The organism is Bradyrhizobium sp. MV1.5, assembly GCF_055807615.1.
In genome coordinates this window covers 1-114641 of the sequence record NZ_JBVVPL010000021.1, presented here as the reverse complement: position 1 = coordinate 114641, position 114641 = coordinate 1, and the positions used below count along the sequence as shown (strand labels likewise).

Below are 114641 nucleotides of genomic sequence, written 5' to 3'. Positions count from 1 at the left end.
GGCCGCCGGTCTGTTCGCGGCCAGCAAGCTCGGCGCGAGCGAGCCCTACATGCCGCATGCGGACATGCACGCGGCACCGGCGGAGTAGCTACCCGCCCTTGACGGCACCAGCGGTGAGCCCGGCGACGATCTGTCGCTGGGCGAACACCGTGAGCAGCAGCACCGGGAGGGTGACGATCAGCGCGGCGGCCGCGAGCGGCCCCCAGCTCAACTGGTCGAATGAGATCATGTTGTAGACCGCGACCGGCAAAGTGCGTGTCTCGCGTCCGGCCAGCACGATGCCGAAGACAAAGTTGTTCCAGGAGAAGATCACGGCCAGGATGAAGGCGACGGCGATGCCGGGCTTGGCGATCGGCAGCGCGACATGGCGGAAGACCTGCCAGCGCGTGGCGCCGTCGATGAACGCGGCTTCTTCCAGCTCCATCGGCGTCGTCTCGAAATAGCCGATCATGATCCAGATCACGATCGGCACGGTGACCACGAGGTGGATGATGATCTGCGGCACCAGCGTGCCGAGCAGTCCCAGCCACTGGAACATGAGAAACAGCGGGATCAGATAGGACAATCCCGGCGTGATACGGGCGATCAGGATCACGATCGCGGATTTGTGCGCGGCCATCCGCGCGATGCCGTAGCCGGCGGGAACGCCGACGAGCAGCGCAAGCAACGTCGCGCTGCCGGTCACGATCAGGCTGTTGATGAAATAGGTCAGGAAGCGGTTGGAGGCGAGCACGTCGGCATAGTTCTTCCAGGCGATATGCTCGGGAATGAACACCGGCGGATAGGCGGCATTGTCGATCTCGAATTTGAGCGACAGCGACAGCATCCAGAGGAAGAACAGGATTGCCGGGGACACGATGACGAACACCGAGAACCACAGGCCGATCTTGCCGATGATTTGCCTTGGAGTCATGTGCCGCTCGCGATCTCGGTCCACAGCATGCGCTGGCGCGCGTAGAGCATCATCGCCGCGAGCAGAACGATCAGCAGGAAAAACACCACAGCGATCGCCGAGCCGTAGCCGAGGTCGTAATAGGAGAAGGCGACGCTGTAGAGATAGATGTTGATCGTCTCCGACGCCGATCCCGGTCCGCCCTGGGTGATTGCGAAAATGATGTCGAAGCTCTTCACGGCGTCGATCATGCGGATCATGCCGGCGATGAACAGGAACGGCATGATCAGCGGCAGGGTGATGAATCGGAATACCTGCCAGAGGCTGGCGCCATCGATCTGTGCACTTTCATAAGGCTCGCTCGGAATCGCGGCCAGGCCGCCGAGCACGATCAGCATGACCAGCGGCGTCCATTGCCAGGTCTCAACCAGCACCAGCGAGGGAATGACGGTCGCGGGATGAAACACCCAGAGCTGCGCTGGGATTCCGACCAGCGACAGCAGATAGTTCAGCACGCCGAGCTGCGGGTGGAACATCATGGTCCAGACCAGCGCGATCGCCACCGGCGTCGCCATCATCGGCATGATGAAAACGCCGCGCAGAAAGCCGCGGCCTGGGAATTTCTGGTGAAACACCACGGCCGCAAACGTGCCGAGCACAAGCGGCAGCAGCACGGAGAGTACGGTGTAGACCAGTGTATGTCCGATGGCCTCAATGAAGCGGGGATCGCTCGTCAGCCGCAGATAATTGGACAGTCCAACGAAGATGGTTGACGAGCCGACCTTCCACTCGTTCAGGCTCATCCAGATCGTGAAGACCCACGGGAAGATGATGATGGCGAGCACGACGATGAGCGCCGGCACCACGAACGGCCAGTAGGACGGCGGCCGCAACTCCTTCTCCGGCGCGGCATCTGACGGTGCCGCTGCCGGATTAGCCTGTATGATCGCACTCACGCCTTTTCGCTGCGCTCCAGGATTGGCCGGTACTGCTCGTGGGCCTTTCTCAACTCTGTCGCGGGATCGGCGCCGGCAAGGGTTGCGGTGATCGCCGCGCCAACGAGATCGCGGAATTCGGCGACCGGAATCACGACGGGCAGGCCCAGCTTGCTGATCTTGGCGGAATCGATCACCGACTGCAGCCACTCCTTGGGCATCTTCACGCCGTTCTGGACCTCGGCATCGCCAAGGATCGAGTTGCGGAACGGCACGCCGCCGCCGGCTTGCAACAGCCGGGCGCCTTGCGTTTTCGACACCACCCATTGGCAGAGCAGATAGGCGGCTTCCTTGTTCTTGCTCGCCGCGGCGATGCCGATGCCGTCGCCATAGGTCGCTGAATATTGTCCCTTCGGACCGGCCGGCACGACGGTGTAGCCGACCTTGCCGACCACGCGCGAGGCCGCCGGGTCTTCCAGCGGCGGCGCCCAGCCGACGCCGTCGATCCACATGGCCGAACGTCCTTGCGTGAACGAGGCCATCGACTCCATCCAGTTGAAGCCGGCGACGCCGGGCGGAGCGACTTTCGTCAACAATGTCTGATAGAGCTTGGTTGCAGCAATGGCTTCCGGACCGTCGGTCAGGATGTTGCCCTTCGCATCGAGGAATTCGCCGCCATAGTCGAGAAAGAAGTTGGTCCACAACGTCATGTTGGCGTTGCGCAGGCCGCGTCCGACGAAGCCGTAGGTGCCTTCCTTGGCATCGGTGAGCTTCTCGGCGGCCGCGACCATCTCGTCGAGGGTCTTGGGGACGGCGACGCCCTTCTTCTGGAACAGCTCCTTGTTGTAATAGAGGATGAAATAGTCGACCGACCAAGGCAGCGACAGCATCTGGCCCTTGTCGTTCTTGGCGTATTGCAGGCCGGCGGCCGAGAAATCGCTCTCCACGAGATCGGGCGCGGTCAGCGTCGGGTCCTTCATGTAAGGCGTGAGGTCGGCGAGCCAGCCGCCTTTCTCGAATTGCCGTTTCTGCACGTGATAGCTGAGATGGACGACGTCGAAGCTCGGCCGGCCCGAGGTGAGCTCGATCACGACCTTCTGGCGCTGCTGCTGCTCGGGAATCTGCTCCGCCTCCACCTGGATGCCGGTGAGCTCGGTAAACTCCTTGACGTATTTTTGCAGGTTGTCGCCGCGCGGGCCCTTGGCGAGGATCACCTCTAGCTTGGTCCCGGCGTATTTCTTCCAGTTCACCTCCGCGCGGGCTGGCAATCCCGTCAGGCTGAGCGCGCCAGCTGCGGCAGTGCCCGTCAAGAGCGTACGACGCGAAATCTGATGGTAAGCCACTGTATCCCTCCCGGATGACTCGTTTTGTTTGGGAGGGATACTAGCGGCCGTGCCGCGCGTGCCTAGCCCTAATCTGACGGATCACGGCCGCACGGCCGGCGTCTCCATCGGCAGGCCGCGCGCCCGCGACATCAGGTAGAGCTCGAGCGCGACCAGGTCGGGTGCGCCGTAATCATAGGCCTGGGCGCGGACGCCGGTCATGCAACTGCGAAGCCGGCGCTCCAGCGACCCCAGCGTTTGCCATTCCAGGCGATAGAGCGGGTAGCCGGTCGGCTGTCCTTGCGTGATCGGCGCGCCGGCGAGGCGCTTGTCAAAGTTGTCGTCGTGGCAATTGGCGCAGGCGAGGTTGAGCTGGCCTTCGCGCTGCATGAAGAGGTTGCGCCCTTGCTCAACGAAAGGTTTTAGTTGTGGATCGCCGCCAGCCGTGATCGCGGTGCCGCGCGATTGGTGCGCGACGAAGGCGGACAGGGCCAGCAGGTCGCGGCTCTCGTAGGGGAGCGCCGTTGCCTGCTGATGATTGCTGCGGCAGAGATTGATGCGCTGGTCGAGCGTGACGGGGCGCGCCAGCGCCTTGTCGAACGCCGGATAGCGCGCGGCGACGCCTTTCATGCTGCGGCGTGCATCGCCATGGCAGTCAGCGCAGGCCTTGTCGGCACTGCCGGTCCTCTTCGTCCACAACGCCTCGCCGTCGAGCACGAACAGCATGCCGGGATTCGAGGTGTCGTCATCCTGCATCGCGCGAGTGTCGGGCCCCATGAACGAATAGCCGGAGCGGCGGGCGTCCGGCGGAATCTCGCCGGCGAGCAGGGCAGGGGCCGTGGCGAGGAGCGCCGCGGCCGCTATCGCGCGCCAAAAACTCATTCGACCGTGATCGATGCCGATGCGGTGGACGAATAGCCGTTGTCGCCGATCCATTCGAATTCTAACTTGCCGCTCTCCTTGGCGACCGTGAAGAACGACAGATAGGGATTGGCCGCGATCGCAGGAAAGAGATCGGCGCGAAAAATCTCGGTGCCGTTATAGCGGCACGTGAAACTCGTGATGATGTCGCGCGGCACCAGCGCGCCGTCTGCCGTGTGACGGAAGCCGGTCTCCATGATGTGCGAGGTCAACGTGCGGATCTCGATGATTTCGCCGCGCCTGGCCTTCGCCGGAACGTTGATGAGCGCGGCCATTAATTCATCTCCTCGGTGCAGGCGGCCAGCGTCACGACGATTTCGGTCGTGACCTGCCAGAACGTGTCGTCGGAAAGACGCGCGATCGCCACCACCTTCTGGGTGTCCGCGAGGCGAATCCGGGTCGAGACCTGGGCGCGGCCGGAGGACGGGCCGAGATGGAAGTTGCCGATGTTCGGCTGCGGGTTCTTCTCGTTGAAGACGTGGATGCTCTTGACGTAGTCGTTCGCCGTCATCGGGCTCGCGACGCTCACGGTCAGCGGCACCGTGTTGCCGTTCTCGACCAGCGGCGGAATGTCGAGCTTCACCTTGCCGGTGCGGACAGGTGCTTCGCCGACGACGTTGCGGATCGCGGCGGTGAGCATCGCCGGTGTCGCCCCGAGCGGCCGCAGCGTGACGATCGGGATCGTCCCGGCGAACGTCACGCTTCCGGCGAGATTTAGGAATTGTCGTCGCGTGGTTGGCATGAACAGTCCTAGTCCCGAAGCGTTGCAAGAAAAGCCACGATGTCCTCGATCTCGGCGGCGGACAAGATCGGCTTACCGACGAAATTTCGCCCGACCCGCACGAGGTGGTCGTTGCGATAATAGGACGGCATGATGGTCTCGGGGTTTAAACGCGCTGCATCGACCAGTCGAAGCCGCAACTGGCTCACCGTCCAGCGGTTCCCCGCACCCGAGAGGTCAGGCGCGAGGTCGCCCTGGAACCGGGTCTCCGAGAACGGGCCGGAATGGCACAGGATGCAGGTTGTCGTGCGCGCGAGCACCAGCGCGCGTCCGCGCGCGGCATCGCCGGGCGCGCCGGTGAGCGATTCCGCGATGCCGTCGCCGGCGATGTTGTAGGGCAGGAGCTCCTCGGCTCCCACATGGCAGGCGAAGGCGCAACTGGCGGCGATCAGAGCTGCGATATGGACCGATGCCTTAGCCAAAGGTGTCCGCCGTGATGGTTTGAAACCAGTGCTCGGCTTCAGCCGCCTCGCGGGCGCGCAATTCGCGCGGTGCATCGACCGGGCTGGTCGCGCCGCCCTCGACCTCGGCGAAGATGTCGCCCTTGGGCTGGTAATTGCCCGCGAGCGAAAAGCCGTAGCCGGGTGCGACGATGTTGTAGCAGACGCCTGTCAGTCGCGGCGCTTCTGGTGCGCGGCCGGCAAGGAGGTTCACGATCGCAGCAGCGCAGGCCTTGCCCTGTGCGCTTGCCGCGGATGCCGATTTGGGAATGCCCCCGCCGAGGCAGGCATCGCCGATGACGTGGACGTTCTGGACAAGCTTCGACTGGAAGGTAACGGGGTCGATCGGGCACCAGCCGGTCGCATCCGCGGCGCCCGCGATCTGGGCGATGCGCGCGGCGCGTTGCGGCGGAATGACGTTGGCGACATCAGGCGTGTAGTTGCCGAATTCGGTGACGATGGTCCTGGTCGCGGCATCGACCGAGGTCACGCGACCGCCTTGCGACAGCCCGATGCGTTCGATCATGTCGCCGTAAAGCTCCTTCCACGCCTTCTCGAACAGCCGCTGCTGGGAGAAAGTGTCCTTGGCATCGAGGATCAAGACCTTCGAGCGCGGTTTCCTCGTTTTCAGGTAATGCGCGATCAGGCTGGCGCGCTCGTAAGGCGCCGGCGGACAGCGCGAGGGATTGGCGGGGATGGCAATGGCAACGGTGCCGCCGTCCGGCATTTCCTCCAATTGCCGGCGCAGCAGCAGCGTCTGTGCGCCGGCCTTCCAGGCGTGCGGCATTTTTCCCGATGACGCGTCGTCGTAGCCGGGCAGGGCTTCGAAATGGAAGTCGATGCCGGGAGAGAGGACGAGGCGGTCATAGGGCAGCGCAACGCCATCGGCCGTCACGACACTGCGCAACTGCGGCTCGATTGTGGTTACGGCTTGGCTGATCACCGTGATGCCCTCGGCACCGAGCCTGTCATAGCCAAATTGCTGAGCTTCGATGTCGCGCAGGCCGGCGATCACCTCGTTGCTGAAGGGGCAGGAGGTGAAGACGGTACTGGGTTCGATCAGGATGATTTGCAAGTTTGCCTGCGCGCGCTTCAGCGCGCGCGCACAGGCCGCACCGCCAAAGCCGCCGCCGACCACGACGACGCGGCCCGCCGATTGCGCGCGCAGGATCGAAGGGACGGCGAATGATGTGGCCGCGGCGGCGATGCCGAGCACGGCATCCCGCCGTGTCACCGACGCATTCATGAGTCTTGTCCGGAACGTGTGCCGCGGCGACCGTTAAGGCCGCCGCGGCGTTTCTCAGGCGAAGGTGATGTTCTGGTCGCGCAACGGCACCGAACGGATGCGCTTGCCCGTCGCCGCGAAGTACGCATTGAGCACCGCCGGCGCCGCGACGCCGATGGTCGGCTCGCCGACACCGCCCCAGAACCCGCCGCTCGGCACCATCACCGATTCGACCTTCGGCATCTCGTTGATGCGCATCGAATTGTAGGTGTCGAAGTTGGTCTGCTCGATCTTACCGTCCTTGACGGTGCAGCCGCCGTAGAACAGCGCGGAGAGGCCATAGACGAAGGACCCCGCGATCTGCCGCTCCACCTGTGCCGGATTGACGACGTAGCCGGGATCGGTGGAGGCGACGATACGATGCACCTTGATCTTGTTGCCGTCGGTCACCGAGATTTCGGCGGCGCCGGCGACATAGCTGCCATAGCCCATGACCTGCGCGATGCCGCGATAGATGCCCTGCGGCGCCGGGGTGCTCCAGCCGATCTTCTCGGCCACGGCATTGAGCACCGCCAGATGCTTGGGGTGATTGCCCATCAGCTTGCGGCGGAATTCGAGCGGGTCCTGGCCTGCGGCCTGGGCCAGCTCGTCCATGAAGCATTCCATGTAGATCGCGTTGTGATTGACGTTGACGCCGCGCCAGAAGCCCGGCGGAACGTGCGGGTTGCGCATCGCATGCTCGACCAGGAGGTTTGGTACGGAATAACCGAACGCGGCTTCGCCGGTCTGGGCGACGCCCTGGAATGCGGCCGGATCCATGCCGTTCTGCAGCGCTTCGGGACGGAGCGAGAACAGGATCGATTGCCCGGAAAGGCGGTAGTGCAGCGCGACCAGATTGTTGTCGGCATCGAACGCGCCGGTCATCTTGCACTGGGTGATCGGGTGATATCGGCCGTGCGCCATGTCCTCTTCGCGCGACCACAATAGCTTGATCGGCGTCCCCGGCATCTGCTTGGCGATCATGACGGCCTGACGGACATAGTCGGTCTGGCCACGCCGGCCGAAGCCGCCGCCCGGCATCACCTTGTGCACGTCGCACTTCTCCGCCGGGAGGCCCGACGCTTCCAACGTGGCCGCGAAGGCCGCCTCGCCGTTCTGCGTGCCGCACCAGACCTCGCACTTGTCCGCCGTGTAGACCGCCGTGGCATTCATCGGCTCCATGGTGGCGTGGTTCTGGTAGGGATAGCTGTAGACGGCCTCGATCTTCTTGGCGGCAGTAGCAATCGCCGCCTTGGCATCGCCGTTCTTGTTGCCGACATAGGCCGGCTGCTCATTGGCCAGGCCCTCCGTCAGCCATTTCGCGATCGACTCGCTTGAGACCTTGGCGTTGTCGCCCTCGTCCCAGACGATCGGCAGCGCATCCAGCGCGGTCTTGGCGTGCCACCAGGTGTCGGCAACGACCGCGACCGCGGTATCGCCGACCTTGACGACCTTCTTGACGCCCTTCATGCCGGTGACCTTGGCTTCGTCAAAGCTCTTCAGCTTGCCGCCGAACACCGGGCAATCCTTGATCGCGGCGTTCAGCATGCCCGGCAGCTTGACGTCGATGCCGTAGATCATGGTGCCGGTGGTCTTCTCGGCGGTGTCCAGCCGCTTCACGCCCTTGCCGATCAGCTTCCAGTCCTTCGGGTCCTTCAGCTTGACGTCGGCCGGCGGCGTCAGCTTGGCCGCGGCCTCGGCGACCTTGCCATAAGTCGTGGTCTTGCCGGACGGCGTGTGCGTGATGACGCTGTTGGCGGCCGTGCATTCCGACGCCGGCACTTTCCACGCCTCGGCGGCGGCCTGGATCAGCATCACGCGGGCGGTGGCGCCGCCCTTGCGGACATAGTCTTGCGAAGAACGGATGCCGCGGCTGCCGCCGGTCGAGAAATCGCCCCAGACGCGCTTGCGGGCGACGCTCTGGCCCGGTGTCGGATATTCGGTCGAGACCTTCGACCAGTCGCATTCGAGTTCCTCGGCGACGAGCTGGGCGAGGCCGGTGAGCGAGCCCTGGCCCATTTCGGAGCGGGCGATGCGGATGACGACGGTGTCGTCGGGCCTGACCACCACCCAGGCGCCGATCTCGGGGGAGCCGTCGGCCGCGCGGACCACGGCGGGGCCGCCGAAGGGGATATCGAGGCCGATTGCGAGACCCGCGCCGACCGCGGCGGTGCCGATGACGAAGGCACGGCGGTTCATCCTGGGAGAGACATGCTTGTTCATGTGGCGGCTCCTTACGCGCTTGCGATCGTGTGGATCGCTTCGCGCACCTGCTGGAAGGTGCCGCAGCGGCAGATATTGGTGATGGCCTCGTCGATGTCGGCGTCGGTCGGCTTCGGCTTCTCGCTCAGCAGCGCCGCCACCGCCATGATCATTCCACTCTGGCAATAGCCGCATTGCGGAACGTCCTGGGCGATCCAGGCTTCCTGCACCTTGTGCAGCGCGTTGCCGGAGGCGAGCCCTTCGATGGTCGTGATCTTCTTGCCCGCGGCCTCGCCGACCGAAACGCCGCAGGAGCGAATGGCGACGCCGTCGATGTGAACCGTGCAGGCACCGCATTGTGCAATGCCGCAGCCATATTTGGTGCCGGTCAGGCCGGCGTTCTCGCGGATCGCCCAGAGCAGCGGCGTATCCGGCTCGACCTCGAGCGTGAAGGTTTTTCCGTTGATTGTTAGGTTTGCCATCGCAGTCCCCTGATTGGCCCAATCCACCGATTGGACTCAGGGGCGCAATGTGTCCGGCAAATTGGAAACGTTCAAATCAATAGTCCGAGGGGCAGCCGCCGGGGATTCCTTCCCTGAGCGCCCGCGGCATGGTTTGGGGCGACGTCTACCGGCTTCCGCGCCGACGCCCGTGGAACCGAGAGCGACAGTTTGTCCCTTTTGGCAGGGTGCAAGTCGACAATGCTCTGCTACAGTGGAATCAGCCAAAAAGGGGTTCCATGAACGTACCGCAGCCTTGCAACGTCCTGATGCTCTATCCGCTGTTCTCGGCAGAGTCCTTCTGGAGCTTTGGCGAATCCTGCAAAGTATTGGGCGTGAAGCGGCCCGCGGCCCCTTTGGGGCTGATCACCGTTGCCGCGATGTTGCCCGAGAGCTGGACGGTCCGGCTGATCGATTGCAACACGGAATCCTTCAGCGACGAGGATCTTTCCTGGGCCGACGTCGTCTTCACCGGCGGAATGATGCCGCAGCAGGCCGACACGCTGCGCCTGATCGAAATTTGCCGTGCCGCGGGCAAGCCGGTGGTCGTCGGCGGTCCCGATCCCACCTCGAGCCCCCATATCTATGAGAGGGCCGACTTTCAGGTGCTCGGAGAGGCCGAAAGCGTTCTCCACGAATTCGTCGCGGCCTGGGACAGTGGCGCACGCTCCGGCGTCTTCATCGCGCCGAAATTCCAGGCCGACGTCACCAAGACGCCGGTGCCGCGCTTCGACCTGCTCAAGTTCGAGGACTACCTTTATCTCGGTGTGCAGTATTCCCGCGGTTGCCCGTTCACCTGCGAGTTCTGCGACATCATCGAGCTCTATGGCCGGGTGCCGCGAACCAAGACGAATGAGCAAATGCTGGTCGAGCTCGACAGGCTCTACGCCATGGGTTACCGCGGCCATCTCGACTTCGTCGACGACAATTTCATCGGCAACAAGAAGTCGCTGCGGCTGTTCCTGCCTCAGCTGGCCGAATGGCAGCGTGCCCACGGCTATCCCTTCGAACTGTCGACTGAAGCCTCGGTCAATCTGGCCGACGATCCCGAGCTATTGGACCTGATGGGCCAGGCGAATTTCTTCGCCATCTTCGTCGGCATTGAAAGTCCGGATCCGGCGACGCTGGTCGCGATGCGGAAGAAGCAGAACACGCGGCGCAACATCGCCGAGAGCATCCACAAGATCTACGCCGCGGGCATGCTCGTCACCGCGGGTTTCATCGTCGGCTTCGACAATGAGAAGCTCTCGATGGCGGATGCCATGATCGACTTCATCGAAGAGGCGGCGATCCCGGTCAGCATGGTCGGCCTGCTCTATGCCTTGCCGAACACGCAGCTGACGCGCCGCCTCGAGCGCGAGGGCCGGCTGCATCCGGGCCACGATTTGGCGCCGACCATCGGCGCCGATCAGTGCACCGCCGGGATCAACTTTGATCCGGTGCGCCCATTGCGCGACATCCTGACGGACTACAAGCGCGTGCTGGAGCACATCTACAGCCCGGAGGCCTATGCAAGGCGCATCGACCGTCTGATGACGCTGCTCGACCGCTCTCGCCAGCGCCAGGAGCTCGCGGAAGGCGATATCCGCGCCCGGATCGGCGCGATGGAAACGGTGCACAAGGTGGTCACGGCCCTTCCCGAGGCGCGCGGGCCGCTGTGGCAGACCTTCATGAACTGCGCCAAGCGCGACACCACATCGGCGCGGATCGCCGTGCAGATGATCGCTGCCTATGCGCATCTCGGGCCGTTCTCGCGCAAGGTGATCGCTGCCATCGATGAGCGCCTCGCCGCACTCGACGAAGAGACGGTCGTTCCGGTCGCGACCGTCGAGGTGACGGCGGCCCGACATCTGGCCTGACGGTCTACTTCACCGCCAGCCGCAAAAAGCTCATCACGCTGCCGAGCGCTGCGAAGCCGGCGCCGAGTGCCAATGCCACGACTGCGCCATCGTGACCAGCGAGCGAGAAGCAGAGCGCGGCGAGCGCCGCCCCCGTGGTCTGCCCGGTCAGGCGCGCGGTGGCGACGATGCCCGAGGCGCTGCCGCTGCGATGCGGCGGCGCACTCGACATCACCGCCTTCATGTTCGGCGCCTGGAAGAAGCCGAACCCCATGCCGCAGATCACCATCCGCCAGATGATGTCGGGGATCGCAGGATTGGCTGGCAGCATCGCGAGCAACGCCATGCCGAGGCCGAGCAGCACGAGCCCGATGCCGCCGAGCAATCCGACCGCGTGCCGGTCGGAGAGGCGTCCGGCGATCGGCGCCATGATGCCGACCACCAGCGGCCATGGCGTCATGAAAAAGCCGGTCTCGACCTGCGAACGACCCAGCACGTCCTCGAAATAGAACGGCAACGAGACGAAGGCGAGACCCTGCACGGCAAAGGAGCACACGGCCGTCGCCGCCGACAGCGCGAACATCGGCCGACTGAACAGATCAATCGGCAGCATCGGGGCCGGATGATCGGCATGGCGGCGCGTCAGGATGAAGCCGAGCGCGAGAGCCGTGACCAGCTCGATGCCTACCACCACCGGTGAGAGATTGTGCGCGGCACTGCCGATGCCTGTGATGAACAGGCCGAGGCAGGCCGACGCGAGGGCCGCGCCGAGAAAGTCAAAGCCGTGATCGGCGCGCGGCGTCTTCGGCAGCATCGCAAAGCCGATGCCGATCGCGACGAGGCCGAACGGGATGTTGACGGCGAACAGCCATGGCCACGGGCCGACCGCGAGGATGGCGGAGGCGATCGAGGGACCGAAGGTAAAGGCGGTCGCGACCACCAGCGCGTTGTGGCCGAAGCCACGGCCGAGCATCCGGCCGGGATAGACGAAACGCACCAGCGCCGTGTTGACGCTCATGATGCCGCTCGCACCCAGCCCTTGCAGCGTGCGCGCAACCAGCAGGCTCTCCAGCGACCAGGCCACCGCGCAAAACAGCGAAGCGATGGTGAACAGGATCAATCCGCCGAGATAGATGCGCTGGTGCCCGACGATCTCGCCGAGTGCTCCCAACGGCAGCAGCGTCGCCACCAACGCGATCTGGTAGACGTTGACCACCCAGACCGATTGCTCCGGGCTGACATGCAGGTCGCCGGCAATGGCGGGCAGCGCGATGTTGGCGATCGCGGTGTCGAGCGAGGCCATCGCCAGCGCGGTGAAGATCGCGGCAATGGCCCAGCGCCGCTGTGCGGCTGGAAGGCCGTCGGAAATGGTGTGGTCGGGCTTGCGCGCGGTGGCAGGTAACGTGATTGTCATTGCGTGGGCGCGTTGCTCCGGCGGCCGGCTCCAGGGGACTTTGGCATGTACTACGGCGCGGCCGCCTTCCACAGGCATATGCTTGCATGCAGTGTATGCGCGAAGGCTGGGCGATGATTCCGGGCGCCGGCGTATGATCGCGCGAACGGCTGCAATGTCAGGGGAGCGCCATGCACATCGTCGTTTTGCCCGGTGACGGCATCGGGCCCGAGATCACGACCGCGACATCAGGCGTGCTGCGCGCGGCCTCCGAACGCTTCCAGCTCAACCTGCGCCTGGAGGAGCACGTAGTCGGCCATGCGAGCCTCAAACAATTCGGTACGACGGTGCGCCCCGAGCTGCTCGACATCGTCCGCGCCGCCGATGGCCTAGTGCTCGGGCCGACCGCGACCTTCGATTTCAAGGACGAAGCCCATGGCGAGATCAACCCGTCGCGCTATTTTCGCAAGAACCTCGACCTCTACGCCAATCTAAGGCCCGCTCGCACCTATGCGGGGCTGTCCGGCCGGGTCGGCGATTTCGACCTCGTCGTGGTGCGCGAGAACACGGAAGGGTTTTACGCCGACCGCAACATGGAGCAGGGCAATGGCGAGATGCTGGTCACATCGGATGTCGTGATCTCGCTGCGCCGGATCACGCGCCTTTGCTGCGAGCGCATCGCGCACGCCGCCTGCCGTCTGGCGATGAAGCGGCGCAAGCATCTCACCATTGTGCACAAGGCCAATGTGCTCAAGCTCGGCGACGGCATGTTCCTCGACATCTGCCGCGACGCGGCTATCGCCTATCCCGGCCTCGGGGTCGACGACATCCTCGTCGACGCCATGATGGCGCATGTGGTGCGCAACCCCGACCGCTTCGACGTCATCGTCGCCACCAACATGTTCGGCGACATCCTGTCCGATCTCACCGCCGAACTCTCGGGCAGCCTCGGGCTCGGCGGCTCGCTCAATGTCGGTCACAGCCACGCCATGGCGCAGGCCGCGCACGGCTCGGCGCCTGACATTGCCGGGCAGGACGTTGCCAATCCAGTCTCGTTGATCCTGTCGACGGCGTTGTTGCTGGCCTGGCATGGCGAGAAGAGTGGCGCGGTCCGCTACGAGGAAGCCGCGCGTGCGATCGAGGCGGCGGTAGCGAAGGCGATCGGCGAGGGCAGGGCAACACGCGATGTCGGCGGCAAGCTCGGCACCATCGCGGCGGGGGCGGCGATCGCGGAGATCTTGCAGGCCGGGTGAGTGGTCATGCGGGGTCTTGCGTGTTTTTTTTAAGGGCTCAAAACAAAAAAACGCGAAAACAACCCCATGCACAGTAGAAGGCCCCTTGATTAATAAGGGATTTCCGAAACGCGCAGCGACGACATTCGCCGCGGCCATGACGTTGACGCGTCGGGCAAAACACTGGCAGGATGCCAGGATTGCACCGGTCGACAAAAGACCATTGTGTGCTTCCCGTGAAGGAGCGATGTGCGCTTCCTGTGGTGAAGCAGATCTGGGCGTGCAGCTCCGGCATTCCGCTTTCGAAGTGCTAAGTTTCTTTTTTCTTTTTTGGTGATTTTACTCGATACATTGCAGAGGTTTATTGCCATGAAGATGTCTGTGCCAATTTTGTGGGCAGCCGTGATCCTTACAGCAACGGCTGCCTTGGCGCAGAATGGGCTTCCGGCCTGGGCGTTCTTGTGGGATCCGACCGTGAAGGTGCCCCCGGCTGACGACAAGCCCAATCAACTCGCCGGCAGTAATGCCGCGTTCAGCTGGAAGCAGGCGCGCGACCTTTTCTTTGCGCCTGATTGGCATCCTGATGACCATCCGGCCATGCCGGAGATCGTTGCCAACGGACGAAAGCCGGATGTCCGCGCTTGCGGATCGTGCCATCGCGTCGAGGGCACCGGCGGTCCTGAAAATGCGAGTCTGGCGGGCTTGCCGGAGAGCTATCTTGTTCAGCAACTCGCTGATTTCAAAAGCGGCGCGCGAAAGATGTCGGGGCCGGAGAGGCCTGCCACACAATTGATGATGGCGTCAGTCAAAGCCATGACCGACGCCGAGGTGCGTGCTGCGGCAGCGTATTTCTCTGCGCAGAAGCCCCAGCAGATTATCAAGGTCGTCGAAAGCGAAAGCATTCCAAAGACGGGGCCGTCCCGCTTGTTCTTCGTCAAAAGCCCCGAGGGCGGCTCCGAAATCCTCGGCCCGCGCATCGTCGAGATGCCGGACGATGTGGATCAATTCGAGCTCCGAGACTCCCGAGCGACCTTCACAGCCTATGTGCCGGTTGGAAGCCTGACGAGGGGAGAAACACTCGCCAAGACGGGCGGATCGGGAATAACCGTTGCCTGCGGTAGCTGCCACGGTCCGGAGCTGAAGGGCGTCGGTGATATTCCGCCGATTGCCGGGCGCTCGCCGACCTACATCGTGCGCCAGCTTCATGAGTTTCAAAGCGGGGGGCGCGTGGCAAACGCAAGCTCCCTGATGCAACAGACTGTCGAAAAGCTGTCGCAGAACGACATGATCGCGCTGGCTGCCTACGTGGCATCGCTCTCGCCATGATCCAAGCAGCTGTTGCGGGAATGACGTCGTTTCTTGGCCCTTCTCGTCGGTTGGCGTAGGGCACGGCAGGTCCCGAGTCTGGGGAGAGCAGAAGTCATCGCCTCCGGTGCAGACTGCCGCCTCCCCGATCCGGTCGTCAGTTCGCTTGGAGCAACGTAGAACACTGGCTGTTCTCAGCCGGAGTGTATGAGATTGGATTGGTAATGAAACGACGAGAATTCCTGACTCTGGTTGGTGTGGCGTCTGCGTTGCCTCTGGCAGCGCGAGCACAGCAAGCGAAGCGAAGACCTCGAATTGGCCTTCTCCTCCCGCCACCGCGGAATTTGGAAGTAGACGCATTCCTCAAGGGGCTCGGCGATCTCGGTTGGGTTGACGGCGTGAACGTTCATGTCGAATATCGCGACGCCGGTGGCGACGACGCAAGGCTGCCGGCGCTTGCGCACGAACTCGTCGCTCTTGATATTGACGTTCTCGTCACAGCCACATTTCCCGGGATTCTTGCCGCTCACAACGCAACGGCAAAAATCCCGACGGTGATGATCGTGGGCCCCGATCTGGTGACCATAGGCCTTGCAGCCAGCATGGCTCATCCTGGCGGCAACATCACGGGACAGACCTTTTTCCTGACAGAACTGGCTGCAAAGCGCTTGGAGATTCTCGCAGGCCTGGCTCCCTCGACGAGACGCGTAGGGGTGCTCATGCAGCGAGGAAATCCACTGAACAACGCTACAATGAGCACCATGAGGAACGCAGCGCAGGCGTTGAAGATGGAGCTGCTACCTATCGAGGTCGACGTCCCCGGCGATCTCGAAAGCGCGCTGTCACTCGTCGGCTCTAACCCTATGGACGGCCTCGTGATCACGGACGCAAACGCGTTCGTCACCAACACGTCCGTGGTCGCCGCGATCGTGGACAAGTGCCGCGTGCCATCGGTCGCCGCACCCATTGTCGCCTCCCGGGGGGCCGCCCTGATGGGTTACGGGGTGGACTTCACCGCAATGTTCCGCCACGCGGCTGTTTTCGTCGACAAGATCTTGAAGGGTGCCAGCCCCGCCGAGATTCCCATCGAGCAGCCGACGCAGTTCAAGACGGTTATCAACCACAAGACCGCAAAGGCGCTCGGCGTGGAGATACCTCCGTCGTTGCTGGTGCGCGCGGATGACGTGATCGAATAACAGCGCCAACCTCTGCAGTAGCCTCGTTCTCCGCGATCGCGGAGAACTTGCCGCTGGGATGAGGTCGCCCTGCGGGGCCTTGCGTGTTTTTTACGGAGGCTTCGGGGTGGCGGCAGCTATATGCCCGATTTCGTAAGTCGAGCCAGCGTAGCGAGTTGCCGCATCCATTGCATTCTAGGCCGGGCTGGATAGCCACCCCAGGTCGTTCCCGGGGGAACGTTGGTCATAACTCCCGAGCCCCCCGCCACCCTTGCACCCTTGCCTATCGTGACGTGAGGAGCAATCGCAACTCTGCCACCAAGGACGACAAAATCTTCAATCGTAACGCTGCCACTAAGACCCGATTGTGCGACGATGATACAATTGCGGCCAATGACTACGTTGTGACCGATCTGACAGAGATTGTCGATCTTTGTAGCTTCTCCGATGATCGTGTCTCTTATACCGCCCCGATCGATCGTCGTGCCGGCTCCGATCTCTACGTCGTCATGGATAATGACTCGCCCGGTCTGCGGGACTTTTTGCCATCGGACACCGGCGACATAGCCAAAACCGTCCTGCCCAATATGGGAACCCGGATGGATTACGACGCGCTCGCCCATGAGCGTATGTGTAATCGAACAGCCCGCGCCAATCGTGCAGTTGCGGCCTATCAGAACATCCGGGCCGATCACGGCCGTGGCGGAGATGATGCTTCCCGCTCCAATCTCAGCTCGGGGTCCGATCACGGCTCCCGGATCAACCGTGATTCCGTCAGCAAGGCGCGCAGTTGGATGGATCGTCGAGCCGGAAGCTATATCGCTGGCTTCGTAAACGGAGGTGGGCCGAAGAGATCGGGGGTAAAGTTCGCTATGGACGTCGACAAATGCTTGGTAGGGCTGCTTCGCAAGCAGCGAGATGAGAGTACTTGGGGCGCAGTTTTCGAAGCGATGAAGCATCAGGCAGGCCCCCGCGCGCGTTGTAGTCAGCGCGTCGGCGTACTTGCCGCTTTCGATAAAAACGAGGTCATTCGGCCCGGCGAGTTCAAGTGGCGCAACGTTTGTAATCAGATGTGAAAGTCGTGTCGCGTCGTGACATTCGGCGCCGGTTAGCGAGATAATTCTGGCTACCGTCAAGCCTGCGGGGCTATCGAAGAACTTGCCGTCTCGCATATCCCCACCCCCATTGCGGAACGATTGCGAATAGGGTGAGGCGATATCGCTGCAACCTGAATCGCCGTTCTTGTTGGTCTTGCGTCCAACCTTGAAAAGCTCCGTAAGGGCAATTCAAAGGTTACCAAGTCTGCTTCATCCTTTCTCCAATTGAAGCTCGATCGCTCGATTTCGGTACGATTACGATGACCAGCGATTCTTTTGAGAGGAGAACGAACCAACCTGTCGTCGGTTGATTTAGATCAATGGTCAAGGACCATCCGTTGCGGGGCCTCGAAAGAACCCGACAATGCTGCATGTGGGCCAACTCGGTGGCGATAAGGCTCCATCGCTGTCCATAAAGGGCCAAGATTCATCAGGACGGCATTGATCAGTCGCGGGCCCGCTAGCGATGGCTTACGTTGTTTTCGGCTAGGCTAACGACGCTAAACGGCAACTATCCCGTCTGGAAGGACCTCGCGCCGCACGATTGCAAGGCTGCCATCGGGCAGGCGGTCAAATCCTTTTGGAGGTATGGAGATGATTGCGGGCGGTTCGTCACCGCTCTGCTGGTGTCCTTAGCCAGTTCGTCAGGGCGAACTAGCACTTTCCGCTCCTCCTGAAGACAGTCCGGAAAGGACCCGCCTCCGGGACTGATGGACGCCAGGGATGATAGCCTCAGAACTGATACCTCCGCAGCCCCCCGTCCACCGGGATCACCGTGCCCGTGATGTAGCGCGCCACGGGTGACGCCAGAAACACCGCCAACGCCGCAAGGTCTTCCGGCTCGCCCCAATATCCGACAGGAATCTCTTCTTCCGCGAAGCGCTCGCGATAATCAGGCGCGTAGTTGCGGCGGATCTGTTCGCTCATGATGCGGCCGGGCGGGATGCAATTGATGGTGATGCCGTGCTCGCCGATCTCGCGCGACAGGCCCTTGGCCCAGGCGTGCACGGCGGCTTTGGCGGCGAACGCGGCGTTGAGGCCTTCCGGCTCGGACTTGCCGGTGATGTTGACGATGCGGCCCCATTTGCGTTCGATCATCTGCGGCAGCAGCGCATGCGCGATGCGGCGGTAGCTGGTGAAATTCAGCGCGATCGCCTCGTCCCATTGGCTGTCGGGCGCATCGACGGGGAGGGGGCGGCTGCCGCCGGCGTTGTTGATGAGGATGTCGACATGGCCGAGTTCTTTGAGCGCGAAGGCCGAAATGTTCTCCGCCGCGTCCTTGGCCATCACGTCCTGCTCGAACGGCGTGATCAGGCCGGAGCCGACTTCCGTCACCAGCTCGGCGAGCAGATCGGTGCGCCGTGCCACGCCGACGACGCGCACGCCTTCGGCAGCCAAGCCCTTCGCGATGGCACGGCCGATGCCGACGCTCGCTCCGGTGACGACGGCGGTTTTCGATTTGAGCCCGAGATCCATGGTGACACGCCCTCTTGTTTGTTTTTTGCTGTTCGTTTCCTGCCCCGTCCCGCCGGCTTGCGAATTGCCTGAACGGGACGAGCAGTGGTAACCAAGAGCCGCGTTGAAGGAAACACGAAAAAGAAAAGGCGCCGAGCGATGGTGTGGGATCCGCAGCAATATCTAAAGTTCTCCGGCCACCGGCTTCGGCCCGCCGTCGACCTCTTGATGCGGATTCCGGATTCTGGTCCGCGTGCGGTTGCCGATCTCGGCGCCGGCGCCGGCAACGTCACCAGGCTGATCAAGGAGCGTTGGCCGGACGCGACGGTGGCCGGTGTCGAGGGCTCAGCCGAGATGGTTGCCGCCGGCCGCAAGGCGGCGCCGGACGTGGAATGGTCCCACGAGGACCTCGGCCGTTGGCGCCCGACGAAGCAATATGACGTCGTCTATTCCAATGCCGCGCTGCACTGGCTGCCCAATCATGCGGCACTGTTTCCATCGATCATGGAGAAGGTGACGCCCGGCGGGATCCTCGCGGTGCAGATGCCGCGCAACTTTCTTGCGCCCTCGCATGTGCTGATCGGCGAGACCGCGCTGAACGGTCCCTGGCGGTCCAAGGTCGAGCATCTCGTCACGCCGCCGCCGGTCGAAGCGCCGGCCTATTATCACGGTCTTCTTGCTCCGATGTCGGCCAATATCGACATCTGGGAGACCGAATATCTGCAGGTGCTGGAAGGCGAGAACCCCGTGAAGGAGTGGACCAAGGGGACCTGGCTGACGCGCTATCTCGACATCTTGCAGGGCGACGAGAAGGCGGCATTCGAAGCCGCCTATGGGATGCGGGTCGCGAAAGCCTACCCGAAGAACGCCGCGGGACAGACGCTGTTTCCGTTCCGGCGTCTGTTCATGGTCGCCCAGCGCAACGGCTGATCGCACTGCCGCAATGCGACATAAGCGCTCGCTTCCGGGAACGGCAGCGGGAGCCGGGTTGCACAAGATAGCCTGGCTGCGGCAAATTGGGCTTAGGTCTAGTTGTTCGGGTGGCGGATTGCTGTCACTACTGAAATCGGAAAACAAAAAAGACCCGGTTTTAGAGGTTGTTGGGAGGTTCGTTCATGCGCAAGCTGCTTCTTGCGGTCGCCGCCGCGGCCATTTTCGTGGCGCCCGCCGTTGTCGAGGCCCAGAGCCCGATCGTCATCAAATTCAGCCACGTCGTCGCCAACGACACTCCCAAGGGCAAGGGCGCCCTGAAGTTCAAGGAGCTCGCGGAGAAGTACACCGACGGCAAGGTCAAGGTTGAAATCTACCCGAACTCCACGCTGTACAAGGACAAGGAGGAGATCGAGGCGCTGCAGCTCGGCTCGGTGCAGATGCTCGCCCCCTCCACCGCGAAGTTCGCACCGCTCGGTATCAAGGAATTCGAGGCGCTCGACCTGCCCTGGCTGTTCAAGGACGACCAGACCTATTCGAACGCGATGAAGGGCACGATCGGCAAGTGGCTGTTCGAGAGGCTCGAGACCAAGGGCATCACCGGGCTCGCTTATTGGGACAACGGCTTCCACATGCTCTCCGCCAACCGTCCCCTGATGAAGCCGGCCGATTTCCAGGGTCTCAAATTCCGCATCTCCGGATCGAAGGTCGCCGACCAATATCTCCGGATCATGGGCTCGATCCCCCAGATCATGGCGTTTTCCGAAGTCTACCAGGCTTTGCAGACGGGCGTGGTCGACGGCTGCGAGAACACCGCGTCCAACTACCTGACGCAGAAGTTCTACGAGGTGCAGAAGGACATCACGGTGTCCTATCACGCGCACCTGCAATATGCTGTCATCGTCAATTCGAAATTCTGGTCCGGCCTGCCGCCGGATATCCGCGCCCAGCTCGAGAAGGCGATGAACGAGGCGACCGACTACACCAACAAGATCGCGCACCAGGAGAACGAAGACGCGCTGGCCGAGATCAAGAAGACAGGCAAGACCACGCTGCATTATCTGACTGACGCCGATCGCAAGGCGTGGCAGGAAGCGATGCAGCCGACCTACAAATGGGCAAAGGGGCGGGTTGGGCAGGAGGTGCTTGATCTCGTCGCCAAGGAACTCGACGTCAAGATGAACTGACGCCGGCGCGCTTTGAGAACAACCATGAACGGTCGGGAGTGATCGCACTCCCGGCCGTTGCTCTTGAATGATGAGCCAAGCTGAGGGGACCAAGTTGCTGCGTGCATTGAATCGTGTGCTCAATCATCTCGAGGAATGGCTGATCGCGACGATGATCGCGGCCGCGACATCGCTCATCTTCGTTGCCGTGCTGCACCGATATGGCGCCGGGCTGTCGATCGACATCGCCAAATGGGCGGAGGCCCGCAACCTGACCTTCCTGGCCGTCCCCATGCGAGCCGCGTTCGTCTGGCTTGCCGCTCTCGACCTGTCCTGGGCGCAGGAGCTCTGCATCTACATGTTCATCTGGATGGCGAAGTTCGGTGCGGCCTACGGGGTGCGCACTGGCATCCATGTCGGCGTCGACGTCCTGGTCAACATCCTTCCCGGCGGATCGCGCCGCCGCGTCATCACGTTCGGCCTGATGTGCGGCGCTCTTTTCACTGCGATCGTGTGCTATTTCGGGGCTGCGTTCGTCGGTCAGATGTGGCAGACCGGCCAGCAATCCAACGATCTGGAAGCGCCGATGTGGCTGGTGTATCTCACCATCCCGCTCGGCTCCGGGCTGATGTGCTTCCGCTTCCTGCAAGTCGCCTGGTCGTTCTATCACACCGGCGAGCTGCCGCATCACGACGTGGCCGGCGTCGAGGGCGTGGAAGTAGACCCGGTCCATCCGGCCCCGGTCACGCGCAGTCAGGTCATCCGCGACGAGCGCAGCCCGCTCGGCTGGGTCCTGATGTTGTTGCCGGTCCTGATCGTGGCCGTGTGCTTCGCCCATTCAGCGCACGTGATCACGCTGCCGCAGGGCATGCGTGTCGCCGTCGTTTTCGGCCTTCTGCTGTCGTTGATGCTCACGGGCATGCCAATCTCGATCGCGCTCGGCCTGACCGTGCTCAGCTTCATGTTCACGCTGACCGACGTGCGAACGGAATCGGTGGCGCTGAAACTGTTCACCGGCATCGAGAGCTTCGAGATCATGGCGATCCCGTTCTTCATCCTTGCCGGCAACTTCCTGACCCATGGCGGCGTGGCGCGCCGGATGATCGCGTTCGCGACTTCGCTGGTCGGGCATTGGTACGGCGGCCTCGCGCTCTCGGGCGTCGTCGCCTGCGCGCTGTTCGCCGCGATTTCCGGCTCGTCGCCGGCCACCGTAGTGGCGATCGGATCGGTGATCCTGCCCGCAATGGTCGCGCAGGGATTTCCGAAGAGGTTCGGGGCGGGCGTGATCACGACCTCGGGCTCGCTTGGAATTCTCATTCCACCGTCGATTCCGATGGTGCTTTTTGCCGTCTCCACCAACACCTCCGTCGGCAAGCTGTTCATCGCCGGCATCGTGCCGGGAATGGTGCTCGCCATGCTGCTCGGCGCCACGACGTTCTATCGGGCCTGGCGTAACGACTATCCGAGGATGCCGAAAGCAACCTTCTACGAACGCTTCGATGCGTTCCGCAAGTCGATCTGGGGTATCCTGCTGATCGTGATCGTGATCGGCGGCATCTACAGCGGCCTGTTCACACCGACCGAAGCTGCCGCCGTCAGCGCCGTGTACGCCTTCATCGTCGCAGTGTTCATCTACAAGGATCTGAAGCTGCGAGACGTGCCGCGCGTGCTGCTGTCGTCGGCAAATCTTTCGGCGATGCTGCTCTACATCATCACCAACGCCGTCTTGTTCTCGTTCCTGATGACCTACGAGAACGTGCCGCAAGCGCTGGCGCAATGGATGATCGACCAGGGCCTGGGCTGGATCGGCTTCCTCCTCCTCGTCAATCTCCTGCTGCTGGTGGCGGGCAACGTGATGGAGCCGTCCTCGATCATCCTGATCATGGCGCCGATCCTGTTTCCGGTTGCGATCAAGCTCGGCATCGATCCGATCCATTTCGGCATCCTGATGACGGTCAACATGGAGGTGGGGCTGTGCCATCCCCCGGTCGGCCTCAATCTCTACGTCGCCTCGGGCATCGCCAAGATGGGTATCACCGAGCTCACGGTCGCGGTGTGGCCATGGCTCCTGACCATGCTGGGATTCCTGGTGGTCGTGACATACTGGCCCGGTCTGTCGCTGTGGCTGCCGAGATTGCTGGGGATGTAACCGAGCGTCGGGCGACGCATGGCTAACGCGAGGTAAATCTGCTCGCTCAAATGCCACCACTGTGCGGTGCACGCATTTTTACGGATGTGCGGTAGAACCGTGCCAGCGGATGGGGCTGGCATGTTGTTCAACAGAATGGAATCCGGACGGGCATCGATTTCCGACGCCGTCTACATGGAAGTGATCACGGGGCTGCACGGCACGACGGTGCCCACTATTCTCGCCGCCGTCTGCCAGGTGATGGTCGGCGCGATCACAACCTACGAGACCGGTGACGCAATAACGGCAGCCCTTACGGTCGCCGGTGTCGTGGTGGCCATCATCCGTCTGTTCGAAATCGCTGCGTTCCGCCGTCGCCTCACGCAGCCGCCGCAGCTGGATCGGGCCGAGGCCGCGCGCTGGGAACGGCGGTACATTGCCGGCACCGTCATGACGGCCTTGGTGCTCGGCGTGTTTGCGGCGCGCAGCATCGTGCTGGGCGATGCGCTCTGCTGCGTGATGGCGGTCGGCATTGGTTTCGGCTTCGGTGCCGGCGTGGTGGCGCGGCTGGCGCTGCGGCCCGTCGCAGCGTTGCTCGATCTCGTCGCGATCGCCGCGCCTGCTGCGATCGTGACGTTGATGCAGCCCGATTTGCGGCATGTCGGGCTCGGGCTCCTCATCCTGATGTATGTGGCCGCGAGCTTCGAGATGGTGCGGCTGAGCTTCAATGCCTCGATCAGCCAGATCACGCTCAAACGACAGTTCGAGCAGCTCGCGCGCTCGGACTCGATGACCGGCGTCTTTAACCGTTCGGTGCTGGCGGAGAATCTCCCGCGAATGCTGGCGGATGGAACTTCCAGCACGATCGCGGTCCACGCCCTCGATCTCGACCGCTTCAAGGAGGCCAATGACCGCTTCGGCCATCCCGTCGGCGACGCGCTGCTCAAGCAGGTGGCCGGACGGCTCAAGGCGCTTGCCGCAGCTGATGATCTCGTGGTCCGGATGGGCGGCGACGAGTTCATCCTGGTGCAGCGCGCGGCGGCCGATGCGGAAGCGATGGCACGGCGGATCGTGCAATCGATCAGCGCGCCCTATGATGTCGACGGGCAGGTGATCGGGCTCGGCGTCAGCGTCGGCGTTGCCGTCGCGCCGCAGGATGGACGCACGGTGGAGGGGCTGTTATCGCGCTCCGACCGGGCGATGTACCGCGCCAAGCAGGACGGGGGCGGCTACGTGCTGGCGCGGGAGCTGCGGATGGCGGAGATGCGCGCCTCCGGCAAGCCGGTGACTGGAGGTTTGGCCGCGTAAGGACCTGTTGGAACCGCAATCGAGATGCGGTTAGATGCCTCCCACGAGCGACGAGCCGGGGAGGGCCTTATGAGCAGCATTGAAGCCAGCGACGCGCCGAAGGGCGCAACGCCGTCCGTCGTCGCGCAGCAAACGGCGATGCTGAATGCGCTGCCGTTCTCCGACACGCGCGATTTCGACGACGCCGCGCGCGGCTTCCTCGGCACGATCGAAAACGCGGCGATCACCAATCCGCAAGGGCGGACGGTCTGGAGCCTCGAGCCTTACGGCTTTCTCGCCGCCGAGCAGGCGCCGGCCACGGTCAATCCGAGCCTGTGGCGGCAGTCGCGGCTCAACATGCAGCACGGCCTGTTCGAGGTCGTACCCGGAATCTACCAGGTGCGCGGGCTCGACATCGCCAACATGACGCTGATCGAAGGCGACAGTGGCGTCATCGTCGTCGACGCCCTGACCTCGATCGAGGGCGCGCGCGCCGCGCTTGATCTCTACTACAAGCACCGCGGCCAGCGGCCGGTCGCGGCCGTGATCTTCACTCATACCCACACCGACCATTGGGGCGGCGCGCGCGGCGTGCTGGAGGAGGATGCGCTCGCGAGCGGCCGCGTGCCGATCATCGCGCCGAACTTGTTCATGGAGCATGCCGTCTCCGAGAACATCATCGCGGGACCTGCGATGCTGCGCCGGGCGCAATACCAGTTCGGGCCGCTCCTCGCCAAGGGCGCGCGCGGGCAGGTCGATTGCGGGCTCGGCAAGTCGATGGCGGCAGGTTCAGTGGCACTGCTGCGGCCGACCGATTTGATCATGGCGACCGGCGACCGGCGCGTGATCGACGGCGTCGAGTTCGAGTTCCAGATGGCGCCGAACAGCGAAGCGCCGGCGGAGATGCATTTCTTCATCCCCCGCTACAAGCTGTTGAACCTCGCCGAAAATTGCACCCACAATTTCCACAATCTGCTGCCGTTCCGCGGCGCCGACGTGCGCGACGCGCTGGCCTGGTCGAAATATCTGGGCGAGGCCTTGCAGCTCTGGGACGGCAAGGCGGAGGCGATGTGCGGCCAGCATCACTGGCCGGTGTGGGGACGCGAACGCATCGGCACCATGATCCGGCAGCAGCGCGACCTCTACAAATTCGCGCATGACCAGACCATTCGCCTGATGAACCACGGCCTCACCGCGGCCGAGATCGCCGAAGCGATCCAGCTGCCCAAGAGCCTGGAGGGCGCCTGGCACGGCCGCGGCTATTACGGCCACATCCGGCACAATGTGAAGGCGATCTATCAAAAGTACCTGGGGTGGTACGACGCCAATCCGGTCAATCTCGACCCGCTGCCGCCGGTCGAGTCGGGCAAGAAGTATGTCGAGTACATGGGCGGCGCCGACGCCATCCTCGCGCGGGCACGTGTCGATTTCGACAAGGGCGAATTCCGCTTCGTGGCGCAGGCGCTCGGCCATCTCGTCTTTGCCGAGCCGGACAATCAGGCCGCGCGTGCGTTGCTGGCGGATACGCTGGAGCAGCTCGGCTACGCCGCAGAAAGCGCGACCTGGCGCAATGCCTATCTGTTCGGCGCGCAGGAATTGCGCCAGGGCATGCCGAAGGTGCCGGCACGCCCGCCGATGCCGCGCGAGACGCTGGCGGCGCTGCGCACCGCACAGCTCTGGGACGTGCTCGGCATCCGCCTCAACGGACCCAAGGCGGAAGGAAAGCACATCGTGCTGAACTGGGATTTTTCTGACACCGGTGAGAGCTTCGTGCTCAATCTGGAGAACTGCGCGCTGACCTACACAGAGGGCATGCAGGCGGACAATGCCGATGCCAGCTTCACGCTCGCGCGGTCGACGCTCGACGAGGTGATCGCCAAACTGACCAGCTTCCCGGAGGCGGTGGCCGCCGGCAAGGTCAAATTCGCCGGCAATCCGATGCGCCTCGCCGAGCTGATGGGCCTGATGGACGAATTCCCGCGCATGTTCGAGATCGTCGAGCCGAAGCGGGCCGTGGTGAGATAGGGCAGCGCATTCTTCCGTCATTGCGAGCGTAGCGAAGCAATCGAGAGTCTTTCCGGAGAGGCAGTCTGGATTGCTTCGCTACGCTCGCAATGACGTGTTGATGGAGCATGGCGCAAATGTCGATGGCCGGGACATGCCCGGCCATGACGGTCGCGATGGGATGGCCGCCCGCTACTGCTACTCCGCGCTGCTCACCAGCTTGATCCGCGGCGCCTGTTCCTCGCCGAGGCTGCGATAGGCCGCGAGATAATCCAGCGCCATCCGCCGCGCCGTGAAGCGCGTCTCGAACTGCTTGCGGATAACGGAGCGGTCGAGTTGCTGCAGGCGGCCGACGACGCCGGCTGCGCTGAGGACGTCCTCGACGACGAAGCCGGTGAGGCCCTCGTCGATGATCTCCGGCACTGAGCCGCGGTTGAAGGCGATGACCGGCGTCCCGCAAGCCATGGCTTCGATCATCACCAGGCCAAACGGCTCCGGCCAGTCGATCGGCAGCAACAAGCCAAGCGCGCCGCTCAAAAAGTCCGCCTTCTCGTGATCGCTGATCTCGCCGATGAATTCCACAAGCGGATTGTTCTCGATCATCGGCCGGATCAGCTCGTCATAGTAATCCTGGTCGGCACGATCGACCTTGGCGGCGATCTTGAGCGGAATGCCGCAATGCGTCGCGATCTTGATGGCGCGGTCGACGCCCTTTTCCGGCGCGATGCGGCCGAGCACGGCGAGGTATTCCTGTTTCGCCGGCTTCGGCGTCAGCAGGTTCTCCGGCAGGCCGTGGTGGATCGTCCTCACCCAGTTCGCCTGCGGCACCGGCCGGCGCTGCGCGTTCGAGATCGAGATGACGGGGACCTTCGAGAAGGTGTTGAAGACCGGTTGATGCTCCGGCAGGTCGAGCCGGCCGTGCAGCGTGGTCAGGAACGGCGTCGGCTGCCGGTAGAACAGCGACCACGGATAATAATCGAGATGGAAGTGGAGGAAGTCGAACTCCTCGTCGTCACATTTCTGCCGCACCCGCTCCAGCATCACCATGTGCAGAGCATTGGGATCGCGCACGGAACCGTCGAGGCGGAGCGCCCGCGGCCACAGCGCATCCAGCTTTGCCGAGGTTTGCGAGTCGCCGCTGGCGAACAGCGTCACATCGTGTCCAAGGGCCACCAGCTCTTCCGTCAACCAATGCACCACCCGCTCGGTGCCGCCATACAGCTTCGGTGGAACAGCCTCCGTCAACGGAGCTACCTGCGCGATGCGCATCTCACCATCTCCTCTGTGCGATCATGATTGTAGAAGCCCCCGCCTGTTCAGCACCGGCACGCCAATCAAGGGAACGTTCCCGCACTTGCGAAGTTCCTTCTTCAGAACGTTACTTATTCGACACGTCGGATGCTCGTCGCGATGCTGCCATCACATCTTCGCAGAACGCCCGCATCCGCATGTGGTGATGAGTGTGCTCGGGAACCGAGGCGAAGTAGTCGATGTTCAGTCGGCTAACAGAAAAATTGAAAACATCACGACGGGGTCAATAGTCACATGGATCATCTTTCTGGGTATGCGCACCGGCCGTTTGCTTTTGTTTTGCGCTATCTTCGGCGTCGCCTTGCGTCGCATCTCGTGATCCTGACCGCGGTCGTGGCGGCCGTTGCCTGCTCCGTAAGCACGCAGTATGGCGTCAAATCCCTCGTCGACAGCTTGTCGGCCGGCGCTTCGCGTGGTGGGAACGTATGGCTGGCATTCACTTTCCTCATGACGCTGATCGCCGCCGACAATTTCCTTTGGCGGATCGCGAGCTGGACGGCCAGCTTCACCTTCGTCCGTGTCACGGGTGATTTACGCCGTGACATATTTCGTCATCTGACCGGCCACGCGCCGAGCTACTTCTCCGACCGGATGCCCGGCATGCTGACGAGCCGCATCACGGCGACGTCCAACGCGGTGTTCACGGTCGAAAACATGTTCGTCTGGAATGTGTTGCCGCCGTGCATCGCAACGGTTGCGGCCATCGCGCTGATTGGAACCGTCAGCCCTTACATGGCACTCGGCCTGATGGTGATTGCCGGCGGCATGGTGCTTGCGATGTTCCGCCTGGCTGCCGCGGGAAAGCCGCTGCACGACGATTTCGCCGACAAGGCCGCCGTCGTCGACGGCGAGATGATCGACGTCATCAGCAACATGCCGCTGGTGCGCGCGTTCTGCGGCATCGGGCACGAGCATGAGCGGTTCGACGCGACCGTGAACCGGGAGCTCACCGCGCGCGGCCGCAGCCTGCGGTATCTCGAGAAGCTGCGGCTTATCCATGCCGGCGTCACTGTCGTGCTCACGATCGCCCTGATGGCTTGGGCGATCATGCTCTGGCAGGATGGCCGGGCGACCACGGGCGACGTCGTGCTGGTCTGCACCCTCGGTCTTTCTATTCTGAACGCCACGCGCGATCTCGCGGTGGCGCTGGTCGACGTCACCCAGCACGTTGCCCGACTGACCGAGGCAATCGCCACGCTGCTGGTGCCGCATGAATTGCGCGACCACCCCGAGGCCGAGCCGCTGGTGAAGAGCGGCGCCGCGATCGCGTTCAACAATGTCACCTTCGGCTATCCCGGCGGCGAAAAGATCTTCGAGCGCTTCAGCCTGCGCCTGCAACCCGGCCAGCGCGTCGGCCTGGTCGGCCAGTCCGGCGGCGGCAAGTCGACGCTGTTCACGCTGCTGCAGCGCTTCTACGATACCGACGAGGGCAGCATCACCATCGACGGCCAGGACATTTCCAAGGTGACGCAGCAGAGCCTGCGCGAGGCGATCTCCGTCGTGCCGCAGGACATCTCGCTGTTCCACCGCTCAATTCGCGAGAACATCCGCTATGGTCGCCCGAACGCGACCGACGACGAGGTGCTGCGTGCCGCGATTTCGGCACGCGGCGATTTCGTCGAAAGCCTGCCTGGCGGTCTCGACACCATGGTCGGCGACCGCGGCGTCAAGATGTCCGGCGGCCAGCGCCAGCGCATCGCGATTGCGCGCGCCTTCCTGAAGGACGCGCCGATCCTGCTGCTGGACGAGGCGACCGCCGCGCTCGACAGCGAATCCGAGGAGGCGATCCGCGAGGCGTTGTCGCGGCTGATGCGCGGCCGCACGGTCATCGCGATCGCGCATCGCCTCGCGACCCTGCGCAATTTCGATCGCGTGGTCGTGTTGAGGGGTGGTAAGATCATCGAGGACGGGTCGCCCGAGCGTCTGATGCAGGGCCACGGGCCCTATCGTGAGCTGGTCACGCAGGAAATGAGCCGGCTCGCCCAAGCCGCCGCGTAAACCAACAGTCGCGTTCGAGTCGGTTGCGTGTCGAAACAAGCGCAGGGGAGCTGCTGATGTCGGCTGAAGCCGTTACCCAATTCGTCTCCGTGACGCGGACCGTGGACCAGGTCGCGGAGCAGCCTTTCTATATCCCGATGACGGGACCGTCGGCGCGGCCGCGGCGTTCACTCAAGCACGACGACACCTTTATCGTGCTCGACAGCCATGGCGACATCGGCGCTTCGGCCGGCGGTCCCGATGGCCTGTTTCATCACGACACGCGCTACCTTGCGAGGCTCGAGCTCGTGCTCGACGATCTCCAGCCGTTGCTGCTGGGCTCGAACCTGCGCGACGACAATTCAGCCCTGACCGTCGATCTTACCAATCCGGATATCTACCGGCAGGGCAGCCTCGTGCTGCAAAAGGACCTGCTGCACATCGTACGCACGATCTTCCTGTGGCGCGGCACCGCCTATCAGCGCATCGGCGTGCAGAACCACGGCGACCGCCCGGCCGCTTTCGCGCTGACGCTGCTGTTCGACAACGATTTCGCCGATCTGTTCGAAGTCCGCGGCGAGCGGCGCCCGCGCCGTGGCATCGGCTCAAGCCGGCTATTGGGACCGACCGACGTACTGTTCGACTACCGCGGTCTTGATGACGCCGAGCGCACCACGGGCCTGCATTTCGATCCGCGCCCGACGAAATTGTCGGTGAACGCCGCGACCTGGCAGCTCGAACTCGACCCTCATGAGTCGAAATCCCTGTTCGTGGCCGTATCCTGCAATCGGCCGGTCGCGGAGAAGCCGGCGCGCTTTTTCAGAAGCCTGCTCGCCCACCGCCGCGAGATGCGCCGATCGACGATGGGCGCCGCCAGCATCGAGACCTCCAACAACATCTTCAACGAGGTGCTGTGCCAAGCCATGGCCGACCTCAACATGCTGATGACGGAGACGCCGCAGGGCCGCTATCCCTATGCGGGGATTCCCTGGTACTCGACGACGTTCGGCCGCGACGGGCTGATCACCGCGCTACAGATGCTGTGGGTCGATCCGCGAATCGCCAAGGGCGTGCTGCGGCGGCTCGCTCATTTCCAGGCCAAAGCGGTCGATCCGCTCGCCGATGCCGCGCCGGGCAAGATCCTGCATGAGATGCGCGGGGGCGAGATGGCGGCGCTGCGCGAGGTGCCGTTCGCGCAATATTACGGCAGCGTCGATTCCACGGCCTTGTTCGTCCTGCTGGCAGGAAGCTATTTCGAGCGCACCGGCGACGAGAAGACATTGACCGAGCTGTGGCCGGCCATCGAGGCGGGGCTGGCCTGGATCGACGGTCCGGGGGACCCCGACAAGGACGGCTTCGTCGAATATCAGCGCGCCACGGAAAAGGGCCTCGCCAACCAGGGCTGGAAGGATTCCTACGACGCGATCTTCCATGCCGATGGCCAGCTTGCGGAAGGCAATCTCGCGCTTGCCGAAGTGCAAGGTTACGTCTTCGCCGCCAAGCGGCGCGCCGCGCGTTGCGCGCTCCGGCTCGGCAAGCCCGATCTCGCCAAGAAGCTCGAGGTCGAGGCCAAGACGCTGGCCAAGCGTTTCGAGGCCGCGTTCTGGTGCGAGGAACTCGGCACCTATGCGCTTGCGCTCGACGGCAAGAAGCGGCCTTGCAAGGTGCGGACCTCGAACGCCGGCCAGATCCTGTTCAGCGGCATGATCCGCGAGGACCGCGCGCGCCTCGTTGCCGCCGATTTGATGCGGCCGCATTTCTTTTCGGGCTGGGGCATCCGCACCGTCGCTGTCGGCGAGGTGCGTTACAATCCGATGTCCTATCATGACGGGTCGATCTGGCCGCACGACAATGCGCTGATCGCGCTCGGGCTCGCGCGCTACGGGCTCAAGCATTCGGTCGCGCATGTCTTCAAGGGACTGTTCGACGCCGCGACCTACATGGATCTGCGCCGCTTGCCCGAATTGTTCTGCGGCTTCCGGCGCGAAAAGCGGCGGGGCCCGACGCTCTATCCGGTCGCCTGCGCGCCGCAGGCATGGGCCAGCGCAACGGCGTTCACGCTATTGGAGGCGGCGCTGGGCATCGAGTTCGACGTGGCGCGCGGCGAGATCCGGCTGCGCAATCCGCATCTGCCGGCGTTTCTGCACGAGGTGATCTTGCGCGATCTGCGTCTGGGCGAGTCCAGCGTGGACCTGCGCGTCAGCCGCCATGGCGACGACGTGGCGCTGGAGGTGTTGCGCACGCGTGGCCAGATCCAGGTCTCGATCGTGCTGGCGCGCTAGCGGCGCGCCGGAAGGAGGGTGCATGCGTACCGCCGGATGGTTGGCCCTGGGCGTCGTGATCGTCTGCGGAATGACGCTCGCCGTGTCACGCGCCGCGGAGGAGTCGCCCGCACCCTCGACCGAAGCGAATGCACCGCCGACGGCGCAGCCGCCGGCGTCGGCGGTCCCCGTCACGCCAAAGAATGCCGCGCCACCGCCGTCGGTGACGATCATTGGCGCGAGCGATGCGCACGGTGTGCTTGGCCGTGACGTGCTCAGCGCGGCGAACGAGGACATGGGCCGCATCGTCGACGTCATCGTCGACCGGAGCGGGCACGTGCGCGCCGCCGTGATCGATTTCGGCGGCTTCCTCGGCGTCGGCAGCCGCAAGATCGTGGTGGACTGGAACGCGATGCGGTTCGGCAAGATCGTCAACAAGAAGGACAGCATCACGCTGGAATTGACCAAGGCACAGGTCGCAGCCGCGCCGGAATACAAGGAGGACACGCCGATGGTGGTGCTCGGCGCGTCCGGCAGCCTGCAGCCGCTGCAAGCTGTTCAGTGAGGCGCGGGGAGGGATGGCCGCCGGTGCTGTTGTCGAGGAAGCCGAATCATGCGGATCGCGAGGGCCGCGTTGAGCAGGACAACGTTTCGCTGTCGCCTGCCGCCATTCCGGCGCCGTCGCGCCAGAGCCTGCGCGGCCTCGACTGGTTCATCTTCTTCCTCGCCGACGTGCAGACCGGATTCGGGCCGTTTATCGCCGTCTATCTGACGACCCAGAAATGGACCCAGGTCGAGATCGGCCTCGTGCTGTCGATCGGCGGCATCGTTGCGCTGATCGGCCAGATGCCGGGCGGCGCCATTATCGATGCTGCGAAATCCGAGCGACTGGTCGCAGGTCTCGCGATCGCCACCATCGGCTGCTGCGCGCTCGCCTATGCGGCGATGCCGATCTTCCCCGTGGTGGTGGCTGCGGCCACCTTGCACGCGGCAGCGAGCTGCGTGCTCGGACCGGCGATCGCGGCGATCAGCCTCGGTCTGGTCGGCCCGCTCGCGATCGGCGAGCGTCTCGGCCGCAACGCGCGCTTTGCTTCGCTTGGCAACGGCGTTGCGGCCGCGGTGATGGGAACGGCCGGCTATCTGCTGTCGAGCCGCTCGGTATTCCTGGTCACCTTCCTGCTCGCAATCCCCACCTTGATCGCGCTCTCTCGCATCCGCGAGCATGAGGTCGACATCGCGCGCTGTCACGGCGAGATGCCGCGCGAGGCGGAGGATCGCGGCGACACCAATATATGGCATCTGATCCGGCAGCGCCCGCTCATCGTCTTTGCGCTCAGCGTGCTCCTGTTGCAGCTCGCGAACGCCTCGATGATGCCGCTGATGGCAAGCGCGGTGACGGCGCGATCGAGCGAGTGGGCGACGGTGCTCGTCGCTTTTTGCATCGTCGTGCCGCAGGCGATCGTGGCGCTGCTGTCGCCGAGCGTAGGGCGCAAGGCGCAAGCGTGGGGCCGCAGGCCGCTGCTGCTGATCGGATTCGCGGCGCTGACGATTCGCGGTCTGCTGTTCGCGACCGTGCGCGATCCGTATCTGCTGGTGCTGGTGCAGGTGTTCGACGGCCTCACCGCGGCGGTGTTCGCGGTGATGATCCCGTTGATCGTGGCCGACGTCGCCTTCGGGAGCGGCCATTTCAACCTCGCGCAGGGCATCGTCGGCACCGCAATGGGCATCGGCGCGTCGATGAGCACCGCGCTTGGCGGCTATGTCAGCGATAAATTCGGAAATGCCATGGCGTTCACCGGACTGTCCGGCGTCGCGGCGACGGGACTTCTGCTTATTCTGCTTGTGATGCCGGAGACGCGGCGCAAGGGCATGGTCGCAGCAAAAGAAATGACCGGCTGAACCAATTCAGCCGGCCATGAGCGGGTGGGAGAGGGGAGATCAGGCGTCGAGATTGTGCAGGCGTGCGCGGTTGCGCAGCACGATCTGGCGGGCGCCCGAGAAGCCGAGAATGCCCTGGGCGTGAAGCTGCGACAGCGCGCGCGAGACGGTCTCGAGCGTGAGACCGAGATAGTCGCCGATGTCGCGGCGGCACATCGGCAGCGCCATCATGCCGGCAACCGCGAGGCGACGGTCCATTTCGAGCAGGAAGGTGGCGACGCGCTCCATCGCGGTCTTGCGGCCCAGCAGCAGCATGTGGTCTTCGGCGTGGCGAAGTTCACCGGCGGTCATCGCCCAGAGCTTGCGGGCGACCTGGACGTCGGTGGCTGCGGCCTTCTCGAGGCTCGCGCGCTTCACGAGGCGCACCGTTGTGTCGATGATAGCTTCAGCGGCAAGGCGGTGCGTGGTGCCGGATTCGAGGCCGAACACATCGCCGGGAAGGTGGAAGGAGCCGATCTGGCGGCGGCCGTCGGAGAGAAGCTTGTAGCTGCGCACGGCGCCGGTGACGACCTGATAGACATACTCAGCCGGCTCGTCCTCACCATAGATCTCCTCTTCCTTGCGGTAGGAGAACTCGGTGGCCACGAGGCCTACATGGCCGGCGATCGCGCCGAACTGATCGGAGACGGGATGGGCGGGTGCGATCTTGCCACCGATCGGGGTGTTGATCGCCGGGGTGTTGAAGGTCTGGGTCAGCATCTGCGCCATCTCCGTTGTGATGACGCCTTGGTACGCGGTATCGGGTGCCTCGAAAATTTCGCGAGATATCTTAAGGGTGTTGCCTTACGTAGAATCCCGTAGGTCAGCTATGGACCCGGTTCTGGATGGCGTGGCGAATGCGTTTGACCAGGTTTTCGTCCAGAAGCGGCTTCAGAATCACTTCATTCACGCCCGCGGCCGCCGCCCGGGCCGAGATATTCGAGTCGGGATAGCCGGTGATCAGGATCACCGGGGTATCGCCCTCGGACTGGCGCAGTCGCCCGGCCAGCTCGATGCCGTTGATGTCGGGCATTTTGTAGTCGATCACGTAACAGTCTGCACCGGACGGGCTCGCCGCATTGAGCAGCGCCGTGGCGTTCCTGAAGGTCCGCACGGCAAAACCGTCGGTTTCCAACAAGAACTTCAGCGAGCCGAGCACAGCGGCGTCATCGTCGACCACATAGACGGTTGGCTTTGCGGGTGATGACATCTGGAGCCGCTCGGGATGGGAGCTGATCGCAATCATTCCGATCTGGTAGCACAGGGCGAGCGGAGGGTTTTGACTTGCCTCAACTCCTGTTGACTTCAATCGTTGAGCATTCCGGCGCGCATCGCTAGCCGGACCAGCTCGGACAGGCTGTTGGCCTGCATCTTGGTCATCACATTGGCCCGGTAGACTTCGATGGTCCGCGGGCTGATGTCGTACTCGCGGGCGATCAGCTTGTTGGAGAGGCCCGCGATCAGCCCCTCCATGACCTGGCGTTCCCTGGGGCTCAGGGAAGCGACGCGAGCGGCGACGTCCTGGGCGATGGCCTCGTTCTTGGCCGCTGGCTCGCCCTCGCGGATCGCGGATTCGATCATGGCGACGAGGCGGTCATCTTCGAACGGCTTTTCCAGGAAATCCATGGCACCGAGCTTCATCGCCTCGACCGCGAGCGGCACGTCGCCATGGCCGGTCATGATCAGGATCGGAAACCGGCTGCGCTGGGCCTTCAGGCGCTTGAGAAGCTCGATCCCATCGATGCCGGGCATCCGCACGTCGGAGACGACGCAACCGAAGGCGAGGCCGGGCAGGGCGTCGAGAAAACTCTGCGCGTTGTCGAACAATGTGACGCCGAAGCCAGCTGAATCCAGCAGGAAATTCAGCGAATCCCGCATCGCCTCGTCGTCGTCAATGACGTAGATGATTCCCTTGGTCGTCATGGATCAGTTCTCGTCGGCTGCCGGCAACGTGAAGCGGAATGTCGCCCCACCCGATACGTTGCTCTCGGCCCACATCCGGCCGCCGTGAGCCTCGATGATCGAGCGGCTGATGGACAGTCCCACGCCCATGCCGGTGTCTTTGGTGGTGAAAAAAGTCTGAAACAGGTTTGGCATGACGTCGTCCTGGAAGCCGGAGCCGGAATCGGAGACCTCGATCTCGATCATGTCGTCGGCGACGCGAGAGTTGGTGACGACGAGCTCGCGCCGCGGCGACTGCGCCATCGCTTCCAGCGCATTGCGGAACAGGTTGACCAGCACCTGCTGGATTTGCACCCGGTCGGCGAGCACGAGATCGGCGTTGGGATTGAGGCTGAAACGGAGCTGTACGTTCTGCTCGCGCGCGCCGGCGAGCCCGAGCGCGCCGGCCTCCTCGATCAGCTTGGACAGGCTCTCGACCCTTTTCTCGGATTCGCCGCGGGAGACGAAGTCGCGCAAGCGGCGGATGATCTGGCCGGCGCGCAGCGCCTGCTCGGCGGCGCGGTCCAGCGCGCTCTCGATCTTCGGTGTATTCGGATCCTGGCTTCCGGCGAGCAGCCGCCGCGACCCCTTCATGTAGTTGCTGATCGCTGCCAGCGGCTGGTTGAGCTCGTGGGCGAGCGCGGACGCCATTTCGCCCATCGCGCTCAACCGCGAGACGTGGACGAGCTCGGACTGCAGTTCCTGGAGCCGCGCCTGGGTTTGCTGATGCTCGGTGAGATCGCGGACGAAACCGGTGAAATAGGGCTCGCCGCCCGACTGCATCTCGCCGATCGACAGGTGCATCGGGAAGGTCGTGCCGTCGCGCCGCTTGCCGGTCACGATGCGGCCGATGCCGATGATGTGCGGGTCGCCCGTTGTCCGGTAGCGCGCGATGTAGCCGTCGTGACGCGAGTTGTCGGGCTCCGGCATCAGGATGCGCACGTTCTGGCCGATCACCTCCGGCTCGGCCCAGCCGAACAGGCGCTCGGCCGCCGAGCTGAACAGCTGGATGATGCCGTGGCCGTCGATGACGATCATGGCGTCGGGAATCGTCTGCAGGATCGAGCGGAGGTGGTTCTCGCGGGTGCGAAGGGCCTCCTCGACCTGCTTCTCCTCATCAATGTCAAGAAAGATGCCGCTGAGATGCCGGGCGGCGCCGGCCTCGTCCCGAATCAGCCCCGCGCGTGCGCGGATCCACTGCCCTTTGCCCGACGCCCCCGTGACCTTGAACGACACGTCGAAGCTGCCGCCCCGTTCGGAGACGCGCCGGATCGCGATCTCGATCCGCTCGCGGTCGTTGGGCTCCAGCCGGGACAGGAACAGCGCGTAACTCACCGATTGGCCAGATTCGATTCCGAACAGGATTCTGGCCGTCTCCGACCACTCCAATTCGAGTGTCTTGAGATCGAGATCCCAGGTGCCGACGCCAAATCCTTCGATTCGGACGCGGAAATGCTCGCCCAGACTGTCATCTCCCGGATGAATTACACGGGTTGGCGCCAAGCGATCACTCCCATGCTCATGCGGGGGGCCGCATACTGTTACCGCTGAGGCAATGTCGCCCAAGGACGGGCTGGAGGCAAGTTCCGATATCTTAGACCATCGGCAGATTCCCCGTGGCGTGGTGCTCCGTGGGCTTGATCTATCTCATCCTGCCAGCCGGCGGCGGGCCTACGATCGGATCAAAGCTCATTGCCCCGGAGACTCCGATGACATACGCGACCGTAATGGTCAGCCTGGCGCTCGATCAGTCCAACGACGCGCGGCTTCAGGTCGCGGGCGAGCTTGCCGAACGATTTGAGGCGTCGATCATCGGCGTTGCTGCGGCGCAGTTCGCCCCGCCGCTCTATTTCAGCGACGGCACCGTAGCGCAGGGACTGATCGATGAGGGAGAGGCCTCCGTCAGGCGACGCCTGGGCGAACTCGAGGCGCAATTCCGCGCCGCAATCAGGAATCGCGGCGGACACGTGGAATGGCGCAGCGCCATGGATTTCCCGGCGCGCTTTACGTTCACCCAGGCGCGTTGCGCCGACATCATCGTCACCGGCGGGCAGAGCCCGGCCTTCTCCGACGCCTTCGCGCTCGCGAGCCCCAAGGATCTGGTGATGCAAGCCGGCCGGCCAATCCTGGTCGTGCCCGACGGCGTCAACTGGCTCGACCTGCGCAGCATCCTGGTGGCGTGGAAGGATACGCCGGAAGCGCGGCGGGCGCTCGCCGATGCGCTGCCGATCCTGCGCAAGGCCAGGGATGTCACTGTCCTCGCAATTCCTGAAGGCGACGACGACCGCCCTGCCGTGGTCGCCGGCGCGACCGACGTGACGGCGTGGCTTGCCCGCCACGGCGTGACTGCGACGGCGCGCGTTTCCGAAGCGGCCCGGAACGAAACCGTCGCCGGGCAACTGGAGAAAGTTGCGGGCGATGTCGGCGCCAGCCTGGTCGTCGCCGGCGCCTACGGTCATTCGCGCTTCCGCGAACTGATCCTCGGCGGCGTCACCCAGTATCTGGTCACTCAATCTGCCCGCTGCGTGCTGCTGTCGCACTGACGCGGGAGCGATGCAAGACGAATCAAAGAGGACGCGCCGTGTACAGATTCCTTGAACAGACCGTCGACGGCTACATGACGCACGACGTCAGGACGGTGAGGCGCGACCTCGACCTGCTCGCGCTCAGCGAGATGTTCGAACGCGACGATTTCAATTCCTATCCCGTCGAGGACGACGGACAGGTCGTCGGCATCGTCACCAAATTCGACATCCTGAAGTGCTTCGCCTTCACGCCGAGCCAGATGCTGCCGCGCTATCACGACCTGATGAGCCGTAAGATCGGCGACGTCATGACGCCCGACTTTATCTATGTCAGCCCCGACACCCGGCTGACGCGCGTGCTCCAGATCATGGTCGAGCACCGCATCAGGAGCATCATCGTGCTCAATGGCGCGCAGAAGCTGGTCGGAATCGTCGCTCGCGAGGACGTCATTACGGCGCTCAAGGCGACGGCACGGGAGTGACAAGGCGGCTGCGTGATTTTACGGAAGATTCTTTTTCTTCCCTTCTCCCCCTGTGGGAGAAGGTGGCATAGGCGGCCTTCGGCCGCCGTTCTTAAGAAGGCCGGAGCGAAGCTGCGGCTATGGCGCCGGATGAGGGGTTTTTCTCCCCCGAAAGACTCTTCGTGCGGGACCAACCCCTCACCCAAGTGAGTGTGCGGGACGGTCCTCGCTGCCCTCTCCCGCAAGGGGAGAGGGCACTGCAACTGGCGCCGCATCGCCCACATTAACAGAAATCCATCTCCCTTGATTTCAATCAATTCCCCGCGAGGGTGAATGTGGTTTCTGGCCCCTGTGTTCTTTCAGAGAGAATCCGCATGAGCCAGCCCTCCATCTCCAAGTCCATGACGTCAGGTGAAAGCGGCCTGGCTGTCGTGTTCGCGGTCACCGCCTTCCTCTGCGTGATTGCCTCGGCCAAGGCGCTCGATGCGCCCTTCGCCTTCCATGCCGCGCTGAGCGCGGCGGCGAGCCTGGCCGCGGTCTTCTGCATCATCAACCGCTACCTCGACCGGCCGGCGGCGCTGCCGCCTGCGGAGATCAATGGGCGCCCCAATTACAACATGGGGCCGATCAAGTTCTCCTCGGTCATGGCGATGTTCTGGGGCATTGCCGGCTTTCTCGTCGGCCTCATCATCGCCTCGCAACTGGCGTGGCCGGCGCTGAACTTCGATCTGCCCTGGACCAGCTTCGGCCGCCTGCGTCCGCTGCACACGTCCGCGGTGATCTTCGCTTTCGGCGGCAACGTCCTGATCGCGACCTCCTTCTACGTCGTCCAGAAGAGCTGCCGCGTTCGCCTTGCAGGCGATCTCGCGCCCTGGTTCGTCGTCGTAGGCTACAACTTCTTCATCCTGATCGCCGGCACCGGCTATCTGCTCGGCGTCACTCAGTCGAAGGAATATGCCGAGCCGGAATGGTACGCCGATCTGTGGCTCACCATCGTCTGGGTCACCTATCTGCTGGTCTTCCTTGCCACGATCATCAAGCGCAAGGAGCCGCACATCTTCGTCGCGAACTGGTTCTATCTCGCTTTCATCGTGACGATTGCGGTCTTGCATCTCGGCAACAACCCGGCGCTGCCGGTCTCGGTGTTCGGCTCGAAATCCTACATCGCCTGGGGCGGCATCCAGGACGCCATGTTCCAGTGGTGGTACGGCCACAACGCGGTTGGCTTCTTCCTGACCGCCGGCTTCCTCGCCATCATGTACTACTTCATCCCGAAGCGCGCCGAGCGGCCGATCTACTCCTACCGCCTCTCGATCATCCACTTCTGGGCGCTGATCTTCCTCTACATCTGGGCCGGCCCGCACCATCTGCACTACACAGCGCTGCCGGACTGGACCCAGACGCTCGGCATGACCTTCTCCATCATGCTGTGGATGCCGTCCTGGGGCGGCATGATCAACGGCCTGATGACGCTGTCGGGCGCCTGGGACAAGCTGCGCACCGATCCCGTGCTGCGCATGCTCGTGGTCTCCGTCGCCTTCTACGGCATGTCGACCTTCGAAGGCCCGATGATGTCGATCAAGGTGGTCAATTCGCTCAGCCACTACACCGACTGGACCATCGGCCACGTGCACTCCGGCGCGCTCGGCTGGGTGGGCTTCGTCTCCTTTGGCGCGCTCTACTGCCTGGTGCCCTGGATCTGGAATCGGAAGGGCCTCTACAGCCTCAAGCTCGTCAACTGGCACTTCTGGATCGCGACGCTCGGCATCGTCCTCTACATCTCGGCGATGTGGGTGTCCGGCATTCTCCAGGGCCTGATGTGGCGCGCCTACACCTCGCTCGGCTTCCTCGAATATTCCTTCATCGAGACCGTCGAGGCGATGCATCCCTTCTACATCATCCGCGCAGCCGGCGGCGGGCTGTTCCTGATCGGCGCGCTGATCATGGCCTATAATCTCTGGATGACGGTTCGCGTCGGCGAACAGGAAGTCCAGATGCCCGTCGCTCTCCAGCCGGCGGAATGAGGAGTTTTCCATGTCGTTCTGGACACGCCACCAAATCTTCGAAAAGAACTCGATCATCCTGGTCGTCGGCATCCTGCTGGTGATCGCGATCGGCGGTCTCGTCGAGATCACCCCGCTGTTCTACCTCAAGAGCACGATCGAGGCGGTCGACGGGATCAGGCCGTATACTCCGCTGGAGCTCGCCGGGCGCAACGTCTACGTCCGCGAGGGCTGCTATCTCTGCCATTCGCAGATGATCCGCCCCTTGCGCGACGAGGTCGAGCGCTACGGTCATTTCTCGCTGGCCGCCGAAAGCATGTACGACCATCCGTTCCAGTGGGGCTCGAAGCGCACCGGTCCCGATCTTGCCCGCGTCGGCGCCAAATATTCCGACGACTGGCACGTCACCCATCTGACCAACCCGCGCGCAATCGTGCCGCAGTCGGTGATGCCGGGCTATCCATTCCTCAGCAAGACCGAGGTCGATCCGGACACGATCGCCGACCACATGCGCACGCTGCGGACCGTCGGCACGCCTTACACCGACGACCAGATCGCCAATGCGGGCGCCGACATGAAGGCCCAGGCCGATCCTGACAATGCCGGCTCCGACGCTTTCACCAAGCGCTACGCCAAGGCCGTGGTGCGCAACTTCGACGGCAAGGCCGGCACGCCGACCGAGATGGACGCACTGATCGCCTATCTCCAGATGCTCGGCACGCTGGTCGACTTCAAGATCTACAACGAGAAAGCCAATCTTCGCTGAGAAGGCACCAACGATGAAAGCCATCCTGACCCTCGACAATCTCGCGTCCGGTCTCGTGACCACGATCTGGACGCCGGTGTTCGTCGCGATCTTTGTCGCGATCATCGCCTACGCATTCTGGCCCCGTAACAAGGCAGCTTTCGACGAAGCGGCACACCTGCCGTTGCGGGAGGAGTAAGAGATCATGACCGATCATCATAGCGACATCGATCCCGTCTCCGGGAGGTCCACGACCGGACATGAGTGGGACGGCATCAAGGAGCTCAACACGCCGCTGCCGCGCTGGTGGGTAATCACCTTCTACCTCACCATCGTCTGGGCGATCGGCTACTGGATCGTGTATCCGGCCTGGCCGCTGATCTCGGGCAATACGCACGGCGTGATGGGGTACTCCTCGCGTGCCGACGTTGCGGTCGAGCTCGCCAACCTCGAGACGATCCGCGGAGCCAAGATGGTTGCCCTGGGCTCGGCCTCGCTCGCCGACATCGAGAAGGATCCGGCGCTGCTGGCGCTCGCGCGCGCCAAGGGCAAGACCGTGTTCGGTGACAATTGCGCGCCATGTCACGGCTCAGGCGGCGCCGGTGCCAAGGGCTATCCCAACCTGAACGACGACGACTGGCTGTGGGGCGGCACGCTCGACCAGATCATGCAGACCATCCAGTTCGGCGCACGCTCCGGCCATGCCAAGGCGCACGAAGGCCAGATGCTCGCATTCGGCAAGGACGGCGTGCTGAAACCGGACGAGATCGTCACGGCCGCCAACTATGTCCGGGCATTGTCGGGCCTTCCGACCCGCAAGGGCTATGACGCGGCCAAGGGCGAGAAGATCTTCGCGGAGAATTGCGTCGCCTGCCATGGCGACGGCGGCAAGGGCAACCCGGAGATGGGCGCCCCCAATTTGACGGACAAGATCTGGCTCTATGGTTCGGACGAGGCGACGCTGATCGAGACCATCAGCCAAGGCCGCGCGGGCGTGATGCCGGCCTGGGAAGGCCGGCTCGATCCCGCCACCATCAAGGCGATGGCAGTTTACGTCCATTCCCTGGGCGGCGGAAAATAGCCAACCGGCAGCAAGCGGGGGCGAACAAAAACGCCCCCGCTTGCGCTGGATCAACTGACGCGGCGGTGTCGGGTCTAGGTTTTATCGCACCTTTCGAAAGCTGCAGGCGATGAACAGGACCGTGAACCCAAAAGAGCTCCCATTAGACGATGACAACGGGCCGCTCTATGTGGCCCAGAAGAAAGTCTATCCCCAGAGCATCTCCGGCACCTTCCGCCGGATCAAATGGGGCCTGATGGCGTTCTGCCTCGGCGTCTACTACTTCCTGCCGTTCGTGCGCTGGAACCGCGGCCTCGGTGCTCCGAGCCAGGCGGTGCTGATCGATCTTCCCAACAGCCGCTTCTATTTCTTCTTCATCGAGCTGTGGCCGCAGGAGGTCTACTACTTCACCGGCCTGCTGATCGTCGCCGCGGTGGCGCTATTCCTGATGAACTCGGTCGGCGGCCGCATCTGGTGCGGCTATCTCTGTCCGCAGACGGTGTGGACAGACCTGTTCTATGCGGTCGAGCGTCTGATCGAGGGCGACCGACGCGAGCGGATGAAGAAGGACAAATCGTCCGACCCGATGAAGCTGGAGCGCATCTCCGAGATCGTGCTCAAGCATTCGATCTGGCTCTTGATCGGCTGGTGGACCGGCGGCGCCTGGGTGCTCTATTTCAACGACGCACCGACGCTGGTTAGGGAACTCGTCACCTTCCAGGCGCCGATGATCGCCTATATCTGGATCGGCATCCTGACCGCTACGACCTACGTGCTCGCCGGCTTCATGCGCGAGCAGGTCTGCACCTATATGTGCCCGTGGCCGCGGATCCAGGCCGCGCTCACCGACGAATGGGCGCTGAACGTGACCTATCGTTACGATCGCGGCGAGAAGCGTACGTCGGTGAAGAAGGCGGCGGAGCTGCGCGCGCTCGGCGAGCAAGTCGGCGACTGCGTCGACTGCTATCAATGCGTCGCCGTGTGTCCGACCGGCATCGACATTCGCAATGGACCGCAGCTCGAATGCATCCAGTGCGGGCTCTGCATCGACGCCTGCGACAACGTGATGACGAAGATCGGCCGGCCGAAGCGGCTGATCGGCTATGACAACGACGTCAACATCCAGCGCCGCCAGCAAGGCAAGGCGCCGGTCTATCGCATCGTCCGGGCCCGCACCGTCGCCTACAGCGCGATCATCGCGGCGGTCGGCGGCATCATGATCTATACGTTGGCGACCCGCAGCCTGCTCGACGTCAACGTGCTGCACGACCGCAATCCGGTCGCGGTCAGGCTCAGCGACGGCTCGATCCGCAACGCCTACACGGTGCGGCTGCTCAACAAGAGCGGCTACGACCGCGTCATCGCGATCGACGCGAACGGTCCGGTCAATGCGACGATCCATGTCATAGGGATCGATTCCGTGACGCCGGACCGGCCGATGATCGTGGTTCCGCGCGACTCCACCAGCGAGCTGCGACTGCTCGTGACCGCGCCGGCGGAGGGCAACACGGAAAAGTCGATCCCGGTTCGCTTTCACGTCACCGATATCGGCCTCGGCGAAGTCGCCAGCGCCACCGACAATTTCGTCGCGCCGTAGGATCAGGAGCCCGCCATGGCAACCAAGCCGCTGACCGGAACCAAGGTGTTTCTGATGCTGGTCGCCTTCTTCGGCGTCGTGATCGGGGTCAACGTGACCATGATGAAGCTTGCGATCGCGACGCTGCCAGGGACGGACGTCGACAGCCCCTATGCCGCGGGCTTGACCTATGACCGCGAGATCTCGGCGGCCCAGGACCAGACCGCGCGCAAATGGAAGGTCAACGCCCATGTCGAGCGCCGCGCCGATGGCGGCGCCTTGCTTCAGGTCGAGGCGCGCGACGCCAGCGGTCAGCCGATCGCCGGACTGAAATTCGGCGGCCGCCTGGAGCGGCCGACCGACAAGCGCGCCGATCTCGCCATCGAGCTCTCGGAGGCCGGCATCGGCCTCTATCGCGGCAATGCCGCATCGGTCGCGCCGGGCCAGTGGGACCTCGTGATCGAGGGCGAGGCGCGGGGAACGCGCGTGTTCATGTCGCGCAACCGCGTGATCCTGAACTGAAGGATTTTGCCATGCACGTCTCGCGGGACTTTTCGCATTACGTCCGGACTGCGGGCGAGGGCGTCCAGCACATCGATCTCGCGGTCGAGGGCGTTCACTGCGCCGGCTGCATGGCCAAGATCGAGCGCGGGCTGTCCGCCATTCCCGACGTCACGCTGGCGCGTGTGAACCTCACCGACCGGCGCGTTGCGCTGGAATGGAAGGCGGGCACGCTCGATCCGGCCCGCTTCATCGACCGCCTCGAGGAACTCGGCTACAAGGCCTATCCTTACGAGACCGAGAGCGCGGAGGCGACCGAGGTCGCCGAATCCCGCTTCCTGTTGCGCTGCCTCGGCGTCGCCGCGTTCGCCACCATGAACGTGATGATGCTGTCGATCCCCGTGTGGTCCGGCAACGTCTCGGACATGCTGCCGGAGCAGCGCGATTTCTTCCACTGGCTATCGGCGCTGATCGCACTGCCGGCGGCGGCCTATGCCGGCCAGCCGTTCTTCCGCTCGGCCTGGCGCGCGCTGTCGGCCAAGACCACCAACATGGACGTGCCGATCTCGATTGGCGTGACGCTGGCGCTCGGCATGTCCGTGGTCGAGACCATCAACCACGCCGAGCACGCCTATTTCGACGCGGCAATCATGCTGCTCACTTTCCTCTTGGTCGGCCGCGTCCTCGACCAGAACATGCGGCGGCGGACCCGCGCGGTCGCGGGCAATCTCGCCGCGCTCAAGGCGGAGACCGCGGCCAAGTTCGTCGGGCCCGACGAGATATCTCAAGTGCCGGTAGCCGCGCTCTATCCCGGCGACATCGTCCTGCTGCGGCCCGGGGAGCGTTGCGCGGTCGACGGCACCGTGATCGAGGGCCGTTCCGAGATCGACCAGAGCCTGATCACCGGCGAGACGCTCTACGTCACGGCAGGCCAAGGCACGCCGGTCTATGCGGGATCGATGAACATCTCGGGCAGCTTGCGGGTGCGGGTCTCGGCGGCCTCCGAGGCGACGCTGCTCGCCGAGATCACCCGGCTGCTCGACAATGCGCTGCAGGCGCGCTCGCGCTACATGCGGCTCGCCGACCGCGCCTCGCGACTCTACGCGCCCGTGGTGCATGCCACCGCGCTCGTCACCATCCTCGGCTGGGTCATTGCGGGCGCCGGCTGGCATGATGCGATCGTGACCGGCGTCGCGGTGCTGATCATTACCTGTCCCTGCGCGCTCGGACTCGCCATTCCGACGGTGCAGACAGTGGCCTCGGGCGCGATGTTCAAGGCGGGTGTCCTGCTGAATTCCGGCGATGCCATCGAGCGTCTCGCGGAAGCCGATCACGTCATCTTCGACAAGACCGGGACGCTGACGCTGCCCGATCTCGAAGTGATGAATGCGGCCGATATCCCCGCTGATATCTTTGAGCTTGCCGGACGGCTCGCGCTGTCGAGCCATCATCCGGTCGCCGCCGCGGTCGCGCAGGCCTGCGACGCCAGATCGCCGATCGTCGGCGCGGTCGAGGAGGCCGGCCAGGGCGTGCGCGCTGTCGTCGATGGCATCGAGATTCGCCTCGGCCGTCCGTCTTTCTGCGGCGCCGAGATGCTGGTCTCCAATGTGACAAATCTCGATCCCGAAGCCTCCGTCGTGGCTTTCAGCAAGAGTGGCGAAAAATTCATCCTCTCTGTGCGCCAGGGCCTCCGTCCCGATGCGCAGGCTGTGATCGCGGCGCTGAAGGCGCGCAATATCGGCATCGAGATTCTCTCCGGCGACCGTGAACCGGCGGTGATCGCGGCGGCCCACGCGTTGGGCGTCTCCGAATGGCGGGCCGGGGTGACGCCGGCTGACAAGATCGCGCGGATCGAGGTCTTGAAGCAGCGGGGCATGAAGGTCTTGATGATCGGCGACGGCATGAACGATGCGCCCTCGCTGGCGGCGGCCCATGTCTCGATGTCGCCGATCTCGGCCGCGCATTTGAGCCAGGCGACCGCCGATCTCGTCTTCCTCGGCCGGCCGCTGGCCCCGGTCGTCGCCGCTATCGATGCGTCACGCAAGGCGCTGCACTTGATGCGGCAGAATCTCTGGCTTGCGATCGGCTACAATTTACTCGCGGTGCCGGTCGCGATCAGCGGAGTCGTGACGCCCCTGATCGCGGCTGCCGCCATGAGCGGATCATCGATCCTGGTCATGCTGAATTCGCTGCGTGCGCGCAACGCCTCGCGGGAGATCGTGTGATGGAAATTTTGGTCATCCTGGTACCGCTGGCGCTGATGCTCGGTCTCGCCGGTCTCGTCGCCTTCCTCTGGTCGCTCCGGAGCGGCCAGTACGACGATCTCGACGGCGCCGCCTGGCGCGCCATCGCCGACGACGAGCCGCCGCAGGAAGCGCCGGCCAAGCGCTAGCGCTTCAGGCCAAGGGTGAGCAGAGCGGCCGCAGCGAGGGCCGCGCCGACACCCGCGACGCACGCTTGCCAGCCGAAGCCGTCGAACAGTCGGCCGAGCACGGCCGTCCCGACCAGGCCGCCGCAGAAGTAGCAGGCAAGATAGGTCCCGCTGGCGATGCCGCGGCTGTCGGTCGCCGCCTGTCCTACGAATCCTGTCGCAGCCGCTTGCGCGAAGAAGGTGCCGACGCCGACCAGAACCATGCCGGTGATGACTTCGCCCAGATGCGGCGCCAGCATCAGCGGCAGCCCGATCCCGGCGATGGCGAGCGAGCCCCAGATCGTCGGACGCGTTCCGAGGCGCGATGCCACTCTGCCCGCCAGCAAGGTCGTGACGACCGACGGCAGGAAGACGAAATAGACAAGGCCCAGGTCCATCATGCCAAGCGACAGCGGCGGCTGGACCAGCACAAAATTCACGAAGGTGAAGGTGCCGATGAAGGCGAACAGGATGCAGAATCCGATGCCGAAGGCCGCGCGCAACTGCGGATTGCGCCAGTGCGCGATCGTGGCGGAGAGGGGCGATCCCGCAGTCATCATCGCATGCATCGGCTGCACGCGCCCGATGGTGAAATAGACCAGCACCGCGCCGGCCAGATTGAGGGCTGCGAAGAAATAAAAATTCCAGGCGAGGCCCAAGCCGTCGGCGACCGCCGCCGAGATCAGCCGGCCGACCAGGTTGCTGGCGACATTGCCGGTGATGTAGGCGGCAAAGGCGCCGCCGGCATCCATCGTGCTGCATTGCTCGCCGAGATAGGCGAGGGTGAGCGCGAAGGCGGATGCCATGCACAGGCCCTGCGCGACCCGCAAAGCGGTGAAGACCGCGAGATTTGGCGCGGTCGCCAGCAGGCTGGTGGGGACTGCCAGCAGCGCGAGGCTGAGCAGGATGCCGGTCCGCCGGTTGATGCGCGGGCTGAAGAAGCCGACGACGAGGCTGGCTATCGCCATGCCGAAGGTGCTGGCATTGACGGCAAAGCCCATCGCCGCCGGTGTGACGCCGTAATGGCGCGTCAGCGAAGGCAGGATCGCCTGCGTCGCGAACAGGTCGACGACAGTCAGGAAGGCGGTCAAGCCGATGACGAGGGAGCGAAGCGCGAGACCTGGCGAATACGCGTCTGTCGTCATCGCGGTCGGCTTGATCGGCGCGGAAAGATCGGTCACGGCAGGCCTCCCTTGTGATGAATGTGGCGCCCGCGTGCGGGGCAGCATGGGGATCGCGGGCGCCACATTCCGTCACGCGTGCGCTGGGGTCGCGCACCCGCTACATGTTGTGGTCGTGCGGGTCCTTGCGGACGTCGCCGACATAGAGAATGACCGTTTCCTTGCCGAGGTTCTTCCACCAGTGCGAGGTGCCGGACACCTCCGGGCGGATGTCGCCGGCCTTGTGCACGATCGGATCGACGCAGTTGGAGGCATATTCGACGATCTCGCCCTGCTGCACGAAGATCAGGGCAGGGCGGTCGTCATGGCTGTGCCAGGGCACGATGCCACCGGGCTCGATGGTCAGCTTGCGGAAGCGCAGCTCGCGACCTTCGATATGCGCCGGCTGCTTGCCGAGGTCGATCGCGCCGAGCGTCGTATCGGTGACGCCGACCGGCTTGTAGTCGACCATCTGGTGCGCGTTCGGCTTGATCTTGTCGGCCGGGCATTCGCCTGCGAAGATGGGCTGTGCCGAGAGCGTCAAAGCGCCGGCGACCGCAAGTCCCAGCCAGCTTGCGCGGGAAAGTTCGATAGTGTTGAACATCGGGAAGTCTCCTCTATTGGCCGCGACCTCGAATGCCGTCGGCTATGATCTCAGTTTCTTCGAGATCATGTGTTCGTTGAAATGCCGTGTCTCTCTCGAAACCATAGCGAGCCGCTATGTGCGTCCGAGCATGTGCTTGATGTCGGCGGAGAAGGTCGGATAGGCATAGACGTTGTCGCGGATCTGGCTCGCCGTGATGCCAAACTTGATCGCAAGCCCGAAGATATTGATGAGCTCCTGGCCGGCGTGGCCGACAAGGTGCGCGCCGATCACACGGTCGGTGGCGCGATCGACGATCACTTTCGACCAGGCGACGGTCTCGGCATAGGACCGTGCCGAGAACCAGTCGCGCATGTCGTGGACGTGGACCTCGATGGCGGATTCGTTCTGCCGTGCCGCCGCTTCGGTCAGACCGACGGCAGCAAGCGTCGGTACGGTGTAGACCGCCGTGGCCATGCCCGCGTAGTCGGGCGCATGTCGTGGTCCGTCGACGATGTTGCGGCCTACGATGTCGCCTTCGTAGGTAGCAACCGGCGAAAGTTGTGGCGAGATCGGTACGGCATCGCCGCAGACATGAACCCGAGGATTTGAGGTCGAACGCAAGTGGCAGTCGACCGAGATTCGTCCGTTTGCGTGTTCGACCTGACCGGCCGCAAGGTCCAGGGAATCGGTATTGGCCACCCGGCCGGCACCGTTGACTACACGATCCGCCTCGACCGCCCGCTCGACCCCGTCTTGGGCAAAGACCACCCTGAACCCGTTGCCGGTCCGCTCGATCGTCTGCACGCTGACGCCGGTCCGGATCTTGATGCCGATGCGTTCGCTCTCCATCGCCAGTTGGGCAACCGCATCGGTGTCCATTGCCGGCAGGAGCTGCGCCAGTCCCTCGAGAATCGTCACTGCTGCGCCGGCGCGCGCGTAGATGTGGGCGAATTCCAGGGAGATTACGCCGCCGCCGATAAAGATAACCGAAGCCGGCAAGTCGCGATCACTCAATATCGCGTCCGAGGTGACCATGTACTCGGCGCCGGGGATCGGTAGCGGCCGCGGCTTCGAGCCCGTCGCGACAACGACGTGTTTGGCCTCGAGCACGCGATCGCCGACGCGGATGGTGTTGGGTGCAACGAAGGCACCATACCCCTTGATCACTTCGACCTCGCGACGCGCCATCGTGCGGGCGAGGTTGGCGGGGATATCCTTGATCATGTTCTTCTCGCGCTCGATCAGCGCCGCCCAGTCGAGCCTGGGCTTGCCGACCGCGATATGATGAGCGGCAGCACGCTCGATGTCGTGCAGCACCTGACCGGCGGCGACGAGGACCTTCTTCGGCGTGCAACCGCGATTCGGACAGGTGCCACCGAGATCGAGCGGCTCGATCATCGCGACCGAGAGGCCGGCACGCCGGACGGGGCCGGTCACGCCGATGCCTGCGTTTCCGCCGCCGAGGATGACGACATCGAATGTTTGGCGCACCATGGGACCCTCGTTATCTGACGGTGATGGTGGCCGTGATGGACTTGACGACCATGGTCGCCATCTTGAACTGCGCCTCGCGATTTCGGATGTTGTGCCGCCTTGCGATCCAGTCGAAATCGGTCCACACGGCCCAGACGTCGCCATTGTCGTCCTGGGTCAACAGCAGGCGGACCGGCCAGTCGAGTCCGGCGTTGGGGTTGGCGGTGATGAACTGGGTGCCTAGCGGCGGATTGCCGAAGACGAGCAGGGTGGAGGGGCGAAGCTTGATTCCGGCGTCGGAAGCAAGCTTGGACTGATCGACTTCGAAGAAGAATTTGATGCCCTTTGCCGCAATATCGGCCTTGATGCGACTGATCGCCTCCGACAAAGGGATCGCGCTTTTGACGCGGACAATGCCGTCATCGCTATCGGCTCGCGCAACCGATGTTGCGGCCGATAGCAGCAGGAACAGCAGCAGAAGCGAGGTGGCGAAAGTGGCAACACGCGATGCGATGTGACGGCTCATGGCGGTCCTCCCGTGAGTGGCAGCTTGGATCGCAGCCAGGATGGACGCGGCGCTCGGCGGAGTGAAATGCGAAACGCCTCTGAACGCGATAGCCGACCGCTATGGTGGCGCGATAGGCAGCGGCTATCGAACCGATTGTGGATCGGCATTTCCGCCTTGGCGGCTTCCGCCGTTCGATGGCAGGGCGTCCGATTGGCGGGCGTTTACGTCAATCCGGAGAAACATCTCATGACGAAACTGTCCAAGACTCTCATTGCCACCGCCGCGTTCGCGGTTATCGCCACATCTGCCTTCTCGGAAGCCGCCTGGGATTTCAAGGCCGGCATGGCCTACATCTATGGTGGGCCCGGCAAGATGTCGGCGATGGCCATGGCCTCGACCGAGAAGAACCATGAGTCCATGATGAAGAACGCCAAGAAGGTGCCTGAGCATACCGTCTTCTTCATGGACGATGGGTCGCTGGTCGGCTCGATCCGACCGGCAATTTCTACGTGAACTAGGTCGATCCCCGCGTAGCGGCCGCCCCTTGCGGACGGCCGGACCAGGAAACTAGTATTGGAACCGAAAGCCGGAGCGCAAAATGACTGCCCTTTCGACAACCGATGCCGAACGGCTCAAGGTCGCCTTCCAACGCTGTCGGGACATGGAGGGCCCGCTGAACGAGCAACTCCGCGCCTATGCAGATGCGGGGCGTGAAATCTTTCCGGCGTATGGCGAAGCCGTCGACCGCCTCGTCACAAGGCTAGGCCAGAACGGCGGCGGCGATAACGCGCCGCGACCAGGCGAGGCAATGCCGCCTTTCATGCTGCCTGACGAGACCGGACGGCTGGTCTCGCTGCCGTCGCTACTGACGAACGGCCCGGTCGCGGTAATGTTCTTCCGCGGCCATTGGTGTCCCTATTGCCGGCTCAATGTCCGCGCCGTGATCCAGGCGCAGGATCGCATCGCGGCAATGGGCGCGCAGATCGTGGCGATCATGCCGGAAACGCAGGAGTTCACCGGCGTATTCAAAGCTGATTCGAGTGCGCCGTTCCCGGTGCTTACCGATCTCGATAACGGCTATGCGTTGTCTCTCAACCTGGCGATCTGGCTCGGGACGGAGATCCAGCAGCTGCTGTCCTACCAGGACATGGCGAGATTTCACGGCAACGATGGGTGGATGTTGCCGATCCCCGCCGTATTCGTGGTCGGCCGCAATGGTCTCGTGAAAGCCCGCTTCGTCGATCCTGATTTCCGCAAGCGCATGGAGATTGACGATCTGCTCGAGGCGCTCGAAAGCGCGAGCCGTGAACACTGAGCTTCGTGCGAGGTGAGCTCTGTTCCTTCCCGTAGGGGACAGCAGCCCGCAACACTATCCCGCAATCGGTCGCCAGTCCGCGCCGCGCAGCATGCGCATCACGGCGTTGGCGACCGCCGTGCGCTGGCGGCCCGCGACGCCATAGAGATTGACGGTGCGCCGCGCGTCCAGCCCTGAGACGGCGGTGCGCTTCAGGCTGTCCGGGACCGGTGAGGTGTGCGGCAGCATGGCGACGCCGATATCGGCCTCGATCAGTTCGATCAGGTCGCGTTCGCTGGAAATTTCGTGGCCGCGATCGAAGTCGATGCCGTGTTCGCGAAGGCTCGCCCCGATACGCTTGGCGTGCTCGCAATAGTTGCGGACGAGCAATTGCTCGGCGCGGAGATCATCCAATTCGATGCTGCTGCACTCGGCGAGCCGATTCTCTTTGCTGACGACGAGCTCGAAAGGTTCGGTGAACAGCGGCCAGACGTCGAGACGATCCCAGGCTTCGTCGATCTCGGCGGCGATGCCGAGTTCGGCTTCGCCCTTTTTCAGGAATTCGCCGACCTCGCGGCTCGAGCCGCGCAGGAAACGGAGTTCGAGCCGGTTGAACTGTCGTTTGATTTCGTTGAGGTGCGGGATGAGCAGCGCCAGATCGATCGAATGCGTCAGGGCGACCCTCAGGGCGCCGATCTCGCCGCTTCGAAACGAGGAGGCGAGCGAACGCGCACCGGCGGCGGCATCATAGCATTGCTTCAGCAGCGGATGCATGCGCTGGCCGAGCTCGGTCAATTGCGCCGCGGGGCGTTCGCGGCGAAACAGATCGCCGCCGAGCTCGGCCTCGAGCTGCTTGATCGCACGCGTCAGCGAAGGCTGCGTCACGTTGCAGTCCTCGGCGGCACGCGTGAAGTTCAAGAGTTGCGCCACCGCGAGGAAATAGCGGACCTGGTGCATTTCCATGGATCGGCTCCTGGCAAAACCGACCGGAACCTAACCGATTAGGCAGGCGAATGACATCCCGACCGTGATAGCGCGCGGGCATGGTTTCGGAAGCCAACGGGCATTTCCTTAGGAATGGGTCATCCCCCAGAGTTGGCGAAAGCCAGGGTCCGCGCGGCGCGGGCCTCATTGGAGGGATTTGCACCATGAATATTCCGGTCAAACCACAGACCTCGGTATCCTCACGCGCGCTCGCCGGCAAGATTGCGCTGGTGACCGGTTCGACCAGCGGTATCGGGCTCGGCATCGCCCGAGCGCTTGCCGCGGCCGGCGCCGACATCGTGCTGAACGGCCTCGGCGCCGCTGACGAGATCGGCAGGACGCGCGAGCAGATCTCCGCCGATTTCGGCGTCAACGCCAGCTTCTCGCCGGCGGACATGACGAGGCCAAAATCCATCGCGGAGATGATTGCGGCCACCATAGCCCAATGCGGCCGGCTCGACATCCTCGTCAACAATGCCGGCATCCAGCATGTGGCGCCCCTCGATCAATTCCCGGTCGAGAAGTGGGACCAGATCCTGGCGATCAACCTGTCGTCGGCCTTCCACACCACCCGAGTTGCGCTGCCGGCCATGCGCAAGAATGGGTTTGGCCGGATCATCAACATTTCCTCGAGCCATGGCCTGGTCGGATCACCGTTCAAGGCCGCCTATGTCGCCGCCAAACACGGCATCGTCGGGCTCACCAAGGTGACCGCGCTGGAGACGGCTGAAGAAGGCATCACCTGCAACGCGATCTGCCCCGGTTACGTCTACACGCCGCTGGTCGAGGCGCAGATCGACGGGCAGGCGAAAGCACACGGCATCTCGCGCGACCAGGTGATCCACGATGTGCTGCTGGCGCAGCAGCCGAACAAGCGCTTCTCGACGGTCGAAGAGCTCGGCGCGCTCGCCGTGTTCCTGTCGACCGATGCGGCGGCCACGATCACCGGTATTGCGTTGCCCGTCGACGGAGGCTGGACCGCGCATTGAAGGCGAGTGCGTAACAAACGATCGCGAGGAACGAACATGGCAAGGATACGGGCTCTCAGGGAGCAGGATATGAACGGTGTGAAGCGCGATACCAGCGCGTCGAAGGATCTGCCCGGCCAGGTGGTGCTGGTGCTTCAGGGCGGCGGTGCGCTCGGGTCCTATCAGGCCGGGGTGTACCAAGCACTGCACGAGGCCGGCATCGAGCCGGACTGGATCATCGGCACCTCGATCGGCGCCATCAATGCCTGCCTCATTGCGGGCAACGCGCCTGATCAGCGGCTGCAGCGCCTGAAGGAGTTCTGGAAACGAATGGAGCAAAATCCGGTCTGGAATCTGCGCACCGCGTTTCCCGGCTTCAACGAAAAGCTCGCCTATTGGTCGACCGTGACCCACGGCATTCCCGGTTTCTTTCGCCCCAATCCATTGGCGCATGCGGGCGATTCCTATCCGCTCGGAGCCGATCACGCGGGCTTCTATTCGACGGCGCCGCTGGAGCGGACGCTGCTCGAGCTCGTCGATTTCGGCCGGATCAATCGCTGCGCGCCACGATTGACGGTCGGTGCCGCTCACGTCCGCAGTAGCCAGATGCGCTATTTCGACAGCCGCGACGGCGAGCTGACGGTGAAGCATGTCATGGCGTCAGGCGCGCTGCCGCCGGCGTTTCCGGCCGTGCGCATCGACGGCGAGCTCTATTGGGACGGCGGCATCCTGTCCAACACGCCGACGGAAGCGGTCTTCGACGACAATCCGCGCAAGGACTCGCTGATCTTCGCCGTACACCTATGGAACCCCGTCGGCGCCGAGCCGACCACCATGGCGGAGGTGCTGAACCGGCACAAGGATGTGCAATATTCCAGCCGGATCGCGAGCCAGATCGCGCGCCAGCAGCAAGCCCATCGCCTGCGCCACGTCATCAACCAGCTCGCCGCGCGACTGCCCGAGGGCGAGCGCAGCGATCCGGCCGTGAGGGAGTTGACCAGCTACGGCTGCCCGACCAGGATGCATGTCGTGCGCCTGCTTGCGCCGCAGCTCGACCGCGAGAGCCACACCAAGGATATCGACTTCAGTCCGTCCGGCATCATGCGGCGCTGGGATGCCGGCTATTCGCACACCAAGTCCGTGCTGGAGCGAAGGCCGTGGGTTGGCGAGTTCGATCCGCTCGCGGGCGTGGTGCTGCACGAACATATGGACGTCATGCCGATTGCGGCGGAGTAAGGGCTTCGTCCGTCATTGCTTCTCGCAGTGACGATTTCACGGGAAGTCAGTCCGGGTTATTGTCGCCCGCTGTCTTCGTCGCGAGGCCTTGCAATTGGTCGCTGAGAGAGATCTGGAATCTGCCCTCGATCACGTCCGCGCCGATGCGGCGGGACCGGTTGCCGGCGTGTTCGGCCCTGACACGGTGACCTGGCAGATCGACCGCGAGGCCGTGATCTTTCTCGGCGCCGGTCGCGCGCTGTTGCTGCAGCTGGCGCATCCCTGGGTCGCCGCCGCCATCGCCGAGCATTCGAAAACCTTTGCTGATCCGATCGGACGATTTCACCGTACCTTCGACATCGTCTTTGCCATGGTGTTCGGCTCGCTTGACCGCGCGCTGTTATCGTCGCGGCAATTGCACCGGCGCCACAGCATGATCGTCGGCGAGATGCCGGAGACCGTCGGTCCGTTCGCGGCAGGCTCGCGCTACTGTGCCAACGATATCTCGTCGCTGCGCTGGGTTCATGCAACGCTGGTCGAGACCGCGCTGATGGCGCACGATCTGGTTTTGCCGCCGCTCTCGGCGGAGGAGCGCGAACGCTACTGGACCGAGAGCCAGCTGTTCGGTGCCCTGTTCGGATTGACGGCGCACGATCTGCCGGCGGACTGGTCGGGCTTCGCGGCCTACACGGCGGCGATGGCGCAATCAGACACGCTGACTGTCAGTCCGGCGGCGCGCGAGATTGCCGCGCAGATCTTTGGTGGCGCGCGCCCGTGGTTGCGTCCGCCGCGCTGGTATCGCGCGCTCACGGGAAGCCTGCTGCCGGAACGCCTGCGTGTGGGATTCGGGTTCGAGCTTGATGAGCGCGACACGATATCCGCCGAGAACGCGCTGCGATGGATACGGCGGGTCTATCCAAGATTGCCAGACCGGCTGCGCTACGTCGGTCCCTACCAGGAAGCGCAAGCGCGGCTGCGCGGCGAGCCGCAGCCCGACTGGATGACGCGGTGCCTCAACAGGATCTGGATCGGCCGCCCGCAGATGGATCGGCGCGGCAAGGAACGAAGTGCTCCGCCCCTAACCCCGTCATCCTGAGGTGCGAGGCTTGCGATGCGACTGCATCGCAAGGGGAGCCTCGAAGGATGCACGGCCCCGTTGCTGCAGCCGGGCCGTCGCCCTTCGAGGGCCGCTGAAGAAGCGGCCACCTCAGGGTGACGGGAGATGGAGTGGCGCTCACACCGCCGCCAGCTTCCGGTACAGCGCGTTGTAGCTGCCGGCCGGGATGCTCCAGGAGAACGACCGTCCCATCGCGCTGCGACGCATGGTGTCGAGTTGGTCCTGCGCCATGAAGGCGGAGAACGCCCGGCGGACGCCGCCGAGGAAGGATTCGTGCGAAGGTTTTGAGAACAGGAAGCCGGTTTCGCCGTCGGTGATGGTCTCGGCGAGGCCGCCGGTCTGGTGGCCGATCGGCAGCGAGCCGAAGCGCTGAGCGTACATCTGGCTGAGCCCGCAGGGCTCGAAGCGTGACGGCATCAATGTGAAGTCGCTACCGGCGAAGATGCGGCGCGCCTGGGCCTCGTTGAAGCCGATCACGACCCCGATCGCGTCAGGCCGCCGGCGATGCGCGTCGATCAGCGCCTGCTCGAGTGCCGGCTCGCCGGAGCCGGTGACCACGATCTGCCCGCCGGCATCGACGATCTCGTCGGCCGCCGCCAGCACGAGGTCGATGCCCTTCTGGTGCACCAGCCGGGCGACGATGCCGAACATCGGGCCGCGCGACACCGCAAGCCCGAACTGCTTACGCACATAGTCGGCATTGGCCTTCTTGCCGATCCAGTCGCCGGCGCCGAACTGCTGGGCAAGCTGGGCGCAGGAACGCGGGTCCCAGCTCTCGTCGATGCCGTTGAGGATGCCGGTGAGCTCGGCCGCGTCCGAGCGGACCCGAAGCAGACCTTCGAGACCGCAGCCGAATTCATCCGTGGTGATCTCCCGCGCGTAGGTGCCGCTGACGGTGGTGAGATGCGAGGCGTAGACCAGCCCGGCCTTGAGGAAGGAGAGCTGGTCGTAGAACTCGACGCCGTCGATGTGAAAGGAGCTCTCCGGTGCGCCGATCCGCCGCAGCGAATCCTTCGGGAAGAGGCCCTGATAGGCGAGGTTGTGAATGGTCAGGATCGACGGCAGCTTGGAGCCGCGCCAGGAGAGGTAGGCCGGCACGAGCGAAGCCTGCCAGTCATTGGCATGGATCAGGTCTGCTGCCCAATCCTTGTCCAGCGTGCCCATGGCCAGCTCAGCGGCGGCCGAGGCAAAGCGCGCGAAACGGATGTCGTTGTCGGGCCAGTCGCGCCCGGACTCGTCGCCATAGGGGTTGCCGGGCCGGTCGTAGAGTTGCGAGCACAACAGCACATAGACCGGCAGGCCGTCCTTGGTCGCGGCGCGGCCGAGCGAGCAGGCCGGCATCTCCGCAAAAGGCGGACAGCGGCCAACGACTTGAATATGCGTGAGTTGTTCGATGATGTCGCGATAGCCGGGCAACATGACCCGGATGTCGGCGAAAGGACGAAGGGCTCGGGGGAGCGCAGCGGAAACGGCTCCAAGTCCGCCGACGCGGACAAAGTCGTCCATTTCTGTCGTAACGAACAAGACCCTCAAGAACTGCTGCCCTCTGCCGGAGCCCGATTGCTGCTATGCAAGAACGGGTCCAGTTGCCCTGGAATTCCCAAGCCCGCCCGCGAGACGTGTCTGTTCGGTAAAGACTTTCCTACTCAGCCGCCGCCCTCTAGGGTCGGCGCACTAACAACAGAGAACTTCGATAAGTTCCTAAGTGACTCGAGGACGAAGCAGGCATGCAGCTATCAGATAAGCATGAGAGGACCACGACAAAGGCCTTCGCCAGCCTCAGGGTCCTGGATTTTTCGACCACGATCGCCGGTCCCCATTGTGCGCGGATGCTCGCCGACATGGGCGCCGAGGTCATCAAGATCGAGACCGACGGCGGCGAGACGATGCGGACCCGGCCGCCGCTACGCAAGGGCTGCAGCACCGTTTTCGGCCAGCTCAACGTCGGCAAGAAGAGCGTCGTGCTCGACCTCAAGTCCGAGGACGGCAAGGAGGCGGTCCGCCGGCTGGCCGCGACCGCCGACATCCTGGTCGAGAATTTTCGCCCCGGCGTGATGCATCGGCTGCGGCTCGACTATGACAGACTGCGCGCCGTCAACCCGAAGCTGATCTACTGCTCGATCTCGGGCTACGGCCAGAGCGGCCCGTCGGCCGAGCTGCCGGCCTATGCGCCGGTGATCCATGCAGCCTCCGGCTACGATATGGCGCATCTCGCCTACCAGCCCGGCCGCAGCCGCCCGGATTATTGCGGCATCTACCATGCCGACGTCGTCACCGGCACCTACGGATTTGGCGCGATCGCGTCGGCGCTCTACCAGCGCACCCTGACCGGGCTCGGCCAGCACATTGACGTTTCCATGCTGGAATCGATGCTGACGCTGACATTGATCGAGTTGCAGAACTCGCAGTTCACCGTGAAGCCGCCGCCGCGCCCGATGTTCGGCCCGACTGAGACGGCAAGCGGTTATGTCATGATCACGGTTGCAAGCGAAAAGACGTTTAAGGGACTGATGGGCGTGATCGGCCGCCCCGAATGGATCTCCGATCCGCGCTTCTCCACCTACGCCGCGCGTCGCGACCATTGGGCCGACTTGATGGACGGTGTCGAGGCCTGGTCGCGGCAGCTCTCGACCGATGTCTGTCTTGTCGCGCTAGGTGCGGCGGGCGTGCCGGCGTCGGCCTACCGCACTGTGTCCGAAGCACTGGCCGATCCGCAGCTTACGCATCGTCAGGCGCTCTCGTCTGTGGAGGACGAAGGCGGCACGTTCCAGGTCCTCAATCTGCCGTTCCGGATGTCCGGTGCCGACACGGCGCCGGCCAGGACGATGGCCGTGCTTGGCGAGCACACCGACCGGCTGCGCGCGGAGGTCGGGCTCACCGACGGTGCGCCACTTCCGTCAGGCAAAACAGCCGCGCAAGGTTGACGACAAGGCCGACGAACAGCTTCGTGCGGCAAGCAATGCGGCTTTGCACATGGTCGGCTTGCCATCATCCGTCGGCCTAAACTAGACAGGTCCGAGTTTGTCTCGTCCTGCCGCTCATGCCATGGTGGCGGCGAGAAGAAAAGTATCCGGGAGGACGCCAATGAAAAGTTTCAAGGTCGCCGATTTCAAGGCGCCGCTGCAGGAGTTCGACGAGGCGACGCCGCAGCCGTCCGGCACGCAGGTGCTTATCAAGGTCAAGGCCGCCGGCGTCTGCCACAGCGACCTCCACATCTGGGAAGGCGGCTACGATCTCGGCCACGGCCGCAAGCCGCTCTCGCTGAAGGACCGCGGCATCAACCTGCCGCTGACCATGGGGCACGAGACCGTCGGCGAGGTCCTGGCGTTCGGCCCGGACGTGAAGTCGTCGGACCAGGGCGACGTGAAGATCGGCGATGTCGGCCTGGTCTATCCCTGGATCGGCTGCGGCAAATGCGCAACGTGCCTCGCCGGTGACGAGAACATGTGCCTGACACCGCGTTCGCTCGGCGTCTATTGCGACGGCGGCTATTCCGACCACATGCTGGTGCCGCATCCGCGCTATTTGCTCAATCTTAGAGGCCTCGATCCCGCGTCGGCTGCACCCTACGCCTGCTCGGGCGTCACGACCTACAGCGCGCTGAAGAAGCTCGAGCAGCACTTCGACACGCCGATCGTGATGTTCGGTGCCGGCGGACTTGGCCTGATGGCACTGTCGCTTCTGAAGGCGATGGGCGGCAAGGGCGCGATCATGGTCGACATCGACGCGAAGAAACGCGAAGCCGCGGAGAAGGCCGGCGCGCTCGCGACCGTCGATCCCAAGGCGCCCGACGCGCTGGAGCAGCTTGCCAAGAAAGCCGGTGGTCCCATCCGCGCCGTGCTCGATCTGGTCGGCAACGCCGCCACCACGCAACTCGGCTTCGACTGCCTGACCAAGGGAGGCAAGCTCGTGATCGTCGGCCTGTTCGGCGGCGGTGCGACCTGGGCACTGCCGCTGATCCCGATCAAGGCGGTGACGATCCAGGGCAGCTATGTCGGCAATTTGCGCGAGACGCAGGAGCTGCTCGATCTCGTGCGCGCGAAGAACATAGCGCCGATCCCCGTGACGCGGCAGCCGCTCGCGAAGGCCAACGACGCGCTGGTGCAGCTGCAGCAGGGCGCGGTGGTTGGTCGTACGGTGCTGACGCCGTAACATCCGCTCTATCCGCCGTCATTGCGAGCGTAGTGAAGCAATCCAGGAATCCCTCCGCGGACACAGTCTGGATTGCTTCGTCGCAAGAGCTCCTCGCAATGACGAGTCTCTCTCCCTCATTCGGAACCCGATGTCCGCAAATAGCGCCTTCCACATTGCCGTGCTCGCCGGTGACGGCATCGGTCCCGAAGTCATGGCGCCGGCCATCGAAGTCCTGCGCAAGATCGAGACGAAATCCGGCTTGAGCTTCCGCTTCACCGAGGCGCCGGCGGGCGCCAATCATTATCTCGCCACCGGCAAGTCGATGCCCGACACCACCATCAAGCTGTGCGAGAAGGCGGACGCGATCCTGCTCGGCGCCTGCGGCCTGCCGTCGGTGCGTTATCCCGACAACACCGAGATCGCGCCGCAGATCGAGTTGCGCTTCATCTTCGATCTCTATGCCGGTGTGCGCCCGGCGCGTCTCATTCCGGGCGTGCCGAGCCCGATCGTCGGCGCCGACCAGCGCGGCATCGATCTCGTCGTGATCAGGGAGTCCACCGAAGGCCTGTTCGCCTCGATGGGCAAGGGCGTCGTCACCCATGAGGAGGCGCGCGAGACCATGGTGATCACGCGCAAGACGTCCGAGCGCCTGTTCGAGTTCTCGTTTCGCCTCGCCGAGCGGCGCAAGGCGCGCGGCAAGCCCGGCGCGCTGGCCTGCGTCGACAAGGCGAACGTGTTCAAGGCCTTTGCGTTCTTCCGCGGTATCTTCGACGAGATCGCCAAGCGTCATCCGGAGGTGAAGATCGACCGGCTCTATGTCGATGCCTGTTCGGCGATGCTGGTGAAGCGTCCCTGGGATTTCGACGTGATGGTGATGGAGAACATGTTCGGCGACATCGTCTCCGACATCACCGCGAGCCTGATCGGCGGCCTCGGCATGGCGCCGTCGGCCGACATCGGCGACAAGTACGCCGTGTTCCAGCCGTGCCACGGCACCGCGCCCGACATCATGGGGCAGGGCAAGGCCAATCCCACCGGCATGATCCTGTCGGCTGCAATGATGCTGGACTGGCTCGCCGACAAGCACGGCGTCGAGGCCGCGGCCGAGGCCGGCGAGCAAATCGAGTGCGCCGTGGACAAGGTCTACGCCGGCGGCCTCAAGCCGATGGAGTTCGGTGGCAGTAATGGCACGGCCGACATCACGAAGGCGGTGCTCGCGGCGCTGTAGTCAAGGAAGAGGGGCCTCGCGGCCCCTTGTAGTTCACCAGCGACGCCAGTGGTGGCGGTGGCCCCAGCCCCACGGACGTGGGCCGTAGAAGCGTCGCGGGCCGCCGTAATAGCCGTAGGCGCCATAATAGTTCGGACGCCGGAAGCAGCGACCCGAGGGGTTGCAGACCCAGCGCACCTGATCGACGTCGACTGCCGGGCCGCTCGCGATACGGTCGGCCTGCGGAATGCCGTTCGGCATCGCCGCCAGTGCGTGTCCTGACATGAGCGCTGCGCCGCCCAGGGCAGCCAGAACAACAACGGCAAATTTGAGTTTCATCGCAATCTCCCTCTCTTGATGGCGAGAGAACTTCCAGCAAATCAGCTGGTTGCTATGGTGTTGCAGCGGCGTGGGAATTTAATCTTCCTGAATGCATGTTCACGTTGCCTGCCGTCGTTGCTGCGCGTCGTGGCAATGACGGAATCACCGTCCCTGGAACTGCGGCTTGCGCTTCTCCATGAAGGCCTGCCGGCCCTCGCGAAAATCGGCACTATCCATGCAAGCCGTGCCGACCGCCTTGATTGCATCCATGTCGCGCGCGCTTTCGTCCTTCAGCACATGAGCAATGGTGAGCTTGGCGGCCTTGATCGCGAGTGGCGCATTTTGCGAGATCGTTTCGGCGATGCCCATGGTCTCGCCCCAGAGCTGATCCTCCGGAACCACGCGCTCGACCAACCCGATGCGCAGCGCTTCGGTGGAATCGATGCGCATGCCCGTGTACACCAGGAGCCGTGCCCAGGACGGTCCGACCAGCGACACCAGGTGCTTCAAGCCATCATAGCCGTAGGCGATGCCGAGCTTCGCCGCGGGAATGCCGAACTGGCTGCCATGGGAGGCGATGCGGATGTCGGCGAGCATCGCCACCTGCATGCCGCCGCCGAGACAAAAGCCCTGGATGCAGGCAATGGTCGGCTTGGGATAATCGGCGAGCAGCGCGCGCTGGGCGGCGCTGCGTTTGCCATATTCCTCGGAAGCGGCGGCGTTATGCCGCGTCTTCTCGAACTGGCTGATGTCGGCGCCCGATACGAACGCCTTGCCGCCGGCGCCGCGCAGGATGACGACGCGCACGGCAGCGTCGTCGCGCAAGGCTGTCAGCGCCTCGCCAAATCCCTCCCACATCTCCAGCGACATCGCGTTGCGCTTGTCGGGATTGTTGAAGGTGATCACGCCGACGCCACCGGCTGTGTGCTTGAGGATCTTGCCGTCGGCGTAGGGAATTTCGGTCGTGCTGGACATGTCGGACATCGCGCTCGCTTTCGTTGGCGAGGTGCAATGTTCGGCCGGGGCGAGGCCAAGGTCAACCGCGGCAGCGGAGGTGGCTTTGCAGTCGCCTGTGCCGCGATTGCATGGCGCGGTCTATCTCGTCATGTGCGCGGTCAGCGGATGGCTGCCGGCATTGCTGAAGAAGGCCGCCTCTTCGGCGGTCGCCTCCAGCAGCTGCTCGTCCTGGTTATAGACGTCGTTGCGGAACTGGACGGTCTGGTCCTTGGTCATCCACGCCGTGAGATAGATCCAGGCCACCGGCACCTTCTTCGCCATGGCGACGTCGAGATGCGTGCCGCTGGCGATTTCCGCGTCGATCGCGGCGCGGCTCCATTTCGGCTGGTCCTTCAAGAGCCATGCGGCGAGATCGCGCACATTGTCGACGCGCGAGCAGCCATGGGAATCGAAGCGGTAGTCATCGCTGAACAGATTGCGCTGGTTGGTGTCGTGCATGTAGACCGAGTAGGAATTCGGCATGTCGATCTTGACCGCGCCGAGCGCGTTGAACGTGCCGTTGTGCTGGCGCACGGTAAAATTCGGCGTATGCGTGCCCGACCAGTCGACCGAATTCGGGTCGATCGGATTGTCGTGGGCGTCGAGCACCTCCATGTGCATGCGCGACAGATAGGTGGGATCCTTGCGCATATGCGCGGAGATCTCGGTCTTGGCGATCGAGGAGGGCACCGTCCAGGTCGGATTGAGGACGACGCTGCTGATCTGGGCCGTCAGCGTCGGCGAGGGCTTTTCGGTCTTGCCGACGATCACGCGATAACGCCTTACCACGACGTCGTTCTCGACCGCTTCGGCGAAGGCGGCGGGGATGTTGACGACGACATAGCGCTGGCCGAAGCCGAAATTCATGTTCTCGAGCCGCTGCAGCGAAGCCTCGAGCTGCCGGATGCGCTTTTGCACCGGCACGTTCATCGCCGCGATCGTGCGCGGCGTCATCGTCCCGGTCGGCGCGAGGCCGTGACGGGCCTGGAAGCGTTTCACGGCGTCCGCGAGATCCTGGTCGAAGGCGCCGCTCGCCTTGTCGGCGGCAAGATCGCCGGAGACGATCAGCCGCTTGCGCAGGAGATCGTCGTTGGCGCCCTGGGCGCCGGCCGCGAATTTGGCGTCTGCCGGGATCGCCGGCCAGCCGCCGCGCACTGCCAGATCGGAATAGCTGAGCGCCGCATCCTTGATGCGCTGGGCGGATCCTTCGTCATAGGTCGGCTCATGCGTCAGCGCGAGCGCCGCGGCCGAACGGCTCTCTGCCGTCGAAGCGGACGCCGGCGCGGCAGTTTTCGGTGCGGCTGCGTGGGCCGGATTGGCGGTGGCCGGCACCGTGCCAGCCGCAGTCGCCGGCTTGGGCCCGGCCTGTCCAATGGTCTCGGTCTGAGCAAGCGCAGAGGCACTCGCAAGCATGCCGACGGCAATGATCATCGCATGGCGTTTCGACATGTGTCCCATCTTCCCCATGAGAGCGAGGCCTGGACGGGCGCTCGCATCGGCAATTCCCGCGTCGTCGTGCTGATTCGAGAAATCGGCGGGAGGCTAGCGCCTCCCGGTTGCGGCTCCCTTAAGCACGGCGCATCGCGAGTCCCGTGCGCGAGGCACGCGGTCTCTGGATTGGGTCGCAACGGGGGCGGAATGGGTTCGCGAAAACTGCGGGCGACAGCGGGAAAAATGGTCAACAAAAAGGGGCGGTCATGCCGCCCCGAGAAGTCTGCGCGAGCGCGCGGGCCGGATAGATCTCGTCCGGGTCTCGTCCAATCCAGCCGCGTCCCCGTGACGCGGCGGATTGAACATCGGGCAGAAAGGCGCGAACGCGGATCGGCTCAGGCTTCGTTCGCCGCGATCGATTCCATCAGCGAAACGAGCTGACGCTGCACCGTCTGGTCCTTGATCTTGCTGTAGGCGCGCAGCAGGCGGAGGCTGAAGGCCGAGTCCAGGAAGAGCAGGCTCTCGACTTCGCGCGCCTTGTTGTCGCCGTCATAGAAGAAGGTCACGGGCACATCGAGGGCGGTGGCGATCTGCTGAAGCCGGGCCGCGCCGACGCGATTGACGCCCTTCTCGTACTTCTGGACCTGCTGGAAACTGACACCGAGCTTCTCGCCGAGCTCGGCCTGCGAGACCTTCATCTCGACGCGCCGCAGACGGATTCGCTTGCCCAGCTCAATGTCCGGCTTGCCGGCACTGCGCTGCTTCATTCTCTTCGCCGCTGTCTTCATCTTTTTTCTCATCGGTCTTCGGTTGAAAACCCCCCGAAGAGCTGGGTCAGGGGTTCGCCCATATACTCGTCCTTGAATTCATGCGGGTGCACGAACTCTTCCTTAAACCACGGGAAGCGCGCCGGATTGAAGGCTTCGATCAGCCAGTCAATCATGTGCCGCACGCGCGGAATCCGGCCGCTACTGGGATGGTAGGACAACCAGATATCCAGCGGTCTGTTCAGCTCGACCTCCAGTGGAATCAACTTCCCGCCAAGCGCAATGGCGTAGCTCGGGAATACGCCGATTCCGGCGCCATTCGCGACCGCCCAGTAGTTGGCGCTCGAGACGTTGGTCTTCATGACCAGAAGGTCACGTTCCGGAACGCCGGGGAAGAAGCTCTCGAAAGTTTGCTTGGCGGCGAGTTGGTCGGCGAACTGCAGCACCAGGCGGTGCTTGATCAACTCCATCGCCGAGCGCGGCGCGCCATGTTTCGAAATGTATTTCTCGGAGGCCCAGAACATCAGATGCATGCGGCCGAGCCGCACCAGCTTGACGTCGAGCGCGGAAGGCCGCGACAGGTGAATGGCGACGTCGGCCTCGTGGCGGGAGACGTCGGCCGAACGCATCGCGCAGTGCAGGTCGACCAGGATCTTCGGATAGGTCTGCTGGAATTCGACCAGCCGGGGGGCGAGCCAGAATGTGCCCAGTCCCTCGGTGACGGCGACGCGGACCTCGCCGGACAGGGCGTTCGCCGTCGAATCGCTGGTGCGCAGCACGTCGAACGCGGCCGCCTCCATTTGCTCGACGGCGGAGACCACCAGCGCGCCTTCGTCGGTCAGACGGGTGCCGTGGACGTCGCGGGTGAACAGGGTGGTGCCGGTCTGGCGTTCGAAATCATCGATCCGGCGGCGGACGGCGTTGATCGACAGCGACAGGCGCTCGGCCGCCGAGCGGAAACTTCCGCATCGGACGACTTCCAGGAAAATGCGCGCCGCATCCCAGTCCGACAGGCCGCTGATGTTTGTCTTTGGGCGTTCCTCCAGTGGAACGCCCCTTTCCGCCAAGGAGTGCATACAAGTCCCTTCGGGTCGCTAAACTGGCAGAATCTGGGGCAAACCACAACCACGGCGGGTTGGGGAACGACGAGTTTTGAACGTCATCCTTACTACGCCGCAGGTGGTATTCTGGTGCTGCCAGGGCCGGGAACAAGAGTTGGAATCGGGCAAACCATCGCCCGTATGAGGGGTGTGGCGTGAGTTCCGTTGTGAGCCGCGACAGGGCTGCGGGATCGTCGGCGCTGTCCGCAATGAACGTCCTTGCGCGAGAGCCGGTGCCTTCCGCGATGGATCAATTGCAGCACGCCAGGCGTTTTACGATTGAGGGTTTTACGATCGAGGGCTTTACGATCGAGGGCGTTACGACTGAGCGTTTCGACGGCCGGCGGCGCGACGCAATACGCGCCGGAACCGCGGTTTCAAGGCAGAAACACACTGAAATCATATTCGGGGGCGCAGCGGCCTCGTGTTATCCTCGACGCTCCATGGGGGCCAAAGAGGTCGTCACAACCACGTCTCACAGGCCGAATTAGCGGAAAGAACGCCGTGTCGCATACAGACGAACAGTTGCAGTCGGTGCTGGAAACGCTCGAAGAGTGCCGCAGGGTGCTCAACGAGAGCAACAGCCGTGAGTCGGCCGAGCTGCTGTCCATCGTCATCCTGGACGTGCGGATGAAGCTCAAAGGAATTGACGGTGCCGATCTCAAGGCGCTGTGCGACGAAATGCTGCGGACGGCCACGAGCGAACCGCAGCCCCCCTCCAAGCAGACGCAGGACCAGCCCCGGCGTCCGCTGCTCCGCGTGGTGAAGTAGCCGCGCCGCCGAGTTTCGCTTTTTGGCGAGATTTGTGCGTGTCCCGATGCCGCATCTGTGATTACAGACGGCATCGGGAGGAGCCCTGGTTTTGTGCGCCTCTGTTGCGCATTCGCTGGCATCGGCTACACCAGAGCCGGTTCGGCTCCGGGCCGCGCGCATTCCCCGCGCGCCGCACCGGCGCCTGAGATGGCTCCGACTGCATCATGCAAAATGTTTCGATCCCGGCGGCGCTGATTGCCGGCCTTGTCAGCTTCCTCTCCCCTTGCGTCCTGCCGCTGGTTCCGCCCTACCTGATCTATCTGACGGGCGCGACGATCGAGCATGTCGAAAGCAACGAGCCCGCATCAGTCTCCAAGCGTGCGATCATGATGTCGGCGCTCCTGTTCGTGCTCGGCTTCTCCACGGTGTTCGTGGCGCTCGGCGCCAGCGCCTCGCTGATCGGCGGGCTGATCCGCGCCTGGTCGGCCGAACTCTCGATCCTCGCCGGCATCGTCATCATCGTCATGGGCCTGCACTTCCTCGGCCTGACGCGCATCGGCCTCTTGATGCGCGAGGGACGCTTGACCGCGCCCAAGCCCGTCGGCCTCTGGGGTGCTTATGTGATGGGGCTCGCCTTTGCCTTTGGCTGGACGCCCTGCATCGGCCCGATCCTTGCCGCGATCCTCTCGGTCGCCGCAGCCGAAGCGACGGTGACGAAGGGCGCCGGCCTGCTCGCGGTCTATTCGGCCGGCCTCGGCATCCCCTTCCTGATCGCCGCCCTCATGATCGAGCAGTTTTCCACCCTGTTCGCGCGCATGAAGGGCCACCTCGTCAATGTCGAGCGCGCCATGGGCGTGTTGATGGTGATCACCGGCATTGGCTTCCTCACCGGCGCGGTCTCGAATGTGAGCATCTGGCTGCTGGAGACGTTTCCGGCGCTGCAGACGTTCGGTTAGGCGTCCGCCGCAAAGCGCACCAGCGCGGCGCGGTCGATCTCGATCCCGAGGCCCGGCCCCTCGGGCACCCGCACGACGCCCCTCGCGTGCTCGATCGGCTCCTTCAAAATCGCCTGCCGGATCGGATGCTCGGTGCGGTCGAACTCGAGCATCGGTTCGAGCGGTGACAGCGAGGTCGGCGTGTGCGAGGGCAGCACGGCGAGCAGCTGGAGCGAGGCGGCGATCGCGATGCCGGTGCCCCAGACGTGCGGATTGTAGCGGATGCCGAACGCCTCGCTCATGTCGGCGATCTTCTTGCATTCACTCAAACCACCTGCCGCGCAGGTGTCGGGCTGGGCGATGTCGATCGCGCGAGAAGCGAAGAGGTCGCGGAAGCCGAAGCGGGTGAATTCGCATTCGCCGCCGGCGATGGGGATCGAGAGCGCCGACCGCACCGCGCGATAGCCTGCAACATCCTCCGGCGGCACCGGCTCCTCGAACCATCCGATGTCATGGCGTTCGATCATGCGGCCGAGCCGGATCGCCGCGACCGAATCGTAGGCGTGGTTCGCATCGACCATCAGCGCAACATCGGGGCCGATCGCCTCGCGCACCGCGCGGGTGATCGCGGCATCCTCCGCGATGCCGAAACCGACCTTCAGCTTCACGGCGCGGAATCCTTCGGCGGCATAGCCCGCCGCTTCCTCCGGCAGATAGGTCAGCGGATCGCCTGACTTGCGCCGGTAGAGACCGGTCGCATAGGCCGCAACCTGCTTGCGCGCGGCGCCGCCGAGAAGCTGATGCACGGGCACGCCAAAATGCCTGCCCTTGATGTCCCATAGCGCGATGTCGATGCCGCTCATCCCCTGGATCACGACGCCCTTCTGGCCGTGATCCCGCAGGCGCGCGTAGACCATCTGCCACAGCACGTCGGTGCGCAACGGATCCTCGCCGATCAGCCATGGTTCGATGTTGCGAACCACCGCCGCCGTCATGCGTGCCGGACCGTAGCATTCGCCCCAGCCGACAAGACCGTCGTCAGTCTCGATCTCGACCAGCATCGCGGTGCGCGTGTCGTACCAGGCGCGCGAATAGGCGAAGGGCTGCGACAGCTTCGCTTCGAGAATGTGCGTGCGAACCCTTGTGATCTTCATTGCCAGCCTCCGTTCATCGCGCCTCGTCCAGCGCGCAAATCACCGTGCAGACCACGCCGCGGGGCAGGAAGTCGACCGTTGCCTCGCCGCCGAGCTGGTCGCGCGCGCTGCGCTCGATCAGGCGCGAGCCGAAGCCGCGCTGCACCGGCGCCGTCACCGGCGGTCCGCCGGTCTCGGTCCAGATCAGGCGCAGCCGCGGCTTCGGCGCCTCGGCAAGGACTTCCCACTCCAGCGTCACCCGGCCGGTCTCGTTGGACAGCGCACCGTATTTCGCGGCGTTGGTGGCGATCTCGTGCACGATCATCGACAGCACCACGGCGAGCCGCGGCGACAGCGGCACCGCGGGGCCGGCCATGCGGATGCGCTCTGGATTGTTCAGCAGGAACGGCTGTAGCGCGCGGGCGATCACGTCCCGCAGCTCGGAGCCTGCCCATTTCTCCTGGCTGAGCAAATTATGCGCCTCGGCCAGCGCGCCGAGCCGGCCCTCGAACTTCACCCGCTCGTCCCGACTGGCACTGCGGAAGGTCTGCACCGCGATCGCCTGCATCAAGGCGAGCGTGTTCTTGACGCGATGGTTGAGCTCGTCGATCAGGAGATCGTGCAGCATCTCGCCGCGCGCGATCGTGGTCGCCATCCTGACCGCGAAGGTCAGGCCGGTCAGCAGCAGGATGCCCCCGATCAGGCTGGTGATCGCGATGTTGCGCCAGAGCGGAGCGATCAGCGAACTCTCGGCGACGCCGGCCACGATGGTCCAGCCGGTCAGCCGCGACCTCGTATAGACGGTGGACAACGCAACACCGTCGAGCGAAACCGTCGAGAGTGCGGCTTCCGGCGTGCGCAACATACTCTCATACAGCGTGCCGGTAGCCCGTTTGCCGAAGATCTCCGTAGGGTTCGGCGTGCGCGCGAACACGATGGCCTTGGTGTCGAGCAGGGAAACCGTCCAGTCCCGGTCGGGCCGCTGCTTCTCGACCAGGTCCTGAAAGATGCTGATCGGCGGACTGAAGCAGAGGTCGTAGATCACTTCGCCGTCGCGGAGCACCGGAACCTCGACCGTAAGCACTGGCCGGCCGTTGATCGCGCCGGTGAACAGGTCGGAATATTGCGGCGACCTGGTCGCAAACACCTTCTCGATGATCTCGAGATGACCGCGGGGCGGCAGGCTCGCGGTGTCCTCGGTCGCAGAGGAAAACAACAGCCGGCCCTTGCGATCGGAGATCAGCACGAGGCCACCCTTGCCGTACTGGTCGACGAAGCCGAGCGCGATGCGGCGGAAGCTCTGGAAGTCGTCGTTGCGCAGCGAATTCGTCAGCGCAAGCACCTGCAAGCCGCCGGTCATCCGCTGCACCTCGGAATCCAGCACGAGGCGCATGCTGCGCACGTTCTCCAGCACGCGGCGGGTCGCATCGTTGCGGTCCTGCTTGTAATTGTAGACCGCAATACCGACCGCGAAGACGATCAGCGGCAACATCGTTCCCGTGACCAGAAGAGCGAGCCGGACCGGCAAAGTGAGCTTTGACAAACGCGGGCGTCCCGGTTCCAGCGCATAGGAGCGCCGGATTTATGGTTTTGGGAGACCATAAGGGCGGGATTTGCGCTGCGCCATAATTTTTCGCGTCCGGACGAGCCGCCCAGGGACAAGGTTTTGCAGCGCAGTCCGCGGCTGCGCCTCAGCTCATGCTGATTGCGGTCAGGAGCAGGCACATGGCGTAGACGGCAGCCAGGCTGAGCCCGGCGATCCGGGCCTCTCGATACGATTTCATCACTTCAACTCCCGGAGAGGGCGGCCGCCTTCAAGGCGGCCCCCTTACACCTGGATCAATCAATTTCCTGAACGACGGTGCGCGAGCCGGGATCGACGAGCATCACGTGATCGCCGGAGTAGACGTAGCGATACTTGGTCAGCGACGGACCCCAGTCTGCGGGAACGGCCTCGAGTTCGACGTCGCTCGGCACGGCCGCACCGACAACGATCTTTTCCTTCGTCGTCACCGGACGGACGCGGTGCTCGGTGACGTAGGATTTGATCTTGGTTCGGTACTGCGGCTCGATCTGAACGGCCGCCGCGTGGCCCGTCCCGGTCGTCGTCACGACGGTCGATTGCGCGAAAGCACCGGTCGACATCAGGACCGCCGCGGCGGAAAGCAGGAACAACTTCTTCATCTCGTTCTCCTCGTTTGAAGATGCGCCGCAACAACCCCTCATCGCCGACAGCGTTCCCGACGCTGGGAACTAATTGCCGCTTTTTCCCGTTTATAGCTCACCGGGTTGAACGGCTCGGGCTCTGGAGGAGGACGACAAATGAAGTTGAAGATAGTAACTGCAGCACTGATGCTTGCCGCAATATCCCTGCCGGCGTTCGCGGCCGACGAGTTCTACGTCGTGCAGGACGTCAAAACCAAGAAGTGCACGATCGTCGACAAGAAGCCGACGGACACGTCCATGACCGTCGTCAGCCCATCGGGCACGATCTACAAGTCGCGCACCGAGGCTGAAAGCGGCATGAAGACCGTCAAGGTCTGCACGTCCAACTGAGGAGGATGACAAATGCCAGTTCTGATTCTCTGGGCCGTTCCGGCCGTGTTGGTGATCGGCGGCGGCATCTATCTGATCGGCCATTTGCATTAAGCGCAGTGGGAAGCGAGCGGGTCTGTGCGTGCAGCGCACAGGTCCGCAAGCCGTCTGCTCCGAGAGGAGGAGGGCGCCCCTCGGCCTGCCACGCATCGGCAGGAGCGCAAGTTGCAGTGCAGCAGTTCGCGAAAAAGGGTGGCCCTGCGACGAAGAGGACCTCCCGCGCACGCGAAATGACTTCCGTCCCGCCGACGTTTTCCATACGCTTCCCTCTCGCAAGCCGCATACCGGCTGCGCTCACGGCCCGGCGACAGGGCCGGAGCATCAAAAGGGAGGGGAGACGATGAAGCGAAGGTCATTTCTCGCTGGGCTCGGCGCGACCACTGCAGCGGCTGCGATCGGCATGCCGTCGATCATCCGGGCGCAGTCGCCGATCACGCTGAACGGCGCGGTCCAGTTCAACGACGACCACGCCTTCAACCGGGCACTGCTCCGGTTCGAAGAGCTGGTGAAGAAGTATTACGGCAAGCCCGTCAACTTCACACTGCACAGGAATTCCTCGCTTGGCCTCGAAAAGCAGTATTTCGAGTACATGTCGCAGGGCAAAGCCGTCGACTACGGCATCGTCTCGCCGGCTCACATGTCGACCTTCGCCAAGGCGGCCCCGTTCATCGACGCGCCCTTCGTGTTCAAGGGCATCGAACACATGAACAAGGTCGTCGAAGCCAATATCCTGGCGCCGATCGCCGACGAAGTTGCGGCCAAGGCCGAGGTCGTTCTGATCGGCTATTCCGGCGGTGGCATCCGCAACATTTTCGCCAACAAGCCGCTCAAGACTGTCGCCGACCTCAAGGGCCTCAAAGTGCGCGTACAGGGCGCGCCGATCTGGTCGAAGACCTTTGCGGCCGTGGGCATGAGCCCGACGGTGATCGCCTATAACGAAATCTACAACGCGATCCAGAACGGCGTGATAGCGGCCGGGGAGAACGAGGCGGCCGGCGTCGAGGCGATGAAGTTCTACGAAGTGGCTCCGCATCTCAACCTGACCCAGCACGCCGTGTCGATACGGCCGATCTGCTTCTCGGTGAAGACGCTGAAGACCTTGCCCAAGGAGTTGCAGGACGCGATCATGAAAGCCGGCAAGGAAGCCGGCGACTATGGTCGTCAACTGGAGTCGAGCGAGGAGGTCGTCAAGCTCGACACGCTGGAGAAGGCCGGCAAGCTCAAGCGCGTTCCCTTCGAAGAGCGCGACGCCATGAAGAAGCTCGCCGATCCCGTGATGGCCACCTACGCCAAGGAAATCGGCGCGGAAGGCATTTTCGAGAAGATCAACGTCGTCTGAGAACTGTCGCCGCCCACGCGACAGGACGTCGGGGCAAGCCAGACGGCTTGCCCCATTGCATGATTGTGATCCTCCGGAGTCGTAATGACCGAAATATCGATGCCACCGAACCCGTCGCCATGGCGCCGAGCAACGGCGGCCTATGCAAAACTGCTGGAAATCCTGCTCGCCGCCTCGGTCGGCCTTCTGGTCATTCCGGTCACGTTGCAGATCATCTCGCGCTACACGCCTTTGATTCCGTCCTACATCTGGACCGAGGAGATGGCGCGGTTCATGTTCATCTGGACGATCATGATCGGCGCCATGGTCGGCATCAGAGAGTCGCAGCATTTTGAAGTCGACGTCTGGCCTGACCTGTCACGCCGAAGCGAAGCCATGGTGCGGATTCTCGCGCGGCTCGGCGTGCTGGCGCTGGCACTGGTGTTCGTATCCGCCGGCATCGAGTTCACCCGCTTTGCCTGGAACAGAACTTCGGAGCTGGCCGATCTGCCGCTTTGGCTGATCCACGTCGCCTGGCCGGTTGCCGGCGTGACCTGGATCGTGTTCGCCGGTGAGCAGATTGTCGACGAGTTGCGGATTCTGGTTGGGGCAAATCAATGAGCGGCAATGTTCTTTCTGCCGGACAGGCCGCAATGGTCCTGTTCGGGACTTTCGTTGGCCTGCTCATCATACGCGTCCCGGTCGCCTTCGCGCTTGGCCTTGCCTGCGTGCCGATCCTGCTGATCGAGCCGCATCTGTCGCTGATGACGCTCGCGCAGGAAACCTTCAACGCCTACAATTCGTTCATCCTGCTGGCGGTGCCGTTCTTCCTGCTCACCGCCAATCTGATGAGCATCGGCGGCATCACCGACCGGCTGGTGGCGCTGTCCCGCTCGATGGTCGGACACTGGCCGGGGTCGCTGGCGCAGATCAACGTGGTGCTGTCGGTGTTCTTTGCCGGCATCTCCGGCTCCTCCACCGCGGACGCGGCGAGCCAGTCCAAGATCTTCATCGATGCCCAGACCAAGGAGGGTTACGACCTCTCGTTCTCCATCGCCATCACCGCGGTCTCGGCCGTCCTTGCCGTCGTCATCCCGCCCTCGATCCTGATGATCGTGTGGGGTGGACTGATCTCCACCTCGATCGCTGCGATGTATCTCGCGGGCATCGTGCCGGGATTGCTGATCGCCGGCGCGCAGATGGCGACAGTGCATATCTATGCCGTGCGACGAGGTTACCCGACCTATCCGAAGGACACCTGGAGGGAGATGTGCTGCGCCATCTGGCGCTCGATACCGGCGCTGCTGACGCCGTTCATCATCGTCGGCGGCATCCTGCTGGGGTGGTTCACCGCGACCGAATCCGCCTGCGTCGCGGTGCTTTATTCCGTGGCGCTGTCGACGTTCTTCTACCGTGAAACCGGCGCGCGCGAACTCTACAAGGCTTTGCTCGACACCGGGCGCCTGGCCGGCGTCGCGCTGTTCTGCGTGGGCACCGCGAGCGCGTTCGGCTGGCTGCTGGCTTACTACAGGATTCCGCAGGAACTGCTGGCCAACGTCTCGACCTGGGGCATGGGCGCGATCGGGGCCGGCTTCTTCATCGCGCTATGCTTTCTGGTGGTGGGCTGCTTCCTCGACGCCATTCCGGCGATCATCATCGTCGGCACCGTTCTCGAACCCCTGGCGAAATCAGTCGACCTCCATCCGGTCCAGTTCGCGATCATCTCCATCATATCGCTGGCCTTCGGGTTGGTGACGCCCCCTTATGGCCTGTGCTTGATGATCGCCTGCTCGATCGCGGGGGTGCGGCTGCGCTATGCCCTGAAGGACACGGTGATCATGCTGATTCCGATGCTGCTCGTGCTGGCGGCCGTCATCGTCTGGCCGAGCGTGTCGCTGTTCCTGCCGCGTCTGATCGTGCCGGAGATGTTGAAATGAGCAGGGGTTGATCCCGCGGCTCTGATGCCGCGGGATCGGTCCAATTTTCCTACAGATTGCTCTCGGTGATCGCGGCGTAGACCATGCTGCGCAGCTCGCGCCGGAGCGGGTAGGCGCTCGACGGCAGCACCTGCGTCATGAAAATGGTGATCAGCTCTTCGGCCGGGTCGATCCAGAACGACGTCGTGGCCGCGCCGCCCCAATTGTATTCACCGGGGCTGCCGGCGACCAGTGTCTCGGCCGGGCGCATGGTCACGGCGAAGCCGAGTCCGAAGCCAATGCCGTTATAGGTCGCTTCGGAGAACAGCGAGCGCGACACCTCGGGGAGGAAGCGGCCGCCCGGAATGTGGTTGGTCGTCATCAACGCCAGCGTCTTCGGCCCGATCAACCTGACGCCGCCGAGTTCGCCGCCATTGAGCAGCGCACGGCAGAAGGTGAGATAGTCGGCCGTCGTCGAGCACAGCCCGCCGCCGCCCGAGATCAAGGATGGCGGCGACAGGAACGAACTCGTCGCCGGATCGTCCTGCAGGGTCAGTCCCTCGCGCCGCTGGCCGGCATGGAAGGTCATGCCGCCACCAGGGTCGGCCGAGTAACAGGCGGCGAACCGGTGGGCCTTGGAAGCCGGCACGTGGAAATCAGTGTCGGTCATGCCGAGTGGATCGAGGATGCGTTGTTTCAGGAACTGCTCGAAGGGTATGCCGGAGATCTTGCCGACGAGGTAGCCGAGCACGTCGGTCGAAACGGAGTAGTTCCAGGCCTCGCCCGGCGAGAATTCCAGCGGAATTTTTGCGAGGCTCTCGATCATGGTCTGGAGCGTGCCTGATTTCTCGACCTCGCCGATCTTTTCAGCGCGGTAGGCGGCATCGACGTTCGAGCGCTGCTGGAAGCCATAGGTGAGGCCGGACGTGTGGCGCAGCAGGTCGACGATCAGCATCGGCCGCGTCGGCGGACGGGTCAGGAAGGAAGGCGCGGTGCCGGCGACGAACACGCCGAGATCCCTCCATTCCGGAATGTACTTGGCGACGGGTTCATCGATCGCGACGAGGCCCTGCTCGACCAGCATCATGAAGGCGACGCTGGTGAGCGGCTTGGTCATGGAATAGATGCGGTAGATGGTGTCGTCCTTGACGGGCAGCTTGCGCTCGACGTCGGCAAAACCCTGCACCGAGCTGTGGGCGATCTTGCCACGGCGATAGACCAGGAGATGCGTGCCCGGGAAGCGACCGGGATCGATGTACCGGCTCTTCAGATGCGCATCGACGCGGTCGAGTGCGGCCTTGGACATGCCAACCGATTCGGGCGAGGCGGGGGTGGGGGCGAGCATCAGTTCCTCCGGGCAGTTTTGTCCGACGTTGATAGCCGATATGGCGGTCTCATTCCAAGCCGGTCGCGCTTAACGCCGGCCGGCTGTTTGGTGTAGGCTTCACCTTGGAACGCCTCCAAGCAGCCCAAAAGATCCCCAACGGGCCAACGAGAAAACGCAGGCAAACGCACCATGACCCAGTTCAACGAGACCGAACTCACCGAAGCCGTCGTCCGGAGCTTTGACCAGACACCCGACCCGCGCGCGAAATTCCTGCTCCAGGAATTGGTGAAGTCGCTGCACGATTACGTGAGCAAGACCGGCCTCACCTTCGAGGAATGGGAATACGCCATCGATTTCCTGACCCGCACCGGCCAGAAATGCACGGACACCCGGCAGGAATTCATCCTGCTGTCCGACGTGCTCGGCGTCTCCATGCTGGTCGACGCGGTCAACCACCGCGAGCGCGAGGGCGCTACCCAGACCACCGTGCTCGGGCCGTTCTATGTCGGCGAGCACAAGGTGACGGCGCACGGCACCGACATCTCTCCGAACAATCAAACGGGCGAACGGATGTTCGTGCAGAGCCGTGTCACCGATCTCAAGGGCGAACCGCTCGCGAATGTCCCCGTCGACGTCTGGCATGCCGACGATGACGGCTTCTACGACTCGCAGAAGCCGAACTATGACGTGGTCGGCGCCTCGGCGCGGGCGCGCTTCATCACTGATAGCGACGGCCGCTTCTTCTTCCGCACCATCTTGCCATGCAGCTACCCGATCCCGACCGACGGCCCGGTCGGCGAGATGATCGTGCAGACCAACCGCCACCCGATGCGCCCGGCGCACGTGCACTTCCTGGTCAATGCCAAGGGCTATGAGCCGCTGATCACCCACGTCTTCATGGACGGCGACAAATATCTCGATTCCGACGTCGTGTTCGGCGTGAAGGACGACCTCGTCGCCAAGGTCGAGCCGCGCAACGACCTTGAGATGCCCGACGGCACCAAGGCGAGCGGGCAGTGGCACCTGATGACCTATGAATTCCACCTCAAGCCCGGCGGCGGCATGGCGCCGAAGCCGCTGGGAACCAAGGCTGAGGAGCCCGCCTGACCGTCAGGCGCGAGCAGCGCCCGCCGTCTCTCATTACCCGATAAAGGCCGCCAGCTCATCAGGCGTCCCCATCGGAAAGGCTTCTTTGATAAAGTCGAGGAAGGCGGATACGCGCGCGCTCAGGAGCCGGCGGGATGGATAGAGCGTCCACAACGCGATCTCTGGTCCCTCGATGTCGCCCCAATGCACCAGCGTGCCGGCAGCCAGGTCGTGACTGACCAGTGACACCGGAAGGCGGGCGGCGCCGACGCCCGCCCGGACCGCATCGCGGACCATGACGAGCGATGACAGGCGCAGGACCGGATCAATCGCGATCCGCGATCTTCCGCCTGGCATCATCACTTCCCAGCTTGTCAGCTGGTCGCCCGCTCCGCGCATGACAGCCGGCACAGCGATGCCGTCCCTCGGTCGTTCCAGGTTCGGGCTCGCCACGACCACCAGCCGATCGCGCAGAAAGATTCGTCCGACAAGGCTGTCATCCGGAGCGGGATTGACCCGGATCACCAGATCATAGCCTTCCTCCACCATGTCGACGGAGCGATCTTCCGTCGTGACGTCAAGACGGACCTCCGGGTATCTGAGCGCGAACCCCGCCGCGAGGTTTCCCATTGCAGTCTGCGAGAACAGCAAAGGCGCGCTGATCCGCAAGCGCCCGCGCGGCCTGTCCCCGCCCGAAGCGATCGCTGTCGCCGTCTCGTCAAGCTCGGTGAGCAAGGCCCCCGTCCGCTCGTAAAGGGCGCGCCCTTCCTGCGTGAGTTTCAAGGTGCGCGCTCCCCGTTCGAACAGGCGGAGGTCGAGGGCAGCCTCCAGCTCGGCGACCCGCCGGGACAGGGTGGCTTTCGGGCGTCCGGCGGCCCGTGCGGCCCGTCCGAACCCGCCGTGCCGGGCGACGAGATTGAAGTCAGTGAGTGCGAGCAGGTCCATCGTTCCACCAGTGAGACAGTCAGTCCAGATATAGCGGCTATCGGTTCGTTTGTGGATCACTAATTTCCCTTGTGTCTTCTGACCCAACCCGGAGTGATCCCCATGACCATCCTCGTTACCGGCGCAACCGGCACGATCGGCCGCCACGTCGTCGAACAGCTCGTCAAGCGCGGTGCCGATGTCCGTGCTCTCGCCCGCGATCCTGCCAAGGCAAACCTCCCGGCAGGCGTTACCGTCGTGCGGGGCGACCTGCTCGACGTCGACTCGATCCGTAGCGCATTCAAGGGCGTCTCGACCCTGTTCCTGCTCAACGCAGTGGTGCCGGATGAATTCACGCAGGCACTGATCGCGCTCAACGTGGCCCGCGACGCCGGCGTCGAGCGGGTGGTCTACCTCTCGGTGATCCACAGCGATCGCTACGTCAACGTCCCGCACTTTGCCGGCAAGTTCGGCGTCGAGCGGATGATCGAGCAGATGGGCTTCAACGCCACCATCCTGCGCCCGGCGTACTTCATGAACAACGATGCCACGATCAAGGACGTGGTGACCGGATACGGCATCTATCCGATGCCGATCGGGAGCAGGGGCCTCGCCATGATCGACGCGCGCGACATCGGCGAGATCGCGGCCCTCGAGCTCATCCGTCGTGAGCGCGCCGCAGCGCCGCTTGCGCTCGACCGCATCAATCTCGTCGGTCCCGATACGCTGACCGGCGCGAAAGCCGCCGCCGTCTGGTCGGAGGTGCTGGGCCGCGCGATCGCCTATCCCGGTGACGATACCGCCGGCTTCGAGAAGAACCTCCGGCAATTCATGCCGAGCTGGATGGCCTACGACATGCGGCTGATGAGCGAGCGTTTCCTCACCGAGGGAATGGTCCCCGAGGCCGGCGACGTCGAGCGGCTGACCGCGCTGTTGGGCCGTCCGCTGCGCTCCTATCGCGACTTCGTCTCCGAGATCGCGGCCTCTGCCTGACGGCAGGGCACGTCCCAATCACGACAACGAGGACTCCTATCATGACCTCTTCAATCGCCACTGTTCCGGTGAATCCGGAAGGCGCAACGAAGATATTGGTGCTTGGAGCGACCGGTGCGACCGGTCGCCTGATCGTCAACCAGGCGGTGACGCGGGGCTACGACGTCACTGTGCTGGTGCGTTCCGCAGGGAAGGCAAGTGACATCACGGGGGCGAAGCTCATCGCCGGAGACGCCCGCGACGAAACAGCCCTGCGCGAAGCCCTCATAGGCCGTGACGCCGTGGTCAGTGCGCTGGGTACACCGGTAAGCCCGTTCCGCGAGGTGACGCTTCTCTCGACCGCGACGCGCACGCTCGTGAGCGCGATGAAGGCCGAGCAGGTCTCGCGGCTGGTTTGCATCACGGGGATGGGCGCCGGCGACAGTGCAGGGCACGGCGGCTTTGTCGCCGACAATGTGATCTTTCCGCTTCTCCTCAAGAAGGTGTACGCCGACAAGAACCGACAGGAAGCGATCGTCAGAGACAGCGGGCTGGACTGGGTCCTGGTTCGCCCCTCGATCCTCAATAACAAGTCCGGCCGAGGCTCGGTCCGGGCCCTGACGGATCTTTCAGGCTTCCATGGCGGCAACATCGCGCGCGAAGACGTTGCGAAATTCGTGCTCGATCAGGTGCGCAACGATACCTGGCTGCATCGTTCTCCGCTCATCACGTGGTGACCCTTGCGTGGCGACACCCCTGATCAGCGCGCGTGCAACATCGCAAGCAGGACCACGACGACGCAGGCGAGCGCTGCCGTGGTCAATTTCCAGAACATCAACGGGCTGCGCTCCAATAGCGGCGTGATCCGTGTGTCGAGATAGGCCGGATTGGGCGTGCGAAGCTCGAAGACGAATTCGGACAGATCCTCGTGCCGCTTGTAGGGATCCGGATGGAGCGCACGTCTGAGCGCGCCGTCGACCCAGGCAGGCACGTTGCTGTCGTCATCGGCCGGGCGGTATTTGAGCCTCCGCACGTCCGCCTTGCGCCGGATCCTGGCGATTTGAGTGCCGTAGGGAAGCTTTCCCGTCAGCATCTGGTAGCAGATCACGGCGAGTGAAAACATGTCGGAGCGCGGCGAGCCGCCCTGCCCAAGAAAATATTCCGGCGCCGTGTACTGGACCGTTCCCAGAATTTCGTCGGCCTCGTCCTGTGGCGCGGCCTCCGCGACGCCAGCCACCTTCACCGATCCGAAGTCGATGATCTTCGCGGTGCCGGTCTTGTCGATCAGGATGTTGTCGGGCCTGAGATCCTGGTGCAGCATTTCCATGCGGTGGAAGGCGCGCAGGCCCGCGGCGATTTGCTCGACCAGTCTGCGGACGGTTTCGAGATCGGGGCGCGGGTTGTCCGTCATCCATTGCCGCAAGGTCTGACCTTCGACGAATTCGGTCGCGACGTAGAGGTAACCGCGCCGGCGCGACTGTGAGAGCGGTTTGAGCACATGCGGGCTGTCGATCCGGCGCGCGATCCACTCCTCCATCAGGAAGCGCTTCAGGTAGGCGGCATTGTCGCGCAAATCGATCGACGGCAGCTTGAGCGCGACCGGCTCCTCGGTCATAGCGTCGACGGCAAGGTAGATATGGCTGCGGCTGCTGGCGTGGATTTCGCGGACGATCCTGTAGCCGTCGAAGATGGCCCGCGGCTCCGGCAGCGGGGGAAGCGGCAGCTGCGAGGTCTGGTTGAAGATGCCGGCCGGCTCGCGCTGCGGCACCGCGTCGATGCGGAGGATCTGGACCGTGATGTTGTCGTCGCTGCCGCGCCGGTAGGCTTCCTCGACGATCGCCTTCGCCGCCCCGTCGAGCTCGGCTGCATGCTCGCTGAGCGCGCTGGTGACGAAACGCGCGTCGACGAATTCATAGGCGCCGTCGGTCGCCAGCAGGAACGTGTCGCCAGTCTCGATCTCGAAATTCTGGTAGTCGATCTCGAGCTGTGGATTGATGCCGAGCGCACGGCCAAGATAAGTCTGCTCCGAGGACACGATGATCCGGTGATCGTCGGTCAGCTGCTCGAGCGCCTTGCCCGCCACGCGGTAGACGCGACAGTCGCCGATGTGGAAGATGTGCGCGGTGGTCGCCTTGATGACCATGGCGCTCAGCGTGCAGACATAACCCTTGTCGCGGTCATAGGCATATTGGCTCTTGCGCGTCTGCGCGTGGAGCCAGGAATTGGTCGCGTCGAGCACGCGGCGGGCGGAGGTCTTCACCGTCCAGGATTCCGACGTGCAGTAATAGTCCATCAGGAAGCTCTTGACCGCCGACTCGCTGGCGATCTGGCTCACCGTGCTGCTGGAGATGCCGTCGGCGAGGACGGCCGCAATGCCCTTCAGGCTGAGCATCGGCTCGTCCGGAACGAGGACGCCGTGAAAATCCTGGTTGATGGGCTTGCGACCCTTGTCGGAATGCTGGCCGACCGAGATCTGAAGTCCGCGGGTCATCGTCATCACCGGCAAAGGGGAGCCTCACCCTGATCGGGCGAGGCTCTCCTGTCGAGACGTATCAGGCCGCAATGCGGGGCGACGAGGCCTTGCCCGCCTGGCGCTTCGGCTGGGTCAGGACGTGCGTGGCGTAGAGGGTCATGCCGGTGAAGGCGAGGCCGCCGACGAGATTGCCGAGCACGGTCGGGATCTCGTTCCAGATCAAATAGTCCATGATCGAGAATTTCGCGTGCAGCATCAGGCCGGACGGGAACAGGAACATATTCACGACGGAATGCTCGAACACCATGTAGAAGAACACCAGGATCGGCATCCACATCGCGATGACCTTGCCGGGGACCGAGGTGGAGATCATGGCGCCGACGACGCCGGTCGAGACCATCCAGTTGCAGAGCATTCCGCGGATGAACAGCGTCGCCATGCCGGCCGCGCCGTGCGCGGCATAGCCGAGCGTGCGGCCTTCGCCGATATTGCCGATCGCCGTGCCGACCTTGTCCGGATCCTGCGTGAAGCCGAAAGTCGTGACGAAGGCCATCATGAAGGCCACCGTAAGGGCGCCTGCGAAATTGCCGACGAAGACGAGGCTCCAGTTCCGCAGCACGCCGCCGAAGGTTACGCCGGGGCGCTTGTCGATCAGCGCCAGTGGCGCCAGCACGAACACGCCGGTCAAAAGGTCGAAGCCCAACAAATAGAGCATCGAGAATCCGACCGGGAACAGCAACGCGCCGATGAGAGGCTGGCCGGTGTTCACGTTGATGGTGACGGCGAACCATGCCGCCAGCGCGAGGATAGCGCCGGCCATGTAGGCGCGGATGATGGTATCGCGGGTGGACATGAAGATCTTGGATTCGCCCGCATCCACCATCTTGGTGACGAATTCCGAAGGCGCGAGATACGACATCAATGGTTCCTTTTGCTCGTGTGAGAATAGCGTGGCGGTTTCGGACGGTACCGTTGTCGAGATGCTGCCTCCGCACGAGCCGGTGAACCGGCAATCTGCGGACCAAAGGAATTCGGAATCTCGCTTGGGATCGCGTGACGACGACTGTGCCCGATGGGCCCAGCGAAGCAATATTGCTCTCCCCGAGTTTCAGCCTTTGGAGGCCTCAACATGTCGGCGGACCGCAGTCGTCGTTGACTGAGTGGTTACTGTGCAAGCAATCCACGTGCCAGATGACGGGCCATGCATCGCGACCGAGTGCTGGCGCGGTTACAGTGTGTTTTGCGCCTTCCATATGTCGAGCGGACTATCGATGGACCAAGGTTCCGAGAGGCACGAAGTCAGGCCTGCCCAATTTTTGTGCGACGCACAAGAACTGGGCTGTTCGCCAAATTTGACGGCGCGCGGAGATTTGCCAACAGAGAGTCGCTTCGGCGCAACGCTCTGTTTTTGCTTGGCATTGTCGATTTCTTCGCTTTGGCACGCTTCTTGTTTGAGAATGCGCGACGCCATCGATGCCGTCCCTCGAAGATCTCCATCCGAATTGTGACTTCTGCCATCCGGGGCTTCCCCGGAGACGCGCCGCCGTGCGCGTCGTGCGGTCGGCATGTGCGGATGGTCGCTCCGGTCACAAAGGATCATCACATTCAATGACGAAGCCAATTGATCAGTCCTCGCGCAGCGGTCGTCACGGCCACCATCTTGGCGGAGCCAGCGCGAACGCGCTCATGCTCCTCGACCGCCGCACGTTCCTCGCCGCAGGCACCGTCGCCGCGGCGTTTGCGGTCGCTCCCGGCCGCGTCCGCGCCGCCGCGCTCAAACCCGAGAAGGAAGAACTGAAGCTCGGCTTCATCAAGCTCACCGACATGGCGCCGCTCGCGGTGGCCAAGGAGAACGGGTACTTCGAGGACGAAGGTCTGTTCGTCACGCTGGAGGCGCAGGCCAACTGGAAAGTTCTGCTGGACCGCGTCATCAGTGGCGAGCTGGACGGCGCGCACATGCTGGCGGGCCAGCCATTGGCGGCCACGATCGGCTTTGGCACGAAGGCGCACATCATCACGCCGTTCTCGATGGACCTCAATGGAAACGCCATCACGGTCTCGAACGAGATCTTCGCGATGATGAAGCCGAACATCCCGAAGGATGCGAGCGGCAAGCTCGTGCATCCGATCAAGGCCGATACGTTGCGTCCGGCGATCGAGAAGCTGAAGGCCGACGGCAAGTCTTTCAAAATGGGCATGGTCTTCCCGGTGTCGACCCATAATTACGAGCTGCGCTACTGGCTCGCTTCGGGCGGCATCAACCCCGGCTATTATTCGTCCGGCGACGTGACCGGAACGGTCGGCGCCGAAGCGCTGCTGTCGGTGACGCCGCCGCCACAGATGCCAGCGACGCTCGAAGCCGGCACCATCAACGGCTACTGCGTCGGCGAGCCCTGGAACCAGGCCGCGGTGTTCAAGGGCATCGGCGTGCCCGTGATCACCGATTACGAGATCTGGAAGAACAATCCGGAGAAGGTGTTCGGCATCACCGCGGCCTTTGCCGACAAGAATCCAAACACCGTGCTGGCCCTGACCAAGGCGCTGATCCGCGCCGCGATGTGGCTGGACGAGAATGCCAACGCCAATCGCGCCAAGGCCGTCGAGCTGTTGTCGAAGCCCGAATATGTCGGCGCCGACAAGGCGGTCATCGCCAATTCGATGACCGGCACATTCGAATACGAGAAAGGCGACAAGCGCTCCATTCCGGACTTCAATGTGTTCTTCCGCTATTTCGCGACCTATCCCTACTATTCCGACGCGGTCTGGTATTTGACGCAGATGCGCCGCTGGGGGCAGATCGCGGAGGCCAGGGACGACGCCTGGTACGAGGCGACGGCCAAGAGCGTGTATCGTCCGGATATCTACCTTTCCGCGGCCAAGCTTCTGATCGCCGACGGCAAAGCGAACAAGGACGACTTCCCCTGGGAGAGCGAGGGTTATCGTGCGCCGACCTCGGAATTCATCGATGGCGTCACTTACGACGGTCGCAAGCCCAACGCCTACATCGATAGCCTGAAGATCGGTCTAAAGGGCAAGCAGAAGATCGACGGTGCCAAGGTCATCGACGGCTGACGCGCATGAGCCGGGCCGCCGTCAGGACGGCCCGGTCTCCTCACTCGAAGTCGGGCGATGAACGCCGAGGGACAAGACTATGGCAGCGGCTACCGACTACATCGACCTCAGCGCAGAGGAGCGCAAGCGTGCCCGCCGGGAGCGGGTGTTTGCGCGCATCAATGCAGCAGCGATTTATCTCAACATTCTCGGATTGGGATGGCTCGTGCCGCTGGCCCGCATTGCGGCCGGCGACAGCGTCAAGCCGCAGTTGAAGGAGCTACGCCAGGGATTGCTGGTGCCGCTGATTGGCATCGGTGTCTTCCTTCTGGCATGGGCCTGGGCCGCGCCGCGGGTCAAGACGTCGCTCGGCGCCATCCCGGGGCCGGCCGAGGTCTGGACGCAGGCCGGAAACCTGTACGCCGACCATCTGGCGGAGCGCGCCAAGCGGGCGGCCTTCTACGAACGCCAGGATCAACGTAACGCCAAAGTGGTGGCTGACGGTCATCCCGAGGATGTCCGGCATCGTGGCTATGCCGGCAAGCCAACTTACTTCGACCAAATACTAACCAGTCTCATGACGGTGGCGCTCGGCTTTGCCGTGGCGACGCTTGTTGCCGTGCCGCTCGGTATCCTGTGCGGCCTCTCGCGGACCATGAACAGTGCTCTCAACCCGCTGATCCAGATATTCAAGCCGGTATCGCCGCTTGCGTGGCTCCCGATCGTGACCATGGTGGTCTCGGCGCTTTATGTGAACCCGTCGGAGTTGCTACCGAAGTCGCTGGTCATCTCCGCCATCACGGTAACGCTGTGTTCATTGTGGCCGACATTGATAAACACCGCGCTTGGAGTGGCTTCGATCGACAAGGACCTGCTCAACGTCGGCCGCGTCCTGCAGCTGCCGACATGGCGCACCGTCACCAAGCTGGTCCTGCCAAGTTCGCTGCCGCTGATCTTCACCGGATTGAGACTCTCTCTCGGCGTGGGCTGGATGGTGCTGATCGCGGCGGAAATGCTCGCGCAGAATCCGGGCCTTGGGAAATTCGTCTGGGACGAGTTTCAGAACGGCTCGTCGCAGTCGCTGGCCCGGATCATCCTGGCTGTGCTGACGATCGGGATCATCGGCTTCCTGCTTGATCGCGTGATGTACGCGCTCCAGTCCGCTTTCACCTTTTCCAGCCAGCGCTGAGGCCCTGATGTCGTTCCTGTCGCTGAAGGGGCTCCGCAAGGGCTACGGTGCCGGCGCCAAGCGCACCGACGTGCTGTCGAATGTCAATCTTGAGGTCGCCGAGGGCGAGTTCATCGCCATCGTGGGCTTCTCGGGCAGCGGCAAGACGACACTGATCTCGGCGATCGCTGGGCTGGTGCAGCCGGATGCCGGCGAGATCACGCTCAAGGGCAAACCGGTCGCGGGGCCCGGCCCGGACCGCGGCATCGTCTTTCAGTCGTACTCGCTGATGCCGTGGTTGACGGTACGCGGCAACATCGCTCTCGCTGTCGATCAGGTGTTTGCCCGCGAAAGCAAGGCTCAGCGCGCCGGCCGCGTCGACCGCTACATAGACATGGTCGGGCTTACGCACGCGGCGACCCGCCTGCCGGCCGAACTGTCCGGCGGCATGCGTCAGCGCGTCGCCGTTGCCCGTGCGCTTGCAACCAGCCCTGAGATATTGCTGCTCGACGAGCCGCTATCGGCACTCGACGCGTTGACCCGCGCCAAGCTCCAGGACGAGATCGTCGACATCTGGTCGCGCGACAAGCGCACCGTGGTGCTGGTTACCAATGACGTCGACGAAGCGATCCTGCTCGCCGATCGCATCATTCCGTTGTTGCCGGGCCCGAACGCGACGCTCGGGCAGCAGTTCAAAGTCGACATCCCGCGCCCGCGCGACCGGTCCTCGATCAACGAGGATCCGCATTTCAAGCGGCTGCGGCAGGCCGTCACCGGCTATCTCCTTGACGTCGCGAAAGAGCGCTCGGCCGATGCCGATGCGACGGTTCGTACGCTGCCCAACGTCGTATCCATCACACAGATGGACAAGCCGCCGACGGCCTATCAGAAGGCGGCTGCTACGGTGACCATCAACACCGACCGCTATCTCGAATTCTCCCGGCTCTCGAAGGTCTATCCGACGCCGACGGGGCCGCTGACCATCGTGGAGAACTTCGATCTCAAGGTTCGCAAGGGCGAGTTCATCTCGGTGATCGGTCATTCCGGCTGCGGCAAGTCGACGGTGCTGTCGATGACCGCAGGTCTCAACGAGGTCTCTCTCGGGGGCATCATTCTCGACGGCCGCGAGGTAACGACGGCCGGTCCAGACCGAGCGGTCGTGTTCCAGGCGCCTTCATTGTTTCCCTGGCTGACGGCGCGCGAGAACGTTGCGCTCGGAGTCGACCGTGTCTATCCGCACGCCACGCGGCGGCAGCGCGACGAGATCGTCGACTATTACCTCGAGCGGGTCGGGCTTGCGGATTCTTTCGACAAGTCGGCTGCGGCAATGTCGAACGGCATGCGCCAACGAGTCGGCATCGCGCGTGCCTTCGCGCTGTCGCCAAAATTGCTGTTGCTGGACGAGCCGTTCGGCATGCTGGACAGCCTCACCCGCTGGGACCTCCAGGAGGTACTGATGGAGGTCTGGAAGCGCACGCAAGTGACGGCGATGTGCGTGACCCATGATGTCGACGAGGCGATCCTGCTTGCCGACCGCGTGGTGATGATGACCAACGGACCATACGCCCGGATCGGTCACATCATGGAGGTCGACATCCCTCGGCCGCGCACGCGAAAGGCTCTGCTCGAGCACCCCAATTACTACCGATATCGCCGCGAGTTGCTCGATTTTCTCGAAGCTTACGAGCATGGAGCCGTGTCAAAGGCGCCGCCGAAACCAGCGGTCAATCCGGAAGCGGCGTGAGCAGGCGCGCATGCACGTTCAAATCGGTTGCATCAAGCTCAATCCTTGTGCGCCGCACAGGGATTGAGCGAATCGCAAAATTTGCGTGCGAAATAGTCCTGCGAAAGTCCGGAGCACTACGAACAAGCTCCTGAATCTCTTGCGTTTCCGGAATGCGGGCAGTTGGCACGGAAATTGAAACACCAATCGCGACGCCAACGACGACGTCCCTCAACATCATCAATCAGCATCATAACTCGCCACCGGGGGTGAAGCCTCGGAGCGCGCCTCCGTGGCCGGAGGCTGAGCCTGCAACGACGCAGCGGTGAGCCTGGAAGGGATTTGCAATGAGCAAGAGTCCGACTGGTAATCAGACTTGGATTTCGGACTGGCGTCCCGAAGATGAGGCGTTCTGGAATGCGACTGGCAAAACTATCGCGGGACGCAACCTGATCTGGTCGATCGTGGCCGAACATATCGGCTTCTCGGTCTGGCTGATCTGGAGCATCGTCACCACCAAGCTGCCGCAGGCGGGCTTCCACTACACCACCGACCAGCTGTTCCAGCTCGTCGCGGTGCCCGGGCTGATCGGCGCGTTGATGCGCTTTCCCTACACCTTCGCGGTGACGACCTTCGGCGGTCGCAATTGGACCATCTTCAGTGCGGCGATCCTGTTCATTCCGACGCTCTCGCTGGCATATTTCGTCGGCCAGCCCGACACGCCGTTCTGGCTGATGCTGCTGATTGCCTCGACCGCCGGCCTAGGCGGCGGCAATTTTGCGTCCAGCATGACCAACATCTCGTTCTTCTTCCCGGACCGGATGAAGGGCTGGGCGCTCGGACTGAATGCGGCCGGCGGCAATATCGGCGTCTCCAGCGTGCAACTCCTGACCCCGATCCTGATGGCGCTCGCCGTCATCAACCTGTTCCAGGCAACGCCTGTCGACGGTGTTTTCCTGCAAAACGCCGGCCTGATGTGGGTGCTGCCGATCGCGATCGCGGTGTTCGGCGCAGTGTTCTTCATGAACAACCTGACCACGGCCAAGTCGTCGATCAAGAACCAGCTCGCCGTGGTCAAGCGCAAGCACACCTGGATCATGGCGTATCTCTATATCGGCACGTTCGGCTCCTTCATCGGCTACTCGGCTGCATTTCCGCTGCTGATCAAGACCCAGTTCCCGCAAGTCACGATCGGGATCGCGTTCCTGGGACCGCTGGTCGGCTCGTTGTCGCGGCCGCTCGGCGGCTGGCTTGCCGACAGGATCGGCGGCTCGGTGATCACGTTCTGGAATTTCATCGTGATGGCAGGCGCCACGATCGGCGTGCTCTACTTCGTCGGGCACAAGGATTTCATCGGCTTCCTCTCGATGTTCCTGGTCCTGTTCGTGACGACGGGAATCGGCAACGGCTCGACCTACCGCATGATCCCCTCGATCTTCCGCGAGCAGAATTTGTTCAGGGTGCGCGGCAAGGGCGCTGCGGAGCGCGCGGTCGCCTTGAAGACGGCGAGCATCGAGAGCGGTGCTGCGGTCGGCTTCATCGGAGCGGTCGGCGCCGTCGGCGGCTATCTGATCCCGACCGGGTTCGGCAAGTCGATCGCGCTGACCGGCGGACCGCAGCTCGCGCTCGCGATCTATCTCGGCTTCTACGCCTCCTGTCTCGCGCTGACCTGGTGGTTCTATCTGCGTCGCAGCCCGCAGGGTGAAGGCGCGTCAGGCCTCGCCGGCGCGCGAGTTTAACACTTGGTACGAATCTCGCTTCTCCCCGTACGCGGGGAGAAGCATTGCCCGACAGTTTGAAGATGAACCTGGTTCGCAATGGCGCGCACCAAGGCAAACCCAACAGGCAGGAGAACATCATGACGCCAGAACAGATCACCCTCGTCCAGCAGAGCTTTGCCAAGGTCGCGCCGATTTCCGCGCAGGCCGCGGTGCTGTTCTACGATCGCCTGTTCGAGGTCGCGCCGTCCGTGCGCGCGATGTTCCCCGAGGACATGACCGAGCAGCGCAAGAAGCTGATGGGCATGCTCGCTGCCGTCGTCGGCGGTCTGTCGAACCTGGACTCGATTCTTCCGGCGGCCTCGGCGCTTGCGAAGCGTCACGTCGGCTACGGCGCCAAGGCCGAGCACTACCCCGTGGTCGGCGCGACCTTGCTGTGGACCCTGGAGAAGGGGCTCGGCGAGGCCTGGACGCCCGAACTCGCCACCGCCTGGACCGACGCCTACGGCGTGTTGTCCGGCTACATGATTTCGGAGGCCTACGGCGCACAGCCGCAGGCCGCTGAATAGGAGATGCGTTGTGAGTGAACCGCTGGTCATCGTCGGTAACGGTATGGCGGCCGCGCGTCTGGTCGACGAGCTCGCCAAGACCTCGCTCGGCCGCTACGCGGTCGCTGTGATCGGCGAAGAGCCGCGGCTCGCTTACAACCGCGTTCTGCTCTCCTCGGTGCTGGCCGGCGAGACCGGCTCGCACGAGATCGAGCTCCGGCCCGCCGACTGGTGGCGCCATCGCGGCGTCACGGTGCGCTACGGCTATCGCGTCACCGAGATCGACACCGGCCGACGCGAGCTCAAGATCGAAGGCGAAGAGAGCATGGAATATTCCAAGCTCGTGCTCGCTGTCGGCTCGACGCCGCTGCGGCTCAACGTGCCGGGCGCCGATCTCGCCGGCGTGCACACCTTTCGCGACACCCGCGACGTCGATCTGCTGCTGACCCTTGCCGCAGCTAAGAAACGCGTGGTCGTGGTCGGCGGCGGTCTGCTCGGTCTTGAAGCGGCTTATGGCCTCGCCAAGGCCGGAGCGCCCGTGACGCTGCTGCACCTGATGGACCGGCTGATGGAGCGCCAGCTCGATGCCCCCGCCGCCGACCTGCTCAAGACGCTGGTCGAGCGCAAGGGCATTCGCATCCTGCTCAATGCATCCACAGCCCGCATCCATGGCGAGGGCCATGTCGAAGCGGTCGAGCTTGCCGACGGCAGCCGCATCGAGGCCGATGCGGTGATCTTCGCTGCCGGCATCAGGCCCAACATTGCGCTCGCAAAAGACGCCGGCATCGCAGTCAACCGCGGCATCGTCGTCAACGACGAGATGCAGACGGCGTCACCCGATATCTACGCGCTCGGCGAGTGCGCCGAGCATCGCGGAACCTGCTACGGCCTGGTCGAACCTGCCTACGAGCAGGCGCGCGTGCTGGCGCGGCATCTCTCCGGCCGTCCCGCGGCCTATCAGGGCAGCGTGGTCTCGACCAATCTGAAAGTGTCGGGGGTCAGCGTATTCTCCGCCGGCGACTTCATGGGCGGGGAGGGCAGCGAGAGCCTCGTGCTGTCAGACCGCAGGCGCGGCACCTACAAGAAGCTCGTCATCGCCGAGGGCCGGCTCACCGGCGCCCTGCTGATTGGCGATACCGTCGATGCGCTCTGGTATCTCGAACTGATCCGCAACCGCGAAAAGGTGGCGGCGATCCGCGCCGACATGATGTTTGGCCGCGCGCTCGCGGGTCCCTCCAAAGCGGCTTGATAGAGGCGGCTTGATATGACGGCGATCGATCCCACGCTCCGCGCCACCAAGACGACCTGTCCGTATTGCGGCGTCGGCTGCGGCGTGCTGGCGACGCCGGACGGCAAGGGCGGCGCGGCCATCGCCGGCGATCCCGATCATCCTGCCAATTTCGGCCGGCTGTGCTCCAAGGGCTCGGCGCTCGGCGAGACCGTCGGGCTGGAAAGCCGGCTGCTCTATCCGATGATCCGCTGCAAGGGCGTGCTCGAACGCGTCGCCTGGAGCGATGCGCTCGATCACGTCGCCCACCGCATGCAACACATCGTCGCGCGCGACGGCGCCGACGCGGTCGCATTCTATCTCTCCGGCCAGCTCCTGACCGAGGATTATTACGTCGCCAACAAGCTGATGAAGGGCTTTGTCGGCACGGCGAACGTCGACACCAATTCGCGGCTATGCATGTCGTCCTCGGTCGCCGGTCACCGTCGCGCCTTCGGCGCCGACGCCGTACCCGGCTGCTACGAGGATCTCGACCGGGCCGATTTGCTCGTCTTTGTCGGCTCGAACGCCGCATGGTGCCATCCCGTGCTGTTTCAGCGCATGCTGAAGAACCGGCAGGAACGCGGCGCGCGCATGATCGTGATCGATCCGCGCCGCACCGACACCGCGACCGACGTCGATCTGTTCCTGGGCCTCAAGCCCGGCACCGACACGGCGCTGTTCTCCGGCCTGTTCGTTCACCTCGCCGACAATGGTGCCCTGGATCAGGACTACATCGGGCAAAACACGTCGGGCTTTGACGGCGCGCTGGCGCGCGCACGCAGCATCGCGGGCAGCGTCACCGCCACCGCACTGGCGACCGGTCTTTCCGAGCTGGACGTTGCCACCTTCTTCAAGATGTTCCGTGACACGCCCCGCGTCGTCACGCTGTACTCGCAAGGTGTCAACCAGTCGGCGCAGGGCACCGACAAGGTCAATGCGATCCTGAACTGCCATCTCGCCACGGGCCGCATCGGCAAGCCCGGCGCCTCGCCGTTCTCGCTCACCGGCCAGCCCAACGCGATGGGCGGCCGCGAGGTCGGCGGCCTCGCCAACCAGCTCGCCGCACACATGAACTTCACGCCGCCGGACATCGATCGTGTGCGGCGGTTCTGGAAGGCGCCGCGTATCGCGACCCATGAAGGGTTGAAGGCAGTGCAGCTGTTCGAAGCCATCAACCGCGGCGAGGTCAAGGCCTTGTGGGTGATGGGCACCAACCCCGCGGTGTCGCTGCCCGACGCGGACTTCGTGCGCGAGGCGCTGAAGAAGCTCGAGCTGTTCGTGGTCTCCGAGAACGTGCTCTCCAACGACACGGTCGATGCCGGCCCGCACGTGCTGCTGCCCGCGCTCGCCTGGGGGGAGAAGTCGGGCACCGTGACCAATTCCGAGCGACGCATCTCGCGCCAGCGCTCGTTCCTGCCGGCGCCTGGCGAGGCGCGGCCGGACTGGTGGATCCTGAGCGAAACCGCAAAGCGCCTCGGCTTCGGCGACAGTTTTAATTACAAATCCGCAGCCGACATCTTTCGCGAGCACGCCGCGCTCTCGGCGTTCGAGAACGATGGCAGCCGCGACTTCGATATCGGCGCGCTGACATCGCTGTCCGACGAAGCCTTCGATGCGTTGAAGCCCGTGCAGTGGCCCGCGCGCGAAGGCGTGGCGCCCGGCGAGCGCTTCTTCGCGGCCGGCGGCTTCTTCACCAATGACGGCAAGGGCCGCTTCGTCGCGCTGGAAGTGCCTGCGCTGCGCGGCGAGACAGGACCGTCGCGGCCGCTGCGGCTCAACACCGGACGCATTCGGGACCAGTGGCACACCATGACCCGTACGGGTCTCAGCCAGCGGCTCGGCGCGCATCTTCCAGAGCCGTTCGTCGAGATTCATCCCGATGACGCGAACAAATACAACATCGTCCATGACGGCTATGCCCGCGTCACCACCGATTACGGCCTGTGCACCCTCAAGGTCGTCGTCAGCGACCGTCAGCAGCGCGGCACGCTATTCGCGCCGATCCACTGGAGTGCGATGAACGCCTCGCACGGTCGCGTCGGGGCGCTGGTCGCACCGTTCACCGATCCGTTCTCGGGACAGCCGGAGTCCAAGGCGACACCGGCTGCGATCGCGCCTTATGAATACGTCTTCCGCGGCTTTGCGTTGTCGCGCAAGCAGCTGGAGCTGCCGCCGAACCTGATGTGGACCCGAGTCACTGTTACCGGCGGCTTCGGCTACCTCTTCGCCGACAATGCGGATCTGTCGCGCTGGCCGGCCTGGCTCGAGAGCGTCGCCGGCGAGGACGTCGCCGACTATCGCGACTTCGGCGGTGGCGTTTATCGCGCGGCGTCGTTTACCGGCGACCGCATCGAAACCTGCCTGTTCGTCGGCCCCGCGCATGATGCCGGGGACTGGGACGTGGTGAAGAGCCTGTTCGTGGCCGACCATGTCACCGACGAGCAGCGCCGCATGCTGTTGTCCGGCAAGTCGAGCGAGGGCGCGGCCTCGACCGGCCCTGTCGTCTGTGCCTGCTTCGGCGTCGGCCGCGGCACCATCTGCGACACCATCGCCGCAGGTGCGCGCACAGCGGCCGAGATCGGCGCAAAGCTGAAGGCCGGCACCAATTGCGGCTCCTGCATCCCCGAGCTGAAGCGCCTGATCGCGACGACGGAGGTGGCTCCAGTGAAGCAGGCGAAGGTCGCGGGCGCCGCGGGGTAGGTCCGGCTCTGCCTTCTCTCGTGCCCGCTTGCGACAATCTATCACCGTCATCCTGAGGCGCCGGAGCGAAGCGGAGGCCTCGAAGGACGGCGGCCCGGCTGCATCGGGGCCGTTCATCCTTCGAGGCTCTGCATACGATGCGTCCGCATCATATGCCTCGCACCTCAGGATGACGGAGCCTAATGACCGTCCAGGCGCAGGCCATCCCTCCGCGCAGCCATGCCTCCACCCCAATCGACGCACGCCCCGTTGTGCCCTATGCTGCCGCGCATTCCGCCAGTTCAACAAAGATAACAACAATGATGTACCTGGAAACGCCGCCGCGCCTGATCGAGACCAGGCTCTTTTCCGCCATGCCCGACAAATTCCGCCGCAAAGGCGAGCGAACGGATTGGGCCGATGCCAACCGGCCGGGTGTGCCGACGGATTCCTTCATCGAAGGGCCGTCGTTCGACAAGGACGGCAATCTCTACATCGTCGATATTCCCTTCGGCCGCATCTTCCGCATTGCGCCCGACGGCGAGTGGTCGCTGGCGATTGAATATGAGGGTTGGCCGAACGGACTGAAGGTTGCGGCGGACGGCCGCGTCCTGGTCGCCGACTACAGGCACGGCATCATGGAGTTCGACGCCGAGGCAGGACGCATCAAGCCTGTTCTGACCGCGCGCAATTCGGAATCATTCCGCGGCTGCAACGATTTGCATCTCGCTTCCAACGGCGACATCTATTTCACCGACCAGGGACAGACCGGCCTGCATGACCCCAGCGGCCGCGTCTTTCGCCTGACGCAAAGTGGCCGGTTGGATTGCCTTGTTAACACCGGCATCAGTCCGAATGGTCTGGTGCTCGATCCAACCGAGACCGTGCTGTTCGTCGCGATGACGCGCGACAACGCGGTGTGGCGGTTGCCGTTCATGAAGGACGGCAGCGTGTCGAAGGTCGGCCGCTTCTGCTCGCTGTTCGGTACCAGCGGCCCCGATGGCATGACCATGGATGCCAAGGGTCGCCTGTTCGTCGGCCACGCCTCGCTCGGCCATGTCTTCGTGTTCGCGCCCAATGGCGAATTGATAGCGCGGGTCAAGTCGTGTGCAGGGCCGAATTGCACCAATGTTGCCATCGGTGGTGCGAACAAAGATCGGCTCTACATCACGGAGTCCGCAACCGGTAGCGTATTGGTCGCTGACATCGGCGTATTGAACTCTTGAGCTCGATGGCGGTTGCCTGAGCGAACGAGCGGTATCGGAGCAAATATGAACACAAAACCCTTCGGCCAAACCGGCGGCAGCGTCTCCGTCATCGGGCAGGGCACCTGGTATCTCGACCATGGCGATCGCAAGCGCGCGGTCGCGGCGCTGCAGCGCGGCCTCGACCTCGGCATGACCCACATCGACACCGCCGAGATGTATGGCGATGCCGAGCTCGTCATTGCCGATGCGATCGCGGGACGACGCGATGAGGTGTTCCTGGTGTCCAAGGTGCTTCCGAGCAACGCCTCGCGCCGCGGAACCATCACCGCCTGTGAGCGCTCGCTGAAGCGGCTGAAAACTGATCGGCTCGATTGCTATCTGCTGCATTGGCGCGGCTCCTATCCGCTGGAGGACACCGTCGCCGCGTTCGAGGAACTGGTGAAGGCCGGCAAGATCAAATCCTGGGGCGTTTCCAATTTCGATGCCGATGATCTCGACGAGATGCTCGACGCTGCCGGCGAAGGCCGCATCGCCTGCAATCAGGTGCTCTATCATCTGAAGGAACGCGCGATTGAGCACGCGGTGATCCCGTGGTGCGAACAGCATGGTGTCGCCGTGGTCGCCTATTCGCCGTTCGGCCACGACGATTTCCCTGCGAGCAACAGCAAGGGCGGCGCAGTACTGGCGCGCATCGCGGAGACGCGGCGCGCGACGCCGCGCCAGGTCGCACTGAGCTTTCTCACCCGTGCGACTACGGTGTTCGCCATCCCGAAGGCGTCGTCCGCGGAACATGCCGGCGAAAACGCCGCGGCCGGCGATCTCGTGCTGACGAAAGATGAGATTGCGGCGCTCGATGCGGCGTTTCCGCGCGGTCCGAAGCCGCGCGGCCTGCCCATGCTGTAGTGCACAAACGCCTGTTATTAATGGAGTCTTGACGCGCGCGGACGTGAGCGCATATCGGCATCCTGTTTTCGGAAGTTGTGAAAGCGGCGCAATTATCGTTTTTTACGCTCATTCCCGATTCGCATTCCTAGGTTCCAGCCGTGACCCCGCCGCCCGCCGCAGCCGCAAGGCTCGACAGTATTCCCATGTCCATGCCGGAAAAGAAGCCGCAGGCGCGCCGTGCGCCGGCGCGCGTCGATCATCCCTTCAAGGGCATCGCGCTGGTGCTGCTGTCGACGATCTTTCTCGGCTGCTCCGATGTCACCGCGAAATATCTGTCGTCGAGCCTGCCGTCGATCGAAATCACCTGGATCCGCTTCGTGACGTTTGCGCTGATGTTCACGCCGGTGATGCTGCCGGGCTCGCCGCTTCATGCCATGCGCACCGAGCGCCTCGGCCTGCAGCTGATGCGCGGCGCGGCATTGCTCGGCTCTTCGCTGTTCTTCATCACCGGCCTGAGCTTCCTGCCGATCGCGGAAGCGTCCGCGACCGGCTTCGTCTCGCCACTGTTCGTCACCGCGCTCTCGATCGTCTTCCTGAGCGAGAAGGTCGGCATGCGCCGCTGGATCGCGACCGCGATCGGCTTGACCGGCGTGCTGATCATCCTGCGCCCGGGCTCCAGCGCGTTTCACGCCGCCGCGTTCTTTCCGATCGTCTCGGCGTTCTGCTGGGCTGCGGCGCTGATCCTGACGCGCATGATGAGCGGGCGTGAAGCTGTCCTCACCACGATGGCCTATTCGGCGCTGACGGGCGTTGCGATCCTCTCTCTGATGGTACCGTTCGTCTGGGTGACGCCGACCTGGACCGCGATTGGGCTTGGCATCGTGATCGGCGTCGCCTCCACCGTCGGCCAGTGGATCATCGTACTGGCCTATCGCTACGGCGATGCCTCGGTGCTGGCGCCGTTTTCCTACACCCAGCTGCTGTGGGTGAGCATTCTCGGCTTCTTCCTGTTCGGCGAAGTGCCTGATGTCTGGACCGTCACCGGCGCGGCCTTCATCGTCGCCAGCGGGCTCTACATCGCCCATCGCGAGCGCATCCGCCGCGCCCAGCTCCTGATCCTGGAAGAGCGGTCCCCGAACCCCTGACGCAAGATCGCGCGTCCGCTTCGTGCTATCAACGGCTCCAATAAGACGGGAGGAGCCGGATGCGCGCTGCGATTTTCAGGAACGGCGAGATTGTCGTCGACCGGATGGCGGAGCCAAAGCCGGGCTCCGGCCAGGTGCTGGTCAAGACGCTCGCCTGCGGCATCTGCGGCTCCGACCTGCACGCGCGCCAGCACGCCCACCGCATGGTGGAGATGGCGCGGAAGACCGGACGCAAGCCGATGGACCTCGCCCGCGACGTCGTGTTCGGCCACGAGTTCTGCTGCGAGATCGTCGATTACGGCCCGGGGACCGTGCGCAAGCTCAAGCCGGGCACGCGCGTCTGTTCGCTGCCGGCCCTCGTGACGTCGCAGGGCATCGAGGGCATCGGCTATTCCAATGACAATGTCGGCGGCTATGCCGAGGCGATGCTGTTGAGCGAAGCGCTGCTGCTCGAGGTGCCCAACGGTCTGGCGCCGGAGCATGCCGCGCTCACCGAACCGCTCGCGGTCGGCGTTCACGCGGTCGCCAAGGCCAACATCCGAGGCGGCGAAGTGCCGCTCGTGATCGGCTGCGGCCCGGTCGGACTGGCGGTGATTGCGGCGCTGAAGCTCAAGGGCCTGCATCCGATTGTCGCGGCCGACTATTCGCCGGCGCGGCGCGCGCTTGCGGCAAAACTCGGCGCCGATATCGTCGTGGATCCCAGGGTGTCGCAGCCCCATGCGACCTGGGCCGAGCATGCGCAGATGTCGGATGCGGAGAAGGCGGCGCGGCCGCCGTTCCAGGCGATGCTGCCCGCGCTGAAGCCCGCGATCATCTTCGAATGCGTCGGCGTGCCCGGGCTGTTGCAGCAGGTGTTCGAGGGCGCACCACGCGATGCCAGGATCGTCGTGGTCGGCGTCTGCATGGAGACCGACACAAGCGAGCCCATGCTAGGCATCATGAAGGAGCTCAACGTCCAGTACGTGCTGGGCTACACGCCGGACGAGTTCGCAGCCTCGCTGCGCTTGATCTCGGAAGGGCAGGTGGATGCGGCGGCGATGGTGACGGCGGAAGTCGGCATCGACGGCGTCGCAAAGGCTTTCGTCGATCTCGCCAATCCCGAAGCGCACACCAAGATCATCGTGCAGCCATGGCGGTGAAGGCTGGTTGAACATCTCTCTGCGGCCATCCTTCGAGACGTCCGCCTGCGGCGGGCCCTCAGGATGAGGTCCTGACATGCGGCGAAATGCTAGACCCTCGTGGTGAGGAGCCCGCGAAGCGGGCGTCTCGAACCACGCAGGCCGCGCTCGTTCACCTTCGTCAATACTTCGAAGGCACGTGCATCTCCGCCGGAATCGGTCCGCGGTGATAGTCGGGGTTGCGGACGCGCGGCGGCAGCACCACAGGCGCGCGCGAGACCTCCTGGTAGGGGATCTGGCTGAGCAAATGCGAGATGCAGTTGAGCCGGGCGCGCTTCTTGTCCACGGCATCGACGATCCACCACGGCGAATCCGGCAGATGCGTGTACTCCAGCATCGTCTCCTTGGCCTTGGTGTACGCCTCCCAGCGGCTGCGCGCCTCGACGTCCATCGGGCTCAGCTTCCACTGCTTGAGCGGATCCTTGATGCGCATGGTGAAGCGGAACTGCTGTTCGTCGTCGGTGATAGAGAACCAGTATTTGATCAGGATGGTGCCGGAGCGGATCAGCATCCGCTCGAATTCCGGCACCGACTGGAAGAACTCCTGGTATTGCTCGTCCGTGCAGAATCCCATCACGCGCTCGACGCCGGCGCGGTTGTACCAGCTGCGATCGAACAGCACCATTTCGCCGCCGGCCGGCAGGTGCGAGACATAGCGTTGGAAATACCATTGCGTGCGCTCGCGCTCGCTCGGTGCCGGAAGCGCGGCGACACGGCAGATGCGGGGATTGAGGCGCTGGGTGATGCGCTTGATCACGCCGCCCTTGCCGGCGGAGTCGCGGCCCTCGAACAGCACCACGACCTTCTTCTTCTCGCTCTGCACCCAGTCCTGGAGCTTGACCAGCTCGCCCTGAAGGCGGAGCAGCTCACGGAAATAGAGCCTGCGATCCACCGTCGGTCGGAGCGCGTCGGTCTCGTCCAGCAGTTCGTCGAATCTGGAGTCGTCGAGCTCGAGTTCCAGCTCTTCGTCGAGATCGTCGGTCATTTCCCGGATGATGCGCTCGCGTTTGGCCATTTCAGGGGTGCGGTCGGATGCGGTCATGGGTCCTTCTTTCGGCAGGGTACCTGTCGCCCGCGACCATCGGCGGGGTTTATTGCGTCCATGTGACACCGGTTCCGAAATAGCCCGGCGGGGCCGTCACACCGGCAGCGCGATCGAATATTTCACCTGGCTGAGCGCAAAGCTGGACTCGATCGATGCGATGCCATCGAGCCGGGTCAGCTTGGTCTTCAGGAAAGTCTCGTAGGAGGCGAGGTCGGCTGCGACGACGCGCAAGAGATAGTCGCGGTTGCCGGTCATCAGATAGCATTCCAGCACCTCGTCCCATTTCGAGATCGCGCGCGCGAAGCGGTTGAGGTCCTCCTCCTTCTGCCGCGCCAGCTTGATCGAGATGAAGACGCTGACATGCAGCCCCAGCGCCTTCTGGTCGACGGTCGCGATGTAGCGCGAGATCACGCCGCGCTCCTCCAGCAGCTTGACGCGGCGATGGCAGGGCGACACTGACAGCCCGACCTTGTCGGCCAGCTCCTGCATGGTCAGCCGGCTGTCGTTCTGGAGCAGAGCGAGGACTTTGCGGTCGATGGCGTCGAGGTCTGGCATTGGGATCAACCTGTCGTTTTTGGCGATTACTTGGTAATCTATCCCAACATTAGTTGGTATTGCGCCAAAAATTGAGAAGTTCGGCGCTCCCCGCAGGGGTATCATCGGGCACCTGTTTCCGGGAGCATTGCCATGCCCGTTGATACCGCCCGCCTCGACAGATTGACCGCGCTCGCCCGCAAGGCGCTGTGGCTGTCGTCATGGACCATCCATCACGCCAACCACGTTCGCGCGAACACGGACGGCCTGAAGGTCGGCGGACATCAGGCCTCGTCGGCCTCGCTCGCCACCATCATGTCGGCGCTGTATTTCCACGTGCTGAAACCCGAAGATCGCGTCGCGGTGAAGCCGCATGCGAGCCCGGTGTTCCACGCCATCCAATATCTGTTCGGCCGGCAGAGCCGCGAGAAGCTGGAGAATTTTCGTGGCTTCAAGGGCGCGCAGTCCTATCCTTCGCGCACCAAGGACGTCGACGACGTCGATTTCTCCACCGGCTCGGTCGGCCTCGGCGTTGCGCAGACGCTGTTCGCCTCGCTGGTGCAGGACTACGTCAAGGCGCATGGCTGGATGAAGGATCGCCGCGAGGGGCGGATGATTGCCCTGGTCGGCGACGCCGAGATGGACGAGGGCAACATTTTCGAGGCGCTGGCGGAAGGCTGGAAGCACGGCCTGCGCAACACCTGGTGGGTGGTCGACTACAACAGGCAGTCGCTCGATGCCGTCGTCCGCGAAGGTCTCTGGGAAAAGTTCGAGACCGTATTCCGCAATTTCGGCTGGGACGTGGTGATCGTGAAATATGGCCGCCTGATGCGCGAGGCCTTTGCGGAAGCTGGCGGCGAGGCGCTGAAGCGCTGGATCGACAATTGCCCGAACGCGCTCTACGCCGCCTTGTGTTTCCAGGGCGGCGCGGCATTCCGCAAACACCTCCACGACGAGATCGGCGATCAGGGCCCCATCACCAAACTGATCGACAGGCGCAGCGACGACGAGCTACTGGCGCTGATGTCGAACCTCGGCGGCCACGACATGGCGAGCATGCTGGACGCCTTCGAATCCATCGATCACGATCGCCCGGTCTGCTTCATCGCCTACACCATCAAGGGCGTCGGCCTGCCGTTCCAGGGCCACAAGGACAATCACGCCGGTCTGATGACGATCGCGCAGATGGAGAAATATCGCGACAGCCAGAACATCCGGCCCGGACACGAATGGGACAGATACGAGGGTCTCGCCCAAAGTGCCGCCGAGCTCGATGCCTTCCTCGCGGGCGTGCCGTTCAACCAGGACGGCCGCCGGCTCACCGCGCCTGTGATCGAGGTGCCGTCGCAGCTCGCCTTCAAGCCGGCGCCGCAGATGTCGACCCAGCAGGGCTTTGGGCTGGTGCTGAACGAGATCGCGCGCGGCGACAGCGAGCTCGCACAGCGCATCGTCACAACATCGCCTGACGTCACCGTCTCGACCAATCTCGGTCCGTGGGTGAACCGGCGCGGCCTGTTTGCGCGCGGCGAGAAGGCGGACTTATTCCGCAGCGAGAAAATTCCATCCACCTTCAACTGGGATTTCTCGCCCAAGGGTCAGCATCTCGAACTCGGCATCGCCGAGATGAACCTGTTCATCATGCTCTCGGCCCTCGGCCTGTCGCACCAGATCAACGGCGAGCGGCTGCTGCCGGTCGGCACGCTCTACGATCCCTTCATCGAGCGCGGTCTCGATGCGCTGAATTATGCCTGTTACCAGGATGCCCGCTTCATGGTGGCGGCGACCCCATCAGGTATCACGCTCGCGCCCGAAGGCGGCGCGCATCAGTCGATCGCGACCCCTTTGATCGGCATGGCGCAGGACGGCCTCGCCTCGTTCGAGCCGGCCTTCGTCGACGAACTCGCCGTGATCATGGGGTGGGGCTTCAATCACATGCAGCGCGATCCGGGCGAGGGCGGCTCGGTCTATTTGCGGCTCTCGACGCGGAGCATCGAGCAGGCGCAGCGGATCATGACGCCCGAGCTTGCACAGGGCATCACCGACGGCGCCTATTGGCTGCGCAAGCCGGGCCCCAATGCCGAACTCATTATCGCCTATACCGGCGCAGTTGCGCCGGAAGCGATCGAAGCGACCGGCTTCATCGGCGAGAGCCGGCGCGACATCGGTCTGCTCGCGATCACGTCCGCGGATCGTCTGCATGCGGGGTGGACCGCCGCACGGAAATTGCGCCGTGATCGGAGGGGCGTGCAGCATCTCAGCCACATCGAAAAACTGCTCGCGCCGCTGCCGCGCGACTGCGGCATCGTGACCGTGATCGACGGTCATCCGGCGGCTCTCGGCTGGCTCGGCAGCGTCCGCGGCCATCGCGTCGAGGCGCTCGGCGTCGAGCAGTTCGGTCAGACCGGCACCATCGCCGACCTGTACCGCCACCACGGCATCGACGCCAACGCCATCATCGATGCGGCCGAAAGCCTCACCACCGGCGCGCCGGTGTTGCATCGGAAAATGGCGGTGTAAGTCTCCGTCGTCGTCCTGGCGAAGGCCAGGACCCATACGCCGCGGCGGTGATTGTCGGCGCAGGGCGGTAGATGCCTGAGCAAACCAACCGGTGACGGTGGTAATGGGTCCTGGCTTTCGCCAGGACGACGTCCATGGCCACCTTGCCTCGCTCCCGCCATCGGCTCATATAACCTCGGTCCGCCGCAATGCTGGCCCCGCATATGGCGGGTTCAATTGCCGGCGCTTTCGTGCAAGGATGCCTGCCGAAACGCCCCCCAAACCCCCAAGAAGAGGTTCACAATGGTCAATCGCATGCAGTTCTACATCGACGGCGCCTGGGTAGATCCCGCCGTCAAGAAGTCCACCGCCGTGGTCAATCCGGCGACGGAAGAGGCGATGTACGAGGTTGCGCTGGGCTCCAAGGCCGACGTTGATAAAGCTGTCGCCGCCGCCAAGCGCGCGTTCGTGACATTCTCCCAGACCAGCCGTGACGAGCGCGTCGCGCTGCTCACCAAAGTCATCGAGATCTACAAGGGTCGCCTCAAGGAGATCGGTGCCGCCGTCTCCGACGAAATGGGCGCGCCGCTGCCGATGGCCGAAAAGCTGCAGGCCGGCGCCGGTCTTGGTCACCTCATGACCACGCTCGACGTGCTCAAGAACTATCATTTCGAGGAACCGGTCGGCACCGCCATGGTGCTGCGCGAGCCGGTCGGCGTGGTCGGCATGATCACGCCCTGGAACTGGCCGCTCAACCAGATCGCCTGCAAGGTCGCGCCTGCGCTCGCCGCCGGCTGCACCATGATCCTGAAGCCGTCGGAGTTCACCCCGACCTCGGCGCTGATCTTCGCGGAAATCCTCCATGAAGCCGGCGTGCCGAAGGGCGTGTTCAACCTCGTCAACGGTCTCGGCCCCGAGGTCGGCGCCGCCATGAGCGAGCACCCCGATATCGACATGATCTCCTTCACCGGCTCGACCCGCGCCGGCATCGACGTCGCCAAGCGTGCGGCACCGACCGTGAAGCGCGTCAGCCAGGAGCTCGGCGGCAAATCGCCGAACGTCATTCTCGAAGGCGCCGATCTCACGAAGGCGGTGACCGGCGGCGTGATGCACATGTTCAACAACTCCGGCCAGTCCTGCAACGCGCCCTCGCGCATGATCGTGCCTGCCGCGAAGATGAAGGAAGTTGCCGCAATCGCGAAGGCCGTCGCCGACAAGACCAAGGCGGGCGATCCGCGCGCCGAAGGCACCACCATCGGTCCCGTGGTCAACCGCGGCCAGTGGGACAAGATCCAGGGTCTGATCAAGAAGGGCATCGACGAGGGCGCAACGCTGGTTGCCGGCGGTCCGGGCCTGCCCGAAGGCGTCAACAAGGGCTTCTATGTCCGTCCGACCATCTTCGCCGACGTCACCCCCGACATGACGATTGCGCGTGAAGAGATCTTCGGACCGGTGCTGACCATCATCGGCGCCAAGGACGAAGCCGAAGCGGTGCACATCGCCAACGACACGCCCTATGGGCTTGCCGGCTACGTCACGGGTGCGTCCGTCGAGGACGCCAAGCGTGTCGGCCGCCAGATCCGCGCCGGCAACGTCAACCTGCAGGGCGTGCCCAACGACCGCTCCGCGCCGTTCGGCGGCTACAAGCAGTCCGGCAACGGCCGCGAGTGGGGCAAGTACGGCCTCGAGGACTTCCTCGAAGTGAAGGCGGTTGCCGGCTTCAACGCGGCGTAAGCGTTAGCGCCTGAACCAACAAAGCGCCGGAGCGGGCAACCGCTCCGGCGTCTTTGTTTTTTCGTAGCCCGCATGGAGCGAAGCGGAATGCGGGGACTGTCCCGGATTGCGCTTCGCTCCATCCGGGCTACGGGCTCAGAAAGACGGCGGGGAAACTACCCCCCGAGCGCGCCTTGCGTATTCACATACAACGCGTAGATCGACTGGCTTGCGGCCATGAACAGGCGGTTGCGCTTGACGCCGCCGAAGCAGAGGTTGGCGCAGCGCTCGGGCAGTGCGATGCGGCCGATCATGACGCCGTCGGGCGCGAACACCACGACCCCGTCGAGCTCGGGATCGCCCATGCCCCAGCCGCACCAGAGATTGCCGTCGATGTCGCAGCGCATGCCGTCCGGCGTGCCCGGACCTGCGTCGATGTGGACGCGCTTGTTCGAGATCGTGGTGCCATCGGGCGAGACGTCATAGGCGAGGATCTTGCGGTTCGGCACGCCGCGCGATTCCACGACGTAGAGGATTTTCTCGTCCGGCGAGAAGCACAGCCCGTTGGGGCCGAGCACGCCTTCGGCAACGATGGTCGCCTTGCCGGTCGCGGGATCGAACCTGTAGACGTTCGGCTCGATCTCGGGCTCGGCCTTGTAGCCCTCGTAATTGCCGAGCAGGCCGAAAGTGGGATCGGTGAACCAGACCGCGCCATCGGATTTCACCACGACGTCGTTTGGCGAGTTGAGCTTCTTGCCGCCGAACGAGTCCATCAGCACGGTGATGCTGCCGTCATATTCGGTACGGGTCACGCGGCGCCCGCCATGCTCGCAGGTGACGAGCCGGCCCTGGCGATCCCGGGTGTTGCCGTTGGCGAAATCAGAAGGCTTGCGGAACACGCTGACGGCGCCGGTCTCCTCCTCCCATTTGATGATGCGCTGGTTCGGAATGTCGCTGCACAGGAGATATCGCCCGTCGCCGAACCACACCGGACCCTCTGCCCAGCGCAGGCCGGTCGTCAGCCGCTCCACCGCCGAGAGTTTTAGCCAGTATTTTTCGAAGCGGGGATCGAGTGCCTTTATCGCCGGATCGGGATAGTAGCTCGCCGGCCGCCAGCCTGGCCGCTCCTGGGGATGGGACGATGCCTCATTCATGTCGGTTCTCTCGTTTCGTTCCCTCTGGACAATCCTGCTATCATTAGAGACATGTGACCGCAAATTGGTTGCCAAAGGCGAGGAAAGACATGCCGCGTATCTTGATGACGGGAGCTTCGGGCGGAATTGGAACGCGTCTGCGAAAGCTGTTGCCGCCGATCTATCCGGACCTGCTGCTCTCTGATATCCGCCCGCCGGCCGATCTCGGCGCGAACGAGCAATTCAAGGCGGCGGACCTGTCAGACCTTGCGCAGTGCGAGGCGATCTGCGAGGGCGTCGACGGCATCATCCATTTCGGCGGCTATTCGGTCGAGGGTCCCTGGAACGACATCCTCCAGGCCAACATCATCGGCGGCTACAATCTGTTCGAGGCCGCGTATCGCAAGGGCGTCAAGCGCGTGGTGTTCGCCTCCTCGAACCATGCCGTCGGATTCTATCCGCGCCACCACAAGATCGGCACCGACGTGACCCCGCGCCCCGACGGCCGCTATGGCGTCAGCAAGGTGTTCGGCGAAGCGGTCGGGGCGCTCTATGCGGACAAGCATGGCCTGAAGGTGACTTGCCTTCGCATTGGTAATTTCGGCGACGTGCCGCTGGATCATCGCCGGATCTCGATCTGGCTGAAGCCGGAAGACCTGGTGCAGCTCTGCCAGATCGGGCTCGAGCATCCCGACATTCATTTCGAGATCTTCTACGGCGTGTCCCTCAACGAGCGCGCCTGGTGGGACAACCACCGCGCCTACGAGTTCGGCTACCGTCCCACGGGCCGCTCCGAGGACCACGTGGCGCATGCGATGGCCGAGCAGGCCAAGCTGAAGCCCGATCCGATCGGCGATCACTATCAGGGCGGCGCGTTCTGCAGCAACGAGTTCGACGGCGACACAAGTCGCATCATCGATTGGAATAAGCGGTAGGAGCGCATTCGCGAATCCAGGGCGTCGGAATCGACGCCCTAGACCACGCGCTTGCCGGCCTGGGCCGCGATGGGCCGCTGCACAAAGTACATCAGGATCAGGGAAATCACCGCCGTCGTCACGACGACGTATCCCAGCCGGTCGAAATGCCGCAGCGTACCGTCGGGATCCTGCGCGATCAGCGCGGCGGCGAGCACGGAGCCGAGCCCGCCGGAGAGCTGTTGCAGCGACGCGCCGACCGCGCTGAAGGAGCCGCGTTGCGCCGGCTCGGGGATTGCGGAAATCAGCGCCTGCGACGGGATCATGCGGGAGAAGATGCCGACGAACATCAGGACGTTGACCAGGATCGCGACCGTCAGGCTCACCTCGCCGAGGTGGGTGTAGATCAGCACCATGACGATCGACATGGCGCTGCCGAAGACAAAGGTGGGATATTTGCCGAAGGCATCGCTCGCCCGTCCCACCAGCGGTCCGATGACAATGCTGAACAGGCCGGAGACGAGATAGATCGTCGGCAGATGCACGATGTCGATGCCGAGATTGTGCACGGTGTAGGCGCTGCCGAACGGCATCAGCATGTAGCCGCCGGTCGCCAGCAGGGTCGTCACCGAGAACGCCATCCAATAGCGCGGCTGCGAAACCGTTGCGATCAGATGCCGGAACGGGTTTCGATCCTGCTTCAGCCCGAGATGGCCGTTCACCGGCTTCATCAGGAACATCACGGCGGCCATGCCGATGACAGACAGGCCGACCAGTGCGCCGAACGCGACGTGCCAGTTCCACTGGTTGGCGAGGAAAAGACCGGCGGGGATACCCAGCACCTGGCTCGCGGCAAAGGCGGTTTGCACGAAACCCATGACGCGGCCGCGCAATTGCAGCGTAAACAGATCGGTGATGATGGCGAGCACGACCGAGCCGATCACGCCGCCGAACAGGCCGGTCACGATCCGCCCCAGCAGCAACAGATGATAGTTGGGCGCGATCGCGCACAGCATCGTGCCAAGGGTGAAGCCGGCGTAGAAGAACAACAGCAGCCGTTTGCGGTCGAACCGATCGGCGAAGCCGGCCGCCAGGATGCCGGAAATTCCCGCGCTGAATGCGTAGGCCGAGACGGCCACCCCGAACTGGGCGGCCGAAATATCAAGCGCCGGCATCATGATGGCGCCGAGCGGCGACATGATCATGAAATCGATGATGATCGTGAACTGGACCAACGCCAGCAGCGCAACGAGGATCGCCTGGTAGCGCGCGAAGCCGCGGGACAGCTGTTGCGGCTCGGCGATCGGCTCGGTCAGGGTTTGTTCGGTCATGGCATTTCATTCGGGAGGGAGGTGGAGGAGGACGCGCGACGTGGCGCCGGAGCCCGGGCGGTATTTATTTCCGGCGCTGCGAAATTTCGATGGCTTGACAAACAGTTTTAGTGTCCGTCCTGCCGCGGTGCCTCGATTCACACAGGGCGAGCGACGCAAAGGCCTGAGCCTCGCTTTGGCCGTTCCGCCCATTGATCCAGATCAACGTTGCTCTGGCCGTCTGGCTCTCGATTTTGCGACCGCAATTCGGCAATCGGTGCCTTGATCACGGCTCAACGGCGGCAGCGCGAGTCAGGACAATGAGAATCAAATTGCCAGCCGTCGTACTGCTCCCGTTGATCATCTCGGGACCGGCGCGAGCCGCGATGCTCAGCGACGCCGAGGCGACGTTTCTCGACCAGATCGTCACCGCGTCCGCGGTGCTCGAACAACGATGCGTCGGCTACGAGGTCAATGGTGCCGGCAGTGTCCAACTCGGCGCCCGGCTTCTCGGCAGCACGGATGCCGCGATGGCGATGATCGACGCCTATGCGGCGGCCATCAAGGCCCGCGATGGCGAGAGGTCCGATCCCGGTAAATTCCGCCCCGAAGTGTCCGACGCGGCCGGCAAAACGTTCAGGCGCGTCCGGACCGATCTGATCAGAAACCCGAAGAGAGCCTGCGCCGACTATGGCGATACCAGCGTGGATCGCGGCCTGCTGAGACGGTATTGAACGCGCGTTCTGGCCTGCCGCGGCCTGACGGGAATCGGCGCCAGAGTGGGCCCGTGGGAGCGACATCTGCGTATGACGGCGGGGCGCAACGTACCCCGTTGCGCAGAACCGGTGCGCTCTCGCTGGCTAAACGTCCAGCACCTCTCGCACCTTCGCTGCGAGTTCCTCGACAGTGAAAGGCTTGCTGAGCACGGCCACGCCGGGTCTTGCCACACGATTTTGGAGCATCGCGTTGGGCGTATAGCCTGTCGTGAAAAGAACCTTCAGATCCGCTCGGCGCCGAAGCGCTTCTTCAGAGAGCTTCGCCCCGTTGATGTCCGGCATGACGATGTCTGTGAATAGCAGGTTGACGTCCGGGTTTTCGTCCAAAAGCTGCAGCGCCGCTTCTGCGCTTTCTGCCTCCATCACGCGGTAGCCCAGTTCAATCAATGCATCGACACTATACTGGCGCACTGCGGGCTCGTCCTCGACCACCAGTATAAGCTCGTGATTGTCGTCGGTAGGCAGGAACGCGGCTGCTTTTTCCGTGAAAACGGGCTCGGTCGCATCCACGAGCCTCGGTAGGTAGACCTTGAATGTTGTCCCTTCGCCGGGCTCCGAGTAGATCTTGACGTGGCCGCCCGACTGTTTGACGAAGCCGTATACCTGGCTGAGACCTAGGCCGGTGCCTTTGCCCACAGCCTTGGTGGTGAAGAAGGGGTCGAAGGCTTTGGCCATTACGTCCGCAGGCATGCCGGAGCCGGTGTCCGTCACCGCGATTAATACATATTGCCCTGCCAGGACGCCTGGTTCGCTTGCCAGATAGCGGTCGTCCAAATCAGCGTTGTGAGTTTCGATGGTGAGCCGGCCGCCCTCCGGCATTGCGTCGCGGGCATTCACTGCAAGGTTCAGGAGGACATTTTCAAGTTGGTTTGCATCGGCTGAGATGCGCCAGACGTCTGAATCCAGCGCAGTCTCTAACCTGACATCGCTGCCGAGTGAGCCGCGTATGAACCCGGACATCCCCGAGACGAGCTTGTTGATATCGATGGGTTGGGGCTTCAACGGCTGTTGCCGGGAGAACGCAAGGAGGCGCTGCGTAAGCAAGGCAGCGCGGCGCGCCCCGTCCATGGCAGCTTCGAGATAGCGCTTGGCGCGGGGGTCGATCTCGACCATTCGGCGCTTCAGAAGATCGAGTGAGCCCATCACGATCGACAACATGTTGTTGAAGTCGTGCGCGATGCCGCCCGTGAGATGCCCGACGGCTTCCATTTTTTGCGCTTGGCGGAGGGCCTCTTCGGCGGCCCTCAGAGCTTCGGCCTGCTCTTTCTGACGATGGATGTCACGACCGATACAGTGAAAAGCTCCCTTGCTGGCGGTGACCGACCAGGCGATCCAACGATAGGCTCCGTCTTTGCACAGGTAACGGTTCTCGAATTCGCCGGATTCATCGTTGGCCGCGAGTTCGTCGGCCCAGAGGCGCGATCCTTCGATGTCGTCGGGGTGGATGAACTGAGTATAGGGTCGTCCCACGATCTCAGCTTGCGACCAGCCGAGCAGCGCTGGCCAGGCCGGATTGACCTCTCGGATGGTCGAGTCGAAAGCAACCACCGCGACCAAAAGGTTGGTACCACTCCAGAGCTGATTGCGCTCCTCCGTGCGCTCTTGAACAAGGCGTTCGAGCTGTTCGCGCGATCGGGCCAGGATCTCCCGAGCGGCGACCATGTCCTCGATGTCTGTACAGGTCCCGTACCATCGCAAGATCACGCCATCTGCGTCGCGCACTGGCTGCGCACGTCCAAGCACCCATCGGTACTGCCCGGATCGATGACGGAGACGATACTCGATCTGATACGGTTCGCCGGTTTCCAGGGAGTGACGCCAAGCGGACCATGCGGCCTCTCGATCTTCGGGGTGGAACATTCCGTTCCAAGCTTCGCCGTCGGTGGAACCTTGCGGTACGCCGGTGAACTCGTACCAACGCTGATTGTAGAAGTCGTGGAACCCATCAGGTCGCGTCGACCAGATCATCTGGTCGATGGAGTTCGTGATCGCCGCGGCCCTGGCTTCGCTTTCCCGCAGCGTGGCTTCTGCAAGCACCTGGCCGGTGGTCTCCGCGACGGCGCAGAACATACCCATCACTTCGCCCGCAGGCTCGCGGACCGACGAGTAGGAGAAGGTGAACCAGGTCTGCTCGTCGTAGCCGCGCCGGTTCATGATGAGCGGCAGGTTCTCCTGCCAAGTTGCCTCGCCAGCCATGGCTTTTTGGATCAGGGGCGAGATATCGTCCCAGATCTCGGCCCAAATGTCATGGAAGCGAGCGCCGAAAGCGGCCGGATGCTTGTCGGCGAGGATCTCAGCGTAGGCGTCGTTGTAAATGAAGCCGAGTTCCGGGCCCCAAGCGACGAACATCGGAAATTTCGAGTCCATCGCAAGACTGACGACCGACCGAAGCGTCGGTGACCACCCCTGCGGTGGGCCGAGCGGTGACTTGGTCCAATCGCAGCTGTGCAAGAGCGCCTGGACCGGCGGGCCTCTCTCCGGCGGCTGCGCGCTAGGCAGGTCAACCATCAATATTCTCGCAGCTCTCCGCCGCCGCACGGTCGATCATGGGCATGAGGCTCAACCAGTGCGCCAGCTGTTTGTTACCAACATACAGTTGAAACCCGTCTCGGCCAAAGGTGCAAGATCGGGTTCGGAACGCGAGGCGGAAGCCGAAATCGCGGCTTTGTCCGAACGAATCTCAGCGGTGTAAGTGGACGTCTTTCACTTATTCGGCGCGTCCCGACGTTCGACCTCGCCGCCCGCAATCCGCGCCAGATAATCCTTCTTGCTGAACTGCATATGATCGACGCAGAGCTGGGCCAGCGCCCAGCTGTCACGGCCCTTCAACAGCTCGATCATGAACTCGTGCTGGCGCCGCGATTGTGCCAGCCCGTCGCTGTCAGCGAGATTCTTGGCGCGCATCGGCAGGGTCAGGTTCATGTAGTCCTGCAGCGAGCGCACCAGATAGGGATTGCCGCAGGCCGAGAACAGCGCGAGGTGGAAGGCGTCGTTGGCTTCGTGGATGCCGCGCAGGTCCTGCAAATCCGCTCTCGCGCAATATTGCCGCTGCAATGCAGAGAGCTCGTCGATCAGGCCTTGCTGTGCGGGCAGGGGGATCATCAGCGCCGCCTGCCGGGTCAGCATCTCCCGGACCTCGTAGATCTGCCGGACCTCTTCGGCCGAATAGAACCGTACGGTGGCGCCGACATTCTTTTCGCGGCGGACGATGCCGCGGCGCTCCGCATCCACCAGCGCCTGGCGCACGAAGTGGCGCGAGGTGCCGTAAGCCGACATCAGCGCGTCTTCCGTGAGGCGCGCGCCGGGCGCGAGACGGCCGAAGATGATGTCCTCCTCGAGCCGCGCGACGATGTCGTCCGGATCGTCGCGCCGGACCGTCATGGCATCTGCGATGTGAGTGTCGGACATGCCCTCGGCCTCCCGGCGCCTGGCCGGTCCGTCCTGTGGAGCAGGGAAGGCTCGGATTGTCAATAATCCGTTCGCCGACCAGTACGCCGATCCGGAAAATAGCAGGTTTGACGTCTGTCTTATTGACAATCAAGGGGCAGGCTGTACGACAATGACCCGATAATGGGAGTGGTATGATGACGAGTGGGTTGCGCAAAGGGCTGACGAGCTATGGCGATGCCGGCTTCTCGCTGTTCCTGCGCAAGGCGTTCATCAAGGCCATGGGCTATTCCGATGACGCGCTGGAGCGCCCGATCGTCGGCATCACCAATACATACAGCGACTACAATCCTTGCCACGGCAATGTCCCGCAGATCATCGAGGCCGCCAAGCGCGGCGTGATGCTGTCGGGCGCGATGCCGTTCGTGTTCCCGACCATCTCGATCGCGGAGAGCTTTGCGCATCCGACTTCGATGTATCTGCGCAATCTGATGGCGATGGACACCGAGGAGATGATCCGCGCGCAGCCGATGGATTCGGTGATCGTCATCGGCGGCTGCGACAAGACACTGCCGGCGCAGGTGATGGCCGCAATCAGCGCCGATCTGCCGACGGTGGTCATTCCCGTTGGCCCCATGGTGGTTGGTCATCACAAGGGCGAGGTGCTGGGCGCCTGCACCGATTGCCGCCGTCTCTGGGGCAAGTATCGCGCCGGCGAAATGGACGATGTCGAGATCGAGGCGGTCAACGGCCGGCTCGCACCGTCTGTCGGTACCTGCATGGTGATGGGCACCGCCTCCACCATGGCTTGCATGATCGAGGCCATGGGCCTGTCGCTGCCGATGAGCGCGACGATTCCTGCGCCGCATGCGGAGCGCTTTCGGCTTGCCGAGGCGAGCGGCAGGGTGGCCGCCGAGATGGCCAAGACCAAGGGGCCGAAGCCGAGCGAGGTGCTGACGCCGGCATCTTTTAGGAATGCCCAGGTCGTGCTCCAGGCGATCGGCGGCTCGACCAACGGCCTGATCCATCTGACCGCGATGGCCCATCGCTCGCCGCACCGGCTCGATCTCGAAGTGTTCGACCAGATCGGCCGCGAGGTGCCGGTGCTGATCGATCTCAAGCCGTCGGGCGAGCACTACATGGAGCATTTCCATCACGCCGGCGGCGTGCCGAAACTGCTGGCGCAGCTTGGTGACCTCGTCGATCTCGATGCGAAGACCATCACCGGCGAGAGCCTGCGCGATGTCGTCGTCAACGCGGAAGACGTGCCCGGCCAGGAAGTGATCCGCCCGCGCGACAATCCGATCAAGAAGGAAGGTGGCCTCGCCGTGCTGCACGGTAACCTCGCCCCGCGCGGCGCGGTGATCAAGCAGTCAGCTGCAAGCCCGAAACTGTTGCAGCACACCGGACGTGCCGTGGTGTTCGAATCCGTCGAGGATATGACGCTGCGGGTTGACGATCCCGATCTCGACGTCACCGCCGATGACGTGCTGGTGCTGCGCAACGCCGGCCCCAAGGGCGCGCCCGGCATGCCCGAGGCGGGCTATCTGCCGATCCCGAAGAAGCTCGCGCGCGCCGGCACCAAGGACATGGTGCGCATTTCCGACGCACGCATGAGCGGCACCGCTTTCGGCACCATCGTGCTGCACATCACGCCGGAATCCGCCGTCGGCGGGCCACTGGCGCTGGTGAAGAACGGCGACATGATCCGCCTCGACGTCGCCAAGCGCAGCATCGAACTTCTGGTGGATGCGGCCGAGCTGGAACGGCGCCATGCCTCATTGAAGCCGGCAGCCGCTCCCGACGAGGCGCGGCGGGGCTATGCCTGGCTGTTCAACGAGACCATCATGCAGGCCGACGAGGGCTGCGATTTCGATTTTATGCAGAGGACTGGGAAGAAGACTGAGCAGAAAACTAAGAGAGGGTGACCAACCACCCGGAAGCGTAGCCCAGACCGCACAAGCGGCGGGCGTTAAAACAGGGGGAAACGATGATCGCACGATCCATGCCAAGATTCTTACATCGGCTGGCGGCAACGGCCGCTGTTCTCTTCGTAACGAGCGCATCGGCACAGGAGGTGAAGCATTATCGCTTCGCCTACGACCAGCCGCGCAACACCGGCTATTCCATCGCGGGCGACCTCTTTGCCGACAAGCTCAAGGAATTGAGCAAAGGCACCATGATCATCGACCAATATCCGGGCGCGCAGCTCGGGCAGGAGCCGCAGGTGCTTCAGCTCGTGAAAGCGGGCGACGTCGAATTTGCGATCATCTCCTCGGCGAACACCGCGACGATCTCGCCGCAAGCGGGCGTGATGTCGTTGCACTTCCTCTTCCGCGACGAGAACCACGTGGTCAAGGGGCTGGCCGATCCAAAAGTGTTCGCAGCGCTCAAGACCATGATCGACGAGACCACGCAGGGTCTGCATGTGATCGCGACCGGCTCGCAGGGCGTGCGCCACATGTACTCCAAGAAGGAGATCCACAATGTCGGCGACATCAAGGGCCTGAAGATCCGGGTGCAGGCGACCGCGACCGAGGACACCATGTTCCCGGCCTACGGCGCCCAGACCGTGCACATGCCGTTCGGCAGCGTCTACACGAGCCTGCAGACCGGCGTCGTCGACGTCGCCGAGAACAGCATCAATGTCTACCTCGTCAACAAGCACTACGAGGTCGCGCCGGTCCTGAACATCACCGAGCACGAGGCCAACAACGCGCTGGTGTTCATCTCCGATAAGCTCTGGCAGAGCCTGTCGGCCGAACAGAAAGGCTGGGTGCAGGCGGCGGGCAACGAGGTCAGCTCCAAGGAGCCGCAGAAGGCCTTCGACCTCGAACGCACCGCGGCAGAGAAGCTGAAGAAGATGGGCGTGAAGATCGTCGACAACGTCGACAAGAAGACCTTCACGGCGATCGCCGATCCCTATCTCGACAAGCTCGCCAAGGAGCTCGGCCCGCACGCCGAGAAGATCAAGGATTTGATCCGCTCGATCAACTGACGTGATGCCGGAAGACGGTGCGCTCCCTCTCCCGCCTGCGAGAGCTTTGCGTAAATCGCGAATCTGCGATTCTCTAAGAGACGTTTGAAGAGGATCTGGGGATGGCATATCGGC

100 protein-coding genes and 1 pseudogene (1 of these 101 running past the window's edge) are annotated in these 114641 nt (G+C 63.8%); 59 read left to right on the top strand and 42 right to left on the bottom strand.

Annotated features, from left to right (window positions below; genetic code table 11):
- On the top strand, positions 1–88 hold the 3' end of the coding sequence (locus AC0L2J_RS20650) for a hypothetical protein (protein ID WP_007607623.1). The gene continues 1568 nt to the left of window position 1, outside the view; 88 of the gene's 1656 nt are visible here — the last part of the coding sequence; its start codon lies beyond the left edge, outside the window; it ends in the stop codon at positions 86–88.
- Here AC0L2J_RS20650 and AC0L2J_RS20645 read toward each other — a convergent pair whose 3' ends face one another.
- The 10 genes from AC0L2J_RS20645 to AC0L2J_RS20600 form a co-directional block, all read right to left on the bottom strand.
- Positions 89–913 carry a carbohydrate ABC transporter permease gene (locus AC0L2J_RS20645; protein WP_007607625.1) on the bottom strand — a complete coding sequence of 275 codons (825 nt, stop codon included), beginning with the start codon at positions 911–913 and terminating at the stop codon, positions 89–91.
- Positions 910–1839: a carbohydrate ABC transporter permease gene (locus tag AC0L2J_RS20640; protein ID WP_473393701.1), complete on the bottom strand. Its 930-nt coding sequence runs from the start codon at positions 1837–1839 to the stop codon at positions 910–912. The genes AC0L2J_RS20645 and AC0L2J_RS20640 overlap by 4 nt, the downstream gene beginning before the upstream one ends.
- Positions 1840–1844: 5 nt before the next feature.
- The gene (locus AC0L2J_RS20635; protein ID WP_473393673.1) at positions 1845–3170 is read right to left on the bottom strand and encodes an ABC transporter substrate-binding protein; all 1326 of its coding nucleotides are present in this window, start codon (positions 3168–3170) and stop codon (positions 1845–1847) included.
- A gap of 81 nt (positions 3171–3251) precedes the next feature.
- Positions 3252–4031 (bottom strand): sulfur oxidation c-type cytochrome SoxA, encoded by a 780-nt coding sequence (soxA, locus tag AC0L2J_RS20630; protein ID WP_473393669.1) that lies wholly within the window; start codon positions 4029–4031, stop codon positions 3252–3254.
- A complete protein-coding gene (gene soxZ / locus AC0L2J_RS20625; protein WP_063993284.1) occupies positions 4028–4345 on the bottom strand; it encodes a thiosulfate oxidation carrier complex protein SoxZ in 318 nt (105 codons plus the stop codon). The genes soxA and soxZ overlap by 4 nt, the downstream gene beginning before the upstream one ends.
- Positions 4345–4812 (bottom strand): SoxY-related AACIE arm protein, encoded by a 468-nt coding sequence (locus AC0L2J_RS20620; protein ID WP_007607635.1) that lies wholly within the window; start codon positions 4810–4812, stop codon positions 4345–4347. Before AC0L2J_RS20620 ends, soxZ begins: the two co-directional genes overlap by 1 nt.
- An 8-nt stretch (positions 4813–4820) precedes the next feature.
- Entirely contained in the window at positions 4821–5273 is a 453-nt protein-coding gene (soxX, locus tag AC0L2J_RS20615) for a sulfur oxidation c-type cytochrome SoxX (protein WP_063993282.1), read from the bottom strand.
- Positions 5266–6537 (bottom strand): FCSD flavin-binding domain-containing protein, encoded by a 1272-nt coding sequence (locus AC0L2J_RS20610; RefSeq protein ID WP_473393658.1) that lies wholly within the window; start codon positions 6535–6537, stop codon positions 5266–5268. The genes soxX and AC0L2J_RS20610 overlap by 8 nt, the downstream gene beginning before the upstream one ends.
- Before the next feature lie 54 nt (positions 6538–6591).
- Complete coding sequence (locus AC0L2J_RS20605) at positions 6592–8778, bottom strand: xanthine dehydrogenase family protein molybdopterin-binding subunit (protein ID WP_473393654.1); 2187 nt, start codon at positions 8776–8778, stop codon at positions 6592–6594.
- Positions 8779–8789: 11 nt separating this feature from the next.
- Positions 8790–9239 (bottom strand): (2Fe-2S)-binding protein, encoded by a 450-nt coding sequence (locus AC0L2J_RS20600; RefSeq protein WP_473393650.1) that lies wholly within the window; start codon positions 9237–9239, stop codon positions 8790–8792.
- Between the two features lie 257 nt (positions 9240–9496).
- Here AC0L2J_RS20600 and AC0L2J_RS20595 point away from each other — a divergent pair, with 257 nt between their 5' ends.
- The gene (locus tag AC0L2J_RS20595) at positions 9497–11116 is read left to right on the top strand and encodes a B12-binding domain-containing radical SAM protein (RefSeq protein WP_473393647.1); all 1620 of its coding nucleotides are present in this window, start codon (positions 9497–9499) and stop codon (positions 11114–11116) included.
- Positions 11117–11120: 4 nt separating this feature from the next.
- On the opposite strand, the gene AC0L2J_RS20590 is transcribed toward AC0L2J_RS20595, so the two are convergent.
- Positions 11121–12509 (bottom strand): MFS transporter, encoded by a 1389-nt coding sequence (locus tag AC0L2J_RS20590; protein ID WP_473393644.1) that lies wholly within the window; start codon positions 12507–12509, stop codon positions 11121–11123.
- A 170-nt stretch (positions 12510–12679) separates the two neighbouring features.
- Here AC0L2J_RS20590 and AC0L2J_RS20585 point away from each other — a divergent pair, with 170 nt between their 5' ends.
- From AC0L2J_RS20585 to AC0L2J_RS20575, 3 genes are all read left to right on the top strand, one after another.
- Positions 12680–13741, top strand: a complete 1062-nt coding sequence (locus tag AC0L2J_RS20585; protein WP_473393640.1) for an isocitrate/isopropylmalate dehydrogenase family protein — start codon at positions 12680–12682, stop codon at positions 13739–13741.
- 348 nt (positions 13742–14089) lie between these two features.
- Positions 14090–15046 (top strand): c-type cytochrome, encoded by a 957-nt coding sequence (locus AC0L2J_RS20580; protein ID WP_473393637.1) that lies wholly within the window; start codon positions 14090–14092, stop codon positions 15044–15046.
- Positions 15047–15249: 203 nt separating this feature from the next.
- Positions 15250–16221, top strand: a complete 972-nt coding sequence (locus tag AC0L2J_RS20575) for an ABC transporter substrate-binding protein (RefSeq protein WP_473393633.1) — start codon at positions 15250–15252, stop codon at positions 16219–16221.
- 116 nt (positions 16222–16337) lie between these two features.
- Here the strand turns inward: AC0L2J_RS20575 and lpxD are convergent, their stop codons facing one another.
- Both lpxD and AC0L2J_RS20565 read right to left on the bottom strand, forming a co-directional pair.
- A complete protein-coding gene (lpxD, locus tag AC0L2J_RS20570; RefSeq protein ID WP_473393630.1) occupies positions 16338–17372 on the bottom strand; it encodes a UDP-3-O-(3-hydroxymyristoyl)glucosamine N-acyltransferase in 1035 nt (344 codons plus the stop codon).
- 657 nt (positions 17373–18029) lie between these two features.
- Entirely contained in the window at positions 18030–18773 is a 744-nt protein-coding gene (locus AC0L2J_RS20565; protein WP_473393628.1) for an SDR family NAD(P)-dependent oxidoreductase, read from the bottom strand.
- 138 nt (positions 18774–18911) lie between these two features.
- On the opposite strand from AC0L2J_RS20565, the gene AC0L2J_RS20560 reads away from it, so the two are divergent.
- The 6 genes and pseudogenes from AC0L2J_RS20560 to AC0L2J_RS20535 all read left to right on the top strand — a co-directional run bounded on the left by AC0L2J_RS20560 (position 18912) and on the right by AC0L2J_RS20535 (position 26288).
- Positions 18912–19682, top strand: coding sequence for a methyltransferase domain-containing protein (locus AC0L2J_RS20560; protein ID WP_473393624.1), 771 nt, complete (start codon positions 18912–18914; stop codon positions 19680–19682).
- A 185-nt stretch (positions 19683–19867) separates the two neighbouring features.
- On the top strand, positions 19868–20869 hold the full coding sequence (locus AC0L2J_RS20555; RefSeq protein WP_007607658.1) for a DctP family TRAP transporter solute-binding subunit: 1002 nt from the start codon (positions 19868–19870) through the stop codon (positions 20867–20869).
- Between the two features lie 67 nt (positions 20870–20936).
- Positions 20937–21494 (top strand): annotated as a pseudogene (locus tag AC0L2J_RS20550) (TRAP transporter small permease); the annotation flags it as partial.
- A gap of 222 nt (positions 21495–21716) precedes the next feature.
- Positions 21717–22997: a TRAP transporter large permease gene (locus AC0L2J_RS20545; RefSeq protein ID WP_473247804.1), complete on the top strand. Its 1281-nt coding sequence runs from the start codon at positions 21717–21719 to the stop codon at positions 22995–22997.
- A gap of 120 nt (positions 22998–23117) precedes the next feature.
- Entirely contained in the window at positions 23118–24284 is a 1167-nt protein-coding gene (locus AC0L2J_RS20540; RefSeq protein WP_473393617.1) for a diguanylate cyclase domain-containing protein, read from the top strand.
- A 69-nt stretch (positions 24285–24353) separates the two neighbouring features.
- Complete coding sequence (locus AC0L2J_RS20535; protein ID WP_473393612.1) at positions 24354–26288, top strand: alkyl/aryl-sulfatase; 1935 nt, start codon at positions 24354–24356, stop codon at positions 26286–26288.
- Positions 26289–26465: 177 nt separating this feature from the next.
- Here the strand turns inward: AC0L2J_RS20535 and AC0L2J_RS20530 are convergent, their stop codons facing one another.
- Complete coding sequence (locus AC0L2J_RS20530; RefSeq protein WP_007607665.1) at positions 26466–27536, bottom strand: glycosyltransferase family 4 protein; 1071 nt, start codon at positions 27534–27536, stop codon at positions 26466–26468.
- 276 nt (positions 27537–27812) lie between these two features.
- Between AC0L2J_RS20530 and AC0L2J_RS20525 the strand changes: the two genes are divergently transcribed.
- From AC0L2J_RS20525 to AC0L2J_RS20510, 4 genes are read left to right on the top strand one after another with little or no spacing between them, the layout of a single operon-like run.
- Positions 27813–29576 carry an ABC transporter ATP-binding protein gene (locus tag AC0L2J_RS20525; RefSeq protein ID WP_473393608.1) on the top strand — a complete coding sequence of 588 codons (1764 nt, stop codon included), beginning with the start codon at positions 27813–27815 and terminating at the stop codon, positions 29574–29576.
- A gap of 56 nt (positions 29577–29632) precedes the next feature.
- Entirely contained in the window at positions 29633–31837 is a 2205-nt protein-coding gene (locus AC0L2J_RS20520; protein WP_473393604.1) for an amylo-alpha-1,6-glucosidase, read from the top strand.
- 22 nt (positions 31838–31859) lie between these two features.
- Entirely contained in the window at positions 31860–32381 is a 522-nt protein-coding gene (locus AC0L2J_RS20515; protein ID WP_063993265.1) for a PRC-barrel domain-containing protein, read from the top strand.
- A 23-nt stretch (positions 32382–32404) separates the two neighbouring features.
- Positions 32405–33715 (top strand): MFS transporter, encoded by a 1311-nt coding sequence (locus tag AC0L2J_RS20510; protein WP_473393602.1) that lies wholly within the window; start codon positions 32405–32407, stop codon positions 33713–33715.
- Between the two features lie 39 nt (positions 33716–33754).
- Here AC0L2J_RS20510 and AC0L2J_RS20505 read toward each other — a convergent pair whose 3' ends face one another.
- The 4 genes from AC0L2J_RS20505 to fixL form a co-directional block, all read right to left on the bottom strand.
- Positions 33755–34453: a helix-turn-helix domain-containing protein gene (locus tag AC0L2J_RS20505; RefSeq protein WP_063996604.1), complete on the bottom strand. Its 699-nt coding sequence runs from the start codon at positions 34451–34453 to the stop codon at positions 33755–33757.
- 103 nt (positions 34454–34556) lie between these two features.
- Complete coding sequence (locus AC0L2J_RS20500) at positions 34557–34979, bottom strand: response regulator (protein WP_063993263.1); 423 nt, start codon at positions 34977–34979, stop codon at positions 34557–34559.
- 59 nt (positions 34980–35038) lie between these two features.
- On the bottom strand, positions 35039–35656 hold the full coding sequence (gene fixJ / locus AC0L2J_RS20495; RefSeq protein ID WP_007607675.1) for a response regulator FixJ: 618 nt from the start codon (positions 35654–35656) through the stop codon (positions 35039–35041).
- A gap of 3 nt (positions 35657–35659) precedes the next feature.
- The gene (fixL, locus tag AC0L2J_RS20490) at positions 35660–37177 is read right to left on the bottom strand and encodes a sensor protein FixL (RefSeq protein WP_473393597.1); all 1518 of its coding nucleotides are present in this window, start codon (positions 37175–37177) and stop codon (positions 35660–35662) included.
- Between the two features lie 206 nt (positions 37178–37383).
- Between fixL and AC0L2J_RS20485 the strand changes: the two genes are divergently transcribed.
- The 10 genes from AC0L2J_RS20485 (at position 37384) to ccoS (ending at position 46937) form a co-directional block, all read left to right on the top strand.
- Positions 37384–38217: a universal stress protein gene (locus tag AC0L2J_RS20485; protein ID WP_007607677.1), complete on the top strand. Its 834-nt coding sequence runs from the start codon at positions 37384–37386 to the stop codon at positions 38215–38217.
- A 38-nt stretch (positions 38218–38255) separates the two neighbouring features.
- Positions 38256–38681 (top strand): CBS domain-containing protein, encoded by a 426-nt coding sequence (locus AC0L2J_RS20480; RefSeq protein ID WP_007607679.1) that lies wholly within the window; start codon positions 38256–38258, stop codon positions 38679–38681.
- Positions 38682–39034: 353 nt separating this feature from the next.
- Complete coding sequence (gene ccoN / locus AC0L2J_RS20475) at positions 39035–40684, top strand: cytochrome-c oxidase, cbb3-type subunit I (RefSeq protein ID WP_007607681.1); 1650 nt, start codon at positions 39035–39037, stop codon at positions 40682–40684.
- Positions 40685–40694: 10 nt separating this feature from the next.
- Positions 40695–41429 carry a cytochrome-c oxidase, cbb3-type subunit II gene (gene ccoO, locus AC0L2J_RS20470; RefSeq protein WP_007607682.1) on the top strand — a complete coding sequence of 245 codons (735 nt, stop codon included), beginning with the start codon at positions 40695–40697 and terminating at the stop codon, positions 41427–41429.
- Between the two features lie 13 nt (positions 41430–41442).
- A complete protein-coding gene (locus tag AC0L2J_RS20465) occupies positions 41443–41607 on the top strand; it encodes a CcoQ/FixQ family Cbb3-type cytochrome c oxidase assembly chaperone (RefSeq protein WP_007594016.1) in 165 nt (54 codons plus the stop codon).
- Positions 41608–41613: 6 nt separating this feature from the next.
- A complete protein-coding gene (ccoP, locus tag AC0L2J_RS20460) occupies positions 41614–42489 on the top strand; it encodes a cytochrome-c oxidase, cbb3-type subunit III (RefSeq protein WP_007607683.1) in 876 nt (291 codons plus the stop codon).
- Positions 42490–42598: 109 nt separating this feature from the next.
- Entirely contained in the window at positions 42599–44065 is a 1467-nt protein-coding gene (ccoG, locus tag AC0L2J_RS20455) for a cytochrome c oxidase accessory protein CcoG (RefSeq protein WP_473393591.1), read from the top strand.
- Positions 44066–44080: 15 nt separating this feature from the next.
- On the top strand, positions 44081–44566 hold the full coding sequence (locus AC0L2J_RS20450) for a FixH family protein (protein WP_473393587.1): 486 nt from the start codon (positions 44081–44083) through the stop codon (positions 44564–44566).
- An 11-nt stretch (positions 44567–44577) separates the two neighbouring features.
- The gene (locus AC0L2J_RS20445) at positions 44578–46770 is read left to right on the top strand and encodes a cation-translocating P-type ATPase (protein ID WP_473393583.1); all 2193 of its coding nucleotides are present in this window, start codon (positions 44578–44580) and stop codon (positions 46768–46770) included.
- The gene (gene ccoS, locus AC0L2J_RS20440) at positions 46770–46937 is read left to right on the top strand and encodes a cbb3-type cytochrome oxidase assembly protein CcoS (RefSeq protein WP_007607689.1); all 168 of its coding nucleotides are present in this window, start codon (positions 46770–46772) and stop codon (positions 46935–46937) included. The genes AC0L2J_RS20445 and ccoS overlap by 1 nt, the downstream gene beginning before the upstream one ends.
- Here the strand turns inward: ccoS and AC0L2J_RS20435 are convergent.
- The 4 genes from AC0L2J_RS20435 to AC0L2J_RS20420 form a co-directional block, all read right to left on the bottom strand.
- Complete coding sequence (locus tag AC0L2J_RS20435; RefSeq protein ID WP_473393579.1) at positions 46934–48136, bottom strand: MFS transporter; 1203 nt, start codon at positions 48134–48136, stop codon at positions 46934–46936. The genes ccoS and AC0L2J_RS20435 overlap by 4 nt on opposite strands.
- A 100-nt stretch (positions 48137–48236) precedes the next feature.
- Positions 48237–48719 (bottom strand): cupin domain-containing protein, encoded by a 483-nt coding sequence (locus AC0L2J_RS20430; RefSeq protein WP_007607691.1) that lies wholly within the window; start codon positions 48717–48719, stop codon positions 48237–48239.
- Positions 48720–48833: 114 nt separating this feature from the next.
- Positions 48834–50195 (bottom strand): dihydrolipoyl dehydrogenase family protein, encoded by a 1362-nt coding sequence (locus AC0L2J_RS20425; RefSeq protein WP_473393576.1) that lies wholly within the window; start codon positions 50193–50195, stop codon positions 48834–48836.
- Positions 50196–50205: 10 nt separating this feature from the next.
- The gene (locus tag AC0L2J_RS20420) at positions 50206–50700 is read right to left on the bottom strand and encodes a DUF302 domain-containing protein (RefSeq protein WP_473393573.1); all 495 of its coding nucleotides are present in this window, start codon (positions 50698–50700) and stop codon (positions 50206–50208) included.
- A gap of 228 nt (positions 50701–50928) precedes the next feature.
- Here AC0L2J_RS20420 and AC0L2J_RS20415 point away from each other — a divergent pair, with 228 nt between their 5' ends.
- Together AC0L2J_RS20415 and AC0L2J_RS20410 are read left to right on the top strand one after the other, a co-directional pair.
- Complete coding sequence (locus AC0L2J_RS20415; protein ID WP_007607694.1) at positions 50929–51195, top strand: hypothetical protein; 267 nt, start codon at positions 50929–50931, stop codon at positions 51193–51195.
- Positions 51196–51280: 85 nt separating this feature from the next.
- Positions 51281–51997, top strand: coding sequence for a peroxiredoxin-like family protein (locus AC0L2J_RS20410; RefSeq protein WP_007607695.1), 717 nt, complete (start codon positions 51281–51283; stop codon positions 51995–51997).
- A gap of 54 nt (positions 51998–52051) precedes the next feature.
- Here the strand turns inward: AC0L2J_RS20410 and AC0L2J_RS20405 are convergent, their stop codons facing one another.
- The gene (locus tag AC0L2J_RS20405; RefSeq protein ID WP_063993255.1) at positions 52052–52939 is read right to left on the bottom strand and encodes a LysR family transcriptional regulator; all 888 of its coding nucleotides are present in this window, start codon (positions 52937–52939) and stop codon (positions 52052–52054) included.
- A 185-nt stretch (positions 52940–53124) separates the two neighbouring features.
- Here AC0L2J_RS20405 and AC0L2J_RS20400 point away from each other — a divergent pair, with 185 nt between their 5' ends.
- The 3 genes from AC0L2J_RS20400 to AC0L2J_RS20390 all read left to right on the top strand — a co-directional run bounded on the left by AC0L2J_RS20400 (position 53125) and on the right by AC0L2J_RS20390 (position 56239).
- Positions 53125–53949, top strand: a complete 825-nt coding sequence (locus AC0L2J_RS20400) for a 3-hydroxybutyrate dehydrogenase (protein WP_063993254.1) — start codon at positions 53125–53127, stop codon at positions 53947–53949.
- A 69-nt stretch (positions 53950–54018) separates the two neighbouring features.
- Positions 54019–55164 carry a patatin-like phospholipase family protein gene (locus AC0L2J_RS20395; protein WP_088931000.1) on the top strand — a complete coding sequence of 382 codons (1146 nt, stop codon included), beginning with the start codon at positions 54019–54021 and terminating at the stop codon, positions 55162–55164.
- Between the two features lie 94 nt (positions 55165–55258).
- Positions 55259–56239 carry an oxygenase MpaB family protein gene (locus AC0L2J_RS20390; RefSeq protein WP_473393563.1) on the top strand — a complete coding sequence of 327 codons (981 nt, stop codon included), beginning with the start codon at positions 55259–55261 and terminating at the stop codon, positions 56237–56239.
- A 138-nt stretch (positions 56240–56377) separates the two neighbouring features.
- On the opposite strand, the gene glgA is transcribed toward AC0L2J_RS20390, so the two are convergent.
- A complete protein-coding gene (gene glgA, locus AC0L2J_RS20385; RefSeq protein ID WP_473393560.1) occupies positions 56378–57793 on the bottom strand; it encodes a glycogen synthase GlgA in 1416 nt (471 codons plus the stop codon).
- Positions 57794–57987: 194 nt separating this feature from the next.
- Here glgA and AC0L2J_RS20380 point away from each other — a divergent pair, with 194 nt between their 5' ends.
- The 3 genes from AC0L2J_RS20380 to AC0L2J_RS20370 all read left to right on the top strand — a co-directional run bounded on the left by AC0L2J_RS20380 (position 57988) and on the right by AC0L2J_RS20370 (position 61622).
- The gene (locus AC0L2J_RS20380; protein WP_473393556.1) at positions 57988–59184 is read left to right on the top strand and encodes a CaiB/BaiF CoA transferase family protein; all 1197 of its coding nucleotides are present in this window, start codon (positions 57988–57990) and stop codon (positions 59182–59184) included.
- 160 nt (positions 59185–59344) lie between these two features.
- Positions 59345–60412 (top strand): alcohol dehydrogenase, encoded by a 1068-nt coding sequence (locus tag AC0L2J_RS20375; RefSeq protein ID WP_473247637.1) that lies wholly within the window; start codon positions 59345–59347, stop codon positions 60410–60412.
- A gap of 130 nt (positions 60413–60542) precedes the next feature.
- Complete coding sequence (locus tag AC0L2J_RS20370; protein ID WP_473393552.1) at positions 60543–61622, top strand: isocitrate/isopropylmalate dehydrogenase family protein; 1080 nt, start codon at positions 60543–60545, stop codon at positions 61620–61622.
- A gap of 33 nt (positions 61623–61655) precedes the next feature.
- On the opposite strand, the gene AC0L2J_RS20365 is transcribed toward AC0L2J_RS20370, so the two are convergent.
- From AC0L2J_RS20365 to AC0L2J_RS20345, 5 genes are all read right to left on the bottom strand, one after another.
- Positions 61656–61940, bottom strand: a complete 285-nt coding sequence (locus tag AC0L2J_RS20365) for a hypothetical protein (protein WP_473393549.1) — start codon at positions 61938–61940, stop codon at positions 61656–61658.
- Positions 61941–62084: 144 nt separating this feature from the next.
- Entirely contained in the window at positions 62085–62906 is an 822-nt protein-coding gene (locus AC0L2J_RS20360) for an enoyl-CoA hydratase (RefSeq protein ID WP_473393545.1), read from the bottom strand.
- 111 nt (positions 62907–63017) lie between these two features.
- Complete coding sequence (locus AC0L2J_RS20355) at positions 63018–64367, bottom strand: L,D-transpeptidase family protein (protein WP_473393541.1); 1350 nt, start codon at positions 64365–64367, stop codon at positions 63018–63020.
- 377 nt (positions 64368–64744) lie between these two features.
- Entirely contained in the window at positions 64745–65116 is a 372-nt protein-coding gene (locus AC0L2J_RS20350; RefSeq protein ID WP_026233304.1) for a helix-turn-helix domain-containing protein, read from the bottom strand.
- Between the two features lie 29 nt (positions 65117–65145).
- On the bottom strand, positions 65146–66192 hold the full coding sequence (locus AC0L2J_RS20345; RefSeq protein WP_063993246.1) for a LysR family transcriptional regulator: 1047 nt from the start codon (positions 66190–66192) through the stop codon (positions 65146–65148).
- A gap of 528 nt (positions 66193–66720) precedes the next feature.
- On the opposite strand from AC0L2J_RS20345, the gene AC0L2J_RS20340 reads away from it, so the two are divergent.
- Both AC0L2J_RS20340 and AC0L2J_RS20335 read left to right on the top strand, forming a co-directional pair.
- Entirely contained in the window at positions 66721–66987 is a 267-nt protein-coding gene (locus AC0L2J_RS20340; protein ID WP_473247632.1) for a hypothetical protein, read from the top strand.
- Between the two features lie 206 nt (positions 66988–67193).
- Positions 67194–67925, top strand: coding sequence for a cytochrome c biogenesis CcdA family protein (locus AC0L2J_RS20335; protein WP_084777321.1), 732 nt, complete (start codon positions 67194–67196; stop codon positions 67923–67925).
- On the opposite strand, the gene AC0L2J_RS20330 is transcribed toward AC0L2J_RS20335, so the two are convergent.
- The 3 genes from AC0L2J_RS20330 to AC0L2J_RS20320 form a co-directional block, all read right to left on the bottom strand.
- On the bottom strand, positions 67922–69058 hold the full coding sequence (locus tag AC0L2J_RS20330) for a mandelate racemase/muconate lactonizing enzyme family protein (protein WP_473393535.1): 1137 nt from the start codon (positions 69056–69058) through the stop codon (positions 67922–67924). The genes AC0L2J_RS20335 and AC0L2J_RS20330 overlap by 4 nt on opposite strands.
- 13 nt (positions 69059–69071) lie before the next feature.
- Positions 69072–70529 (bottom strand): sensor histidine kinase, encoded by a 1458-nt coding sequence (locus AC0L2J_RS20325; protein ID WP_063993243.1) that lies wholly within the window; start codon positions 70527–70529, stop codon positions 69072–69074.
- A gap of 347 nt (positions 70530–70876) precedes the next feature.
- Positions 70877–71221, bottom strand: coding sequence for a DUF1236 domain-containing protein (locus AC0L2J_RS20320; RefSeq protein ID WP_063993242.1), 345 nt, complete (start codon positions 71219–71221; stop codon positions 70877–70879).
- 138 nt (positions 71222–71359) lie between these two features.
- Between AC0L2J_RS20320 and AC0L2J_RS20315 the strand changes: the two genes are divergently transcribed.
- From AC0L2J_RS20315 to AC0L2J_RS20300, 4 genes are all read left to right on the top strand, one after another.
- Positions 71360–71593: a hypothetical protein gene (locus tag AC0L2J_RS20315; protein WP_007607722.1), complete on the top strand. Its 234-nt coding sequence runs from the start codon at positions 71360–71362 to the stop codon at positions 71591–71593.
- Positions 71594–71972: 379 nt separating this feature from the next.
- Complete coding sequence (locus AC0L2J_RS20310) at positions 71973–72971, top strand: TRAP transporter substrate-binding protein (protein ID WP_473247629.1); 999 nt, start codon at positions 71973–71975, stop codon at positions 72969–72971.
- 84 nt (positions 72972–73055) lie between these two features.
- Positions 73056–73571, top strand: a complete 516-nt coding sequence (locus AC0L2J_RS20305; protein WP_473247628.1) for a TRAP transporter small permease — start codon at positions 73056–73058, stop codon at positions 73569–73571.
- Positions 73568–74887 (top strand): TRAP transporter large permease, encoded by a 1320-nt coding sequence (locus AC0L2J_RS20300; protein ID WP_473263504.1) that lies wholly within the window; start codon positions 73568–73570, stop codon positions 74885–74887. The genes AC0L2J_RS20305 and AC0L2J_RS20300 overlap by 4 nt, the downstream gene beginning before the upstream one ends.
- 49 nt (positions 74888–74936) lie before the next feature.
- Here AC0L2J_RS20300 and AC0L2J_RS20295 read toward each other — a convergent pair whose 3' ends face one another.
- Complete coding sequence (locus AC0L2J_RS20295; RefSeq protein WP_473393531.1) at positions 74937–76211, bottom strand: serine hydrolase domain-containing protein; 1275 nt, start codon at positions 76209–76211, stop codon at positions 74937–74939.
- Positions 76212–76382: 171 nt separating this feature from the next.
- Between AC0L2J_RS20295 and AC0L2J_RS20290 the strand changes: the two genes are divergently transcribed.
- Positions 76383–77300: an intradiol ring-cleavage dioxygenase gene (locus AC0L2J_RS20290; protein WP_063993238.1), complete on the top strand. Its 918-nt coding sequence runs from the start codon at positions 76383–76385 to the stop codon at positions 77298–77300.
- Between the two features lie 33 nt (positions 77301–77333).
- On the opposite strand, the gene AC0L2J_RS20285 is transcribed toward AC0L2J_RS20290, so the two are convergent.
- Positions 77334–78224 carry a LysR family transcriptional regulator gene (locus tag AC0L2J_RS20285; RefSeq protein WP_473393525.1) on the bottom strand — a complete coding sequence of 297 codons (891 nt, stop codon included), beginning with the start codon at positions 78222–78224 and terminating at the stop codon, positions 77334–77336.
- A gap of 102 nt (positions 78225–78326) precedes the next feature.
- Here AC0L2J_RS20285 and AC0L2J_RS20280 point away from each other — a divergent pair, with 102 nt between their 5' ends.
- Together AC0L2J_RS20280 and AC0L2J_RS20275 are read left to right on the top strand one after the other, a co-directional pair.
- Entirely contained in the window at positions 78327–79196 is an 870-nt protein-coding gene (locus AC0L2J_RS20280) for an SDR family oxidoreductase (RefSeq protein ID WP_473393521.1), read from the top strand.
- A 41-nt stretch (positions 79197–79237) separates the two neighbouring features.
- The gene (locus AC0L2J_RS20275; protein ID WP_473393517.1) at positions 79238–79912 is read left to right on the top strand and encodes an NAD(P)-dependent oxidoreductase; all 675 of its coding nucleotides are present in this window, start codon (positions 79238–79240) and stop codon (positions 79910–79912) included.
- A 23-nt stretch (positions 79913–79935) separates the two neighbouring features.
- On the opposite strand, the gene AC0L2J_RS20270 is transcribed toward AC0L2J_RS20275, so the two are convergent.
- Positions 79936–81672 (bottom strand): bifunctional protein-serine/threonine kinase/phosphatase, encoded by a 1737-nt coding sequence (locus tag AC0L2J_RS20270; protein ID WP_473393513.1) that lies wholly within the window; start codon positions 81670–81672, stop codon positions 79936–79938.
- A 55-nt stretch (positions 81673–81727) separates the two neighbouring features.
- The gene (locus tag AC0L2J_RS20265) at positions 81728–82567 is read right to left on the bottom strand and encodes a formate/nitrite transporter family protein (protein ID WP_473263510.1); all 840 of its coding nucleotides are present in this window, start codon (positions 82565–82567) and stop codon (positions 81728–81730) included.
- 689 nt (positions 82568–83256) lie between these two features.
- On the opposite strand from AC0L2J_RS20265, the gene AC0L2J_RS20260 reads away from it, so the two are divergent.
- The 11 genes from AC0L2J_RS20260 to AC0L2J_RS20210 all read left to right on the top strand — a co-directional run bounded on the left by AC0L2J_RS20260 (position 83257) and on the right by AC0L2J_RS20210 (position 98182).
- On the top strand, positions 83257–84720 hold the full coding sequence (locus AC0L2J_RS20260) for a CmpA/NrtA family ABC transporter substrate-binding protein (RefSeq protein WP_007607756.1): 1464 nt from the start codon (positions 83257–83259) through the stop codon (positions 84718–84720).
- A 79-nt stretch (positions 84721–84799) separates the two neighbouring features.
- On the top strand, positions 84800–85888 hold the full coding sequence (locus AC0L2J_RS20255; protein ID WP_473247622.1) for an ABC transporter permease: 1089 nt from the start codon (positions 84800–84802) through the stop codon (positions 85886–85888).
- A gap of 7 nt (positions 85889–85895) precedes the next feature.
- Positions 85896–87611, top strand: coding sequence for an ABC transporter ATP-binding protein (locus AC0L2J_RS20250; RefSeq protein WP_473393508.1), 1716 nt, complete (start codon positions 85896–85898; stop codon positions 87609–87611).
- 326 nt (positions 87612–87937) lie between these two features.
- Positions 87938–89329, top strand: a complete 1392-nt coding sequence (locus AC0L2J_RS20245) for an MFS transporter (protein WP_473393505.1) — start codon at positions 87938–87940, stop codon at positions 89327–89329.
- A gap of 119 nt (positions 89330–89448) precedes the next feature.
- On the top strand, positions 89449–89877 hold the full coding sequence (locus tag AC0L2J_RS20240) for a globin family protein (protein WP_007593949.1): 429 nt from the start codon (positions 89449–89451) through the stop codon (positions 89875–89877).
- Positions 89878–89887: 10 nt separating this feature from the next.
- Positions 89888–91105 (top strand): NAD(P)/FAD-dependent oxidoreductase, encoded by a 1218-nt coding sequence (locus AC0L2J_RS20235; RefSeq protein WP_084777320.1) that lies wholly within the window; start codon positions 89888–89890, stop codon positions 91103–91105.
- 15 nt (positions 91106–91120) lie between these two features.
- Positions 91121–93826 carry a nitrate reductase gene (locus AC0L2J_RS20230; protein WP_473393501.1) on the top strand — a complete coding sequence of 902 codons (2706 nt, stop codon included), beginning with the start codon at positions 91121–91123 and terminating at the stop codon, positions 93824–93826.
- Between the two features lie 302 nt (positions 93827–94128).
- On the top strand, positions 94129–95031 hold the full coding sequence (locus AC0L2J_RS20225) for an SMP-30/gluconolactonase/LRE family protein (protein WP_473393696.1): 903 nt from the start codon (positions 94129–94131) through the stop codon (positions 95029–95031).
- 45 nt (positions 95032–95076) lie between these two features.
- A complete protein-coding gene (locus AC0L2J_RS20220; protein ID WP_473393498.1) occupies positions 95077–95916 on the top strand; it encodes an aldo/keto reductase in 840 nt (279 codons plus the stop codon).
- 185 nt (positions 95917–96101) lie between these two features.
- Positions 96102–97043, top strand: coding sequence for a DMT family transporter (locus tag AC0L2J_RS20215; protein WP_473247616.1), 942 nt, complete (start codon positions 96102–96104; stop codon positions 97041–97043).
- A 59-nt stretch (positions 97044–97102) separates the two neighbouring features.
- Positions 97103–98182 carry a zinc-binding dehydrogenase gene (locus AC0L2J_RS20210; protein ID WP_473393494.1) on the top strand — a complete coding sequence of 360 codons (1080 nt, stop codon included), beginning with the start codon at positions 97103–97105 and terminating at the stop codon, positions 98180–98182.
- A 160-nt stretch (positions 98183–98342) separates the two neighbouring features.
- On the opposite strand, the gene ppk2 is transcribed toward AC0L2J_RS20210, so the two are convergent.
- Both ppk2 and AC0L2J_RS20200 read right to left on the bottom strand, forming a co-directional pair.
- Positions 98343–99263, bottom strand: a complete 921-nt coding sequence (ppk2, locus tag AC0L2J_RS20205) for a polyphosphate kinase 2 (protein WP_007607776.1) — start codon at positions 99261–99263, stop codon at positions 98343–98345.
- 96 nt (positions 99264–99359) lie between these two features.
- Entirely contained in the window at positions 99360–99821 is a 462-nt protein-coding gene (locus AC0L2J_RS20200; protein ID WP_473393489.1) for an Lrp/AsnC family transcriptional regulator, read from the bottom strand.
- Positions 99822–99953: 132 nt separating this feature from the next.
- On the opposite strand from AC0L2J_RS20200, the gene AC0L2J_RS20195 reads away from it, so the two are divergent.
- The gene (locus tag AC0L2J_RS20195) at positions 99954–102317 is read left to right on the top strand and encodes a transketolase (protein ID WP_473393486.1); all 2364 of its coding nucleotides are present in this window, start codon (positions 99954–99956) and stop codon (positions 102315–102317) included.
- Between the two features lie 282 nt (positions 102318–102599).
- Complete coding sequence (locus tag AC0L2J_RS20190; protein WP_007607780.1) at positions 102600–104030, top strand: aldehyde dehydrogenase family protein; 1431 nt, start codon at positions 102600–102602, stop codon at positions 104028–104030.
- Positions 104031–104185: 155 nt separating this feature from the next.
- On the opposite strand, the gene AC0L2J_RS20185 is transcribed toward AC0L2J_RS20190, so the two are convergent.
- A complete protein-coding gene (locus AC0L2J_RS20185) occupies positions 104186–105163 on the bottom strand; it encodes an SMP-30/gluconolactonase/LRE family protein (RefSeq protein ID WP_473393482.1) in 978 nt (325 codons plus the stop codon).
- An 89-nt stretch (positions 105164–105252) separates the two neighbouring features.
- Between AC0L2J_RS20185 and AC0L2J_RS20180 the strand changes: the two genes are divergently transcribed.
- Positions 105253–106077 (top strand): NAD-dependent epimerase/dehydratase family protein, encoded by an 825-nt coding sequence (locus AC0L2J_RS20180; protein WP_007607787.1) that lies wholly within the window; start codon positions 105253–105255, stop codon positions 106075–106077.
- A 38-nt stretch (positions 106078–106115) separates the two neighbouring features.
- Here AC0L2J_RS20180 and AC0L2J_RS20175 read toward each other — a convergent pair whose 3' ends face one another.
- Positions 106116–107387 carry an MFS transporter gene (locus AC0L2J_RS20175; RefSeq protein WP_473393480.1) on the bottom strand — a complete coding sequence of 424 codons (1272 nt, stop codon included), beginning with the start codon at positions 107385–107387 and terminating at the stop codon, positions 106116–106118.
- A 299-nt stretch (positions 107388–107686) separates the two neighbouring features.
- Here AC0L2J_RS20175 and AC0L2J_RS20170 point away from each other — a divergent pair, with 299 nt between their 5' ends.
- Positions 107687–108100, top strand: coding sequence for a hypothetical protein (locus AC0L2J_RS20170; RefSeq protein ID WP_473393692.1), 414 nt, complete (start codon positions 107687–107689; stop codon positions 108098–108100).
- A gap of 126 nt (positions 108101–108226) precedes the next feature.
- On the opposite strand, the gene AC0L2J_RS20165 is transcribed toward AC0L2J_RS20170, so the two are convergent.
- Both AC0L2J_RS20165 and AC0L2J_RS20160 read right to left on the bottom strand, forming a co-directional pair.
- Positions 108227–110491, bottom strand: a complete 2265-nt coding sequence (locus AC0L2J_RS20165) for a PAS domain-containing protein (RefSeq protein WP_473393477.1) — start codon at positions 110489–110491, stop codon at positions 108227–108229.
- Between the two features lie 354 nt (positions 110492–110845).
- Positions 110846–111550 carry a GntR family transcriptional regulator gene (locus AC0L2J_RS20160; protein ID WP_063993224.1) on the bottom strand — a complete coding sequence of 235 codons (705 nt, stop codon included), beginning with the start codon at positions 111548–111550 and terminating at the stop codon, positions 110846–110848.
- A 176-nt stretch (positions 111551–111726) separates the two neighbouring features.
- Here AC0L2J_RS20160 and AC0L2J_RS20155 point away from each other — a divergent pair, with 176 nt between their 5' ends.
- On the top strand, positions 111727–113457 hold the full coding sequence (locus AC0L2J_RS20155) for an IlvD/Edd family dehydratase (RefSeq protein ID WP_473393474.1): 1731 nt from the start codon (positions 111727–111729) through the stop codon (positions 113455–113457).
- Positions 113458–113519: 62 nt separating this feature from the next.
- Positions 113520–114527: a TRAP transporter substrate-binding protein gene (locus tag AC0L2J_RS20150; protein WP_063993223.1), complete on the top strand. Its 1008-nt coding sequence runs from the start codon at positions 113520–113522 to the stop codon at positions 114525–114527.
- The last annotated feature ends 114 nt before the right edge of the window (positions 114528–114641 follow it).

Coding starts and splice junctions, on each gene's coding strand:
- AC0L2J_RS20645 (WP_007607625.1), bottom strand. CDS start 913: ATGACTCCAAGGCAAATCATCGGCAAGATCGGCCTGTGGTTCTCGGTG.
- soxA (WP_473393669.1), bottom strand. CDS start 4,031: ATGAGTTTTTGGCGCGCGATAGCGGCCGCGGCGCTCCTCGCCACGGCC.
- soxZ (WP_063993284.1), bottom strand. CDS start 4,345: ATGGCCGCGCTCATCAACGTTCCGGCGAAGGCCAGGCGCGGCGAAATC.
- AC0L2J_RS20620 (WP_007607635.1), bottom strand. CDS start 4,812: ATGCCAACCACGCGACGACAATTCCTAAATCTCGCCGGAAGCGTGACG.
- AC0L2J_RS20610 (WP_473393658.1), bottom strand. CDS start 6,537: ATGAATGCGTCGGTGACACGGCGGGATGCCGTGCTCGGCATCGCCGCC.
- AC0L2J_RS20605 (WP_473393654.1), bottom strand. CDS start 8,778: ATGAACAAGCATGTCTCTCCCAGGATGAACCGCCGTGCCTTCGTCATC.
- AC0L2J_RS20600 (WP_473393650.1), bottom strand. CDS start 9,239: ATGGCAAACCTAACAATCAACGGAAAAACCTTCACGCTCGAGGTCGAG.
- AC0L2J_RS20595 (WP_473393647.1), top strand. CDS start 9,497: ATGAACGTACCGCAGCCTTGCAACGTCCTGATGCTCTATCCGCTGTTC.
- AC0L2J_RS20590 (WP_473393644.1), bottom strand. CDS start 12,509: ATGACAATCACGTTACCTGCCACCGCGCGCAAGCCCGACCACACCATT.
- AC0L2J_RS20585 (WP_473393640.1), top strand. CDS start 12,680: ATGCACATCGTCGTTTTGCCCGGTGACGGCATCGGGCCCGAGATCACG.
- AC0L2J_RS20580 (WP_473393637.1), top strand. CDS start 14,090: ATGAAGATGTCTGTGCCAATTTTGTGGGCAGCCGTGATCCTTACAGCA.
- AC0L2J_RS20575 (WP_473393633.1), top strand. CDS start 15,250: ATGAAACGACGAGAATTCCTGACTCTGGTTGGTGTGGCGTCTGCGTTG.
- lpxD (WP_473393630.1), bottom strand. CDS start 17,372: ATGCGAGACGGCAAGTTCTTCGATAGCCCCGCAGGCTTGACGGTAGCC.
- AC0L2J_RS20565 (WP_473393628.1), bottom strand. CDS start 18,773: ATGGATCTCGGGCTCAAATCGAAAACCGCCGTCGTCACCGGAGCGAGC.
- AC0L2J_RS20560 (WP_473393624.1), top strand. CDS start 18,912: ATGGTGTGGGATCCGCAGCAATATCTAAAGTTCTCCGGCCACCGGCTT.
- AC0L2J_RS20555 (WP_007607658.1), top strand. CDS start 19,868: ATGCGCAAGCTGCTTCTTGCGGTCGCCGCCGCGGCCATTTTCGTGGCG.
- AC0L2J_RS20545 (WP_473247804.1), top strand. CDS start 21,717: ATGCGTGTCGCCGTCGTTTTCGGCCTTCTGCTGTCGTTGATGCTCACG.
- AC0L2J_RS20540 (WP_473393617.1), top strand. CDS start 23,118: ATGTTGTTCAACAGAATGGAATCCGGACGGGCATCGATTTCCGACGCC.
- AC0L2J_RS20535 (WP_473393612.1), top strand. CDS start 24,354: ATGAGCAGCATTGAAGCCAGCGACGCGCCGAAGGGCGCAACGCCGTCC.
- AC0L2J_RS20530 (WP_007607665.1), bottom strand. CDS start 27,536: ATGCGCATCGCGCAGGTAGCTCCGTTGACGGAGGCTGTTCCACCGAAG.
- AC0L2J_RS20525 (WP_473393608.1), top strand. CDS start 27,813: ATGGATCATCTTTCTGGGTATGCGCACCGGCCGTTTGCTTTTGTTTTG.
- AC0L2J_RS20520 (WP_473393604.1), top strand. CDS start 29,633: ATGTCGGCTGAAGCCGTTACCCAATTCGTCTCCGTGACGCGGACCGTG.
- AC0L2J_RS20515 (WP_063993265.1), top strand. CDS start 31,860: ATGCGTACCGCCGGATGGTTGGCCCTGGGCGTCGTGATCGTCTGCGGA.
- AC0L2J_RS20505 (WP_063996604.1), bottom strand. CDS start 34,453: ATGCTGACCCAGACCTTCAACACCCCGGCGATCAACACCCCGATCGGT.
- AC0L2J_RS20500 (WP_063993263.1), bottom strand. CDS start 34,979: ATGATTGCGATCAGCTCCCATCCCGAGCGGCTCCAGATGTCATCACCC.
- fixJ (WP_007607675.1), bottom strand. CDS start 35,656: ATGACGACCAAGGGAATCATCTACGTCATTGACGACGACGAGGCGATG.
- AC0L2J_RS20485 (WP_007607677.1), top strand. CDS start 37,384: ATGACATACGCGACCGTAATGGTCAGCCTGGCGCTCGATCAGTCCAAC.
- ccoN (WP_007607681.1), top strand. CDS start 39,035: ATGAGCCAGCCCTCCATCTCCAAGTCCATGACGTCAGGTGAAAGCGGC.
- ccoO (WP_007607682.1), top strand. CDS start 40,695: ATGTCGTTCTGGACACGCCACCAAATCTTCGAAAAGAACTCGATCATC.
- AC0L2J_RS20465 (WP_007594016.1), top strand. CDS start 41,443: ATGAAAGCCATCCTGACCCTCGACAATCTCGCGTCCGGTCTCGTGACC.
- ccoP (WP_007607683.1), top strand. CDS start 41,614: ATGACCGATCATCATAGCGACATCGATCCCGTCTCCGGGAGGTCCACG.
- ccoG (WP_473393591.1), top strand. CDS start 42,599: ATGAACAGGACCGTGAACCCAAAAGAGCTCCCATTAGACGATGACAAC.
- AC0L2J_RS20450 (WP_473393587.1), top strand. CDS start 44,081: ATGGCAACCAAGCCGCTGACCGGAACCAAGGTGTTTCTGATGCTGGTC.
- AC0L2J_RS20445 (WP_473393583.1), top strand. CDS start 44,578: ATGCACGTCTCGCGGGACTTTTCGCATTACGTCCGGACTGCGGGCGAG.
- ccoS (WP_007607689.1), top strand. CDS start 46,770: ATGGAAATTTTGGTCATCCTGGTACCGCTGGCGCTGATGCTCGGTCTC.
- AC0L2J_RS20430 (WP_007607691.1), bottom strand. CDS start 48,719: ATGTTCAACACTATCGAACTTTCCCGCGCAAGCTGGCTGGGACTTGCG.
- AC0L2J_RS20425 (WP_473393576.1), bottom strand. CDS start 50,195: ATGGTGCGCCAAACATTCGATGTCGTCATCCTCGGCGGCGGAAACGCA.
- AC0L2J_RS20420 (WP_473393573.1), bottom strand. CDS start 50,700: ATGAGCCGTCACATCGCATCGCGTGTTGCCACTTTCGCCACCTCGCTT.
- AC0L2J_RS20415 (WP_007607694.1), top strand. CDS start 50,929: ATGACGAAACTGTCCAAGACTCTCATTGCCACCGCCGCGTTCGCGGTT.
- AC0L2J_RS20410 (WP_007607695.1), top strand. CDS start 51,281: ATGACTGCCCTTTCGACAACCGATGCCGAACGGCTCAAGGTCGCCTTC.
- AC0L2J_RS20405 (WP_063993255.1), bottom strand. CDS start 52,939: ATGGAAATGCACCAGGTCCGCTATTTCCTCGCGGTGGCGCAACTCTTG.
- AC0L2J_RS20400 (WP_063993254.1), top strand. CDS start 53,125: ATGAATATTCCGGTCAAACCACAGACCTCGGTATCCTCACGCGCGCTC.
- AC0L2J_RS20395 (WP_088931000.1), top strand. CDS start 54,019: ATGAACGGTGTGAAGCGCGATACCAGCGCGTCGAAGGATCTGCCCGGC.
- AC0L2J_RS20380 (WP_473393556.1), top strand. CDS start 57,988: ATGCAGCTATCAGATAAGCATGAGAGGACCACGACAAAGGCCTTCGCC.
- AC0L2J_RS20375 (WP_473247637.1), top strand. CDS start 59,345: ATGAAAAGTTTCAAGGTCGCCGATTTCAAGGCGCCGCTGCAGGAGTTC.
- AC0L2J_RS20370 (WP_473393552.1), top strand. CDS start 60,543: ATGTCCGCAAATAGCGCCTTCCACATTGCCGTGCTCGCCGGTGACGGC.
- AC0L2J_RS20365 (WP_473393549.1), bottom strand. CDS start 61,940: ATGAAACTCAAATTTGCCGTTGTTGTTCTGGCTGCCCTGGGCGGCGCA.
- AC0L2J_RS20360 (WP_473393545.1), bottom strand. CDS start 62,906: ATGTCCGACATGTCCAGCACGACCGAAATTCCCTACGCCGACGGCAAG.
- AC0L2J_RS20355 (WP_473393541.1), bottom strand. CDS start 64,367: ATGTCGAAACGCCATGCGATGATCATTGCCGTCGGCATGCTTGCGAGT.
- AC0L2J_RS20350 (WP_026233304.1), bottom strand. CDS start 65,116: ATGAAGCAGCGCAGTGCCGGCAAGCCGGACATTGAGCTGGGCAAGCGA.
- AC0L2J_RS20345 (WP_063993246.1), bottom strand. CDS start 66,192: ATGCACTCCTTGGCGGAAAGGGGCGTTCCACTGGAGGAACGCCCAAAG.
- AC0L2J_RS20335 (WP_084777321.1), top strand. CDS start 67,194: ATGCAAAATGTTTCGATCCCGGCGGCGCTGATTGCCGGCCTTGTCAGC.
- AC0L2J_RS20330 (WP_473393535.1), bottom strand. CDS start 69,058: ATGAAGATCACAAGGGTTCGCACGCACATTCTCGAAGCGAAGCTGTCG.
- AC0L2J_RS20325 (WP_063993243.1), bottom strand. CDS start 70,529: ATGTTGCCGCTGATCGTCTTCGCGGTCGGTATTGCGGTCTACAATTAC.
- AC0L2J_RS20320 (WP_063993242.1), bottom strand. CDS start 71,221: ATGAAGAAGTTGTTCCTGCTTTCCGCCGCGGCGGTCCTGATGTCGACC.
- AC0L2J_RS20315 (WP_007607722.1), top strand. CDS start 71,360: ATGAAGTTGAAGATAGTAACTGCAGCACTGATGCTTGCCGCAATATCC.
- AC0L2J_RS20310 (WP_473247629.1), top strand. CDS start 71,973: ATGAAGCGAAGGTCATTTCTCGCTGGGCTCGGCGCGACCACTGCAGCG.
- AC0L2J_RS20305 (WP_473247628.1), top strand. CDS start 73,056: ATGACCGAAATATCGATGCCACCGAACCCGTCGCCATGGCGCCGAGCA.
- AC0L2J_RS20300 (WP_473263504.1), top strand. CDS start 73,568: ATGAGCGGCAATGTTCTTTCTGCCGGACAGGCCGCAATGGTCCTGTTC.
- AC0L2J_RS20295 (WP_473393531.1), bottom strand. CDS start 76,211: ATGCTCGCCCCCACCCCCGCCTCGCCCGAATCGGTTGGCATGTCCAAG.
- AC0L2J_RS20290 (WP_063993238.1), top strand. CDS start 76,383: ATGACCCAGTTCAACGAGACCGAACTCACCGAAGCCGTCGTCCGGAGC.
- AC0L2J_RS20285 (WP_473393525.1), bottom strand. CDS start 78,224: ATGGACCTGCTCGCACTCACTGACTTCAATCTCGTCGCCCGGCACGGC.
- AC0L2J_RS20280 (WP_473393521.1), top strand. CDS start 78,327: ATGACCATCCTCGTTACCGGCGCAACCGGCACGATCGGCCGCCACGTC.
- AC0L2J_RS20275 (WP_473393517.1), top strand. CDS start 79,238: ATGACCTCTTCAATCGCCACTGTTCCGGTGAATCCGGAAGGCGCAACG.
- AC0L2J_RS20270 (WP_473393513.1), bottom strand. CDS start 81,672: ATGACGATGACCCGCGGACTTCAGATCTCGGTCGGCCAGCATTCCGAC.
- AC0L2J_RS20265 (WP_473263510.1), bottom strand. CDS start 82,567: ATGTCGTATCTCGCGCCTTCGGAATTCGTCACCAAGATGGTGGATGCG.
- AC0L2J_RS20260 (WP_007607756.1), top strand. CDS start 83,257: ATGACGAAGCCAATTGATCAGTCCTCGCGCAGCGGTCGTCACGGCCAC.
- AC0L2J_RS20255 (WP_473247622.1), top strand. CDS start 84,800: ATGGCAGCGGCTACCGACTACATCGACCTCAGCGCAGAGGAGCGCAAG.
- AC0L2J_RS20250 (WP_473393508.1), top strand. CDS start 85,896: ATGTCGTTCCTGTCGCTGAAGGGGCTCCGCAAGGGCTACGGTGCCGGC.
- AC0L2J_RS20245 (WP_473393505.1), top strand. CDS start 87,938: ATGAGCAAGAGTCCGACTGGTAATCAGACTTGGATTTCGGACTGGCGT.
- AC0L2J_RS20240 (WP_007593949.1), top strand. CDS start 89,449: ATGACGCCAGAACAGATCACCCTCGTCCAGCAGAGCTTTGCCAAGGTC.
- AC0L2J_RS20230 (WP_473393501.1), top strand. CDS start 91,121: ATGACGGCGATCGATCCCACGCTCCGCGCCACCAAGACGACCTGTCCG.
- AC0L2J_RS20225 (WP_473393696.1), top strand. CDS start 94,129: ATGTACCTGGAAACGCCGCCGCGCCTGATCGAGACCAGGCTCTTTTCC.
- AC0L2J_RS20220 (WP_473393498.1), top strand. CDS start 95,077: ATGAACACAAAACCCTTCGGCCAAACCGGCGGCAGCGTCTCCGTCATC.
- AC0L2J_RS20215 (WP_473247616.1), top strand. CDS start 96,102: ATGTCCATGCCGGAAAAGAAGCCGCAGGCGCGCCGTGCGCCGGCGCGC.
- AC0L2J_RS20210 (WP_473393494.1), top strand. CDS start 97,103: ATGCGCGCTGCGATTTTCAGGAACGGCGAGATTGTCGTCGACCGGATG.
- ppk2 (WP_007607776.1), bottom strand. CDS start 99,263: ATGACCGCATCCGACCGCACCCCTGAAATGGCCAAACGCGAGCGCATC.
- AC0L2J_RS20200 (WP_473393489.1), bottom strand. CDS start 99,821: ATGCCAGACCTCGACGCCATCGACCGCAAAGTCCTCGCTCTGCTCCAG.
- AC0L2J_RS20195 (WP_473393486.1), top strand. CDS start 99,954: ATGCCCGTTGATACCGCCCGCCTCGACAGATTGACCGCGCTCGCCCGC.
- AC0L2J_RS20190 (WP_007607780.1), top strand. CDS start 102,600: ATGGTCAATCGCATGCAGTTCTACATCGACGGCGCCTGGGTAGATCCC.
- AC0L2J_RS20185 (WP_473393482.1), bottom strand. CDS start 105,163: ATGAATGAGGCATCGTCCCATCCCCAGGAGCGGCCAGGCTGGCGGCCG.
- AC0L2J_RS20180 (WP_007607787.1), top strand. CDS start 105,253: ATGCCGCGTATCTTGATGACGGGAGCTTCGGGCGGAATTGGAACGCGT.
- AC0L2J_RS20175 (WP_473393480.1), bottom strand. CDS start 107,387: ATGACCGAACAAACCCTGACCGAGCCGATCGCCGAGCCGCAACAGCTG.
- AC0L2J_RS20170 (WP_473393692.1), top strand. CDS start 107,687: ATGAGAATCAAATTGCCAGCCGTCGTACTGCTCCCGTTGATCATCTCG.
- AC0L2J_RS20165 (WP_473393477.1), bottom strand. CDS start 110,491: ATGTTCGTCGCTTGGGGCCCGGAACTCGGCTTCATTTACAACGACGCC.
- AC0L2J_RS20160 (WP_063993224.1), bottom strand. CDS start 111,550: ATGTCCGACACTCACATCGCAGATGCCATGACGGTCCGGCGCGACGAT.
- AC0L2J_RS20155 (WP_473393474.1), top strand. CDS start 111,727: ATGACGAGTGGGTTGCGCAAAGGGCTGACGAGCTATGGCGATGCCGGC.
- AC0L2J_RS20150 (WP_063993223.1), top strand. CDS start 113,520: ATGATCGCACGATCCATGCCAAGATTCTTACATCGGCTGGCGGCAACG.